Annotated in this window: 103 protein-coding genes, 1 tRNA gene and 1 rRNA gene; 59 read left to right on the top strand and 46 right to left on the bottom strand. The window is 64.3% G+C overall.

The genetic code is table 11. From position 1 onward, the window contains the following. The 7 genes from tnpA to yacG form a co-directional block, all read left to right on the top strand. On the top strand, positions 1–377 hold a 377-nt coding region (gene tnpA / locus B9N72_RS14460), incomplete at its 5' end, for an IS200/IS605 family transposase (RefSeq protein WP_143477833.1). A gap of 257 nt (positions 378–634) precedes the next feature. Further along, complete coding sequence (gene pilB / locus B9N72_RS14455) at positions 635–2,344, top strand: type IV-A pilus assembly ATPase PilB (protein WP_085277008.1); 1,710 nt, start codon at positions 635–637, stop codon at positions 2,342–2,344. A 23-nt stretch (positions 2,345–2,367) separates the two neighbouring features. Further along, positions 2,368–3,594, top strand: a complete 1,227-nt coding sequence (locus B9N72_RS14450) for a type II secretion system F family protein (protein ID WP_085277007.1) — start codon at positions 2,368–2,370, stop codon at positions 3,592–3,594. A gap of 11 nt (positions 3,595–3,605) precedes the next feature. Beyond that, entirely contained in the window at positions 3,606–4,460 is an 855-nt protein-coding gene (locus B9N72_RS14445) for a prepilin peptidase (RefSeq protein ID WP_327078300.1), read from the top strand. Next, positions 4,450–5,067, top strand: coding sequence for a dephospho-CoA kinase (gene coaE, locus B9N72_RS14440; RefSeq protein WP_234985996.1), 618 nt, complete (start codon positions 4,450–4,452; stop codon positions 5,065–5,067). The genes B9N72_RS14445 and coaE overlap by 11 nt, the downstream gene beginning before the upstream one ends. A gap of 86 nt (positions 5,068–5,153) precedes the next feature. Continuing rightward, positions 5,154–5,912, top strand: a complete 759-nt coding sequence (zapD, locus tag B9N72_RS14435; protein WP_085277004.1) for a cell division protein ZapD — start codon at positions 5,154–5,156, stop codon at positions 5,910–5,912. Positions 5,913–6,065: 153 nt separating this feature from the next. Then, positions 6,066–6,260, top strand: coding sequence for a DNA gyrase inhibitor YacG (gene yacG, locus B9N72_RS14430; RefSeq protein ID WP_085277003.1), 195 nt, complete (start codon positions 6,066–6,068; stop codon positions 6,258–6,260). A 67-nt stretch (positions 6,261–6,327) separates the two neighbouring features. On the opposite strand, the gene B9N72_RS14425 is transcribed toward yacG, so the two are convergent. Both B9N72_RS14425 and tsaE read right to left on the bottom strand, forming a co-directional pair. Next, positions 6,328–7,560, bottom strand: coding sequence for an N-acetylmuramoyl-L-alanine amidase (locus B9N72_RS14425; protein ID WP_085277002.1), 1,233 nt, complete (start codon positions 7,558–7,560; stop codon positions 6,328–6,330). Continuing rightward, on the bottom strand, positions 7,521–8,012 hold the full coding sequence (tsaE, locus tag B9N72_RS14420) for a tRNA (adenosine(37)-N6)-threonylcarbamoyltransferase complex ATPase subunit type 1 TsaE (RefSeq protein WP_143477832.1): 492 nt from the start codon (positions 8,010–8,012) through the stop codon (positions 7,521–7,523). Before tsaE ends, B9N72_RS14425 begins: the two co-directional genes overlap by 40 nt. Between tsaE and queG the strand changes: the two genes are divergently transcribed. Both queG and murI read left to right on the top strand, forming a co-directional pair. Then, complete coding sequence (gene queG, locus B9N72_RS14415; protein WP_085277001.1) at positions 8,011–9,096, top strand: tRNA epoxyqueuosine(34) reductase QueG; 1,086 nt, start codon at positions 8,011–8,013, stop codon at positions 9,094–9,096. The genes tsaE and queG overlap by 2 nt on opposite strands. A gap of 231 nt (positions 9,097–9,327) precedes the next feature. Continuing rightward, positions 9,328–10,140: a glutamate racemase gene (murI, locus tag B9N72_RS14410; RefSeq protein ID WP_085277000.1), complete on the top strand. Its 813-nt coding sequence runs from the start codon at positions 9,328–9,330 to the stop codon at positions 10,138–10,140. A 79-nt stretch (positions 10,141–10,219) separates the two neighbouring features. Here murI and B9N72_RS14405 read toward each other — a convergent pair whose 3' ends face one another. Next, the gene (locus B9N72_RS14405; protein ID WP_085276999.1) at positions 10,220–10,645 is read right to left on the bottom strand and encodes a MaoC family dehydratase; all 426 of its coding nucleotides are present in this window, start codon (positions 10,643–10,645) and stop codon (positions 10,220–10,222) included. Positions 10,646–10,891: 246 nt separating this feature from the next. On the opposite strand from B9N72_RS14405, the gene B9N72_RS14400 reads away from it, so the two are divergent. From B9N72_RS14400 to B9N72_RS14365, 8 genes are all read left to right on the top strand, one after another. Beyond that, positions 10,892–11,641 carry an electron transfer flavoprotein subunit beta/FixA family protein gene (locus tag B9N72_RS14400; RefSeq protein ID WP_085276998.1) on the top strand — a complete coding sequence of 250 codons (750 nt, stop codon included), beginning with the start codon at positions 10,892–10,894 and terminating at the stop codon, positions 11,639–11,641. A 1-nt stretch (position 11,642) separates the two neighbouring features. Continuing rightward, positions 11,643–12,578: an electron transfer flavoprotein subunit alpha/FixB family protein gene (locus B9N72_RS14395; protein WP_085276997.1), complete on the top strand. Its 936-nt coding sequence runs from the start codon at positions 11,643–11,645 to the stop codon at positions 12,576–12,578. 298 nt (positions 12,579–12,876) lie between these two features. Then, positions 12,877–14,658 (top strand): acyl-CoA dehydrogenase, encoded by a 1,782-nt coding sequence (locus B9N72_RS14390; protein WP_085276996.1) that lies wholly within the window; start codon positions 12,877–12,879, stop codon positions 14,656–14,658. 202 nt (positions 14,659–14,860) lie between these two features. Beyond that, entirely contained in the window at positions 14,861–15,988 is a 1,128-nt protein-coding gene (carA, locus tag B9N72_RS14385) for a glutamine-hydrolyzing carbamoyl-phosphate synthase small subunit (RefSeq protein WP_085276995.1), read from the top strand. A gap of 57 nt (positions 15,989–16,045) precedes the next feature. Beyond that, complete coding sequence (leuE, locus tag B9N72_RS14380) at positions 16,046–16,693, top strand: leucine efflux protein LeuE (RefSeq protein WP_085276994.1); 648 nt, start codon at positions 16,046–16,048, stop codon at positions 16,691–16,693. 27 nt (positions 16,694–16,720) lie between these two features. After that, positions 16,721–19,933: a carbamoyl-phosphate synthase large subunit gene (carB, locus tag B9N72_RS14375; RefSeq protein ID WP_085276993.1), complete on the top strand. Its 3,213-nt coding sequence runs from the start codon at positions 16,721–16,723 to the stop codon at positions 19,931–19,933. A 155-nt stretch (positions 19,934–20,088) separates the two neighbouring features. Continuing rightward, a complete protein-coding gene (gene greA, locus B9N72_RS14370; protein WP_085276992.1) occupies positions 20,089–20,565 on the top strand; it encodes a transcription elongation factor GreA in 477 nt (158 codons plus the stop codon). A 56-nt stretch (positions 20,566–20,621) separates the two neighbouring features. Beyond that, complete coding sequence (locus tag B9N72_RS14365; RefSeq protein ID WP_085276991.1) at positions 20,622–21,053, top strand: DUF4149 domain-containing protein; 432 nt, start codon at positions 20,622–20,624, stop codon at positions 21,051–21,053. Positions 21,054–21,160: 107 nt separating this feature from the next. Here the strand turns inward: B9N72_RS14365 and yhbY are convergent, their stop codons facing one another. Then, positions 21,161–21,487, bottom strand: a complete 327-nt coding sequence (yhbY, locus tag B9N72_RS14360; RefSeq protein ID WP_085276990.1) for a ribosome assembly RNA-binding protein YhbY — start codon at positions 21,485–21,487, stop codon at positions 21,161–21,163. A 319-nt stretch (positions 21,488–21,806) separates the two neighbouring features. Here yhbY and rlmE point away from each other — a divergent pair, with 319 nt between their 5' ends. From rlmE to B9N72_RS14330, 5 genes are all read left to right on the top strand, one after another. Beyond that, positions 21,807–22,424, top strand: a complete 618-nt coding sequence (gene rlmE / locus B9N72_RS14350) for a 23S rRNA (uridine(2552)-2'-O)-methyltransferase RlmE (protein ID WP_008952495.1) — start codon at positions 21,807–21,809, stop codon at positions 22,422–22,424. 77 nt (positions 22,425–22,501) lie between these two features. Next, on the top strand, positions 22,502–24,412 hold the full coding sequence (ftsH, locus tag B9N72_RS14345; RefSeq protein ID WP_085276988.1) for an ATP-dependent zinc metalloprotease FtsH: 1,911 nt from the start codon (positions 22,502–22,504) through the stop codon (positions 24,410–24,412). A gap of 72 nt (positions 24,413–24,484) precedes the next feature. After that, entirely contained in the window at positions 24,485–25,327 is an 843-nt protein-coding gene (gene folP, locus B9N72_RS14340) for a dihydropteroate synthase (RefSeq protein WP_085276987.1), read from the top strand. Between the two features lie 57 nt (positions 25,328–25,384). Next, on the top strand, positions 25,385–26,722 hold the full coding sequence (glmM, locus tag B9N72_RS14335) for a phosphoglucosamine mutase (protein ID WP_085276986.1): 1,338 nt from the start codon (positions 25,385–25,387) through the stop codon (positions 26,720–26,722). Positions 26,723–26,942: 220 nt separating this feature from the next. After that, positions 26,943–27,575, top strand: coding sequence for a DedA family protein (locus B9N72_RS14330; RefSeq protein ID WP_234985994.1), 633 nt, complete (start codon positions 26,943–26,945; stop codon positions 27,573–27,575). A gap of 66 nt (positions 27,576–27,641) precedes the next feature. Here B9N72_RS14330 and B9N72_RS14325 read toward each other — a convergent pair whose 3' ends face one another. Continuing rightward, complete coding sequence (locus B9N72_RS14325; protein WP_008952500.1) at positions 27,642–27,971, bottom strand: FKBP-type peptidyl-prolyl cis-trans isomerase; 330 nt, start codon at positions 27,969–27,971, stop codon at positions 27,642–27,644. 170 nt (positions 27,972–28,141) lie between these two features. Here B9N72_RS14325 and B9N72_RS14320 point away from each other — a divergent pair, with 170 nt between their 5' ends. Together B9N72_RS14320 and B9N72_RS14315 are read left to right on the top strand one after the other, a co-directional pair. Next, positions 28,142–28,924, top strand: a complete 783-nt coding sequence (locus B9N72_RS14320) for a DUF2189 domain-containing protein (RefSeq protein WP_085276985.1) — start codon at positions 28,142–28,144, stop codon at positions 28,922–28,924. 10 nt (positions 28,925–28,934) lie between these two features. After that, complete coding sequence (locus B9N72_RS14315) at positions 28,935–29,885, top strand: D-2-hydroxyacid dehydrogenase (protein ID WP_085276984.1); 951 nt, start codon at positions 28,935–28,937, stop codon at positions 29,883–29,885. Positions 29,886–30,058: 173 nt separating this feature from the next. Here B9N72_RS14315 and B9N72_RS14310 read toward each other — a convergent pair whose 3' ends face one another. Next, on the bottom strand, positions 30,059–30,535 hold the full coding sequence (locus tag B9N72_RS14310) for a DUF1841 family protein (protein ID WP_008952503.1): 477 nt from the start codon (positions 30,533–30,535) through the stop codon (positions 30,059–30,061). A gap of 90 nt (positions 30,536–30,625) precedes the next feature. Here B9N72_RS14310 and B9N72_RS14305 point away from each other — a divergent pair, with 90 nt between their 5' ends. Further along, positions 30,626–31,105 (top strand): glutathione peroxidase, encoded by a 480-nt coding sequence (locus B9N72_RS14305; protein ID WP_085276983.1) that lies wholly within the window; start codon positions 30,626–30,628, stop codon positions 31,103–31,105. 52 nt (positions 31,106–31,157) lie between these two features. On the opposite strand, the gene trmB is transcribed toward B9N72_RS14305, so the two are convergent. After that, positions 31,158–31,838, bottom strand: a complete 681-nt coding sequence (gene trmB, locus B9N72_RS14300) for a tRNA (guanosine(46)-N7)-methyltransferase TrmB (RefSeq protein ID WP_085276982.1) — start codon at positions 31,836–31,838, stop codon at positions 31,158–31,160. Positions 31,839–31,964: 126 nt separating this feature from the next. Further along, positions 31,965–32,843 (bottom strand): SDR family oxidoreductase, encoded by an 879-nt coding sequence (locus B9N72_RS14295; RefSeq protein WP_085276981.1) that lies wholly within the window; start codon positions 32,841–32,843, stop codon positions 31,965–31,967. Positions 32,844–32,880: 37 nt separating this feature from the next. On the opposite strand from B9N72_RS14295, the gene B9N72_RS14290 reads away from it, so the two are divergent. Beyond that, positions 32,881–33,909, top strand: a complete 1,029-nt coding sequence (locus tag B9N72_RS14290; protein WP_085276980.1) for a CDP-6-deoxy-delta-3,4-glucoseen reductase — start codon at positions 32,881–32,883, stop codon at positions 33,907–33,909. Between the two features lie 189 nt (positions 33,910–34,098). Next, on the top strand, positions 34,099–34,236 hold the full coding sequence (locus B9N72_RS14285) for a DUF3149 domain-containing protein (protein ID WP_085276979.1): 138 nt from the start codon (positions 34,099–34,101) through the stop codon (positions 34,234–34,236). Between the two features lie 157 nt (positions 34,237–34,393). Here the strand turns inward: B9N72_RS14285 and B9N72_RS14280 are convergent, their stop codons facing one another. Both B9N72_RS14280 and B9N72_RS14275 read right to left on the bottom strand, forming a co-directional pair. Then, positions 34,394–34,951, bottom strand: coding sequence for an adenine phosphoribosyltransferase (locus B9N72_RS14280; protein WP_085276978.1), 558 nt, complete (start codon positions 34,949–34,951; stop codon positions 34,394–34,396). 14 nt (positions 34,952–34,965) lie between these two features. Continuing rightward, positions 34,966–36,264 (bottom strand): NCS2 family permease, encoded by a 1,299-nt coding sequence (locus tag B9N72_RS14275; RefSeq protein WP_085276977.1) that lies wholly within the window; start codon positions 36,262–36,264, stop codon positions 34,966–34,968. Positions 36,265–36,436: 172 nt separating this feature from the next. Between B9N72_RS14275 and gmk the strand changes: the two genes are divergently transcribed. The 10 genes from gmk to B9N72_RS14225 all read left to right on the top strand — a co-directional run bounded on the left by gmk (position 36,437) and on the right by B9N72_RS14225 (position 45,375). Next, complete coding sequence (gene gmk / locus B9N72_RS14270) at positions 36,437–37,063, top strand: guanylate kinase (protein ID WP_085277011.1); 627 nt, start codon at positions 36,437–36,439, stop codon at positions 37,061–37,063. Positions 37,064–37,128: 65 nt separating this feature from the next. Continuing rightward, positions 37,129–37,335, top strand: coding sequence for a DNA-directed RNA polymerase subunit omega (rpoZ, locus tag B9N72_RS14265; RefSeq protein WP_008952512.1), 207 nt, complete (start codon positions 37,129–37,131; stop codon positions 37,333–37,335). A 23-nt stretch (positions 37,336–37,358) separates the two neighbouring features. Beyond that, positions 37,359–39,515, top strand: coding sequence for a RelA/SpoT family protein (locus B9N72_RS14260; RefSeq protein WP_085276976.1), 2,157 nt, complete (start codon positions 37,359–37,361; stop codon positions 39,513–39,515). Between the two features lie 6 nt (positions 39,516–39,521). Then, positions 39,522–39,722, top strand: a complete 201-nt coding sequence (thiS, locus tag B9N72_RS14255) for a sulfur carrier protein ThiS (protein ID WP_085276975.1) — start codon at positions 39,522–39,524, stop codon at positions 39,720–39,722. A 15-nt stretch (positions 39,723–39,737) separates the two neighbouring features. Continuing rightward, on the top strand, positions 39,738–40,535 hold the full coding sequence (locus B9N72_RS14250) for a thiazole synthase (RefSeq protein ID WP_327078299.1): 798 nt from the start codon (positions 39,738–39,740) through the stop codon (positions 40,533–40,535). Positions 40,536–40,658: 123 nt separating this feature from the next. Then, entirely contained in the window at positions 40,659–40,871 is a 213-nt protein-coding gene (gene rpsU / locus B9N72_RS14245) for a 30S ribosomal protein S21 (protein ID WP_008952516.1), read from the top strand. Between the two features lie 121 nt (positions 40,872–40,992). Further along, entirely contained in the window at positions 40,993–41,439 is a 447-nt protein-coding gene (locus B9N72_RS14240; RefSeq protein WP_085276973.1) for a GatB/YqeY domain-containing protein, read from the top strand. Positions 41,440–41,508: 69 nt separating this feature from the next. Continuing rightward, positions 41,509–43,272 (top strand): DNA primase, encoded by a 1,764-nt coding sequence (dnaG, locus tag B9N72_RS14235; protein ID WP_085276972.1) that lies wholly within the window; start codon positions 41,509–41,511, stop codon positions 43,270–43,272. Positions 43,273–43,346: 74 nt separating this feature from the next. Further along, positions 43,347–45,269: an RNA polymerase sigma factor RpoD gene (rpoD, locus tag B9N72_RS14230; RefSeq protein WP_085276971.1), complete on the top strand. Its 1,923-nt coding sequence runs from the start codon at positions 43,347–43,349 to the stop codon at positions 45,267–45,269. Positions 45,270–45,298: 29 nt separating this feature from the next. Then, a tRNA-Ile gene (locus tag B9N72_RS14225) sits at positions 45,299–45,375 on the top strand. 161 nt (positions 45,376–45,536) lie between these two features. Here the strand turns inward: B9N72_RS14225 and B9N72_RS14220 are convergent. Then, a complete protein-coding gene (locus tag B9N72_RS14220) occupies positions 45,537–46,196 on the bottom strand; it encodes a DUF1345 domain-containing protein (RefSeq protein ID WP_234985993.1) in 660 nt (219 codons plus the stop codon). 442 nt (positions 46,197–46,638) lie between these two features. On the opposite strand from B9N72_RS14220, the gene rsxC reads away from it, so the two are divergent. The 3 genes from rsxC (at position 46,639) to B9N72_RS21635 (ending at position 49,794) form a co-directional block, all read left to right on the top strand. After that, on the top strand, positions 46,639–48,024 hold the full coding sequence (rsxC, locus tag B9N72_RS14215) for an electron transport complex subunit RsxC (protein ID WP_200810994.1): 1,386 nt from the start codon (positions 46,639–46,641) through the stop codon (positions 48,022–48,024). Further along, complete coding sequence (locus tag B9N72_RS14210; RefSeq protein WP_085276969.1) at positions 48,021–48,956, top strand: RnfABCDGE type electron transport complex subunit D; 936 nt, start codon at positions 48,021–48,023, stop codon at positions 48,954–48,956. Before rsxC ends, B9N72_RS14210 begins: the two co-directional genes overlap by 4 nt. A gap of 172 nt (positions 48,957–49,128) precedes the next feature. Beyond that, on the top strand, positions 49,129–49,794 hold the full coding sequence (locus tag B9N72_RS21635) for a YiaD family glycine zipper/OmpA-like lipoprotein (protein WP_085276968.1): 666 nt from the start codon (positions 49,129–49,131) through the stop codon (positions 49,792–49,794). 89 nt (positions 49,795–49,883) lie between these two features. Here the strand turns inward: B9N72_RS21635 and B9N72_RS14200 are convergent, their stop codons facing one another. From B9N72_RS14200 to nosP, 16 genes are all read right to left on the bottom strand, one after another. Further along, the gene (locus tag B9N72_RS14200; RefSeq protein ID WP_085276967.1) at positions 49,884–50,240 is read right to left on the bottom strand and encodes a diacylglycerol kinase; all 357 of its coding nucleotides are present in this window, start codon (positions 50,238–50,240) and stop codon (positions 49,884–49,886) included. Positions 50,241–50,282: 42 nt separating this feature from the next. Next, the gene (locus B9N72_RS14195) at positions 50,283–50,885 is read right to left on the bottom strand and encodes a phosphatase PAP2 family protein (RefSeq protein WP_085276966.1); all 603 of its coding nucleotides are present in this window, start codon (positions 50,883–50,885) and stop codon (positions 50,283–50,285) included. Between the two features lie 240 nt (positions 50,886–51,125). Further along, the gene (locus tag B9N72_RS14190) at positions 51,126–51,830 is read right to left on the bottom strand and encodes a DNA-binding protein (protein ID WP_085276965.1); all 705 of its coding nucleotides are present in this window, start codon (positions 51,828–51,830) and stop codon (positions 51,126–51,128) included. A gap of 177 nt (positions 51,831–52,007) precedes the next feature. Then, positions 52,008–53,117 carry a pyrroloquinoline quinone biosynthesis protein PqqE gene (gene pqqE, locus B9N72_RS14185; RefSeq protein WP_085276964.1) on the bottom strand — a complete coding sequence of 370 codons (1,110 nt, stop codon included), beginning with the start codon at positions 53,115–53,117 and terminating at the stop codon, positions 52,008–52,010. Continuing rightward, positions 53,110–53,382, bottom strand: coding sequence for a pyrroloquinoline quinone biosynthesis peptide chaperone PqqD (gene pqqD, locus B9N72_RS14180; protein WP_085276963.1), 273 nt, complete (start codon positions 53,380–53,382; stop codon positions 53,110–53,112). The genes pqqE and pqqD overlap by 8 nt, the downstream gene beginning before the upstream one ends. Beyond that, positions 53,376–54,128: a pyrroloquinoline-quinone synthase PqqC gene (pqqC, locus tag B9N72_RS14175; RefSeq protein WP_085276962.1), complete on the bottom strand. Its 753-nt coding sequence runs from the start codon at positions 54,126–54,128 to the stop codon at positions 53,376–53,378. Before pqqC ends, pqqD begins: the two co-directional genes overlap by 7 nt. Further along, a complete protein-coding gene (gene pqqB, locus B9N72_RS14170) occupies positions 54,121–55,050 on the bottom strand; it encodes a pyrroloquinoline quinone biosynthesis protein PqqB (protein ID WP_085276961.1) in 930 nt (309 codons plus the stop codon). The genes pqqC and pqqB overlap by 8 nt, the downstream gene beginning before the upstream one ends. 17 nt (positions 55,051–55,067) lie before the next feature. Then, positions 55,068–55,148, bottom strand: a complete 81-nt coding sequence (gene pqqA, locus B9N72_RS21775; protein WP_036986317.1) for a pyrroloquinoline quinone precursor peptide PqqA — start codon at positions 55,146–55,148, stop codon at positions 55,068–55,070. Positions 55,149–55,627: 479 nt separating this feature from the next. Continuing rightward, complete coding sequence (locus tag B9N72_RS14160) at positions 55,628–56,587, bottom strand: quinoprotein relay system zinc metallohydrolase 1 (RefSeq protein WP_085276959.1); 960 nt, start codon at positions 56,585–56,587, stop codon at positions 55,628–55,630. Beyond that, positions 56,584–57,357, bottom strand: coding sequence for a quinoprotein dehydrogenase-associated SoxYZ-like carrier (locus tag B9N72_RS14155; RefSeq protein ID WP_085276958.1), 774 nt, complete (start codon positions 57,355–57,357; stop codon positions 56,584–56,586). The genes B9N72_RS14160 and B9N72_RS14155 overlap by 4 nt, the downstream gene beginning before the upstream one ends. A 17-nt stretch (positions 57,358–57,374) precedes the next feature. Continuing rightward, complete coding sequence (locus B9N72_RS14150; RefSeq protein ID WP_085276957.1) at positions 57,375–58,202, bottom strand: substrate-binding periplasmic protein; 828 nt, start codon at positions 58,200–58,202, stop codon at positions 57,375–57,377. Positions 58,203–58,206: 4 nt separating this feature from the next. Continuing rightward, positions 58,207–58,632 carry a cytochrome c-550 PedF gene (gene pedF, locus B9N72_RS14145; RefSeq protein ID WP_085276956.1) on the bottom strand — a complete coding sequence of 142 codons (426 nt, stop codon included), beginning with the start codon at positions 58,630–58,632 and terminating at the stop codon, positions 58,207–58,209. Beyond that, on the bottom strand, positions 58,629–59,018 hold the full coding sequence (locus tag B9N72_RS14140) for a DUF779 domain-containing protein (RefSeq protein WP_085276955.1): 390 nt from the start codon (positions 59,016–59,018) through the stop codon (positions 58,629–58,631). The genes pedF and B9N72_RS14140 overlap by 4 nt, the downstream gene beginning before the upstream one ends. A gap of 168 nt (positions 59,019–59,186) precedes the next feature. Beyond that, entirely contained in the window at positions 59,187–60,707 is a 1,521-nt protein-coding gene (gene adh / locus B9N72_RS14135; protein ID WP_008952538.1) for an aldehyde dehydrogenase, read from the bottom strand. A gap of 1,450 nt (positions 60,708–62,157) precedes the next feature. Beyond that, positions 62,158–64,728, bottom strand: a complete 2,571-nt coding sequence (locus tag B9N72_RS14130; RefSeq protein WP_085276954.1) for a hybrid sensor histidine kinase/response regulator — start codon at positions 64,726–64,728, stop codon at positions 62,158–62,160. Then, positions 64,721–65,878: a nitric oxide-sensing protein NosP gene (nosP, locus tag B9N72_RS14125; RefSeq protein ID WP_085276953.1), complete on the bottom strand. Its 1,158-nt coding sequence runs from the start codon at positions 65,876–65,878 to the stop codon at positions 64,721–64,723. The genes B9N72_RS14130 and nosP overlap by 8 nt, the downstream gene beginning before the upstream one ends. A gap of 147 nt (positions 65,879–66,025) precedes the next feature. Here nosP and B9N72_RS14120 point away from each other — a divergent pair, with 147 nt between their 5' ends. After that, complete coding sequence (locus tag B9N72_RS14120; protein ID WP_085276952.1) at positions 66,026–66,574, top strand: PQQ-dependent catabolism-associated CXXCW motif protein; 549 nt, start codon at positions 66,026–66,028, stop codon at positions 66,572–66,574. Between the two features lie 123 nt (positions 66,575–66,697). Here B9N72_RS14120 and B9N72_RS14115 read toward each other — a convergent pair whose 3' ends face one another. The 4 genes from B9N72_RS14115 to B9N72_RS14100 are packed head-to-tail and all read right to left on the bottom strand — an operon-like array spanning position 66,698 to position 70,363. Then, positions 66,698–67,474: an ABC transporter permease gene (locus tag B9N72_RS14115; RefSeq protein ID WP_085276951.1), complete on the bottom strand. Its 777-nt coding sequence runs from the start codon at positions 67,472–67,474 to the stop codon at positions 66,698–66,700. Then, entirely contained in the window at positions 67,471–68,196 is a 726-nt protein-coding gene (locus B9N72_RS14110) for an ATP-binding cassette domain-containing protein (protein ID WP_085276950.1), read from the bottom strand. The genes B9N72_RS14115 and B9N72_RS14110 overlap by 4 nt, the downstream gene beginning before the upstream one ends. Continuing rightward, on the bottom strand, positions 68,193–69,167 hold the full coding sequence (locus B9N72_RS14105; protein WP_085276949.1) for a YVTN family beta-propeller repeat protein: 975 nt from the start codon (positions 69,165–69,167) through the stop codon (positions 68,193–68,195). The genes B9N72_RS14110 and B9N72_RS14105 overlap by 4 nt, the downstream gene beginning before the upstream one ends. Positions 69,168–69,193: 26 nt before the next feature. Further along, complete coding sequence (locus B9N72_RS14100) at positions 69,194–70,363, bottom strand: ABC transporter substrate-binding protein (RefSeq protein WP_085276948.1); 1,170 nt, start codon at positions 70,361–70,363, stop codon at positions 69,194–69,196. Positions 70,364–70,640: 277 nt separating this feature from the next. On the opposite strand from B9N72_RS14100, the gene B9N72_RS14095 reads away from it, so the two are divergent. From B9N72_RS14095 to B9N72_RS14085, 3 genes are all read left to right on the top strand, one after another. Continuing rightward, positions 70,641–72,413 (top strand): PQQ-dependent methanol/ethanol family dehydrogenase, encoded by a 1,773-nt coding sequence (locus B9N72_RS14095; RefSeq protein ID WP_085276947.1) that lies wholly within the window; start codon positions 70,641–70,643, stop codon positions 72,411–72,413. Between the two features lie 51 nt (positions 72,414–72,464). After that, on the top strand, positions 72,465–72,785 hold the full coding sequence (locus B9N72_RS14090) for a c-type cytochrome (protein ID WP_085276946.1): 321 nt from the start codon (positions 72,465–72,467) through the stop codon (positions 72,783–72,785). Between the two features lie 106 nt (positions 72,786–72,891). Continuing rightward, the gene (locus B9N72_RS14085) at positions 72,892–73,545 is read left to right on the top strand and encodes a response regulator transcription factor (RefSeq protein ID WP_085276945.1); all 654 of its coding nucleotides are present in this window, start codon (positions 72,892–72,894) and stop codon (positions 73,543–73,545) included. Positions 73,546–73,788: 243 nt separating this feature from the next. Here the strand turns inward: B9N72_RS14085 and B9N72_RS14080 are convergent, their stop codons facing one another. Further along, positions 73,789–75,378: a methyl-accepting chemotaxis protein gene (locus tag B9N72_RS14080; protein ID WP_085276944.1), complete on the bottom strand. Its 1,590-nt coding sequence runs from the start codon at positions 75,376–75,378 to the stop codon at positions 73,789–73,791. A 312-nt stretch (positions 75,379–75,690) separates the two neighbouring features. On the opposite strand from B9N72_RS14080, the gene mltA reads away from it, so the two are divergent. From mltA to B9N72_RS14055, 5 genes are all read left to right on the top strand, one after another. Continuing rightward, positions 75,691–76,938 carry a murein transglycosylase A gene (gene mltA / locus B9N72_RS14075; RefSeq protein WP_085276943.1) on the top strand — a complete coding sequence of 416 codons (1,248 nt, stop codon included), beginning with the start codon at positions 75,691–75,693 and terminating at the stop codon, positions 76,936–76,938. A gap of 13 nt (positions 76,939–76,951) precedes the next feature. After that, entirely contained in the window at positions 76,952–78,049 is a 1,098-nt protein-coding gene (locus B9N72_RS14070; RefSeq protein WP_085276942.1) for an efflux RND transporter periplasmic adaptor subunit, read from the top strand. 10 nt (positions 78,050–78,059) lie between these two features. Continuing rightward, entirely contained in the window at positions 78,060–81,182 is a 3,123-nt protein-coding gene (locus B9N72_RS14065) for an efflux RND transporter permease subunit (RefSeq protein ID WP_085276941.1), read from the top strand. A gap of 1,062 nt (positions 81,183–82,244) precedes the next feature. Continuing rightward, the gene (locus B9N72_RS14060) at positions 82,245–82,652 is read left to right on the top strand and encodes a VOC family protein (RefSeq protein WP_085276940.1); all 408 of its coding nucleotides are present in this window, start codon (positions 82,245–82,247) and stop codon (positions 82,650–82,652) included. A 209-nt stretch (positions 82,653–82,861) separates the two neighbouring features. Further along, positions 82,862–83,443, top strand: coding sequence for an RBBP9/YdeN family alpha/beta hydrolase (locus B9N72_RS14055; protein WP_085276939.1), 582 nt, complete (start codon positions 82,862–82,864; stop codon positions 83,441–83,443). Positions 83,444–83,513: 70 nt separating this feature from the next. Here the strand turns inward: B9N72_RS14055 and B9N72_RS14050 are convergent, their stop codons facing one another. Beyond that, positions 83,514–84,224, bottom strand: a complete 711-nt coding sequence (locus tag B9N72_RS14050; protein ID WP_085276938.1) for an alanyl-tRNA editing protein — start codon at positions 84,222–84,224, stop codon at positions 83,514–83,516. 296 nt (positions 84,225–84,520) lie between these two features. After that, positions 84,521–85,156, bottom strand: coding sequence for a LysE family translocator (locus B9N72_RS14045; RefSeq protein ID WP_085276937.1), 636 nt, complete (start codon positions 85,154–85,156; stop codon positions 84,521–84,523). A gap of 134 nt (positions 85,157–85,290) precedes the next feature. Between B9N72_RS14045 and B9N72_RS14040 the strand changes: the two genes are divergently transcribed. Then, positions 85,291–85,746, top strand: a complete 456-nt coding sequence (locus tag B9N72_RS14040) for an Lrp/AsnC family transcriptional regulator (protein ID WP_085276936.1) — start codon at positions 85,291–85,293, stop codon at positions 85,744–85,746. Positions 85,747–85,806: 60 nt separating this feature from the next. On the opposite strand, the gene B9N72_RS14035 is transcribed toward B9N72_RS14040, so the two are convergent. From B9N72_RS14035 to iscR, 11 genes are all read right to left on the bottom strand, one after another. Further along, positions 85,807–86,214, bottom strand: coding sequence for a DUF2799 domain-containing protein (locus tag B9N72_RS14035; protein ID WP_085276935.1), 408 nt, complete (start codon positions 86,212–86,214; stop codon positions 85,807–85,809). A gap of 32 nt (positions 86,215–86,246) precedes the next feature. Then, on the bottom strand, positions 86,247–86,876 hold the full coding sequence (udk, locus tag B9N72_RS14030) for a uridine kinase (RefSeq protein ID WP_085276934.1): 630 nt from the start codon (positions 86,874–86,876) through the stop codon (positions 86,247–86,249). A gap of 107 nt (positions 86,877–86,983) precedes the next feature. Further along, positions 86,984–87,637: a glutathione S-transferase family protein gene (locus B9N72_RS14025; protein ID WP_085276933.1), complete on the bottom strand. Its 654-nt coding sequence runs from the start codon at positions 87,635–87,637 to the stop codon at positions 86,984–86,986. A gap of 189 nt (positions 87,638–87,826) precedes the next feature. Then, positions 87,827–88,021: a Fe-S cluster assembly protein IscX gene (gene iscX, locus B9N72_RS14020; protein ID WP_085276932.1), complete on the bottom strand. Its 195-nt coding sequence runs from the start codon at positions 88,019–88,021 to the stop codon at positions 87,827–87,829. A gap of 159 nt (positions 88,022–88,180) precedes the next feature. Continuing rightward, complete coding sequence (gene fdx / locus B9N72_RS14015; protein ID WP_085276931.1) at positions 88,181–88,522, bottom strand: ISC system 2Fe-2S type ferredoxin; 342 nt, start codon at positions 88,520–88,522, stop codon at positions 88,181–88,183. 9 nt (positions 88,523–88,531) lie between these two features. Beyond that, positions 88,532–90,391: a Fe-S protein assembly chaperone HscA gene (gene hscA, locus B9N72_RS14010; RefSeq protein WP_085276930.1), complete on the bottom strand. Its 1,860-nt coding sequence runs from the start codon at positions 90,389–90,391 to the stop codon at positions 88,532–88,534. A gap of 45 nt (positions 90,392–90,436) precedes the next feature. Beyond that, on the bottom strand, positions 90,437–90,970 hold the full coding sequence (hscB, locus tag B9N72_RS14005; protein WP_085276929.1) for a Fe-S protein assembly co-chaperone HscB: 534 nt from the start codon (positions 90,968–90,970) through the stop codon (positions 90,437–90,439). Between the two features lie 81 nt (positions 90,971–91,051). Beyond that, positions 91,052–91,375, bottom strand: a complete 324-nt coding sequence (gene iscA / locus B9N72_RS14000) for an iron-sulfur cluster assembly protein IscA (RefSeq protein ID WP_085276928.1) — start codon at positions 91,373–91,375, stop codon at positions 91,052–91,054. A 48-nt stretch (positions 91,376–91,423) separates the two neighbouring features. Beyond that, the gene (iscU, locus tag B9N72_RS13995; RefSeq protein WP_008952566.1) at positions 91,424–91,807 is read right to left on the bottom strand and encodes a Fe-S cluster assembly scaffold IscU; all 384 of its coding nucleotides are present in this window, start codon (positions 91,805–91,807) and stop codon (positions 91,424–91,426) included. A 226-nt stretch (positions 91,808–92,033) separates the two neighbouring features. Continuing rightward, complete coding sequence (locus B9N72_RS13990) at positions 92,034–93,251, bottom strand: IscS subfamily cysteine desulfurase (protein ID WP_085276927.1); 1,218 nt, start codon at positions 93,249–93,251, stop codon at positions 92,034–92,036. A gap of 29 nt (positions 93,252–93,280) precedes the next feature. Next, positions 93,281–93,763, bottom strand: a complete 483-nt coding sequence (iscR, locus tag B9N72_RS13985) for a Fe-S cluster assembly transcriptional regulator IscR (protein ID WP_085276926.1) — start codon at positions 93,761–93,763, stop codon at positions 93,281–93,283. A 266-nt stretch (positions 93,764–94,029) separates the two neighbouring features. Here iscR and B9N72_RS13980 point away from each other — a divergent pair, with 266 nt between their 5' ends. Next, positions 94,030–95,151 (top strand): beta-ketoacyl-ACP synthase III, encoded by a 1,122-nt coding sequence (locus B9N72_RS13980; protein ID WP_085276925.1) that lies wholly within the window; start codon positions 94,030–94,032, stop codon positions 95,149–95,151. 46 nt (positions 95,152–95,197) lie between these two features. Here the strand turns inward: B9N72_RS13980 and B9N72_RS13975 are convergent, their stop codons facing one another. Next, the gene (locus B9N72_RS13975; protein ID WP_085276924.1) at positions 95,198–96,139 is read right to left on the bottom strand and encodes a LysR substrate-binding domain-containing protein; all 942 of its coding nucleotides are present in this window, start codon (positions 96,137–96,139) and stop codon (positions 95,198–95,200) included. A 305-nt stretch (positions 96,140–96,444) separates the two neighbouring features. Here B9N72_RS13975 and B9N72_RS13970 point away from each other — a divergent pair, with 305 nt between their 5' ends. The 8 genes from B9N72_RS13970 to B9N72_RS13935 form a co-directional block, all read left to right on the top strand. After that, on the top strand, positions 96,445–98,037 hold the full coding sequence (locus B9N72_RS13970; RefSeq protein WP_085276923.1) for an ABC transporter substrate-binding protein: 1,593 nt from the start codon (positions 96,445–96,447) through the stop codon (positions 98,035–98,037). 408 nt (positions 98,038–98,445) lie between these two features. Next, entirely contained in the window at positions 98,446–99,474 is a 1,029-nt protein-coding gene (locus B9N72_RS13965; RefSeq protein ID WP_008952572.1) for an ABC transporter permease subunit, read from the top strand. Positions 99,475–99,490: 16 nt separating this feature from the next. Further along, positions 99,491–100,414 (top strand): ABC transporter permease subunit, encoded by a 924-nt coding sequence (locus tag B9N72_RS13960; protein ID WP_085276922.1) that lies wholly within the window; start codon positions 99,491–99,493, stop codon positions 100,412–100,414. 10 nt (positions 100,415–100,424) lie between these two features. Then, on the top strand, positions 100,425–101,399 hold the full coding sequence (locus B9N72_RS13955; RefSeq protein WP_085276921.1) for an ABC transporter ATP-binding protein: 975 nt from the start codon (positions 100,425–100,427) through the stop codon (positions 101,397–101,399). Continuing rightward, positions 101,396–102,367, top strand: coding sequence for a peptide ABC transporter ATP-binding protein (locus tag B9N72_RS13950; RefSeq protein ID WP_085276920.1), 972 nt, complete (start codon positions 101,396–101,398; stop codon positions 102,365–102,367). Before B9N72_RS13955 ends, B9N72_RS13950 begins: the two co-directional genes overlap by 4 nt. 104 nt (positions 102,368–102,471) lie before the next feature. Beyond that, on the top strand, positions 102,472–102,999 hold the full coding sequence (coaD, locus tag B9N72_RS13945) for a pantetheine-phosphate adenylyltransferase (RefSeq protein WP_085276919.1): 528 nt from the start codon (positions 102,472–102,474) through the stop codon (positions 102,997–102,999). A gap of 126 nt (positions 103,000–103,125) precedes the next feature. Next, entirely contained in the window at positions 103,126–104,073 is a 948-nt protein-coding gene (locus B9N72_RS13940) for a class I SAM-dependent methyltransferase (protein ID WP_085276918.1), read from the top strand. Positions 104,074–104,519: 446 nt separating this feature from the next. Further along, positions 104,520–104,609 (top strand): 16S ribosomal RNA (locus B9N72_RS13935); the annotation flags it as partial.

The following is a 104,609-nucleotide window of genomic DNA, read 5'->3' as shown; positions in this document are numbered from 1 at the left end:
TGAAAGGGGCGGTGGGAAAGGAGGTCTACAAGTGCGTGATGGTGTTTTGCCAGCAGTTGGGATGCGAGGTAGTGGAACTCAACGTGCAGGTAGATCATGTACACCTGTTGGTGAAGGTACCGCCGAAGCTAGCGATCTCCGAGTTGATGGGCGTCCTGAAAGGACGTACTGCCATCAGGCTCTTCAATGTTTTTCCATACATGAGAAAGAAGCCATTTTGGGGTAACCATTTCTGGGCCAAAGGATACTGCGTAGACACGGTGGGTCTGAACAGCGAGATGATTCAGAAGTACGTGAAATTCCAGGAAAAGGAAGAGCTGCACCAGCAACAGTTGCAGTTTGAGCAGGCGGGCGGGCCTTCTTTGAAGGGCCGCTAGGTGTGCCCCCCTTTGGGGGGCATAAGGCAAAACCACGTTCTACGAACGTGGTTTTTTACTTCAGTGCAGTGCGCAGGGGAGCGGGTGCTGCTTGCCGGTCTTGGCCAGGTACTTGCAGCATAGCCATCCTTGTGCGGTAGAGTGCATGCGGACAACGAAGATTTACGCTACAGTCCGGTGTGTGCCGCTGTCATGGCCTGCCGCTCTCCGGCTTGGCCGGATGGCGGGATGATCGCTCCGTTCTAACGAGGGACGTTATGGAAGTTTCTGCCGGCGTTTCCGGCCTCGGCCGCGCCTTGGTGCAACATAACAGCCTGCTGTTGCAGGATGCCGAGGCTATTCAGCGCCAGGCGCAGAGCTCGTCGATCAGCTTCGTCGAGCAGCTTATTCTCAGCAAGAAAATGAGCTCGCTGGAGGTGGCGACGTTTGCTTCGCAGGTGTTCGGCTTTCCTTTGCTGGACCTTGCCGCCATTGAGCCGGAGCAACTGCCGCAGGGGCTGGTGGACGAGGATCTGATCAGCTCGCGCCGCCTGTTGCCCTTGTACAAGCGGGGTGGCCGGCTCTTCATCGGCACTTCCGACCCCACTCAGACCTCGGCCTTCCACGCCATTACCTTCAAGACCAGCCTGTCGGTCGAAGTTGTCGTGGTGGAAGACGACAAGCTCGGCAAGCTGATCGGCAGCTACCAGGCGGGTGGGGCCGAAGCGATCAAGGCCCTGGTGGACGAGGACTTCGGTGATCTCGAGTTTGCCGACCCGGAAGCAGAACCGGAAAAAACCGTCGCCCAGACCGAAGTGGATGATGCCCCTGTGGTCAAATTCATCCACAAGGTGTTGCTGGATGCGATCAACGGCGGAGCATCGGACGTCCATTTCGAGCCTTATGAAAAGTATTACCGCATCCGCTACCGGGTGGATGGTGTGCTCAAGGAAGTCGCCCAGCCCCCCCTCTTGCTGAAGGAGAAGATCGCCTCGCGCATCAAGGTGATCTCGCGGCTGGATATTTCCGAGAAGCGGGTGCCGCAGGATGGCCGCTTGAAGCTGGTGTTGTCCAAGACGCGCGCCATCGATTTCCGGGTCAGCACCCTGCCGACGCTGTTTGGCGAGAAGATCGTGATGCGTATTCTCGACCAATCCGCGGCCACGTTGAATATCGAGCAGTTGGGCTTTGAGCCGGAGCAGAAGGCGATGCTGCTCGAAGCCATCAGCCGTCCCTACGGCATGGTGCTGGTGACCGGCCCGACCGGCAGCGGGAAGACGGTGTCGCTCTATACCTGTCTGAACATCCTCAACAAGCCCGACACCAATATTTCCACGGCAGAAGACCCGGTCGAAATCAACCTGCCCGGGATCAACCAGGTGAACGTCAACGAGCGCGCCGGGCTGACTTTTTCGTCGGCGCTGAAGGCCTTTTTGCGCCAGGATCCGGATGTGATCATGGTGGGTGAAATCCGCGACTTCGAGACCGCCGACATCGCCATCAAGGCGGCGCAGACCGGGCACATGGTCTTTTCCACGCTGCATACCAATAATGCTCCCGCTACGCTGACGCGCTTGCTGAACATGGGCGTGGCGCCGTTCAACGTCGCCAGTTCCGTGCTGCTGATCATGGCCCAGCGCCTGGCCAGACGCTTGTGCAACAATTGCAAGAAGCCGATGGATATTCCGAAAGAGGCGCTGCTGCGGGCGGGCTACCGTGAGACGGAGCTGGATGGCAGCTGGCAGCCTTACGGACCTGTCGGGTGTCGCGAGTGCCGCGATTCGGGCTATCGGGGACGGGTGGGGATTTATGAGGTTATGCCCATCACCGATGCCATGACTCGCCTTATCATGAAAAACGGTACGGCGGTGGACATCGCGGATCTGGCCCGGCAGGAGGGGATGGTCGATCTGCGTCGTGCCGGCTTGCTCAAGGTGAAGCAGGGCATCACCTCGCTGGCGGAAATCGAAGCCGCCACCAACGAATAACCAGTGCAGGGAAACAAGACGCCATGGCTACTCTGGCAAAGAAACTGCCGACGACGGCAGCCCACATCTGGGAGTGGGAAGGGAAGGACCGTACCGGCAAGGTGGTGCGGGGCGAGATGCGTGCGGAGTCCGAAACCGTCGCCAAGACCCAACTGCGGCGTCAGGGCATCACGGTCCAGAAACTGAAGAAGCGCAAGGCTGGTTTTGGCCGGAGTATCAGCGAACGCGACATTACCCTGTTTACCCGGCAGCTGGCCACCATGATGAAGGCCGGTGTTCCTCTGCTGCAGTCCTTCGATATTTCGGCCAAAGGGCATAGCAATCCTGCCGTGACCAAGATGCTGCTGGAAGTCCGGGCCGACGTGGAGACTGGTATGTCGCTGGCCGAGGCCTTCCGCAAGCGTCCGCTGTACTTTGACAAGCTGTTCTGCAACCTGATCGCTGCCGGCGAAACTGGTGGCGTGCTGGATTCGCTGCTGGACAAGCTGGCGACCTACCGCGAAAAAATCATGGCGATCAAGGGCAAGATCAAATCGGCGATGATCTATCCTTCCGCCATTATCGCGACCGCTTTCATCATCACCACCATCATCATGTTGTACGTGATTCCGGCGTTCAAGGATCTGTTTTCCAGTTTTGGCGCCGATTTGCCGGCTCCTACGCTCTTTGTCATCTGGCTGTCAGATGGCTTTGTAAGCTACTGGTGGCTGTTTTTCGGAGTCATTTTCGGCGCCATTTTTGGCACCATATTCTTTTTCAAACGTTCGCCCAAGTTCCAGGAACAGGTCGACCGCTTGCTGCTCAAGCTGCCGGTGCTGGGCGAGGTGGTGCAGAAGGCTACGATTGCACGCTGGTCGCGTACCTTGGCTACCATGTTTACCGCTGGAGTGCCGCTGGTGGAGGCCCTGGATTCGGTAGGTGGGGCTTCCGGCAACCAGGTCTATGCCGAGGCCACCAAGCGCATCCAGGCTGAGGTCAGCACTGGCTCCAGCCTGAGCTTTGCCATGCAGCGCACCAATCTGTTTCCCAATATGGTGATGCAGATGACGGCGATCGGCGAGGAGTCGGGCTCGCTCGACCACATGCTCGACAAGGTGGCGGACTTCTACGAGGAAGAGGTCGATAACGCGGTGGCGGCGATGTCCAGCTTGATGGAACCGGTCATCATGATCGTCCTCGGGGTGCTGATCGGCGGCCTGGTGGTCGCCATGTACATGCCGATCTTCAAGATGGGGCAGGTGGTCGGCTGATGATGACGGAGATGGATGCAGTTCTTTCGGCCAACCTTCCGCTGTTGGTCGGGGTGGTGGCGCTGCTGGGCTTGTTGGTGGGGAGTTTCCTGAACGTGGTGATTCATCGCCTGCCCAAGATGCTGGAGCAGGAGTGGCAGCTGGAGTGCGCGCTGTTGAGCGGGCAGCCTGCGAAGGAGATGCCGCGTTTCAACCTGCTGACGCCCGCATCGCATTGCCCTTCCTGCCAGGCGCCGGTGCGGGCCTGGCACAACATTCCGGTACTGAGTTTCCTGCTGCTGCGCGGCCGTTGCCACAGTTGCAAGGCCACGATCGCGCCGCGTTACCCGCTGGTCGAGCTGATGTGTGGCGCGATGTTCGCGGCATTGGCCTATCGCTTCGGCTGGACGCTCGACTTGCTGGGATACGCCGCCTTGACGGCGACGCTCATCGCATTGGCCTTCATCGATGCTGACACCCAGCTATTACCCGATTCGTTGACCTTGCCCTTGCTGTGGGGAGGGCTGCTGTTCAGCCTGCTGGGCGGGCGCGTGCCGCTGGAGGAGGCGGTGATCGGTGCCATGGTCGGTTACGTCTCGCTGTGGGTGATTTTCTGGCTGTTCAAGCTGGCGACGGGCAAGGAAGGCATGGGGTACGGCGACTTCAAGCTGCTGGCGGCACTGGGTGCCTGGCTGGGCTGGAAGATGCTGCCTTTGGTGATCCTGCTGTCGTCGCTGGTCGGGGCTGTGTTCGGTATCGCCATGATTCTGATGGCGCGACTGGGGCGGGGCCAGCATCTGCCGTTCGGCCCCTATCTGGCGTTGGCCGGCTGGATTGCCCTGCTCTGGGGCGAGCAGATCGTCGGGTGGTATCTTGGTGGGCGTTAAGGTCGTTGGACTCACCGGTGGCATCGGCTCGGGAAAGACGGCCGCGGCCCGTTATTTTGCCGCGCAGGGGGTGGTGGTGGTCGATACCGACGAGCTGTCACACGCGCTCACGGCCCCGGGAGGGCGGGCGATGCCGATGCTCGTGGCGCGTTTCGGCCCCGACTTTCAGCGGGCAGACGGGGCGCTCGATCGCCTGCGCATGCGTGAGCTGGTGTTCCGGCAACCGTCGGCGCGCCGCGAACTGGAAGCCATCCTGCACCCGATGATTCTGGAAGACAGTCTGGCGGCGCTGGCGAAGGCACGAGGAGCGTACGCGGTGCTGGTGGTGCCCTTGCTGTTCGAGAGCCAGGCCTATCGGGATGTGGTCGACCGTACCCTGCTGATCGATTGCGACAAAGAAGTGCAGGTGGCGCGGGTGATGCAGCGTAGTGGTTTGAGCGAGTCGCAGGTGCGTGCCATCATGGCGACGCAGATGCCGCGCGAGGACAAGCGCAGGCTCGCGGACGATATTATTGACAATAGCGGCTCGCTGAGTGAACTTGCGCTTCAAGTCGAAGCCAAACATCGTTATTATCTGTCGAGCCTCGCCAGGGCTCGGAGCCAGTGATGAAGCCGCGTTCCTCTTCCGCGGTGCCCCATGACCGGCGCGATACAACTACTCCAATAAAAGCCATCTAGAAGGGCCGTGGTGCCGTGATCAGTTTTGAATTCCCCGTTACCGAGAAAACTCGGATGCTGCTGCGTTTGGAGCAGTTGTACACACGCCTGGCCTTCTTCATTTCCCAAGATCATCCGTTCGAACATCATTCCGCCATCCTGACGCTGTTCGAACTGATGGAAACGGCCTCCCGAGCCGACCTCAAGGCCGAACTGCTGCAAGAACTGGAGCGGCAGAAGCAGATTCTCGAGGCCCTGCGCGACAACCCCAACGTCTCGGAAGACATGCTGGAAGGCGTCATCGAGGAAATCGAGGGCACGGCGGCGGATCTGCTGGACCTGACCGGCAAGTTCGGCCAGCATCTGCGCGAGAACGAGTGGCTGATGGCGATCAAGCAGCGTGCCGGTATCCCGGGGGGGACCTGCCAGTTCGACCTGCCGTCGTACTACCTGTGGCAGCTCAAGCCTCCGGAGGAGCGCCGCCTCGATCTGCAGCGCTGGGCGGGGCCCCTGATGCCGACCGCCGAAGCCTCGCGCATTCTGCTCAAGCTGCTGCGCAATAGCGGCAAGTCGCACCAGTATGTGGCGCGACGCGGCGTGTTCCAGCAGATGTCCGGCGGCAAGGTGGTGCAACTGATCCGTATCGGCTTCGACGAGTCACTCGGCGCCCTGCCGGAGCTGTCGGCCAACAAGTACGCCCTGAATATCCGCTTCATCAATGCGGCTACCGGCGAGAGCCGGCCCAAGCCGACCGAGGCCGATGTCGAATTCACCCTGACCCATTGCAAGTTCTGAGAACCTGCCCATGATCTTGCTGCGCATCCCTGATCGGGGCTCATGTGCTGCTCGAAATCCTCATGTACGGTGTGTACATTCCGGTTTCTGTGCTGCTCTTCACCCCGCTGAGGGACGCTCGCGTCAGATCATGAACAGGTTTGGAGTAGTGTCATGACCGAGAAGGTACGAATCGTCGCCTGTCCAACCTGTGGTGCCGCCGTGCGCTGGGAGCCGCAGAGCCGTTATCGGCCCTTTTGCAGCGAGCGCTGCAAGTTGATCGACCTGGGGCAGTGGGCGGACGAGAGCTATCGTGTGCCGGCCGAAGAGGAGCATCCGGATAGCGAGGCGCCCGGGGAGTCACGCTGAATTCCGATGGCAACGAAAATGGCCCGCCAAATGCGGGCCATTTTTTTTGTTGCCGGCCTGGGTGGCTTCAGGTCCTGGCCAGTGCGGCCCCCTGGGCGAAGTAGCCGCGTACCCCACCGAAGATGCTTTCCGCCACTTTCTGCTGGAAGGAGGCATCCATCAGCCGGCGCTCTTCTTCCGGATTGCTGATGAAAGCGGTTTCGACCAGGATGGACGGGATGTCCGGCGCCTTCAGCACGGCAAAGCCGGCCTGCTCCACCTCGTCCTTGTGTAGTCGGTTGAGTTCGCCCATCTTGCCCAGCACGCTCTTGCCGAGCTTGAGGCTGTCGTTGATGGTGGCGGTCTGGGTGAGGTCGAACAGAGTATGCGCCAAGTAGCGGTCCTTGCTGGTGATCTTCACCCCGCCGATCAGGTCGGCATCGTTCTGGGTCTTGGCCAGGTAACGAGCGGCGGTACTGGTGGCGCCTTGTTCCGAGAGCGCGAACACCGACGAGCCGCGCGCGCTCGGATTGAGGAAGGCATCGGCGTGGATCGAGATGAACAGGTCGGCATTCAGCTTGCGCGCCTTGGCCACGCGCACGCCAAGCGGAATGAACACGTCCTCGTCACGCGTCATGTAGGCTTTCATGTTGCGCTCGGCGTCGATCATGCGCTTGAGCTGCTTGGCGATCTTCAGCACCACGTCCTTTTCCCGCGTACCGGAAGGGCCGACCGCGCCGGGGTCTTCGCCGCCGTGTCCCGGGTCTAGCATGATCAGGATCGGGCGGCTCTTGTCGGATTTGTTCTTGGACTTCAGTGGCGGCTGCTCCAACTTGCCCTTGTTGTAGTCTTCGAGCAGAGCCAGCAGCGGGTCGTCCTGTTGTGCCGTAGGGTAGAGGTCGATCACCAGCCGGTGCTGGTATTCCGCGACGGGTGCCAGCGTAAACACTTGCGGTTTGATGTCGGACTTCAGGTCCAGCACGATACGTACCGTATCCGGGCTGAACTGGCCGGCGCGCGCGGTCTGGATGAAGGGGTCAGCGGCGCTGATCTGGTTGCCGATGTCCTTGAGCACGGCATTGAGCTGCACACCTTCGATGTCGATCACCAGCCGATCAGGATTCGGGATGGTGAAGTATTTGTACTTGAGCGCCTCGCTGGCTTCCAGCGTGATGCGGGTGTAGGTGGACGACGGCCAGACGCGCAGGGCGACGAGTTGGCTGGGGGCGGCCAGGCCGACGCGGCTTAGTGTCAGCAGGAAGGTCGCGGCGGCGGCGCCGATCAGGCGACGTCGGGTGGGATCGAAAGGCGGGTGAGGCATGACTGTCCAATGTCCGTTTGGGCGGTGATTTTATAATTCCGACCGCTGCCGGCGACGGCCAGTTCCACGATCAGGTCGGCACGTGGCAGCAGGCCCTCGGCCTTGTCAGGCCACTCTACCAAGCATAGCGTGCCAGGGCCGAAATAGTCGCGAAAGCCGGCGTCTTCCCATTCCTCGGGGTCAGCGAAGCGGTATAGGTCGAAATGGTGTACCGTGAGAGGGGCGAGCGGATAGCTTTCCACCAGCGTGTAGGTGGGGCTCTTGACCCGGCCATGGTGGCCGAGCGCTGTCAGCAGGCCTCGGCTCAGGGTGGTCTTGCCCGCCCCCAGGTCGCCCCACAGGTAGATGACGGTGCCCGGAGCGATGGCGTGTGCCAAGGCCCCGCCTAGCGCCAGCGTGGCGTCTTCATCCGGCAGGCTGCCCTGGCGAACACTGGTATCATCCATCTCCATGACCGAGAAGTCCTTACAAAACCCGAATTATCCCGAATTGGCGCGCCAAATCAAAGCATGGGCGTGTGAATTGGGCTTTGCCGACGCGCGTATTACCCGGCCACAGTTGCCGCCCGAGGCCGAGCACACGCTGCTGGCGTGGCTGGCGGAGGGGTGTCACGGCGAGATGGAGTACATGGCGCGCCATGGCGTGTTGCGGCTGCGACCTGCCGAACTGGTGCCCGGCACCTTGTCGGTGGTGTCGCTGCGCATGCACTACTGGCCGGGTGCCTCACGTGGGGCCGACGAGGTGCTGGCCGATGGCGAGCGCGCCTACCTGTCGCGTTACGCGCTGGGGCGGGATTATCACAAGGTGCTGCGCAATCGCTTGCAAAGGTTGGCCGAAAGAGTTCAGGCCGAGGTGGGCGAATTTGGCCACCGCGTGTTCACCGACAGTGCGCCGGTGGCGGAGGTGGCGCTGGCGTCGCAGGCAGGACTCGGCTGGCGCGGCAAGCATACGCTGCTGCTCAACCGCCGGCACGGTTCGCTCTTCTTTCTCGGCGAGCTGTTCACCGATCTGCCTCTGCCGGCCGATGCCGCGGAAGAAGGGCATTGTGGCCGCTGCACGCGCTGCCTCGAGGTGTGTCCGACCGGGGCCATCGTCGAGCCGTACAAGGTCGATGCGCGCCGTTGCATTTCCTATCTCACCATCGAATTGGCCGGGGCGATTCCGCCTGCGTTGCGGCCGCTGATCGGCAACCGCGTGTACGGTTGCGACGATTGCCAGTTGGCGTGTCCGTGGAATCGTTTCGCCGTGCCGACCGAGGAGGCCGATTTCAATGTGCGGCACGGCCTCGATGACGTCTCGCTGGCCGAGCTGTTCGGCTGGAGCGCGGCGGATTTCGCCTCGCGCATGGCGGGCAGCCCGATCTACCGCATCGGCTACGAGCGCTGGTCGCGCAACCTGGCGGTCGGGCTTGGCAACGCCCCGAGTTCTCCGGCCGTGTTGGCGGCGCTCACCGCGCGCGCCAACGATCCGTCCGAGCTGGTGCGCGAGCATGTGCAATGGGCACTGGCGCAGCATGCGTCTCGGGCCGCTCAGTAAGCGGCTGTGCCTTCGCATCTTGAGGGTGGGCAGTGCTCTGAGCGTGCGATCTATCGCTGAGCAAATCGAAGATCGGCACGCCGGGATTCGCTCAGCGATCAGGAGTCCTCATGGACTAGGTGCCCATTCCGGTTCCGGTGCGCTTTGGCTCGCTCGCTTACTGGAATCGCCTAACAGGCCGTGCCGCTGCGGCATGCTAAGATGCGCGCCTTCTCTGCTTGAGGAAACGTCATGACAGCCAAAGCTCGCCGTCCCATTGGGGTATTCGATTCCGGTGTGGGGGGGCTGACCGTGGTGCGGGCGCTGATGGACCGCCTGCCGTTCGAGGACATCATCTATTTCGGCGACACCGCACGGGTGCCCTACGGTGTGAAGTCGGTGGCGACCATTCGTGCTTTTTCCCGGCAGATCGTCGAGTTCCTGCTGCAGCACGAGGTCAAGGCTCTGGTGGTGGCATGCAACACCATTTCGGCGGTGGCGCTGGAGCAGGTGCGGGAACTGGCGGGCGACATTCCGGTGATCGGCGTGATCGAGGCCGGTGCCCAGGCGGCGGTCAAGGTCAGCAAAAACCACGAGATCGGCGTGATTGCCACCTCGACCACCATCAACAGCAACGCCTATGCCCGTGAGATCCATCGCCTGATGGCGGATGCCCGGGTCTATTCGCAAGCCTGCCCGCTGTTCGTCCCGCTGGTCGAAGAGGGCTGGGTTGACCACCCTGTGACCCGCCTCACCGCCGAGGAGTACCTGAAGACGGTGCGGGAGGAGCATGTCGATACACTGGTGCTGGGCTGCACCCATTACCCGTTGATCAAGCCGCTACTGACCGAGGTGACGGGCGGCCGCGTCGAACTGGTCGATTCGGCGCTGACCACGGCGGAGGCCACGGCCGAGGTACTGGCGGGGCTCAACCTGCTCAACCCCCAGCGGGGTGCCCCCGAGTACCGCTATTACGTCACCGACATCCCGCTCAAGTTCCAGACCATCGGCGAGCGCTTTCTAGGACGCAGTATCCGCGACCTGGAGATGGTGAAGCTGGGCTGAGCCGCGAGGGTTGGCCGAAGCCAGACAAAAGGGCCCACGAGAGGGGCCCTTTTGCTTTGGATCGTGACGGCACCGCCGTTTACAACGCCGGTCGCGATGGTGCGATCACCAGCGACTCGCCTTCCAGCACCACCTTGCCGCCGACCAGGCACTGGGTGGCGAACTTGACGCGTTTCTTGGCCGGGTCCAGTTCGGTGGCGGTGGCGCGGGCGGTGACGGTGTCGCCGATCTTCACCGGAGCCTTGAAGCGGGTGGATTGCGACAGGTAGATGGTGCCTTCGCCCGGCAGCCGGGTGCCGACCACGGTGGAAATCAGCCCGGCGGTGAGCATGCCGTGGGCGATCCGCGTGCCGAACGGGGTCTGTTCGGCGTATTCCTGGTTCAGGTGCACCGGATTGTTGTCGCCCGACACGGCGGCGAACATCAGGATGTCCGCTTCGGTGATGGTCTTGGCGTATTCGGCGCTCTGTCCGATCTCGATATCCTCGAAATAGATCGTGCTCATGCGGTTGCCCCTGCATTTGTCATGGAGATGTTGCAGTGCATCTTGTCATATTTTCCACGGCATGCAAATCGAGCGGAAACGCGGTAGTATCTGGAGTCCAGTTGCGTTTTCGAGACGGTCCACCCATCTTTTACTGACCAAACGCTCGTTTTATTTCGACGGACGTGCATAATCAACGCAACTGCATGTCTCGCATGCTTGGGCATGCCGACCAATACCAGAACAGACGACACTTGCTGGAGGAATATGAAAGTTCTAGTCGCTGTGAAACGCGTTGTCGATTACAACGTGAAAGTCCGGGTCAAGGCTGATGGCTCCGGTGTGGACATCGCCAACGTCAAGATGTCGATGAACCCGTTCGACGAAATCGCCGTGGAAGAGGCGGTGCGCCTCAAGGAAGCCGGCAAGGTCAGCGAGGTGGTGGCGGTATCGCTGGGTGTGAAGCAGTGCGAAGAGACCCTGCGCACCGCGCTGGCGATGGGCGCCGACCGTGCCGTGCACGTCGAGACCGATGCCGAGCTGCAGCCCTTGGCTGTAGCCAAGCTGCTCAAGGCCGTGGCCGAGAAGGAACAGCCGCAGCTGATGATCCTCGGCAAGCAGGCGATCGACGATGACGCCAACCAGACCGGCCAGATGGTCGCCGCGCTGCTGGGCTGGGGCCAAGGCACCTTCGCCTCCAAGGTAGACCTCGCGGCTGAAACCGCCGATGTCACCCGCGAGGTGGACGGCGGTCTGGAAACCGTCAAGCTGCGCCTGCCGGCGGTGGTGACCACCGACCTGCGCCTGAACGAGCCGCGCTACGTCAAGCTGCCGAACATCATGGCCGCCAAGAAGAAGCCGCTCGACAAGCTGACGGTGGAAGAACTGGGCGTCGACGTGACGCCGCGCCTGAAGACCCTCAAGGTGGCCGAGCCGGCCAAGCGCTCAGCCGGCATCAAGGTGGCTAACGCCGCCGAACTGGTCGCCAAACTCAAGAATGAAGCAAAGGTGCTGTGATATGGCCATTCTCGTTATCGCTGAACACGACAACCAGAGCCTGAAGGCAGGCACCCTCAACACCGTTACCGCCGCCGCCAAGATCGGTGGCGAGGTGCACCTGCTGGTCGCCGGCCATAACTGCGGCACCGTGGTTGACGCGGCCAAGGCCGTGACCGGTGTTGCCAAGGTGCTGGTGGCCGACGCCGCCCAATACGCCCACGGCCTGGCGGAAAACCTCGCCGCGCTGGTGGTCGATCTGGCCAAGGGCTACAGCCACGTGTTGTCCCCGGCCGGCACCTCGGGCAAGAACTTCCTGCCGCGCGTCGCCGCGCTGCTCGACGTGGCGCAGATCTCCGACATCGTCGCCGTCGAATCGGCCGACACCTTCGTGCGTCCGGTCTATGCCGGCAACGTGCTGGCCACGGTGCAGTCCGTCGATCCCATCAAGGTCATCACCGTGCGCACCACCGCCTTCGAAGCGGCGGCGCTGGGCGGTTCGGCCAACGTGGAAAGCGTGTCGGCCGGCGCGGAAGCGCAACTGTCGAGCTTCATCAGCCAGGAGCTGACCAAGTCCGACCGTCCGGAGCTGGGCGCCGCCAAGGTGATCGTCTCCGGCGGCCGTGCGCTGGGTTCGGAAGAGCAGTTCAAGGCCATCATCGAGCCGCTGGCCGACAAGCTGGGTGCCGCCGTCGGCGCCTCGCGCGCTGCCGTGGACGCCGGCTACGCGCCGAACGACTACCAGGTCGGCCAGACCGGCAAGGTGGTGGCGCCGCAGCTGTACGTCGCCGTGGGCATTTCCGGTGCGATTCAGCACCTGGCCGGCATGAAGGACTCCAAGGTGATCGTGGCGATCAACAAGGACGAAGAAGCGCCGATCTTCCAGGTAGCGGACTACGGCATCGTCGGTGACCTGTTCACCGTGGTGCCCGAGCTGATCGCCGAACTGTCCAAGTAAGACCCCATTTCATTAGGCGGCTACGCCTTTGCATCTTAAGCGTCGGCGGACTGCGTGCAAATCCATCGCTGAGCCAATCGAAGATTAGCACGCAGAGATTTGCTCAGCGATTCGGAATCCTCATGGACTACGTGTCCATTCCGGTTCCTGCGCTCTGCCGACGCGTAACCTGCTTTGGCTCGCTCGCCTACTGAAACAGGCTCTCTGGGCTGCAACGATTTAGCAAGTATCCATCAAGGCCGGCGTCAGACCGGCCTTTTTTTACATCACGAGAAAACACGAGAACCGAGGTGCTGACATGACTTACCAAGCTCCCCTGAAAGATATCCGTTTCGCCCTCAACGAGCTGGCGGAACTGCCTGCAGTATGCTCCCTGCCGGGTTATGAAGACGCCAGCGTGGAACTGGTCGACGCCATCCTGGACGAAGGAGCCCGCTTCGCCGAAGAAGTGTTAGCGCCGATCAACAAGCAGGGGGACCAGGGGGCGCGGCTGGATGGCGGCGCCGTCACCGCCGCGCCGGGCTTCAAGAATGCCTGGCAGCAATACGTCGACGCTGGCTGGGTGGGCCTGCGCGCGCCCTACGAATTCGGCGGGCAGGGTCTGCCGGCACTGGTGGCGATCGCTGCCGAGGAAATGTGGTGTTCGGCCAACCTGGCTTTCTCGCTGGCACCGCTGTTGACGCTGGGCGCGATCGAGGCGCTCAACCATCACGCTTCGGACGCGCTCAAGGCGCTCTACCTGCCGAAGATGGCGAGCGGCGAGTGGACCGGCACCATGAACCTGACCGAGCCGCAGGCCGGCTCCGACCTGGCGCAGGTGCGTACCCGCGCCGTACCGCAAGACGACGGCAGCTACCGCATCAGCGGCCAGAAGATTTTCATCACCTGGGGTGAGCACGATCTGGCTGAAAACATCGTGCATCTGGTCTTGGCGCGGCTGCCCGATGCCCCCGCGGGGGTGAAGGGGATCTCGCTGTTCGTCGTGCCCAAGTTCCTGCCGGGCGACGACGGCGTACTCGGCGCACGCAACGACCTGCGCTGCGTGTCGCTGGAACACAAGCTGGGCATCCATGGCTCTCCCACCTGCGTGATGAGTTTCGGCGATCAGGGCGGTGCTGTCGGCTACCTGGTGGGCGAGGCTAACAAGGGGCTGGGCTACATGTTTACCATGATGAACCACGCCCGCCTCGGCGTCGGTGTCGAGGGCATGGCGGTGTCCGAGCGCGCTTACCAGCAGGCCGTGGCCTACGCCCGCGAGCGCGTGCAGAGCCGGGCCGTCGGTTCTCCCGACGCGGCCGGGGTGGCAATCATCAAGCATCCGGACGTGCGTCGCATGCTGATGACGATGAAGGCGCAGATCGAGGCGCAGCGTGCCTTGGCTTTCGTCTCCGCCGCCGCGCTGGACCGCGCGGCGCGTCATCCCCATCCGCAGGAAAAAGCGCGCAACCAGGCGCTGGTCAACTTCCTGATCCCCATCGTCAAGGGCTGGAACACCGAGCAGGCCAACGAGATCACCTCGCTGGCGCTGCAGGTGCACGGCGGCATGGGCTATATCGAGGAAACCGGCGTGGCGCAGTACTATCGCGACGCCCGCATCACCGCCATCTACGAGGGAACGACCGGCATCCAGGCGCTCGACCTGATCGGCCGCAAGACCGCAGCGGAAGAGGGGGCCACCGCACGTGCGCTGCTGGCCGAGGTGCAGGTCACGGCAGACAAGCTGGCGACAGCCGGCTTTGCCAGTCTTTCGGCCAACCTGAAGAGTGCGGCGGCCGACGCCGAGCGCTGCGTGGCGTTCATCCTGGCGTCGTTTGCTGCCGCACCGCAGCGTGCTGCAGTCGGTTCGGTGCCTTTCCTCAAGCTGATGGGCATCCTGCTGGGTGGCTGGCAGCTCGGGCGTGCCGCCTTGATCGCCCGCGAGCGCATGGGCGAGGAGGAGGCTGATGTCGATTTCCTGCGTGCCAAGCAGGTGACCGCACGCTTTTTCGGCGAGCACCTGCTGCCCCAGGTGAGCGGCCTGGCGGCGGCGATCCTGCACGGGGCCGACAGCGTGCTGGAACTCGACGACGGCCAGTTCTGAGCCCTGTCGACAGCCCCGGCTCTGATAGGAAGACAAGCGCTTGCTTGGTGCTGCGTAGAGGAGGGGCGATGTCGCCTTGCCAGAAATAGCTAAAAAAATTATACTGTTAAGGTTTAACAAAACGGGACAAGCGTTACGACGCGGTGTCCCGTTCTTCACATAAAAGCTTCGAAAACAGAGCAAACGGAACAGGAGCCAGTCAGTGTCATCCGTACCCGCGATTCTTGTCTTGGCTGACGGAACCCTCTTCAAGGGCAGTGCCATCGGTGCCGCCGGCCATACGGTCGGCGAAGTGGTATTCAATACCGCCATCACCGGCTACCAGGAAATCTTGACGGACCCTTCTTACACCAAGCAGATTGTCACCCTGACCTATCCGCATATCGGCAACGTCGGTGCCAACGCGGAAGACACCGAGTCGCGCTCCGTGTACGCGGCCGGCCTGATCGTGCGCGATCTGCCCCTGCTGCACAGCAACTTCCGCGCAGAGGCGTCGCTGTCGGACTATCTCAAGGCCAACAACGTGGTGGCGATCGCCGACATCGACACCCGCAAGCTGACCCGCATCCTGCGCGAAAAAGGCGCCCAGCCCGGTTGCATCATGGCGGGCGAGATCGACGAAGCGCGCGCACTGGAGCTGGCGCGCGGCTTCGGCACCATGGCCGGGCAGGATCTGGCCAAGGTGGTTAGCTGCGATTCGATCTACCAGTGGGATACTCGCGAGTGGCGCCTGGGCGAAGGCTATGGCGCGCAGGCCGAACCGAAATACCACGTGGTGGCGTACGACTTCGGCGTCAAGCACAACATCCTGCGCATGCTGGCCGAGCGCGGCTGCAAGCTGACCGTGGTGCCGGCGCAGACCCCGGCCAAGGACGTGCTGGCGCTCAAGCCGGACGGCGTGTTCCTGTCCAACGGCCCGGGGGATCCGGAACCGTGCGACTACGCCATCGACGCGATCAAGGACATCCTCGACACCAAGCTGCCCGTGTTCGGCATCTGTCTGGGGCACCAACTGCTCGGCCTGGCGGTCGGCGGCAAGACGTCCAAGATGAAGTTCGGCCATCACGGCGCCAACCATCCGGTGCAGGATCTGGATACCGGCCGCGTCATGATCACCAGCCAGAACCACGGCTTCCAGGTCGACGAGAACAGCCTGCCCGCCAACGTGCGCGTCACCCATCGCTCGCTGTTCGACGGCACGGTGCAGGGCATCGCGCTGACCGACCGCCCGGTCTTCAGCTTCCAGGGCCACCCGGAAGCGAGCCCCGGTCCTAACGACGTGGCGTACCTGTTCGACAAGTTCATCAAGGCGATGGACGAACGCGGCTGAGAGGCCGCTTGATGGCCGGTGCGGCGTCGTCGCGCCGGCCTAGACGGGAGTCAGAGCATGCTGGGAATTACCGATCCGTTGACCTACCTGATAGGCACCATCTTCATCATCCTGCTGCCGGGGCCGAACTCGCTCTACGTGCTGTCGGTCGGGGCGCAACGTGGGGTGCGTCCGGGCTTCAAGGCAGCCGGCGGGGTGCTGCTGGGGGATACGCTGCTGATGGTGGCCACCGCCGCCGGCGCTGCGTCGCTGCTGAAGAGCTATCCGGCGTTGTTCTGGGTGGTCAAGTACATTGGTGCGGCCTACCTGGCGTGGATGGGTATCAACATGCTGCGCGCGGCGCTGCGACGCTGGTCCGCTCCGGCGCCGGCAGCAATGAGCGCGCCGATGACCTTGGGCCATCGCGACCCGTTCCGGCGGGCGCTGACCCTGAGCCTGATGAACCCCAAGGCCATCCTGTTCTTCCTCTCGTTCTTCGTGCAATTCGTCGACCCGGCCTACCCTTACCCGGCGCTGACCTTCGTCGCCCTGGGGGGCATGCTGCAGGTGTGCAGCATCAGCTACCTGACGGCGCTGATCCTGGCCGGCAGCCGCCTGGCCGAAGCCTTCCGCGCACGGCGCCGGCTGGCGAGCGCCGCCACCGGCGGTACCGGTGCGCTGTTCCTGGGCTTCGGCGCCAAGCTGGCCGCGGCGAGTCTGAACTGAATAAATGATCCAAATTGAGCCATAACGATGCCAAAACGTACTGACTTAAAGAGCATTCTCATCATCGGCGCCGGTCCCATCGTGATCGGCCAGGCCTGCGAATTCGACTACTCCGGCGCCCAGGCCTGCAAGGCGCTGCGTGAAGAGGGTTACAAGGTCATCCTGGTCAACTCCAACCCGGCGACCATCATGACCGACCCGGACATGGCCGACGTCACCTATATCGAGCCGATCAACTGGCAGGTGGTGGAAAAAATCATCGCCAAGGAGCGCCCGGACGCGATCCTGCCGACCATGGGCGGCCAGACCGCGCTGAACTGCGCGCTCGACCTCGCGCGCAACGGTGTGCTGGAGAAGTACAAGGTCGAACTGATCGGTGCCACCGAAGACGCCATCGACAAGGCGGAAGACCGCGGCCGCTTTAAGGAAGCCATGGCCAAGATCGGCCTGTCCTGCCCGCTGTCCTTCGTCTGCCACACCATGGAAGAGTCGCTGGCGGCCCAGGCCAAGGTCGGTTTCCCGACGCTGATCCGCCCGTCGTTCACCATGGGCGGCTCGGGCGGCGGCATCGCCTACAACAAGGAAGAGTTCCTGGCGATCTGCGAACGCGGCTTCGAAGCCTCGCCGACCCACGAACTCTTGATCGAGCAATCGGTACTCGGCTGGAAAGAGTACGAGATGGAAGTCGTGCGTGACCGCAACGACAACTGCATCATCATCTGCTCGATCGAGAACTTCGACCCGATGGGCGTGCACACCGGCGACTCGATCACCGTCGCACCGGCGCAGACGCTGACCGACAAGGAATACCAGATCATGCGCAACGCCTCGCTGGCGGTACTGCGCGAGATCGGTGTCGATACCGGCGGCTCCAACGTGCAGTTCGCCACCAATCCGGACACCGGCGAGATGATCGTCATCGAGATGAACCCGCGCGTATCGCGTTCGTCCGCGCTGGCGTCTAAGGCCACCGGCTTCCCGATCGCCAAGATCGCCGCCAAGCTGGCGGTCGGTTTCACCCTCGACGAACTGAAGAACGATATCACCGGTGGCGCCACCCCGGCCTCGTTCGAGCCGTCGATCGACTATGTCGTCACCAAGATCCCGCGCTTCGCCTTCGAGAAGTTCCCGCAGGCCGACGACCGCCTGACCACCCAGATGAAGTCGGTGGGCGAAGTGATGGCGATGGGCCGCACCCTGCAGGAATCGATGCAGAAGGCGCTGCGCGGGCTGGAAACCGGCCTCGCCGGCTTCGACCCGGTGACCTCCGACCTGGAGCAGATCCGCCACGAGATCGGCACGCCGGGCCCGGAACGCATCCTCTACGTCGCCGACGCGTTCCGCGCCGGCCTGACCCGTGACGACATCTTCGCCATCAGCAAGATCGATCCGTGGTTCCTGGCCCAGATCGAGGACATCGTCGGTGAGGAAAAGGCGCTGGCCGGCCGCAAGCTCGACGAGCTCGACTACGCTGAACTGCGTCGCCTGAAGCGCAAGGGCTTCTCCGACCGTCGTCTGGGCGCGCTGCTCGGCGTCGACCAGGGTGCGGTGCGTGCGCGCCGCTGGGCGCTCAACCTGCGCCCGGTGTACAAGCGCGTCGACACCTGCGCCGCCGAGTTCGCCACCAACACCGCCTACATGTACTCGAGCTACGAGGAAGAGTGCGAATCGCGGCCGACCGACCGCAAGAAGATCATGGTGTTGGGCGGTGGTCCGAACCGCATCGGCCAGGGTATCGAGTTCGACTACTGCTGCGTGCATGCGGCGCTGGCGCTGCGCGAGTCCGGTTTCGAGACCATCATGGTCAACTGCAACCCGGAAACCGTCTCGACCGACTACGACACCTCCGACCGCCTGTACTTCGAGCCGCTGACACTGGAAGACGTGCTGGAGATCTGCCACGTCGAGAAACCGTTCGGCGTCATCGTGCAGTATGGCGGCCAGACTCCGCTGAAGCTGGCGCGTGCGCTCGAGGCCAACGGCGTGCCCATCATCGGCACCACGCCGGACATGATCGACTGCGCCGAAGACCGCGAGCGCTTCCAGAAGATGCTGCAGGAGCTCGGCCTGAAGCAGCCGCCGAACCGTACCGCGCGTACCCCGGCCGACGCCATGCGGTTGGCCGAAGAGATCGGCTACCCGCTGGTGGTGCGCCCATCCTACGTGCTGGGCGGCCGTGCCATGGAGATCGTGCACGAGCCGGCCGACCTCGAGCGCTACATGCGCGAGGCGGTGAAGGTGTCGAACGACAGCCCGGTGCTGCTCGATCGCTTCCTTAACGATGCCATCGAAGTCGACGTCGACGCGGTATCCGACGGTGAGCTGGTAGTGATCGGCGGCATCATGCAGCACGTTGAACAAGCCGGCGTGCACTCCGGCGACTCGGCCTGCTCGCTGCCGCCGTACAGCCTGTTCCCCGCGGTGCAGGACGAAATCCGCCGCCAGACCGTGGCCATGGCCAAGGCGCTGAACGTGGTCGGCCTGATGAACGTGCAGTTTGCCATCCAGGGCGACACCATCTACGTGCTGGAAGTGAACCCGCGTGCTTCGCGTACCGTGCCGTTCGTCTCCAAGGTCACCGGCGCACCGCTGGCCAAAATCGCCGCGCGTTGCATGGCGGGCATCAGCCTGGCCGAACAGGGCTTCACCAAGGAAGTGGTGCCGCCGTACTACGCGGTCAAGGAAGCGGTGTTCCCGTTCATCAAATTCCCTGGCGTGGATACCATCCTCGGTCCGGAAATGAAGTCCACCGGCGAGGTCATGGGCGTCGGCCGCAGCTTCGCCGAAGCCTTCATCAAGGCGGAACTCGGTGCTGGCGACCGCCTGCCGAAGTCGGGCAAGGTGTTCCTGTCTGTGCGCAACAGCGACAAGGCCGGCTCCGTCGAAGTAGCCCGTGAGATGGTGCGCCTGGGCTTCGAGGTGGTGGCCACCCGTGGCACGGCGCGCGGCATCCAGGAAGCCGGCATCCCGGTGCAGCTGATCAACAAGGTCAACGAAGGCCGCCCGCACATCGTCGACATGATCAAGAACGGCGAAATCAGCCTGGTGTTCAACACCGTCGATGAAAAGCGTCAGGCCATCCAGGATAGTCACTCGATTCGCCGCTCGGCGCTGCAGATGCGCGTGCCGCAGTACACCACCCTGGCCGGTGCCAAGGCCGTGTGTGTCGGCATGGCGCATGCCGAGGAGTTCGACGTGTACAGCGTGCAGGACCTGCACGCCATGGTCCGAAACGGCTGACGACACGAACGGTGCGGGTTTCGGCCAACCTTTGAACCCCGCGCCGTTTGCCGTTACAATTCAGCCAGCAAGCTACTAGCAGCCAAGCCGCCGTCCCGTACGGCGGCTTGTGCTTTTTCATGATGGCGGGTATCCCGCCTGCGGAGAGAAGTCGAATGAACAAAGTCCCGTTGACCCTGCGTGGCGCAGAACTGCTGAAAGAAGAACTGCAGCGGCTCAAGAGCGTGGAACGTCCGGCGGTGATCGAGGCCATTGCCGAAGCCCGCTCCCATGGCGATCTGTCGGAGAACGCCGAATACGACGCGGCCAAGGAGCGCCAGGCTTTCGTCGAAGGCCGCATCGCGGAACTGGAGGGCAAGCTCTCCAACGCCCAGATCATCAACCCGACCGAGCTGGACGCCGAAGGCCGCATCGTGTTCGGCACCACGGTCGAACTGATGGATCTGGAGAGCGAGGAAGAGGTCACTTACCAGATCGTCGGCGACGACGAAGCGGACATCAAGTTCGCCAAGGTGTCGGTGAACTCGCCGATCGCCCGCGCCTTGATCGGCAAGGAAGCCGGCGATGTGGCTGAAGTGATGGCCCCGGGCGGCATCCGCGAGTACGAAATCCTGGACGTCAAATACATCTGAGCGGTTTGCGGCACGGCGGGGCCGTGCCTGGCAGGTTTGGATAAAGGGGACTGCGCATGGATGGGTTGAGGGCGATTACCCGCACCTTCTGGATCGGTGGCATGTGGATCATCGGCATCATCGTCACCCCGGTATTGTTCTCGGTGCTCGACCGTGGCACCGCCGGCATGGTCGCCGGCAAGCTGTTTTCCGCCATCGCCTGGGTCGGGCTGGTGTGCGGGGTGTTCCTGCTGGTGGATTTCATCTGGCGGGATGGCCTGCGTGGCGTTAAGTCCGCCACGTTCTGGCTGATCATCGGCATGCTGTTATGCACCCTGATCAACCATTTTGCCGTGTCGCCGATCATCGCCAATCTCAAGCTGCAGATGAACCAGGCGGCCGAAGGTTTGTTCGGCGGGGGCTTTGCCACCTGGCACGCGATCTCGAGCCTGATCTATCTGCTGCAGAGCCTGATGGCGCTGGCTTATATCCTGCGCCGGGACAGCTGACGCCGCCGAGTGGCATGCTCATTTCCGGGTCGCTGCCGGCAGTCGGAGGCGGGGTGAAAAAAAGCGGTGGTCAGACCACCGCTTTTTTTCGTGTTCCAGCAATCACATCAGGGCTGTGCTTTGAGCGCCTTCTTGCTCTTCGGCAGCACCACGCGCTGCTTGTCGGACGGACGCCACAGCACCAGGAGCTTGCCGATGTGCTGGACCTGGGCTGCGCCCAGTTCGTCGCAGATCTTGTCGAACAGCGCCACACGGGCATCGCGGTCGTCGCCCTGCACCCGGATCTTGATCAGTTCGTGCGCATCGAGGTTGATGGCGATTTCCCGAACGACTGCCTCGCTCAGGCCATGGTTGCCGATCATCACTACCGGCTTGAGATCGTGGGCGAGTCCTTTCAGGTATTGGCGCTCAAAGGGAGCAAGTTCGATTTTCATGGGCGTGAGCTTCCTGAATAAAACGAGATTCTACTAAACTTTCGGCCTTTACCCCAAGTTCCGCCCCCGCCGCTGGTGGAAATAGCCGCTGAAAACAGATACATGCGACATCCCGTCGTGGCTGCCATGCTTATGGCGTTATCTCGGTGGCTCGTCCGCATTCGGCGGAGGCCGTTCTTCAGCCGGCCAGCCGGGGCCGGCACGGACTTTGCGAGTGGCTCCGCCTGGAGTACTTTTAAAAAATGGCAGCCTGGCTGCATGGCCTCCCGCCAACACGAGCGGGGTGGGGCTGTTTTCAAGACGACTGAGCAGGACATCAATGGCTAGAAGTAAATCCAGCAACGACTGGCTGCGCGAGCATGTGCACGACCACTACGTGCACATGGCGCAAAAGGACGGCTACCGTGCCCGTGCCGCGTACAAGCTCCTGGAAATCAACGACAAGGACAAGCTGATCCGCCCCGGCACGGTGCTCGCCGACTTGGGCTCGGCACCGGGCAGCTGGTCGCAAGTGGCGGCGCGGCTGGTCGGCGACAAGGGCAAGGTGTACGCGCTCGACATCCTGCCAATGAACCCGATTGCCGACGTCGAGTTCATTCAGGGCGACTTCCGCGAGCAGGAAGTCCTCGATCAGTTCGTGGCGCTGCTCGGTGGGCGCGAACTTGATCTTGTAATATCCGACATGGCCCCCAATATCTCAGGTATGAGCGCCATTGATCAGGCGCGCAGTTTTCACTTGTGCGAGCTGGCGCTGGAGTTTGTCCGCGACCATCTGAAACCGGGCGGGAGTTTTCTCGTCAAAGTTTTTCAGGGTAGCGATTTCCAGCCCTACCTCAAGTCCATGCGGGAACTGTTCGACGAGGTGGTCAGCCGCAAGCCCAAGGCCTCGCGTGACCGCTCCACGGAAATTTACCTGTTGGGCAAAGGTCGTCGCTGACATCCACCCCTACGGGGGTTACAATCCGTATCAATACGGGCAACCAGCTAAGTCAGGGCACAGAGGAGTCCGCTCTAGTGAACAATATCGGCAAAAACATCGCCATTTGGGTGATCATCGGTCTGGTACTGATGACGGTGTTCAATCAGTTCAACAAGCGTCAGGATACCCAGAACCAGATCGAGTATTCGCAGTTCATCAGCGATGTCGAGTCGGGTAAGGTGCAGTCGTTGAGCATCGAGGGGCATCCGTTACGCGGGCAGTGGCTGAAAGGCAAGCGAGCCGACGGCTCTTCCTTCATGACCTATGCCCCTTACGACCCGCAGCTGGTCGATGACCTGATCAAGAACAACGTGCGCTTCTCGGCCAAGCCGGAAGAGGAGCCCAGCATGCTGATGAGTCTGTTCATCAGCTGGTTCCCGATGCTGCTGCTGATCGGTGTGTGGATTTTCTTCATGCGCCAAATGCAGGGCGGCGGCAAGGGCGGGGCGTTCTCGTTCGGCAAGAGCAAGGCGCGCATGCTCGACCAGGACACCAACACCGTGACCTTCCAGGACGTCGCCGGCTGCGATGAAGCCAAGGAAGAGGTCAAGGAGATCGTCGACTACCTGCGCGATCCCTCGCGCTACCAGAGCCTGGGTGGCCGTATTCCGCGCGGCATCCTGCTGTGCGGCAGCCCCGGTACCGGTAAGACCCTGCTGGCCAAGGCCATCGCCGGTGAGGCCAAGGTGCCGTTCTTCAGCATCTCCGGCTCCGACTTCGTCGAAATGTTCGTTGGTGTCGGCGCCGCTCGCGTGCGCGACATGTTCGAGCAGGCCAAGAAAAATTCCCCGTGCATCATCTTCATCGATGAAATCGACGCGGTCGGTCGCCAGCGCGGTGCCGGTCTCGGCGGTGGCAACGACGAGCGCGAGCAAACCCTCAACCAGCTTCTGGTCGAGATGGATGGCTTCGAAACCAATACCACGGTGATCGTGATCGCCGCCACCAACCGCCCAGACGTGCTGGACCCGGCGCTTCAGCGCCCCGGCCGTTTCGACCGCCAGGTGGTAGTGCCGCTGCCGGATATCCGTGGCCGCGAACAGATTCTCTCGGTGCACATGCGCAAGGTGCCGATTGCCGCGGATGTCGAGGCATCGGTCATCGCGCGCGGCACGCCGGGTTTCTCCGGCGCGGATCTCGCCAACCTGGTGAACGAGGCGGCGCTGTTTGCTGCGCGCCGCAACAAGCGCCTGGTCGACATGGACGACTTCGAGGCCGCCAAGGACAAAATCATGATGGGCGCCGAGCGCAAGTCCATGGTGATGTCGGAAGAAGAGAAGCGTAATACTGCCTATCACGAATCCGGCCACGCCGTGGTCGCCAAGCTGCTGCCCAAGTCCGACCCCGTGCATAAGGTCACCATCATTCCGCGCGGCCGCGCGCTGGGCTTGACCATGCAGCTGCCGGAAGAAGACCGCTACGCCTACGACCGCGGCTACCTGATGGACCGGATCGCCATCCTGTTCGGCGGCCGTATCGCCGAAGAGCTGTTCATGAACCAGATGACCACCGGTGCGTCGAACGACTTCGAACGTGCCACCCAGATGGCGCGCGACATGGTGACCCGCTACGGCATGTCCGACAAGCTGGGGCCGATGGTGTACGGCGAGAACGAGGGTGAAGTGTTCCTCGGCCGCTCGGTCACGACCCACAAGAATATGTCGGAAGCGACCATGCAGCAGGTGGATACGGAAATCCGCCGCATCATCGACGAACAGTACGGGCTGGCGCGCCACCTGCTTGAAGAGCACCGCGACAAAGTCGAAGCGATGACTGCGGCGCTGCTCGAGTGGGAGACCATCGACGCCGAGCAGATCGACGACATCATGGCCGGCCGTCCGCCGCGTCCGCCGCGTCCCGACCGCAGCACGGCAGGTAGCGGTGGCGGTGACAAGCCGACCGGTACGGCGCCGGAACCGAGTGCGACCCCGGCGCAGGAACACTGAACCATTCCATCCTTACCCAAGGCGGCAGCATCGTGCTGCCGCCTTTTTTGCGATCTCCCTACAGGCAATACCATGACCGGCTTCGTGTGCGGACGCTTTACGCTCGCGTTGGATCGCCCGCTGTTGATGGGCATTCTCAACGTTACCCCCGATTCCTTTTCAGACGGCGGCCGCTTCAACCGGCTCGATACTGCCCTGGCTCATGCTGAGAGGCTTCTGGAAGAGGGGGCGGACATCCTCGACATCGGCGGTGAATCGACCCGGCCCGGCGCGCCCTACGTCAGCCCGGAAGAAGAGGAGACGCGCGTGTTGCCGGTGCTCGAACGTTTGGCTTCATTGAATGTACCGCTGTCGCTCGATACTCGCCGCGCCTCGGTGATGCGCGCCGCGCTGGAGGCCGGCGTGGTCGATCTGATCAACGACGTCTCAGCCCTGGAGGATGATGGTGCGCTGGCCGCTGTGGCGGGGAGCCGGGCGGGCATCTGCCTGATGCACAAGCAAGGCAATCCGGACTCCATGCAGCATAACCCGCACTATCGCGATGTGGTTGATGAAGTCGGGTCCTATCTCGGGCGGCGCGTGGCCTTGTGCCTGGAGCATGGCATCGAACTCGCGCGGCTGCTGGGCGACCCGGGATTTGGGTTTGGCAAGACGCTGGAGCATAACCTGCAGCTGTTGCAACGCCTGTCCGAAGTCGAACAACTGGCCGGCGTCCCGCTCCTGGTCGGCATGTCGCGCAAGTCGATGCTCGGCGCGGTTACCGGTGAAGAGGTGCCGGCCGAGCGACTGGGGGCCAGTGTGGCGGCAGCGTTGGAGGCGGCGCGGCGTGGCGCCAAAGTGGTCCGGGTGCACGACGTCAAGGCCACCCGTCAGGCGCTGCAGTTGCTGGCCGCACTGGAACAGACCCATCACTGACACCTCATGTCGGCTGGCAGTACAATGTCGTGCCGTTTTTCAGGGATACAACATAATATGGCTCGCAAATACTTTGGTACCGATGGCGTCCGCGGCGAAGTCGGCCAATTTCCAATCACCCCCGAATTCGTGCTCAAGCTCGGTTACGCCGCAGGGCGGGTGTTGGTCAACCACGAGAACGACTCGCATCCAACCGTGCTGATCGGCAAGGACACGCGGATTTCCGGCTATATGCTGGAGGCTGCCTTGCAGGCGGGTTTGACCGCCGCCGGCGTCAACGTACTGCTCACCGGGCCGCTGCCGACCCCGGGTATCGCCTATCTGACGCGTGCTTTGCGCCTCTCGGCAGGGGTCATGATCTCGGCCTCGCACAATCCCTATCACGATAACGGCATCAAGTTCTTCGCCGAAGGCGGCAAGAAGTTGGACGATGCCATCGAGCTGGAAATCGAGGCGATGCTCGAGCAGCCGATGGAGACCCGGCCTTCGCGAGAACTGGGGCGGGCGCGTCGTATCGATGGCGCGGCCGAGCGCTACATCGAGTTCTGCAAGAGCACCTTCCCCAACGACCGCGATCTCAAGGGCTTGAAGCTGGTGGTCGATTGCGCCCACGGTGCCACCTATCATATCGCTCCCAAGGTGTTCCACGAACTGGGTGCCGAGGTGGTGACGATTGGCGGTGAGCCGACCGGCTACAACATCAATGACAAGGTCGGGGCGACCTACACCAAGACCCTGCAGGCGGCAGTGCTGCAGCACGAGGCCGATTACGGCGTGGCGCTCGACGGCGACGGCGACCGACTGATGATGGTGGACCGCAAGGGCCAGGTCTACGACGGCGACCAGCTGATCTACGTCATCGCCAAGGCGCGAGCCGCCAAGGGTGAGCTGAAGGGCGGCGTGGTCGGAACCGTGATGACGAATATGGGGATGGAGCTGGCCTTGCAGAAGATGGCCGTGCCGTTCGGTCGGGCCAAGGTGGGTGACCGCTACGTCCTCGAGATGCTGCACAGCAATGGCTGGCAGGTGGGCGGAGAGGCTTCCGGCCATGTGCTGTGCCTCGATAAGCATAATACCGGGGACGGCATCATTTCCTGTCTTCAGGTGCTGACGTCCCTGGCCGAGCTGGGGCAGGATCTGGCCAGTGTCTGCCGTGATTGGCAGCCGTTTCCGCAGACGCTGATCAATGTGCGACTCAAGGGGCAGGACTGGAAAGCCGCATCCACAGATGTCTTGAAATCGGCTGAGACTGCCTTGCAAGGGCGCGGCCGGGTTGTCCTGCGTCCCAGTGGCACCGAGCCGGTGGTGCGCGTGATGGTGGAAGCGGACGATCATGCCTTGTCGGAGAAGTGGGCGCGGGAAATCGCGGCCGTGATCGAAAGCTCCGCTGGCTGAGCGCGTTAGGTCTGCCTTCCTGCAAAAACCCACAGCTATCCGGTTGTGGGTTTTTGTCATTCGGGCGCTGGGGGCGATTCCGTGATGCGATGGGGAAGGCTGTTCGGTATCAAGAAATTGCCACGATGGGCTGTGTTATCATGATGCTCCACGATACGTCCCCGCTCTGAAAACGGGGCACTAACCCTGCCTGAGCAGGGGGATGGACAGACGGGCCTACATGGATATTCTGCAGATTCTTCTCGATTTCTTTACCGGGTACGGCTATCTCGCCGTCTTCCTGGTGTTGTTGGCCTGTGGTTGTGGCGTGCCCATCCCGGAAGACATCACGCTGGTGGCGGGCGGCATCATCTCTGGTTTGGGGTTTGCCAATGTCGACTGGATGGTGGCCGTGGGCATGGCCGGTGTGCTGTTCGGTGATGGCCTGATGTTTGCGCTTGGCCATCACTACGGCCATCGCGTGCTGCGCTTCAAGCCGATTGCCCGCATCCTCACCCAGGAACGCTTTGCCGCAGTGCAGGAAAAATTCGACAAGTATGGCAACTGGGTGCTGTTCGTGGCGCGCTTCCTACCTGGTTTGCGTTCGCCGATCTTTATCACCGCCGGGATGACCCGGCGCGTGCCGTACTGGCGTTTTTTGCTGATGGATGGTTTTGCCGCGCTCATTTCCGTGCCGGTGTGGGTGTATCTGGGCTATCTTGGTGCGGCCAACCGCGACTGGCTGATGACCTGGGTGCACCGTGGCCAGGCCGGGATTTTGATCGTGGTGGCGCTGTTGCTGGCGGGCGTGGCGATGGCGTGTTACCGCAAGAAAAAGAACGGCCATCCTGCGCCATTGACTCCCAAGAAATGAATCGGTTCGTTGCAACAAAAAAGCCATCGCATGCGATGGCTTTTTTGTTGCAACAGTGGTTGATATTCAGCCCACCTGCAGCAGTTCCACTTCGAAGATCAACGTGGCGTTGGGCGGGATGACCCCGCCGGCGCCGCGTGCGCCGTAGCCCAGTTCGGCCGGGATGGTCAGTTTGCGCTTGCCGCCGACTTTCATGCCGGCTACGCCCTGATCCCAGCCCTTGATTACGTAACCTGCGCCTAGCGGGAAGGAAAACGGCTGGAAGCGGTCCTTGCTCGAGTCGAACTTGGTGCCGTCGGTGAGCCAGCCGGTGTAGTGCACGGTGACTTCCTGGCCAACGGTGGCTTCGGCCCCGTCGCCCAGTTGCAGTTCTTCAATGATCAGTTCGGACGCCATCAGCTCTGTCCTTTCATTAGAGTCATCCAAGCTATTTATTGTAGCAGCGCCGTCCGGCGGCGTCGTCCCGTTGGGGGCTCCTCCCGGGTTGTGTTTCCGCGGTTATGGCTTATAAAAAAACTAATGCCGGGTTTGTCCGCCACACACTCTTGCAGCAAAGGGGATACATCATGGATATCGCACACCATCCGTCAAACGAGCACCCGGTCGTCAAGCATGTCAACGTGTCGTACCCAGCCAAATGGTTGCGTCAGGGGTTCAAGGATTTGCAGCGTGCTCCGGCCGACTCGCTGTTCTACGGCGCCGTCTTCGTGCTGATGGGCTACCTGCTGACGACCTATTTCGAACAGGCGCCAGAGATCGTCATCACCTTGTCCACCATCTTCCTGCTGGCCGGACCGTTCCTTGCGATTGGCCTCTACGACATCGCCAAGCAGATGGAGGCATTCGATGGTCGTGGTCGCGTCACGCTGGTCCACAGCATGACGGCCTGGCGGGTCAACATGCACAGCTTTGCACTGTACGCTGTGTTGCTGGCCGTGCTGGTGTTCGGCTGGTTCCGCATGTCGCTGTTGATGTTTGCGCTGTTCTACGACACGGCGACCTTGCCGACGTTGAACATGGTAGTCAGTAACGCCTTCAAGCCCGAGAACGTGGGCTTCCTGGTTGCTTATTTCGGTATCGGTTTCTTCTTTGCGGCGCTGGTGTTTGCGGTCAGCGCGGTATCATTGCCGATGCTGCTCGACAAGGAAGTGGATACCGTCACGGCCATGGTTGCCAGCCTGCAGGCGGTGTACAAGAACCTGCTGACGATGCTGGTGTGGGCGGCTATGATTGTTGCCCTCACCGTGGTGGGCTTTGCCACCTATTTCGTCGGCCTGATCGTGATCATGCCGGTGATCGGCCTGGCCACCTGGCATGCCTACCGCGATTTGATCACCTTCGAGCGCTGACGACGACTACATGACCCATTCCATCGTATTTCTGGACCGGGACAGCCTGCCTGTCCCGGTTCCTGTTTTTGCCTTCCCCCATCGTTATCATGAATTCCCGGCCACCACTCCAGGGCAGATCGTCAGCCATGCCGAGGGGGCCGAGATCGTCATCACCAACAAGGTGCCGTTCAACCGTGCCACGCTTGAGGCTCTGCCCGCGCTGAAACTGCTGGCTGTGGCGGCGACCGGGGTGAACCATATCGACCTCGAGGCTTGCCGCGAACGCGGCGTGGCCGTGGCGAACATCCAGCATTACGGCGACGATACAGTGGCCGAGCACGCTTTCATGATGATGCTGGCGCTGTTCCGCAACCTGCCGGCCTACCAGCGCGACGTGGCGGCTGGGGTGTGGCAGAACGCGCCGCAGTTCTGCCATTTCGGCGCGCCGATTCGCGACCTGCAGGGCGCCACGCTGGGGATCATTGGTTCTGGCGGCATTGGTCAGGCGCTGGCGTCGCGTGCGCGCGCCTTCGGTATGACCGTGCTGTTCGGAGAGCGCAAGGGGGCGGCCAGCGTGCGCGAGGGCTACGTCGATTTCGACACCCTGCTGACTAGCTCGGACGTGCTGTCGCTGCATTGTCTGTTGACCGAGCAAACCCGCAATATGATCGGCGTTGAGGAACTGCAGCGTATGAAACCGGGGGCCGTGCTGATCAATACCGCACGTGGCGGGCTGGTCGACGAGGAGGCACTGGTGGCGGCACTCAAGTATGGTCAACTGGGTGGGGCAGGGTTCGATGTGTTGACGGTCGAGCCACCGAGCGAGGGAAATCCGCTGCTCAAGGCGCGGCTGCCGCATCTGATCGTCACCCCGCACGTTGGCTGGGCCAGCCACGAGGCGATGAGCCGGCTGGCGGGGCAACTGGTCGAGAATATCGAAGCCTTCATCGAGGGGCGCAGGCTGCGACGCATCGTCTAAAGCTTATGCCGCGATGGAAAGGCACCCGCCACTAGGCTCGGGTGCCTTTTTCGTTCTGGGGCGTGGTCAGGGGCGCGTTGGACAGGCTTGGCATCGATTTGCATCGCTTGCCATTTCAGGGTTTGTGGCAGCCGCCAACTTGGGCTATCACCTAAAGAACCGGAAGCGCCTTGTCAGTCGCCGACATCATTGGGGTTGATGCGTGGAGTTTCTTCTTCGCCCATGCCCAGCCGGCCGCGCACGCAGGAAATGTAGCGATTAACGTCCGGGCCCCCGCCATAGCGTTGGGCGTGCCAGATCATTTCGCCAAGGCATTCCATCATCTGGTGCTGGGCGGCATGTTCGTCGCCCAGACGCAGGGCGAGCTGGGCGTAGAGCGAGCGGATGCCGAAGGGTTGGTCGATGGAACGTTGCTCCTCGATCGCCATGTGCAGGCTCAGGTGCAGGAAAGGGTTGGATTCTCCCATGTCCGGTGTCCATTCCTGTTCCAGGTAGCGCTCGGGTTGGCCGACGATGGCATGGTATTCCGGATGCTCCAGCAGGATGGTCAGCGTGATTTTTTCCAGATCGGTCAGCGGCTCGTTGCGCTGGTGTTTGGCCCAGGTGTCGAAAAAGAAACGGCGTGCGTCCTGGCGGCTGGGATTGAACATGGCGATCTACCTGAGGAGAAAAACGGAGGATGCCGCGCGCGGCGGCTCCTGTGCTGTAGCAGTGCCGATTATACGAGACGGAGACCCACCATGACCACGCTCCATGACTTTTCCGCCTGCCGTATCGACGGCAGTCCCGAATCCCTGTCGCGCTACGCCGGCATGGTGGTACTGGTGGTCAATACCGCCAGCGAATGCGGCTTCACCCCGCAATACACCGGCTTGCAGGAACTGGCGGTGTACTTCGCCGGCGAGGAGTTCGCCTTGCTCGGCTTTCCCTGCAACCAGTTCGGCGGACAGGAGCCGGGAGCAGAGGACAGCATCGCCGTGTTCTGCCAGAGCCGTTTCGGGGTGACGTTCCCGCTTTACGCCAAGGTCGCTGTCAACGGCGACGAGGCACATCCCTTGTGGCGCTGGCTGACTCGCGCCGATACCGATCATCCCCAGCCGGTGAAATGGAACTTCACCAAGTTCCTGATCGACGGCAGGGGACGGCTGGTCAAGCGTTATGAGCCGGCGGTGCAGCCGCATGAGCTGCTCGACGATATCGATCGTTTGTTGGGGGGATGAGGCACGCGCCTAGGCCTGCCGTCGAGGGAGCCCAAGCCTCGGAATCTCCGGCTCAGTTACGCCGGAAGATGATGTCCCATACCCCGTGGCCGAGGCGGATGCCGCGCTGCTCGAACTTGGTGAGCGGACGGTAGTCCGGGCGCGGGGCGTAGCCGTCGGCGCTGTTGGCGAGCTCGGGGGTGGCCGAAAACACCTCCAGGATCTGGACCGCATAATCTTCCCAGTCGGTGGCGGCGTGCAGGTAGCCGCCCGGCTTCAGCTTCTTCACCAGCTTCGCCACCAGGGGGCCCTGGATCAGCCGGCGCTTGTTGTGGCGTTTTTTGTGCCATGGGTCCGGGAAGAAAATATGAATGCCGTCGAGCGAGGCGTCGGCCAGCATGTGGTCGATGACCTCGACGGCGTCATGGCGGATCAGGCGCAGGTTGGAAATGTCTTGCTCGGAAATCAGCTTGAGCAGGTTGCCCACGCCTGGCGAATGCACTTCGGCCCCCAGGTAGTCCTGTTGCGGATTGTTGGCGGCGATTTCCGCCGTGGCGGTACCCATGCCGAAGCCGATTTCCAGGATTTTCGGTGCCTGGCGGCCGAATGCCTGTTCGAGGTCGAGGGTCTCGGGGCGGTACTCGATACCCCAGCGCGGCATGCCTTCGTCCATGGCGCGCTTCTGGGACGGCGTCAGGTGGCCCTGACGTAGCACGAAGCTCTTGATGTGTCGCTGAAAAGCCGGGTTTTCCATGGCGGTCTTCGTTGGAAAAGTCAAAAAAAGCGCGATGTTACCGAATCTGGCGCGAGGTGGCGAGACATTCCCTCCCCGGCTTGAGTGATGCCGGTCACCGTGATCCTGGCGCTACGCCAACTGACATCATGTTGTCGGGCCAGGCAGGGTGGCGAGAAAGCTCGCCACGGTCGGGTAGCGCAGCCGGACCTTCAATTCCCGTTTAAGTCGGTGGTTGTCGAGTCGCCGCGACTCGGCCAGGAACGACCACAGGGCAGGGGAGACCGCCGCCTGCACTTCGATCCGTGGCAGGCGTGGCGCGCGCGGCATGCCCAGCGCGTCCGCCAGGCGGTCGTACCATTCGCCCACCGTCAACGGTTCGTCGTCGCAGGCGTTGTAAATGCGGATGCCGCCGGTGCGCCGCAACGCTGCCGCGCACAGCCGTGCCAGATCGTCGGCGTGGATGTGGTTGCCGTAGCTGTCTTCGTCTGCCGCGATCAGGGGTGTGCCGTTGATCAGCCGTGTCGTCGGCAAGCGCTCGGCGGCGTAGATGCCCGGAGCACGCAGGATGGTGATGCTGGCGCCGCTGCTTCTGGCAAAGGCACGTAGTCGGCGCTCGGCGTCGACGCGTCGTTTGGCGCGTGCGCTTTGCGGGCGCAGCGGCGCGGTTTCGTCCAGCCATGCGCCTCCGGCATCGCCGTAGACCCCGCTGGTGCTGATATAGACTACCCGCTGTGGTAGACTTTTCCCCTTTGCCAGCGTGCATAACAACTTGCCAAGGCGCGGGTCGTGCTCCCCGCGCTCCGGCGGCGGGGCGGTATAGAGCAGGGCATCGGCCAGCCCGGCTAGACGTGCCAGGCTACGCTTGTCATCGAGATCGGCCAGTACCGGCTGGATGCCCAGCCGCCGCGCTTCGTCTGCTTGTTCCGGCCGGCGCACCAGCGCCAGCAGCCGCCAGTGCGGCGCCAAGAGGGGGACGGCCCTGCGTGCCACGTCGCCGAAGCCTGCAATCAATAGAGTACGCATACACCGCATTTTAGCGAGCTTAAGGTAGAGTAACGAGATGACTGCTCAAGTCAAAGTGCTCCCGAGTGGACACACCTTCCAGGTCGACGACCACGAAACCATTCTCGAGGCGGCCCTGCGCCATGGTATCGGCCTGCCGTACGGCTGTCGTGATGGTGCCTGCGGTGCCTGTAAGGGCAAGGTGCTGGAAGGCGAAGTTTGCCAGGATGGTTATCAGGAGAAGGCCCTGCCGGAGCAGGAGCGGGTGCAGGGCTATGCGCTGTTCTGCTGCGCCAAGCCGCAAGGCGACCTGACCATCGAGGTGCGTGAAGTCACCGGCCTCGGCGACATCCCGGTCAAGACCCTGCCGTGCCGCGTCGAGAAAATCGAGAAACTGCACGACGTGGCGGTGCTGAAGCTCAAGCTGCCGGTGTCCGAACGCCTGCAGTTCCATGCCGGCCAGTACATCGACATCCTGATGAAGGACGGTAAGAAGCGTAGCTTCTCGATCGCCAACGCGCCGCACGACGATGCTTTCCTCGAACTGCACATCCGCCACCAGCCCGGCGGCTCGTTCTCCGAATACGTGTTCACTCAGATGAAGGAGCGCGAGATCATGCGCTTCAAGGGGCCGTTGGGCACCTTCTTCCTGCGTGAGGATTCGGACAAGCCCATCGTGTTCGTGGCCAGCGGTACCGGTTTTGCCCCGATCAAGGGCATCGTCGAGCATGCTCTGCACAGCGGCATTACCCGTCCCATGGTGTTCTACTGGGGCGCGCGCACCAAGGCCGACCTGTACATGGCCGACTTGGCCGAACAGTGGCAGGCGTCCAACGCCAACTTCACCTACATCCCGGTGCTGTCCGAGGCGCTGCCCGAGGATAATTGGACCGGTCGTACCGGCTTCGTGCACAAGGCGGTGCTCGACGACTTCGATGACCTGTCGGGCTACCAAGTGTACGCCTGCGGCGCGCCGGTGATGGTCGAGGCGGCACACCGCAGCTTCACCCGCGAACGCGGTCTGTCCGAGGACGAGTTCTTCTCGGACGCCTTCTTCCTCTCCAAGGACACGAGCACCAGCAAGTAAGACGCCGCCGACAAGCGCGACCAAAGACATGGCCCCGGATCGATTCGTGGCCATTTTTTTCGCCCTCTGTGCCCGCCCGGTACAGAAAAACATGCCTTTGACCTACGTCAATTCCCGACATTCTGTCATGGGTATGATGGTTGGCAGTCAAAGTCATCAAGGCGAGCTCAGCCGCCACAGGAGGGCAAAATGGAACTCTGGAAACAACTGTTATCCGACGACGTCGGGCTCTTGAGCCTGATCACCATCGTGGTCGCCAGCCTCGTCGTGGGCGTTTGCGTGACGCTGTTCATCCGCAATATGAAGAACGAGTCGCGCAAGCACTGAGCGGGCGAGCGCTTTCTCCGTTACTTCCTTGGGTTTATGTGTGTGTGTGCTTGGACGGATACGGTGACCGCCGTATCCTCTTTTTTTGTGAGCTAGCTGAACCAATAAAAACGGGCCGTGAGGCCCGTTTGCGTTTCCAGTCGTGTGTGTTCCGTGCTCAGTGACCGTCGTAGGAGCACACGGTAAACAGTTCCAGCCCGCTGTCTCGAACCAGTTGGCTGCCGCCCAGTTCCGGCAGGTCGATGATGGCCGCCGCCTCCAGTACGTCGGCTCCGAGTTTCTTCAGCAGCTTGGCTCCGGCCAGCATGGTGCCGCCGGTGGCGACCAGGTCGTCGATCAGCACCACCCGATCTCCCGGTTTGCAGGCGTCGGTGTGCATTTCCACCGTGGCATTGCCGTATTCCAGCTCGTACTCCTCCGACACGGTCTTGAACGGCAGCTTGCCCTTCTTGCGGATCGGGACGAAGCCGACGTTGAGCTCGTAGGCCAGCACCGAGCCGATGATGAAGCCACGTGCGTCGAGACCGGCGATCAGGTCGACCTTCTCCTCCATGTAGCGATAGACGAAGATGTCGATCAGCATGCGGAAGGTCTTGGGGTTCTGCAGCAGCGGCGTAATGTCGCGAAACATGACGCCCTGCTGTGGCCAGTCCGGTACGGTGCGGATCCGGTTTTTCAAGTAGCCGGAGAAATCGAGACTGCTCAGATTTTCCATACGCCCATTGCTCCTCAGGCGAAGAAGGCCAGTTTGAAGACCCACAGTGCCGCGATCACCAGCACCGCTGGCTTGAGCTCGGCAATGCGACCGCTCAAGAGCTTGAGGGCGGCGTAGCTGATGAAGCCGAAGGCGATGCCGTCAGCGATGGAGAAGGTGAACGGCATCGCCAGCGCGGTCATGACGGCCGGAGCCGACTCGGTGAGGTCGTCCCACTCGATTTCGGCCAGGCCACGGCACATCAGCACGGCAACGTAGCACAGTGCCGGCGCGGTGGCGTAGGCCGGCACGGTCTTGGCGAGCGGCGACAGCCACAGACACGCCAGGAACAGGATGGCGACCACCAGCGAGGTCAGCCCGGTACGGCCGCCGACGGCGGTGCCCGCCGCACTTTCGATATAGGCCGTGGTGGACGAGGTGCCCATCACCGCCCCTGCGGTGATGGCGATCGAGTCGGCCAGCAGGGCGCGCTTCAGGCGCGGCAGCTTGCCGTCCTGATCCAGGAGGCCGGCGCGGTGCGACACCCCGATCAGCGTGCCGGTGGTATCGAACAGGTCGACGAAGAAGAAGACGAAGATCACCCCGAGCAGACCGGCGTTGAGTGCGCCGTGCAGGTCCATCTGCATAAAGGTCGGCGCCATGCTGGGCACGGCGGCGGCGACGCCGTTGAATTTGGACAGGCCAAACGTGATCGACAGCGCGGTCACCGCCAGGATGCCCAGGATGATCGAGCCCGGCACCTTGCGGTACTCCAGGGCCACGATGACGAAGAAGCCCAGGATGGCGAGCAGGGTGGTGGGACTATGGATGTCGCCCAGGGTCAGGTAGGTGGCCGGATGGGCCTTGATGACGCCGGCGTTCTTCAGCGCGATGATCGCGAGGAACATGCCGACGCCGGCGGAAATGGCGAATTTCAGCGAGCGGGGGATGGCGTTGACGATGGCTTCGCGCACCTTGAACAGGCTCACCGCCAGGAACACCACGCCGGAGATGAAGACCGCACCCAGTGCGGCCTGCCACGGCACGCCCATGCCGCCCACCACGGTGAAGGTGAAGTAGGCGTTGAGTCCCATGCCCGGCGCCAGTGCGATCGGGTAGTTGGCGACCAGCGCCATGATGCCGGTGCCCAACGCGGCGGCGAGGCAGGTGGCAACGAACACGGCGTCCAGGTTCATGCCGGTGCCCGACAGGATCAGCGGATTGACCAGGATGATGTAGGCCATGGTCAGGAAGGTGGTGACGCCGGCGATGACCTCGGTCCGGACCGAGGTGCCGTGTTCCTTGAGTTTGAAAAAGCTATCCAGCAGCGACATGGAAAACCCCTCGAAAATGGCATATTGGTTTGATTAAGCTGCGCATTTTGCAGTAGTGGCAGGGGACTGGCTAGTCCTTCGCCAGTACTAGGCCGCTTGGTGAACGTCTTAACCGCTTGAAGTGCTTGTGGTATCCTGAAAAATTATCTTTTGGCGCAGGATGTACGCTTACATGGTTCAGCCCAGCGGTAACATTTACATCGTTATTGCCCCTTCGGGCGCCGGCAAGACCACGCTGGTGTCGGCCTTGCTGGCGGTCGACCCGGCGGTGCAGCTGTCCGTTTCCTACACCACGCGCGCGCCGCGCGAAGGCGAGGTGGAAGGGACGCATTACCATTTCGTTGGCAAGGAGCAGTTTCTTGCCATGATCGAGGCCGGTGATTTCCTCGAGCATGCCGAGGTGTACGGCAACTACTACGGCACCAGCTCCGCCTGGCTGCGCGAGAAGTTGGCCGAAGGCCGCGACATCCTGCTCGAGATCGACTGGCAGGGTGCCGAGCAGGTGCGCCGTCTGTTCGACGGGGTGATCACCATTTTCATCGCACCGCCCTCGATTAACGAACTGGAACGCCGCCTGCGCGGCCGTGCCACTGACAGCGAGGAGGTCATCCAGCGACGTCTGGCCGAGGCACGTTCCGAGGTGGACCGCGCGGCGCTGTACGACTACATCGTCGTCAACGACGATATCGAACGTGCCAAGCAGGATTTGATAAGCATCATCCGTGCCGAGCGGCTGCACGCCACCAAGCAGATGCTGCGCTACCGCGACGCGCTGAGCCGCATGGGCAGCCAGGGCTGACCCCGTTGGTCCCGTGCCCGAAACACTATATAGTCTTGAAAAACGATTGATTAGCCGAGGACATTATGGCCCGCATTACCGTTGATGATTGCCTGGATCGTATCCAGAACCGTTTCGACCTGACCCTGGCTGCAGCCTACCGCGCCCGTCAGGTGGCATCGGGTTCCGCCCCCTTCGTCGAGGCCGGCCGCGACAAGCCGACCGTGGTGGCGCTGCGTGAAATTTCCGCCGGCCACGTCGGCACCGAAATCCTGCATCGCAACAAGGGCTGAGCCAGCGTCCGATGGAAGGCTCCATGAGCGCAGACCTCTCCACGGTCGTCGACTATGAGGCGATGATCGACGCCGACGCGGCAGCCTTTCTCGAGGCCGCCGCCCGTTATCTGAGACCGGAGGACGTGCAACTGCTGCGGCAGGCCTTCGAGCTCAGCCGCGCGGCGCACGAGGGTCAGACGCGCAAGAGCGGCGAGCCCTACATCACCCACCCGCTTGCGGTCGCTACCATGCTGACCGAGTGGCGGCTGGACGTGCAGGGCCTGGCGGCGGCGCTGCTGCACGACGTGCTGGAAGACACCGGCGTCACCAAGCCGACGCTGGTGGAGAAGTTCGGCCGCACCATCGCCGACCTGGTCGACGGCCTGTCCAAGCTGGAGCGGCTGGAGTACCAGACCAAGGAAACGGCGCAGGCCGAGAACTTCCGCAAGATGGTGCTGGCGATGGCGCGCGACATTCGCGTCATCATCGTCAAGCTGGCCGACCGGCTGCACAATATGCGCACGCTGGACGCGATGCGCGAGGACAAGCGCCAGCGCATCGCGCTGGAAACGCTGGAAATCTACGCGCCGATCGCCAACCGCATCGGTCTCAACAAGGTCTACCGCGAGCTGCAGGACCTGGCATTCAAGCACCTGCATCCGCACCGTTACCACGTGTTGTCCAAGGCAGTGCGTGCCGCGCGTGGCAACCGGCGCGAGGTGGTCAGCAAGATTCTGCACTCGGTGAGCCAGAAGCTGGTCGAGTGTAATATCGAGGCGACGATCAAGGGCCGCGAGAAGAACCTGTTCAGCATCTACAAGAAGATGCAGGAAAAGCACCTGTCGTTTTCGGAGGTGCTGGATATCTATGGCTTCCGCGTGATCGTCAACGACGTGCCCAGCTGCTACCTGGCATTGGGCGCGCTGCACAGCCTCTACAAGCCCATTCCAGGCAAGTTCAAGGACTATATCGCTATCCCCAAGGGGAACGGCTACCAGAGTCTGCACACCACATTGTTCGGGCCGTACGGTACGCCGGTGGAAATGCAGATCCGCACCCGCGAGATGAACAGCGTGGCCGAGGCCGGCGTGGCCTCGCACTGGATGTACAAGAGCGGTGACGCTTCGCTCGACGCCGCGCACCAGCGCACGCACCAGTGGCTGCAGAGCATTCTCGACATCCAGGCCGAGAGCGACGACGCCGTCGAGTTCTTCGAACACATCAAGATCGATCTCTTTCCGGACGAGGTCTACGTCTTCACGCCCAAAGGCAAGATCATCGTGCTGCCGCAGGGCTCGACGCCGGTGGACTTCGCCTACGCCGTGCACACCGATATCGGTCATCGCTGCATCGCGGCGCGCGTCAATCATTCGCTGATGCCGCTGCGCACCGTGCTGCGCAACGGCGATACGGTGGAGGTCATCACCTCCACCCAGTCGAAGCCCAATCCTTCGTGGCTGAGCTTCGTGCAGAGCGGCCGTGCCCGTTCCTGCATCCGCAATTACCTGAAGAGCCTGCAGCACGAAGAGGCCGCGCAGCTGGGCGAGCGCCTGCTCAAGCAGGCTGTCAGCGCGCTGGCCTCCGCGCCGCTGACGCTGGACGACGCGCTGCACGCCGCCTACTTGGCACAGTACGGCGAGAAGGACCAGCCGTTCGACGATGTGCTGGCCGACATTGGCGTCGGCAAGCTGCTGCCGATCGTGGTGGCGCGCCGCCTGGCTGAGCTGGCCGGTGAGCGCACCGGCGAGAATGTGCATATCGGGCCGGTCACCATCCGCGGCAACGAGGGTGGTGCGGTACAGCTGGCTACCTGCTGCCATCCGATTCCGGGTGATGACATCCTGGGGGTGATCACCAAGGGGCAGGGGCTGCTGGTGCACCGCGTGGTGTGCCCCAACACCAAGCGGGTTGACCACGACAAGCTGCTCGACGTGACCTGGGACAGCCCCAAGGAGCGCATGTTCGGCGTCAATATCAGCATCCTGGCGCGCAACGAGCGCGGGGCGCTGGCGGAGATCGCCACCGCCATTTCGCAGGCGTCGGCCAATATCGAGAGCGTCGACACTCAGGATACCCATGTCGGCGACGGTTTCATCCACATTCATTTCCGCCTGCAGGTCGAGAGCCTGGCCCACCTTGGCAAGGTGCTGAACGAGGTGCAGCAGATCGACGTGGTGCAGCAGGCGGAACGGAGATAATCCCGCATGAAGATTCGTGTCAACGGCGAGGAGCGGGCGCTGGACGGTGTTGCCACGCTGGCCGATCTGATCGCCGTACTGGAACTGGCCGGCAAGCGCGTCGCCATCGAGAAGAACGGCGAGATCGTACCGCGCAGCCGCCATGGTGAAGAATGTTTGTCCGATGGGGACGAACTGGAAATTGTCGTCGCCGTTGGCGGCGGTTGAACAAGGTACGAGGGAATGATGTCGCAGGATCAGCTTGTCATCGCCGGTAAGGCCTATGCGTCGCGCCTGTTGGTGGGCACCGGCAAATACCGTGATTTTGCCCAGACTGCCGAGGCGCTGGACGCCTCTGGCACCGAAATCGTCACCGTGGCGATTCGCCGCGTCAACCTCGGCCAGAATGCCGATGAGCCGAATTTGCTCGACTTTCTGCCGAAAAACCGGTATACACTGCTGCCCAATACGGCGGGTTGCTATTCCGCCGACGACGCCGTGCGCACCTTGCGCCTGGCGCGTGAACTGCTGGACGACCATCGACTGGTGAAGCTCGAGGTGCTGGGTGACCCGCACACGCTGTTTCCCAACGTACGCGAAACGCTCAAGGCCGCCGAGGTGCTGGTCAAGGAAGGTTTCGACGTGATGGTCTACACTTCGGATGATCCCATCGTGGCGCGCGAACTGGCCGACATCGGCTGCTGCGCCATCATGCCGCTGGCGAGCCTGATCGGTTCCGGCATGGGTATCCTGAATCCGTGGAACCTGAAACTGATTATTGAAGAGGCCAAGGTGCCGGTGCTGGTCGATGCCGGTGTCGGAACGGCCTCGGATGCCGCCATCGCCATGGAACTGGGGTGCGATGGCATCCTGATGAATACCGCCATTGCCGCGGCGGATGACCCGGTGCTGATGGCCCGGGCCATGAAGCTGGCCGTGGAAGCGGGGCGTGCCGCGTATCGCGCGGGTCGCATGCCCAAGCGTTTTTATAGTGCAACACCAAGTTCTCCGAGTGAGGGGGTGATTTCCGCTCGCAAGTAGTGATGCGTAAAGCGCACAAAACACTTGCTTGAGTCGCGTCAGGCTTTTACAAAGCCCTGAACATTGTTAAAATATTTGTTTTCTTCAAGCATTTAGCTTCCAGAATTTAAGGACACTAAGGTAATGCCGAATATCCGCGTCAAAGAGAACGAGCCGTTCGAAGTCGCCATGCGCCGCTTCAAGCGCGCTGTGGAAAAAACCGGTCTGCTGACCGAACTGCGCGCCCGCGAGTTCTACGAGAAGCCGACTGCCGAGCGCAAGCGCAAGCAAGCCGCTGCCGTGAAGCGTCACTACAAGCGTCTGCGCAGCCAGATGCTGCCGCCGAAGCTGTACTAATCGCTTCGTAGCACGGCAAGAATGCAGGACCGCAGGCAACGCCTGCGGTTTTGCCATTTGTACTTCACGAATTCCCGCCATCTGCCATGCCGATGGTTTCGCCTTTTTCCGCGAGCAAGACATGAGCCTCAAACTGCGCATCAGTGACGACATGAAAACGGCCATGAAGGCCAAGGACGCCGAGCGTCTCGGCACCATCCGCCTGTTGATGGCAGCGATCAAGCAGAAGGAAGTGGACGAGCGTGTCGAACTCGACGACGCCGGCATCATCGCTGTGGTCGACAAGATGCTGAAGCAGCGCCGCGATTCGGTCACCCAGTACGAGGCTGCTGCCCGCCAAGACCTGGCGGACAAGGAAAAGGCGGAAATGGACGTGCTGACCGGCTACCTGCCGCAGCCGCTCACCCAAGCCGAAATCGACGCGCTGATCGACGCTGCCGTGGCACAAAGTGGTGCCGCCTCGATGCAGGACATGGGCAAGGTCATGGGGCTGTTGCGTCCGCAAATGGCCGGCCGTGCCGACATGGCCGTGGTCTCCGCCCGCATCAAAGCCAAGCTGGCCGGCTGAGGTGCCCGCACGCGTGTTGCGTTCACAAGCTGTTCGGTGGTGCCACCTGACTGACGCGGGAATCTGACGTTGATTCCGCAGGATTTCATCGATCAGCTGCTGTCCCGCGTCGATATCGTCGACGTGGTGGATCGCTACGTCCCGCTCAAAAAGGCCGGCCAGAATTATCTCGCCTGCTGCCCCTTCCACAAGGAAAAAAGCCCTTCGTTCACCGTCAGTCCGAGCAAGCAGTTCTATCACTGCTTCGGGTGCGGCGCCCACGGTTCGGCCATCGGCTTTGTCATGGAGTACCAGGGGCTGAGCTTCGTCGATGCCATCCGGCTGTTGGCCGAAGGACTTGGCATGCCGGTGCCGGAAGAGCGTTCGGCCAACCCGCAGGCCAGCCGCGAGGCGCGCGAACGCAAGCTGACGCTGGAAGAATTGCTGCAGCGTGCGGCGGCGTACTACAAGCAGCAGCTCAAGTCGTCGCCCGCCGCCATTGGCTACTTCAAAGGCCGTGGCCTGACCGGCGAAATTGCCGCCCGCTTCGGTCTGGGCTACGCGCCGGGTGAGTGGCAGAACCTGCAGGCGATCTTCGCGAACTACCAGGACGAGAGTCTGGTGGAGAGCGGGCTGGTGATCGCGGGCGACGAGGGCAAGCGCTACGACCGCTTCCGCGACCGCGTAATGTTCCCGATCCGCAACCAGCGTGGCGGCATCATCGGTTTCGGCGGCCGGGTGCTGGGCAAGGGTGAGCCGAAGTACCTCAACTCGCCGGAGACGCCGCTGTTCGAGAAGGGGCGCGAGCTGTACGGCCTGTACGAGGCGCGCCAGGCGATCCGGGAGAAAAACCGCGTTCTGGTGGTCGAAGGCTATATGGATGTGGTGGCGCTGGCGCAGTACGGCGTCGAATACGCGGTGGCCACGCTCGGCACCGCCACCACCGGCGAGCACGTGCGGAAACTGCTGCGCCATGCCGATCAGGTGTATTTCTGCTTCGACGGCGACAAGGCAGGGCAGAAGGCCGCGTGGCGTGCGCTGGAAAACAGCCTGCCGCAGCTGGTCGACGGCAAGGCGCTGAATTTTCTGTTTCTGCCGCAGGAGCACGATCCGGACAGCTATATCCGCGAGTTTGGGCGCGAGGCGTTCGAAGCGTGCCTGGAACAGCAAAGTCTGCCGCTATCGGTCTATCTCACGCGCGAGCTGACCGGGCGCGCCGACATGAATACCCCGGAGGGCAAGGCCGACCTGATCCGTCAGGCCATGCCGCTCCTGAACCAGATTGCCGCACCGGCGCTGGCTCTCATCATCAAGAAAAGGCTGGCCGAACTGGCTGGCGTGGACGTCGACGAATTCGACATGCTGATGGGGCTGAAAAAGCCGGAGCGCAAGGGCAGACGCGAATACCGTCTGCCGGACGAGTCGAACCGCTACATCAACACGCCGATCGTGCGCAAGCAGATCAAGTGGCTGCTGATGAACCCGCGCTGGGCGGAGGATGTGACGCTCTCCGACAGCGTGGCGCTGTCCGACGAATTGGCCTGTTTTGCCATGTTGGCCGAACGAGTGCACGAGATGCCGCAGGAGCCCAACACGGCCCGGCTGGTGGAAAGCATTCGCGGCACCCCTTTCGAAGGGCTGGTGGACAGCGTATTGCAGCAGGCCATGCAAGACCCCGACGAGTTTGCTGACACCGGCGAGGAAGCACGCCAGCAGTTTCAGGACGGCAACGTCAAACTGCTTAAATTGTTGCGTGAAGCCGAACTGGAAAGGCTAAAACAAAAGTCAAGGAATGAAGGTCTAACACCTGAAGAAACCCAGCTGCTGCGCGCCTTGCTGACTCGGCAAGGCTAGAGGTGCTGGGGCTCGTCATGGGGTTATGGTAAACTTAACTGTTTTTTTTCGGCTTTTTTCAAGCAGGAAGCGAAATGGCGGCCTCTCCCGAAAATCAGAAAGATATGCAAGACAACGAGCAGGAATCGATGAGTCTTGAGGATCAGCGCAAACGCCTGCGTTTGCTGATCGCGCTGGGCAAGGAGCGTGGCTACCTTACCTACGCCGAGATCAACGACCATCTTCCGGAAGACGTGTCCGATACCGAACAGATCGAGAACATCGTCACGATGATCACCGGTCTGGGCATCCAGGTCTACGACGAGGCGCCGGACGCCGATACGCTGCTGATGTCCGACGCCACGCCGGCGGTTGCCGACGAGGACGCGGTGGAAGAAGCGGAGGCGGCGCTGTCCTCGGTCGATTCCGAGTTTGGCCGCACCACCGACCCGGTGCGCATGTATATGCGTGAAATGGGTTCGGTCGAGCTCCTGACCCGCGAAGGCGAGATCGAAATCGCCAAGCGCATCGAAGACGGCCTCAAGCACATGATCGAGGCGATCTCGGCCTGCCCGGGCACCATCTCCGAAGTGCTGACCCTGCTCGAGCGTGTCGAAGCCGGCGACATCCGTGTCGACGAAGTGGTGGACGGCTTCATCGATCCGAACGCCGAGGTCGAGGAAGAAGTGCCGTTCGCCGAGCCGGTCGAGACCGACGAGGAGCTGGACGAGGAGGAGGAAGAGGAGGAAGCCGAGGAAGAAGACGCCGAAGCCATCTCCAACGCCAACCTGGAAGAGCTCAAGCTGCAGTCGCTGGAGCACTTCGCGCTGGTGCGCGCCTTGTTCGACGAACTGGTGGTGGTGCTGCGCAAACAAGGCAACCAGAACGAAGAGTATCGTCAGCTGCAAGGCGCGATTACCGAATCGTTCATGAAGGTCCGCTTTGCCACGCGCCAGATCGAGAGCCTGTGCGAATCGCTGCGCAGCCGTGTCAATGAGATCCGCTCCTACGAGCGCGATATCCAGGACATCTGCGTGACCCGCGTGCGCATGGACCGCGCTCACTTCATCAAGTACTTCCCCGGCAACGAGATCAACACCGACTGGGTGGAAGACGAGATCAGCTCGGGCAAGCCGTGGTCCGAGGCGCTGACCCGCTTCAAGTACGCCATCATCGAGAAGCAGACCAAGCTGGCCGAGCTGCAAGACCGCGCCATGCTGTCGATCAAGGACCTGAAGGAAATCAACCGCCAGATGTCGGCGGGTGAATCCAAGGCGCGTCGCGCCAAGAAGGAAATGATCGAGGCCAACCTGCGTCTGGTGATCTCGATCGCCAAGAAGTACACCAACCGCGGTCTGCAGTTCCTCGATCTGATCCAGGAAGGCAACATCGGTCTGATGAAGGCGGTGGACAAGTTCGAATACCGCCGCGGCTACAAGTTCTCGACCTACGCCACCTGGTGGATTCGTCAGGCGATTACCCGCTCCATCGCGGACCAGGCGCGCACCATCCGTATTCCGGTGCACATGATCGAGACCATCAACAAGATGAATCGCATCAGCCGTCAGATCCTGCAGGAAACCGGCCATGAGCCGGATCCGGCGGAACTGGCCGAGCGCATGGAAATGCCGGAAGACAAGATCCGCAAGATCATGAAGATTTCCAAGGAGCCGATCTCCATGGAAACGCCGATCGGCGACGACGACGACTCCCACCTGGGTGACTTCATCGAGGATCAGAACAACCTGGCTCCGTCCGACGCGGCGATGTATTCCAGCCTCAAGGACGCCACCAAGGAGGTTCTGGAAACGCTGACCCCGCGCGAGGCCAAGGTGCTGCGCATGCGCTTCGGCATCGACATGAACACCGACCACACGCTGGAAGAGGTGGGCAAGCAGTTCGACGTCACGCGCGAACGTATCCGTCAGATCGAAGCCAAGGCGCTGCGCAAGCTGCGCCATCCGACCCGCTCGGAGCGCCTGCGCAGTTTCCTCGACAACGAGCCGGGCAACCAGTAACCGATATTCTGCTATAATTCGCCCCCACAGGGCCTTTAGCTCAGTCGGTTAGAGCAGAGGACTCATAATCCTTTGGTCGCGGGTTCGAGCCCCGCAGGGCCCACCAAGGCATATCGGAAAGGACCTATCGCGAAAGCGATAGGTCCTTTTTCATTCCCGTTCTGGCGTGGTGTGGTGGGGCCGGAACGTGACTTGCGATGCTGCTGCGGCCTCCAGGACACGTCCAGGGGTGAGGAGCACCGGGTCATGGCGCGACGGGCGGCGAGCTCAGAACAAGCCTGCGGCCAGGTTGATGGTCAGGGCCAGCAGGGTGGTGTTGAAGGCAAAGCTGAGGCAGGCGTGAATGATGACGCTCTTGCGCACGCGCGATGCGGTAATGGCGACGTCGGAGGTCTGCGAGGTGGCGCCGATGGTGAATGAGAAATAGAAGAAATCGCCGAAGGTGGGCTGCCGTGTGCCGGGGAAGTCGATACCGCTGCCGGCTGTGCGGTCGCCGCTGTGGGCGTAGTAGAGATGGGCGTAATGCAGCGCGTAGAGCGTATGCAGGCTGACCCAGGCGGTGGCGATGGTGATCATGGCCGCCAGGGCATGTGGCAGGCGCCCGCCCCCGGGCAGCCCCTTTACGCCGGCGAGCAGGAAGAAGATCGCCCCGACACTGGCGGTGAGGGCGGCGATGGCCATCCCCAGCGAGATCATCCAGCTGGGGTCGAGCTCGGCCGCGTGGTGGCGTACGTCCTGCGGCCCGGCGTGCCCGATCAGCCAGCCCACGGCGAGCAGCCAGATCAGCGAGGCGGCATTCCAGCCGACCAGCACCTGAGCCACCGGGTTGCCCCAAAACGGGTTGGCCAGCGCCGCCAGCACGCCGCCAGCCGCCGCAACCAACAGGCTGCGTCGCGCGAACAGCGGCCAGTGCCGCCGATGTTCCATTCTTGCATTCATCGCGCTTTGTTCATCTCCTGAGGTATCACGACCTCGCCCCCCGTCCGATCCGTCTTGGGCCTGTTGAGAGCGGCCGCATAAGCAAGCGTGGGCGAGGGAGGGAGCCTATTTTTGTCTCTGGTCCAGTTGGACCAGGGGCCGTATCTTGACGTTAGTCTACTCGGGTCAGTGCCCGGAGTGGGATGAGCTGCTCCGTGATATGTGGCGTCGCTCGCCACTCAGCCATTCTGGCAGGGCGCCTTGGTGCCGGGTCCGCACCCGGCGGGGAGGGTGATTCATCGTGCTCTGTTGCACTCGTCGCGAGTGTAAAAAATATGAATAAGAATTACTAGCATCATTATTTGAGAATGGGTATTATTTGTGTTTTGTCAAGCAGGCGCGGCTGGACCGCGCCTGGCTGGACCAACCCTTTCTCTGCCGGAGCCATACCGTGCTGTCACTTGCCGTCGCCCCTCGTCAGGAACGTCCAAAAACTGCCTGGTTACAGCGTCTGCTGAAAGGAACAGGGTGGGGGCGGCAGGATTGGCAGGGTGGCATCCGCCTGCCCGGCCACAAGGATCTTTCCAACAAGACCCCGATCCAGAGCCTGAGCCTAGCCGGTGTGCGCCTGGACATTCCTCTCGTCAACGGGCGCAGTCGGGCCGAGGCCTGCGTGACCGTGGGGCAGGCGGTAAAGAAGGGTGAAGTGATCTGGCGTGGCCCGGCCGGCACGGTGTGGGTGCATGCTTCCACTTCCGGTGTGGTGTGCGGGTTGGGCGAGGTGAGGCTGGCCGAGTCCGACGAGCCGGTGGCCTGCGTCAGCATCGAGGCGGATGGGCTGGATCAATGGCTGGCCGCGCGTGCGCCGGCGCCGTCGTTCGATCCGGCGCAGCTGGCTGACTTCGCCCTGCAGATGGGGCTGGTGGGGCTGGGTGGGGCGGGTTTTCCGACCGGTCTCAAACTGGCGCCGCGCGATGCCGAGCTGGATACCCTGCTGATCAACGGCGCCGAGTGCGAACCCTTCATCACCTGTGACGACCGTCTGATGCGCGAACGCGCAGCCGACATCATCGCCACCGCCGATTACTTGGGACGCGTCTACTCTCTGAAGCGGGTGGCGATCGGCGTGGAGCCGAACAAGCCGGAAGCGCTGGCTAGCCTGCGCGCGGTGGCGCGGGCGGCGGGCAGTGCAGTCGAAGTGGTGGCGCTGCCTTGCCGTTATCCTGCCGGCGGCCAGCCGCTGCTGGTCAAGAGCCTGAGCGGGCGCGTGCTCGGGCCGGGCATGTTACCGGCCGAGCTGGGCCTGCTGGTGATGAACGTGGCGACCGTGTATGCGCTGGGGCGCGCGGTGTTTCATGGCGAGCCGCTGGTGTCGCGCGTGGTGACGCTGACCGGCCACGTGGAGCAGGCCGGCAACGTCGAGGCCCCGGTCGGGCTGGCGGTGTCCCACCTGCTCGAACGGGCACGGCCGCGTGCCGGGGAGCGCGGGGTTCAGGTCGGCGGGCCGATGATGGGCCGCCTGCTGTCGCATCCGGAGGCGGTGATCGGTAAGACCAGTTCCTGCCTCATTGTCCGTTCCGATGAATTGTTCCCGCCGCGGGCCCAGTCGGGTGACTGCATTCGCTGCAACCGTTGCGTCGATGTGTGCCCGATGGCCTTGCAGCCGCTCAAACTGTACGAGGCGACCAATAGGGCCGATCGCCAGACGCTGCAGCAGGAACAGCTGGGCGCTTGCATCGAGTGCGGTACCTGCAGCCAGGTCTGCCCGAGCAATCTGCCACTGCGCGACAGCTTCCGCCACGCCAAGCGCACCATCTGGCTGGGAGCGGTGCAATGACGCCTCGTCTGGCGTCGGTACGCGGCATCATGCTGGCGGTGGTGGTGGCGCTGTTGCCGGGCTTGCTGCTGCATGCCTGGCATCTGGGTGTGGTGGTGCTGTTGCAGACGGGCTGGTGCGTGCTGTTCGCCCTGCTGGTGGAGGCGCTGTGCCTGCGGGGGCGCGGCCAGTCGGTGCGCGCCGGGCTGGGCGACATGAGCTGGCTGGTCAGCGGTGTGCTGATGGGGCGCTCGCTGCCGCTGCTGGTGCCGCTGTGGATGATGCTGCTGGCCACGTTGGTGGCGCTGGGCCTGGTCAAGCAGGCCAGCGGCGGTTTGGGGCGCAATCGGCTAAATCCGGTGATGGCCGGCCTGGGCGTCATCGCGGTGTGCTTCTATCAGTTGCTCTATCCCGCCCCTGTCTTGTCTGTGCCGTGGACGCGCTCGCTCGACATTGCCCAGGTGCTGAGCCAGCAGTTTCAGCTGTCGCCGCGTCTGTTGCTGGATGGCTTGAGCGGGGCCACGCCGCTGGCCCGCGGGGAGATGACGGCAGCGCCTTATCTGTCGTGGATTGGCTATCTGGCCGGCGGGGTGGGGCTGGCAATGCTGCGCGTCATCCGGCTGGAGATTCCGCTGGCGATGATGGTGAGTTCGGTGGTGTTGTGCATGCTGTCGGGACACACCCTGCCCGAGAGTCTGCATAGCCTGACCCTGGGCGGCTACCTGTTCGCCGCCTTTTTCATCGCCACCGACCCGGTGACCAGCCCCGACACCCGCTGCGGGCGGGTGCTGTTCGGGCTGGCCATCGGCCTGGTGACCGAGCTGGTGCGTGAGTACGGCCTGTACGCCGACGGTATTTGCTTTGCCGTGCTAACCGGCAACCTGCTGGTGCCGCAACTGGACGCGTTCTCGCGCCGCCTGTTCCGGCCCTGGCATGCGTGGCAGAAGACTTGAGCGAGGCGCAGTCTGTCGCTTCTGCGGCTCATGACAGAGCAATGTCCTGCAGCCGTACTATCATTACAGACACAGGCGGGCGAACCACTCGCCCTGCAGCGCATCAAACTGCTGTCACGCGGCGGTACTTTACTCTACTGAACATTCTGCAAGACTCGATGGAGGGCCTCACATGAAGAAGATCATCGTTACCCTTACGGCTGTCGCATTCGGTGTCAGCGCTCTTTCCGGCTGCGCCAACATGAACGAAACCCAACGTGATACCGGCACTGGTGCCGCCATCGGCGCGGCCGCCGGGGCGGTGATTGGCGGTTTGACGGCGGGGGGACATACCGGCCGCAGCGCGGCGACCGGGGCCGCCGTCGGCGCGGCGCTGGGGGCGGGCGGGGGCTATCTGTGGTCGAAGCACATGCAGGAGCAGAAGGCGGCAATGGAGCAGGCGACCAAGGGGACGGGCGTGAGCGTGAGCCAGACCGCCGACAACCAGCTCAAGCTCGACATCCCGAGCGACGTGTCGTTTGATTCCGGCCGTTACGACATCAAATCCAATATGCGCCCGATCCTGGACCGCTTCGCCACTACCTTGAATCAGAACCCGGTGACCACGGTGAAGATCATCGGCCACACCGACAATACCGGTTCGGATGCCATCAATGGTCCGCTGTCGGTGAACCGCGCCGGCGCGACGCGGAGCTACCTGGCGGCACGCGGCGTGGCGGTGAACCGCATCAGCATCGATGGCCGCGGCTCGAGCGAGCCGATCGCGAGCAACAGCACCGCGACTGGCCGCGCCAAGAACCGCCGCGTCGAAATCTTCGTTGGCGAGGCTGCCCGCTAAGCGAGGCCTGCCCGACCCAGCCGACGGGCATCGTTGTTGGCTGGGCCGGGGCGTGATCTGTTCGTTGCGGGAAAGGCGGGGGGGCACCATCAGGCGCCCAGGCAGCTCAGCAGGAAGGCGATCCCGACCAGCAGCGCCATGAAGCTGGCCAGCAGCACGGCGCCGGCGGCGATATCTTTGGCCACACCGATTTCTGGGTGCCGCTCGGGGTGCAGGTGGTCGATCAACGTTTCCAGCGCGGTATTGGCCAGCTCGGCCACCAGTACCAAGCCTACCGCCAAGGCCAGGATGGCCCACCACAGCGCGGCCGGACGCACCAGCAGCAGCACGATCAGGATGACGACGGCAGCCAGCAGCTGGGTGCGCAGGCTTTTTTCCCGTCCGATGGCCAGTACCAGCCCGCGCAGCGCGTAACCCAGCCGCTTATCGAATGACTGTCCTTTCACTCCCTCTCCTTGTGCGTTCTGTCTGATGCTCTGCCGCCGGTGTCAGCGCCGAATCCAGCCCGTGGCAATGGGCCAGGCGAAGAGCTTGCGGTAGAGCCGCAGGGCGAGTCGGGTGGTCTGATCGCCGGCCCGGGTCCAGAGCGGTGTCACCACGGCTTGGCTGATGCCGCTCACCGCGACGGCGCCGACCATGTCGAGTGGAAAGTGCACGCCAAGGTAAATGCGTGCCCAGGCCACGGTCAGGCTGGCCAGCAGTACCAGCCCACCCAGCGGTTTTTCCCGCCCCAGAACCAAGGCGATGCCGATGCTGGCGAATACGGTCATGTGATCGCTGGGAAACGACGAATCGGCGGCGTGCGGGATGAAAGTGTGCCCCAGCCCCATGGCGAATGGACGTGGATGCGGCCAGATCAGCCCGATCAACTGGTTGAGGCCGAGGGCCAGCAAGGCGACCAGGCAGGCTTTGAGGGCGACGTTGCGGCGCGCATCGTTGCCCCAGAACCACAGGCCCAGCAGGAGCAGCGGGATCAGCAGGATCAGGTCGTCGGCGAGGACGGTGGCGGCGGCGATACGCCACCACGGGCTATCGGGAGCCCCATTGAGGGCGAGGAACAGGGCCTGGTTCAGTGCTTCGAGCTGGGTCATGCAAGAATTTCCCGGGAAACAATGCTGGTGGGGGGCTGCGATTTTAACCCACACGACTCCAGTGGACAGGGTGCAGCCGATACTGGCAGCCACCTTAGACCTTTCCGGTGGTTTGTCGGGCCCCTCTCTACCTCGCCATGATATATCCACTCGCCGTTCTATCGATCGTTTCTGGATAATGTCGTTGCCGCTCAAGCGGCTCTGATATGCCGAGCCGTGACAACAGGCCTGGGCCTTGTTTCACAAGGCGCGGCGCCCCGCACGGCAGCCATCAAGCTGGGTGCGCAGTTCCTTTACCTCGGCAGCCAAATTGTCGCGAGCAGTGACAGCACCAACCAATTCCATCTCCGCGGTAAGGCGTGCGTCGGATTCGGCCGATGACGCCGCCACATTGCGTTCGAGCTGCAGGCGCAATTCAGCGAGCTGGGCGTCTTTGCCTTCGATGGCCAATTGATCCTTGGCTTTACCGACCAAGGCGTTGGAAGCGGTATCACGAGCATGTTGCAGTTCGATTGTCAGACGCTCGATATGGGCATCGCACTCCGCCAACGTTGCCAGGGCCTGATCACGGTCCTCTGCGACCTTGGCCAACTGCGCGCGCAACTCATCATGATCGGCTTCGAGTTGTTCATTCAAATGGAGCAGCGATGTCAGGTCGCCATCGGCCTGTGCAAGGCCATCGCGAAGACCGGTGCGTGCTTCTTCCGCGAGTTGCTGTGCCCAGCTGACCAAGGCGGCCGTGATGGACTCGGGGATATCCACCTTTATCGCTTCCGCGGGTTTTGTCTGGCTGGCTCGCCATGCCGCCAGATGCGTGTGGACAGAGGAAAGGGAGGCCATGCCAAAAGCGTCGCGCAAAGCGCCGACGGTCACAGGCAAGCCATTATTTACCAAGCGGTTGGCCGTGGCTGCCACTTCGTCGAACGTGATTTCTTGACCTGACATGTCTATTTCCAAAGGCGAGGGAGCCGATGAGTGTATCACCGGCGGTACTTTGGATATCTTCGACTCCTTGGCGTAAATATTGACATCCGCCTTGCACTGTCAAATCAAACAGCCCCGTTTCGTTGAGAAACGGGGCTGTCGGTTTTTATTGTCTGGTGAGTAGCTGGTTGTGTCCGCTTACTCCTCGGTTACCGCGTACGAGAAGCGCCGCAGTTGCAGCGGCACGTCGCCCAACTGGGCTTCGCGGCGGGCCAGCGTGACCACGTGCTCGTGTTTGGGCGAGTGCTCGCACACCGGGTCGAGGGTGTTGGCGTCGCCGGCCAGCGCCAGCGCCTGGCAGCGGCAGCCGCCCCAGTCCTTTTCCTTGTTGTCGCAGCCGCTGCAGGGTTCGGGCATCCAGGCGGTGCCGCGGTAGGCGGCGAAGGCGGGCGAGTCGAACCAGGCGGCATTCAGCGTGCTGGCGGGGAAGCGCGGGAAGTCGAGGTGGGTGAGGGTTTGCGCGGCGTGGCAGGGCAGCAGGGTGCCGTCCGGCATGACGTTGAGGAAGCGTTGTGCCCAGCCGCCCATACAGGCTTTGGGACGGCGCGCGTAGTAGTCGGGGATGACGTAGTCGATGACCATGCGGCCCTTGACGCGTTCGCGCCAGTCGGTCACCAGCGCCGTCATGGCGTCGAGCTGGGCTTCGCTCGGGATCAGCGCGGCGCGGTTTTGCAGCCCCCAGCCGTAGTACTGGGTGTTGGCGACTTCGACGCGGGCGATGCCGTGCTCTTCGGCGTAGCTGAGCATGGCGTCGAGTTCGTGGGCGTTCTGCCGGGTGATGACGAAGTTGAGCGTGAGTGCGAGGCCGGCGGCCTGTACCAGGTCCAGCGCGGCTTGCTTCTTGGCGACGCCGCCCTTGAAGCCGGAGAGGGGCTCGGCCACGGCTTCGTCCAGCCCCTGGAAGCTGAGTTGCACGTGGTTGAGCCCGGCCTCGGCCAGCACCGCGAGTTTGGCTTCGTTCAGCAGTACGCCGGAGGTGATCAGGTTGCTGTAGAGGCCGACGCGGCTGGCGTGCGCGACGAGTTCGGGCAGGTCGGCGCGGGCCATCGGCTCGCCGCCGGAGAAGTGGACCTGCAGCATGCCCATCTCGGCGGCTTCGTCGAGGATGGCGCACCACTCGGCGGTGGAGAGCTCCGCCGAGGCCGGGGTCAGCGCCAGCGGGTTGGAGCAGTAGGCGCAGCGCAACGGGCAGCGGTGAGTGAGTTCCAGCAGGACGGCCAGCGGCGGGGTCAGGGCGGTATCAGTCATGGCGCAGGAACCCTTTCTCACTCATGGTGGTGAACAGCGCCAGCACGTCGCTCTCGACGGTGGCGAGCGGGGCGTCGAATTCGGCGGCCAGCGCCTGGCACAGCGCGCCGATGCTCTGGCCGCGGCTGCGTTCCAGGATCAGCCGCGCCATGTCGTCGACGATCAGCATGCGTTCCGGCCCCAGCAGCACCCAGCGCTCGCGCACTTTGTCATGCTGCAGCCGGGTGCCGGGGGCGAGCTGCACGGTGCTGTCCAAGGTCAGCATGGCGGCTGGCTCGGGTCGAAGGCGCCCGGCGGGATCATGCCCGGCGCGACGTAGGCGGCGTAGAGCGCGTCAAGCTGCGCCCACAGCACGTTGCACTTGAAGGTCAGCGCGTCGAGCACGCCTTGTTGTTCGGCCAACGTGGTGGCGTGGCGCTTGACGTAGTCGAGCGCGAAGTCGGCATCGCGTGGCGCCTGGGAGAGGCGGCGGCGGAAGTAGGCCAGCACCTTGTCGTCGATGAAATCGTAGTTTTCCAGCAGGCCGACGATGCGTTCCTTGTGGATGGCCGGGGCGAACAGCTCGGTCAGGCAGGAGGCGACGGCGACCACCGGCGGGTGGCGCGCGACGAAGTCGACGTAGGCTTCCACCGCGAACACCGTGGCGGGCAGCGCGCCCTGGCGCGAGATGACGTAGTCGCGCGACAGGCCCAGGCCGTCGGTGAGCACCAGCCAGCGTTCGATGCCGCCTTCCTCGTCGCCGTAGCCGTCGTGGTCGAGGATGCGCTGCACCCATTCGCGGCGCAGTTCGCGGTCGTGGATGCGGCTGATCAGCGCGGCGTCCTTGCGCGGAATCGCCGCCTGGTAGCAGTAGCGATTGAGCGCCCAGGCCTGCACCTGGCCGAAGTTGAGCTTGCCGCCGTGCAGCAGGTGGTGGAAGGGGTGGCGGTTGTGATAGCGCTCGTGACCGATGGTGCGCAGCGCATCTTCCAGTTCGGCCGGCGACAGCACGGCAGTAAGGGGCTTATTCAACGCAGAACTCCATGCCGTCACGGGCCAGTTGCCAGCCGGCGGCGGCGATGGCGGCGCGCTCCGGGCTGTCGGCAAGCAGGACGGGGTTGGTGTTGTTGATGTGGATGAACAGCTTGCGGGCCAGCGGCACGTCCTGCCACAGCGCGATCGCGCCGCCCTCGCCGCTCATCGGCAGGTGGCCCATGCGCGAGGCGGTCTTGTGGCCGACACCGCAGGTGATCATCTCGTCCTCGGTGTAGGTGGTGCCGTCGAACAACAGGCTGTCCTCGGGGCGCAGGCGCGCCTTGATGTCATCGGGCAGCGCGGCGCAGCCGGGCAGGTAGAACAGCCGGCTGTGCGAGCCCACCGCGCTCAGGGCGAGGCCGATGGTGTCTTCCGGCACGCTGCCGAAGTTGGCGGCATTAGGGTCTTCCAGCCACAGTGCGACCTTGCCGGGGATGGTGAAGGGCTCGACGCGCACGCCGGTGTCGGCGCCGTTGGCGTCGAGCACCGGCTGAGGCTGATCGAGCGTCAGGGTCCGGCGTGCCACCTGCTGGCGGTCGAGCACGTTGAACACGGCGTTGGCTTCCAGCACGCGCTGCACGCGGCCGCTGGCGTACACCGGGAAGGCCTGGCTCTCGCGCAGCGACAGCAGGCCGGCAATGTGGTCGACGTCGGCGTTGGTGAGCAGCGCCGCGCTCAAGGGGCTCGAGCGCGGGAAGCTCTGGGGCTGCAGCGCCGGGGTCGCGGCGAACTGCTGGCGGATGTCGGGCGAGGCGTTGATCAGGACCCAGTGCGCGCCATCCGCGGATACCGCGATCGATGATTGCGTCTGCGGCGTGGCGCGGTGGCCGAGGCGGGCCGCCTGGCACACGTCGCAGGCGCAGTTCCATTGCGGCAGGCCACCGCCGGCCGCGGCACCGAGAATGATGACGCGCAACATGGGGTCGGGTCCTTGTCTCAGCGCTCGGCGCACATGTAGCAGTTGATCTCGCAGCCGAGGGAGACTTCGATCACTTTCGGGGTGGTCCAGGTACGCATGGTGAATCCTCCAAATTGAGAACTGAATTGCCGGATGGCCACTTCACTATAAGGATGGCAGGCGCCGCGTGAGAATGCGACTTTAGTCGGACGGGGGAACGTGTTTTTTCTTGCCGCATCGCATCGCATCGCACGGCGTGGCGTGATGGGGGGCGTGAACGCCTGCATCCATTCTACGGATCGGCATGCATCCAGCAGATCGGCGCGGGCGGTGCGTCGTGGGCCATCGTGCGGGGAGCGAAGTGCACTCGACGGCACATCGGATGGTGTTGCTTGCTGGGTTTCGGCGTGAACGCCTTCACCCATCCTTCGGCCAACGTTTGGGGGCATGAGGGATTGCGACTCTGCTGCCTTCGCGACATTTCGCGGGCCTCGCTCCGTCGGCGTCGGTACTTATCTTGCGGATCGGGCCGGCAAAAAAAGGACCCGCCGAGAGGCGGGCCAAAAGCCCTGTAATGACAATGCACGGGCAGGAGGAGTCAATCGGTAGGCTGGTCGGGGGCGGCCAGCGCGGGGAGTTCGGCCAGTTCGTAACGGGCGTAGAGGAAGCCGACGCTGCGGCGCCATTCGGCGCGCGCCTCGGCCCAGCCGGCGAAGTCGGCCGGGATCGGCAGCGCCATCACCTCGGTCGGCGTCAGGCCGCGCCGCGCGGCCTCCTTGAGCGTGGCGTCGAGCCACTGCAGGTAGCGGCGCGTGGCGCGGATCGGCGCGGCGTCGTGGGTCACGGCGCCGTGGCCGGGCACCAGCGTCTTGAACGGCAGCGCTTCGAGGCGGTCGAGCGCGGCGAACCACTCGGGCAGGCTGGCGTTGGGCAGGGTCGGGGTGCGGCCGTTGAACACCTGGTCGATGGCGTACAGCACGCCGCTGGTGTGGTCGAACACCGCGATGTCGGACTGGGTGTGGCCCGGCACCGCGATGAATTCGAGCTGGTGCCCGCCGATCTCGCGCACGCCGGGCGTGAGCGGGGCGTTGGGCAGCAGCGGCTCGGTGCCCTGCATGCGGTCGCCGACCAGGCGGTAGAGGTTTTCGGCCAACCCTTCGGCTTCGTTCCGGAGCATGGCGGTGGTTTTTTCCTCGGCGCGGATCGGCACGTCGCGAAACGCCTGGTTGCCGAGGAAGTGGTCGGGGTGCTTGTGGGTGATGACGAGTTCGCGCACCGGCTTGCCGGCGGTGCGCTCGATGACGCGGCGGTACTGCTCGCCAAAGGCGCGCGACGGCCCGCTGCCGATCACCACGACGCCCTCGGTGGTGGCGATGAAGGCGGTATTGACCAGGAAGCCGCCGTTCTGCGGCGTGAAGTAGCCGGTGTCGGCGATCACCGCCCAGCTGTCCGGGGCGACCGCCTGCGGCGTGATCGGATAATCGGCGGCGCGGGCGTCGGTCATGGCACCGAGTCCGGCCAGCAGCGCGGCGATCAGGCGCAGGCGGCGCGTCATCATGGCAGCACCGGCAGGCGGCCGCCGAAGGCGTTGCCGTCGCTGTCCTGGGCGTCGATCCGCAGATTGTCGCCGTCGAGCCTGGCCAGCTGGAAGGTGAACAGCGGGTTCTCGGCGAGCGGCGCGTCGAGGCTGAGGCGCGCCAGCGGCTGGCCCGCACTGTCGCTGAGCCGCAGCTGCGTCAGGTGGAACGTCGGCGTATTGCCGACCAGTCCGGTGTCCATCGGGTGCATGACGCGCAGGCGGATGCGGTGGGTGGCGCCCTCGCGCCAGACCCGGCCGTACATCTTGCCCAGCAGGTTGGCCCAGTCGGTGCTGGCGCGGGTCGGGGTGGGCAGGGCGCAGCCGCCGCCCGGGGCGTCGACCAGTTGTCCGCCGACGTGCCAGACCCCCTGGGCGTCACGCGCCGCGGCGCGGATCGGCGTGGCCTGGTTGACGCGCATGGCGACGGCGAAGACCGGTTGCAGCCGCAGCGGCTGGAAGCGCAGCGCCAGCGGCAAGGGGTTGTAGTCGGCGAACAGCACGATCTCCTCGACCTGGCCGAGCGCACTGGCGTCGACGCTGACCGGCACGCGCTGGCCGTCTTCGACCTGCTGCGGCAGCGTCACCTTGACGCGCTCGTCGAACACCGCCGGCTGGTCGCCCAGCACGGTCTTGTGCATGACGTCCCACATTACCGAATGCAGCGGGTCGGCTTGCGGTGCGGCGTACAGCGGCAGGTTCGTGCCCAGCAGGACGAGCAGGGCGGGGAGGTGGCGGGCGAGGGGCGGCATGGCGGGGTCCCGGGGGCTCAGTGCTCGTCAGGCGCGCGGTAGCTGACCTGGTAGCGGGCGAACAGCCGGGCCAGCTTGCCCGACTGGCGCAGCTCGGTCACGGCGTCGCTCACCGCCCAGGCGAGATCGCGCAGGCTTTCCTTGGTGGCCATGCCGACCTCCCAGCGCGCCTTGATGAGGCCGGGCGCCTGCGGCTGGCCGAGGCGCCATTCGCCGCGCGGCAGGCCCCATTCCAGTTCGCTCTGGGTGCCGTACACCGCGCTGGCCTTGTCCTCGCGCAGCGCGGCCACCGCGCCCTGGGCGCTGGGATAGTGCTGTAGCTGGCTGCGCAGCCGGCCTCCCTGCAATGACGACAGGTAGAGGTCGGCCAGGCTGTCGTTTTCCACCGCGATGCTGTCCTGGCCGATCTGCAAGGTGGAGCCGGGGACGTTGCCGCCGGCCCAGGCGAAGTTCTCGCTGTAGTAGGGGCTGAACAGGTAGGCGTTGTCGTTGCGGCGCGCCAGTTCGCGGTCGAACGGCACGTGCAGCATCAGGTCGGCGGTGCCGCCGCCGAGGTAGTGGCCCTTCCAGACGGCGTTGCGCAGGTCGCCGTCGACGTCGTCGGCCGGGGTGATCGGCATGAAGTTGATCGCCAGGCCGAGTTTCTTGCCGATGGCGCGCGCCAAGTCGACGTCGATGCCGGTGAGTTCGCCGTCCTTGACGAAGGAGAACGGCGGGAAGTCGCGGTACACCGCCACCCTGAGCACTCCGCCCGCGCGGATATCGTCCAGATTGGCGGCGCGGGCCTGCTGCACCAGCAGCAGCGGGGCCACGAGCAGAGCGGTCAGAACATGGCGGCGGTTCATGATGTCATTCCTGATGCACGGTATCGAGCCAGGAGCGGATGGCCCAGGCGGCTTCCTGCGACAGGATGCCCTCGAACGGCGGCATGTAGGTCACGCCGTTGCGAATCGAGCCGTGGCGGATGCGGCCCTGGAACACGGCATCGCCGTCTTCGCCCGTGGGCAGCTGGCGCAGGTCCGGGGCGATGCCGCCGGAGACGGCGTCGATGCCGTGGCAGCGCGCGCAGTTCTGGGCGAAGGCGGAATGGCCGATGCGGATGGCTTCGGCATCGCCGCGGTAGGGGTTGCTGTCCAGCCACTCGCTGCCGAGCTTCTTCAGATTGCCGGTGTCCACCGGTTGCGGGGTGACGTTGCCGTGACCGTAAGCGGTGCCGAGGAGGGTGAGACTGCCGGCGAGGGCCAGCGTCAGCATGCGGAGGGTGGCGGGTTTCATGTCGTGCTTCCTTGCTCAGGGGGTGAAGAACTGTTTGCCAGCTCGGCCAATTCGGCCTCGCTGAACAGGCGCGAGCGGGTGATGAAACGTACCCCTTCGGGTGCCTCCACCGAAAAACTCGAGCCGCGACCGGGAACCAGGTCGATGGTCAGGTGAGTGTGCTGCCAGTATTCGTACTGAAAAGCGCTCATGTAGAACGGCGCGCTGGCGATCTCGCCGAGGTAGACGTCCTGGGCGCCGAGGTGAAAATCGCCCTGCGGGTAGCACATCGGGGCGCTGCCGTCGCAGCAGCCACCGGACTGGTGGAACAGCAGGGGGCCGTGCCGCTCGGTCAGTTTGCTGACCATGGCGGCCGCGGCAGGGGTGATGTCAACGCGATTGACCATGGTGTTCCTCGCACTGGGCGGCATGGCTGCCGCCCCGCAGGTTTGATGCCCGAGAAGAGGGATTTCCGTCATGGGCAGGCCGAGGTCGAAGCGGGAAGCTCCGCGGAGAGGGGGCCGCGAGCACCGCCACGTCGAGATCGGCCTGCACAGCAGGAACGTTCCCTATTCTCAGAAGAAGCCCAGTGCGTTCGGGCTGTAGCTCACCAACAGGTTCTTGGTTTGCTGGTAGTGGTCGAGCATCATCTTGTGGGTTTCACGACCGATGCCGGACTTCTTGTAGCCACCGAACGCGGCGTGTGCCGGGTACAGGTGGTAGCAGTTGGTCCAGACACGACCGGCCTTGATCTCGCGACCCATGCGGTAGGCCAGCGAGCCGTCGCGCGTCCACACCCCGGCGCCCAGGCCGAAGGAGGTGTCGTTGGCGATCTGCAGCGCTTCTTCCTTGTTCTTGAAGGTGGTGACCGCGACCACCGGGCCGAAGATTTCTTCCTGGAACACGCGCATCTTGTTGTGGCCGGCAAGGATGGTCGGCTCGACGTAGTAGCCGCCGGCCAGATCGCCGCCCAGCTGGGCACGCTGGCCACCGGCCAGCACCTGGGCGCCTTCCTGGCGGCCAATGTCGATGTAGGACAGGATCTTGTCGAGCTGCTCGGACGAAGCCTGGGCGCCGATCATGGTGCTCATGTCGTACGGGTTGCCCTGCTTGATGGCCTTGACGCGGGCCACGGCACGCTCGATGAAGGCGTCGTAGATCGATTCCTGGATCAGGGCGCGGCTCGGGCAGGTGCACACTTCACCCTGGTTCAGGGCAAACATGGCGAAGCCTTCCAGGGCCTTGTCGAAGAAGGCGTCGTCGGCGCTCATCACGTCTTCGAAGAAGATGTTGGGGGACTTGCCGCCCAGTTCCAGCGTCACCGGAATGATGTTCTCGGAGGCGTACTGCATGATCAGGCGGCCGGTGCTGGTTTCACCGGTGAAGGCCACCTTGTTGATGCGGGTGTTGGTGGCGAGCGGCTTGCCGGCTTCCAGACCGAAGCCGTTGACGACGTTGAGCACGCCCGGCGGCAGGAGGTCGCCGATCAGGTCCATCAGCACCATGATCGCCATCGGGGTCTGCTCGGCCGGCTTCAGCACTACGCAGTTGCCGGCGGCCAGCGCCGGGGCGAGTTTCCAGGCGGCCATCAGGAGCGGGAAGTTCCACGGGATGATCTGGCCCACGACGCCCAGCGGCTCGTGGAAGTGGTAGGCGACGGTGTTGTCGTCGATCTCGCCGATCGAGCCTTCCTGGGCACGGACGCAGCCGGCGAAGTAGCGGAAGTGGTCGACGGCGAGCGGGATGTCGGCGGCGTTGGTTTCACGCAGCGGCTTGCCGTTGTCGGCGGTTTCCACGGCGGCGATGAAGGACTGGTACTGCTCCATGCGGTCGGCGATGCGCAGCAGGGTGTTGGAGCGTTCGGTCGGGGAGGTGCGAGCCCAGCGGTCGAAGGCGGCATGGGCGGCGTCAAGTGCGAGTTCGACGTCTTCGGCGGTGGAGCGGGCAACTTCGCACAGCGGCTGGCCGGTGATCGGGCTCAGGTTGGTGAAGTACTGGCCACGCACCGGGGCGACCCACTTGCCGTTGATGAAGTTATCGTATTGGCTGCGCAGCGGGATGGTGTTCTGGATCGAGTTCAGGGTCTGTTGCAACATGACGTTCCTCCGGTTTGGTGAGACGCTGGTCTGTTGGGTGTACAGCCTAGCAGTGGTTTCATTGTGCGAATCGGAGGGGCGTTCAGCCATTCGACTTTGGTCGGAGAGGGGGGAGGGCGCTTGCTTGTCGGTGTTGGTGGAGGAGTGGGCTTTGCCGGTTCCGCCCGGCAGGCGGGTCGAGGGGCTTGCGTCGCCAAGCCCCTCGACGCTCCCAAGGCGAGCCCACCGCCGCTTGTCTCCGTCTGGCTGGAGGATGGCGAGGCGCGGCGGAAACTAGCCGGGCGCTAACGTCGCCCGGCGTCGGACAGCCCGCCGCTTAAAACCTCGCCATCCCCCATCCAGGCGGCGCGGCAGAAGGGCGGATGGGGCACGTCGGTCATGTTTTGGTTCTGGGAGAAACTGGCGGTGGCGGGGGGGGCGTTTCCGCCCGGTCTCCTTGCCTGGGTTGTGGCTTGCCCGTCAGGGTTGGTGGAGGAGTAGGGTTTGCCGGTCCCGCCCGGCAGGCGGGTCGAGGGGCTTGCGTCGCCAAGCCCCTCGACGCTCCCAAGGCGAGCGGATGGCGCGCGTCGGCTAGGTTTTGGCACGGAAGGACGCCCGAGAGTGTGGGGGTGCCGGTTCCGCCCGGCGGACGGGAAGGGGGAGTTTGCGTCGCCAAACTCCCCCTTCACCCCCAAAGGCGACCCCCGCCTGCCGTGTGTTCCCGCCGGGGCCCGGTCATGGCAAGGCGCGGCTGGAACTAGCCGGGCGCTAACGTCACCCGGCGTCGGACAGCCAGCCGTTTAAGACCTTGCCATGCCCACCCGTCGGCACGGCAAGAAGGGGGACCCACTACTGGCGCACTAGGCTTGTTGATTTGGATTGGGGAAAAGGCAAAGTCCAGTGAAGAACCCGACGAGGGTGGCTGAGCAGTTGTGGATAATTGCCTTCAGTCATCACGGCATCAGATATCCCCGTCTCCGCCTTCGCCTGCATTCCCCCGTGCTAAAACATCGCCGATGCGCCCCATCGGCCCTTCTGCCGCGCCGGTTGGATGGAGGATGGCGAGGTTTTAAGCGGCGGGTTGTTCGACGCCGGGCGACGTTAGCGCCCGGCTAGTTTCCGCCGCGCCTCGCCAGCCTCTAGCCAGGCGGAAGCAAGCGGCGGTGGGCTCGCCTTGGGAGCGTTGAGGGGCTTGGCGACGCAAGCCCCTCGACCCGCCTGCCGGGCGGGACCGGCAAAGCCCACTCCTTCACCACCCTGACTGGCAAGTAACCACCCAAGCGAGGAGGCCGGGCGGAACCGGCCCCCTCTATGCGGCCGGCTTCCCCAGAGCCAAAACATGAGCGTCGCGTCCCATCCGCTCGCCTCGACCCGCCTGCCGGGTGGGACCGGCAAACCCTACACCTCCACCAACCCGGACAGGCAAGCCACGACCCAGGCGAGGAGGGCGGCCGAACGGGCAACCTACCGCTTACTCCCCCACCGGCTGCGTCAGATGCGCCAGCAGCGTCCTCAAGCGCGCCGGCCGCACCGGCTTGCCCAGCCAGGCCCAGCCACCGGCTTCCGCCTCCTGCCGCACCTCGTCGCTGCGGTCGGCCGTGATCAGCGCCGCCGGCACCGCGCGACCCAGATGATGGCACACGGTGCGGATCGCCTCGATGCCGGTGGCGCCGTGGTCGAGATGGTAGTCGGCGAGGATGGCGTCCGGTTGCACCGCCTCGCGTTTGAGCAACTCGATCGCCTCGCTCGCCGAGGCTGCCGCCAGCGGACGGTAGTGCCAGTTGGTCAGCAGCGTGCTCATGCCCTCGAGGATGCTGGTTTCGTTGTCGATCAGCAGGATGGTGGCGCCCTGGCGCTGCGCCGGGGCCGCCAGGGCCGGCGGCGGGTCCGGTTGCGGTGCGGGGCTGACCGCGTCGGCCTCGCCGTAGGGCACTACCACGCCGAACAACGAACCGCGTCCGAAGCGCGAGCGCACCACCAGGCGGTGGTCGAGACGGCGCGCCAGGCGGCTGACGATGGCGAGCCCGAGTCCCATGCCTTTCGGACACAGGCTGTGGTGTTCGGGCAGGCGCTGGAATTCGTGGAACACCAGGGCGAGCTTGTCGGACGGGATGCCGAGCCCCTGGTCCCACACCCCGATCAGGAGGCCGTCCGGCTGGCGCCGGCAGCCCAGCAGGATGCCGCCTTCGCGGGTGTAGCGGATGGCGTTGGAGAGGAAGTTGCGGAGCACCCGTCCCAGCAGCACCCAGTCGCTATGGATGATGGCCGGGCTGGAGTGCAGCTGCAGGCGCAGCGACTTGGCCTCGGCCAGCGGTGCGAACTCCTCGGCCACCTGTTCCAGCAGCTGCGCCACCGGGAAGTGGCGCGGTTCGGCCTCGACCGCGCCGGCGTCCAGCCGCGAGATTTCCAGCAGGGTGTTGATCAGGTCGTCCACCGATTCCAGCGCGGTGCCGGTCTTGTCCACCAGCGGTCGCACCGACGGCGCCAGCTCCTGCCCGGCCAGCGCGGCGAGGAACAGCCGCGCCGCGTTCAGGGGCTGCAGCAGGTCGTGACTGGCGGCGGCGAAGAAGCGCGTCTTGCTCTGCTGCGCATCCTCGATGGCGCGGATCGCCTCGCGCAGCCGGCCGTTGGCCACGGAGAGTTCCTCGGTGCGCTCCGCCACGCGTACTTCCAGCTGTTCCTTGGCCTGCTGCAGCGCCTCGGCGGCGCGCCGGCTCTCGGTGATGTCCTGGATCAGCGCGAAGAACCCCAGCACGCTGCCGTCGGCGGCGAAGTGCGGGATGAAGGTGGCGCGGGCGAACTCGATGTGCTGGCGCGGTGCCGGCAGTTCCAGTTCGAACACCGAGGCCTGGCCCGACAGCGCCAGCTCAACGAAATGCTTGCGGTCGTCGAACAGCTGGGCGCCCAGCACTTCGCGCATCGAGCGGCCGTTGATCTCGGATTGCGGCACGCCGAACCAGCTCTCGTAGCCCTTGTTGGTGAAGCGGTAGATCTGCTGGTTGTCGACGTAGGCGATCAGCGCCGGCATGGCGTCGGTGATCAGGCGCATCTTGGCTTCGCTGTCGCGCAGCGCCTGCTCGGCTGCCTTGCGCTCGCTGATGTCGGTGTAGCTCATCACGAAGCCGCCGCCCTGCATCGGGTTGTACTGCACCTCCAGCGTCAGGCCCTGCGGCGTGCGGTATTCCAGGGTACCGCCCAGCGGGCAGCAGCGCGACCATTCCGCCAGGTGCACGCCGCTGTCCTCGTCGAGCTGCGCCAGCGCCGGCTGGGTCAGCTCGACGAAGCGCGGGTTCCACTCCATCAGGCGGCCGTCGCGATCGAACACCGCCAGGCCCTGGCGGATGCTGTTCATGGTGGCGTGCAACAGCTGCGAATGCGCCGCGAGGTCGCGCTCGCGCAGCAGCATTTCCTGGCGCTTGATCTCGGTGATGTCGGTGTAGATCGCCACGCGGCCGCCGCCGGCGATGGCGCGCTCGCTGACGCGCTGCCAGCTGCCGTCGCTCATCGCCAGGATCAGGCTGTCCTGCGGCGCCTGCTGCACCGCCAGGCGCTGGGCGATCCAGCCCTCCGGGTCGGCCTCGGCGTCGCGGATCAGGTGCGCCGCCACCGCGGCGCGGATCAGGGTCTCGAACGGCAGGCCGGGGGCGATGATCGGGCGCAGCGCCGGGAACATCTCGCCGAACTTGCGGTTGCAGTGGATCAGCCGGTTGTCGCTGTCCCACAGCGCGAAGCCGTCGGCGATGGTCTCCACCGCCACGTTGAGCTGGTTCTTGGCCAGTTCGGCGGCGAGTTTGGCCTCCTGCAGCGCGAAGTTGGACGCCTCGAGGTCGGCCATGGCCTTCTCCAGGGCGCGGGTGCGCTCCTGGATGCGGGTCTCCAGCTCGGCGGCGACCTGGAAGAAGGTGAACGAGTTGCCGTTGTCGGCCAGTCCCTGCTCGACGCGGCGCATCAGCGCCTCGTTGATCTTGCGCAGCTTGGCGTTTTCCAGTTCCAGCGCGCTGAGCCGCTCGGCGCCGTTGGGCCGCGGTGCCATCTCACTCATGTTGCGTGCCATAGCCGATGGCGATGCCGGTGAAGGTCTGGTTCACGTGCATCGCCTGGTACTGCTCGCCATAGGTGGAAAAGCCCACCACCGAGTTCGCCGCGAGCAGGCTGGAGAGCCGGGCGATGGCGTCGGAGTGCAACAGCGGCAGGGTGCGCAGGATGCAGTCGAAGCCCAGCACGATCTGGAACTCGCCGAGCCGGCCGCGCAGGTCGCGGAAGGTGCGCGCCAGGTTGTCGACGATGTCGGTGGCGCGCGTGCCGGACAGCACGATGCCCTCGTCGATGGCGCAGAAGAAGCTCAGGCTCAGATCGGGGTTGATGCGCTGGATCGAGCGCACGTAGGGCACGCCGCCGACGTTGAGTACCAGGGGGTGCGCGGCGAACGACAGCGGGGTGAGGCGCTCGGGCGACACGCCCAGCAGCCGCGCGTATTCGGCGGCGGCCGGTTCGGCGTTGATCTCGGTCACCAGACGCGCTTCGGCATCGGCCTCGGTCACCACCACGCGCTCGCCGCTGCGGATGGCGTGCTCGGACTTGAATACCTCGAACGGGTGTGGCGTGGCGATCAGCACCAGCGCCGCGCTGTCGCTGACGAACTGGCCGTCCACCAGGATGTGGGTGCGCTCGAAGCGCATGTTGTCGCCGGCCGAGCCGCCGCAGATCGGAATGTCGCCCAGCGCGCGCGCCAGCCGGCCGGCGAGCTGTTCCTCGCGCGCCGACAGGCCGTCCACCAGCAGCAGGGCGAAGGCATGGCGCTCCAGCGGAAAGCCGGCTTTCTGGCCGAGCGAGTAGCGTGCGCTCATCACCGTGCCCAGCGCGTCGGACAGGTCGAAGTGGGGCAGGTCGCCGATGTGCTGCACCTCGACGAAGAAATCCGGCTCGGCGAAGCTCACGCCGACGATGGAGTGGCAGCGATAGCCGTCCGGGCTGATCTCGCCGGCGGTGGTACAGCCCACCACCGGGATGTCGCCGAAGCGGCGTGTCAGCGCGGCGGCCAGTTTGTCGAGCTGGTAATCGGGGGCGACGAACAGCAGCACTAGCGAGCAGTCGGGCTGCCACAGCTGCTGGTAGAGTTCGTCGGCGACCTGGTCGGGGTCGGCGCTGTAACCATGACCGCGTCGCACCCGGGAAGGCGGATTGAAACCCATTTGTCTCCACTCTGCTTTGTAGTCGTGATGACGTCTCTGCGGACGCTCGCACCTCATCTTGAACCTTCGCTGCGTAAAACGAAAGTCGAATAGCGCGCGCGCGCGCGCCGCGCCATGCTGCAGTGTACCGTCTGCCGGAGTACTGCCATGAGCCTGTCCCGTCTCAGCGTTGCCCTGCTGTTGTCGCTGGGCTCCACCATCGCCGTCGCCGCCGAACCGGTGCCGCTGCCGGACGGCTACCGCCTGCAGCATTACCGCGCCCCGACCCCGGCCAAGCTGCCCGGCGCCACGGTGCTCGACAGCCAGGCCCTGCAGGCGCTGATCGCGATACACCACCCGCTGCTGCTCGACGTCATGGCCGCCAACCGGGTGCCGGACGCCGCAGGCGGCTGCCGCTGGGTGCCGGCCGCGCCGCGCCGCCACCTGCCCGGTAGCGTGTGGCTGCCCAACGTCGGCTACGGCGAGCTCGAACCCGCCATCGAGCAGTATTTCCGCCGCCAGCTGGAGCGGCTGTCCGGCGGCGACCTCGGCCGGCCGCTGGTGTTCTACTGCTTGCGCGACTGCTGGATGTCGTGGAACGCGGCGCGTCGGGCGTTGAGCTACGGCTACCAGGCGGTGTACTGGTATCCGGACGGCAGCGATGGCTGGCAGGAAGCCGGGCTGCCGCTGATCGACGCCGTGCCCGAGCCGCAGTGAAGGTGTTGCCGCGCTTGTCGTCCTGTCCGCGCGGCTGACGCAAGCTCCTTGCGTGCGGGACGACGTCACGGCGAGCATCGCCGCCCCGAGATCGTCACGCGCCGTCGACATGTTGATCTGCTCTCAAGCGCGCTGGCGCGGGCGGTAACCGAGCAGCGCCAGGGTCAGACACACTGCCGTGGCGATTACGGTATGGCTGGCCGCCGCGCTGTCCCACTGGCCGTACAGCGCGAAGCGGATCATCTCCACCGCGTCGGTGAACGGGTTGAAGCGGCACAGCTGGTAGACCCATTCGCTCCCCTCCTGCATCTTCCACAGCGGATACAGCGCCGAGGACAGGAAGAACACCGGAAACACCACGAAATTCATCACCCCGGCAAAGTTCTCGATCTGGCGCACCTGCGACGACACCACCATGCCGGCGGCGCCCAGCATCAGCCCGGTCAGCACCAGCGCCGGCAGCACGCTGAGAAAGCCATTCCATGGCAGGTCCACCCCGGACAACCGCGCGATCAGCAGGAAGGCGTACACCTGCAGCAGCGACACGCACATGCCGGCGAACAGCCTGGCGAACAGCAGGAAGGGTAGCGGCTGCGGGCTGGTCAACAACACGCGCATGCTGCCCATCTCGCGGTCGTACACCATCGACAGCGAGTTCTGCATGCCGTTGAACAGCTGCACCATGCCCACCAGCCCCGGCACGATGTAGACGTCGTAGGTGATGTAGGTCTCGTAGGGCGGGGTGATGGCGATGCCGAGCGCGGCCCTGAAGCCGGCGGCGAACACCATCAGCCAGATCAGTGGGCGCACCAGCGCGCCGAAGAAGCGCGAGCGCTGCTGCAGGAAGCGGCGCAGCTCGCGCACGATGATGGCCCACAGCACGATCCACTTGGTTTTCATGACACCGCTCCGGTACGTAGGTCGAACCAGCCCGCCAGGTCGGCGCAGCCGGCCTCTGCGAGCAGCGGGGCCACCGCGCCGCTGGCGAGCAGGCGGCCGCGGTGCAGTAGCGCGACGTGGTCGTGCTGCGCATCGATTTCGTCGATCAGGTGGGTGGCCCACAACAGCGCCAGCCCCTCGTTGCGCACCAGCCGGTGCAGGTGGCCGATCAGGAACTGGCGCGAGGGCAGGTCGAGACCGACGGTGGGCTCGTCGAGCAGCAGCAGCGCCGGGCGATGCAGCAGGGCGCGCGCGATTTCCACGCGGCGGCGATGGCCGCCGTTGAGGTCGCGTACGCGGTCGCGCCGGCGCGCGGCTAGGTCGAGCCGTTCCAGTTCCTCGCCGATGCGCTGGGCCAGCGCCTTGCCGTGCATGCCGTGCAGCGCGCCGAAGTAGCTCAGGTTCTGTTCGACGGTCAGGTCGAGGTCCAGCGTCGACTGCTGGAACACCACGCCGACGCGCGACAGCGCCGCGGCCTGCAAAGGTTGGCCGAACACCGTGATGCGGCCCGATTTCACCGCCAGCAACCGGGAGAGCAGGCCGAACAGTGTGCTCTTGCCGGCGCCGTTGGGGCCCAGCAGGATGCAGCACTGGCCGGCCTCCACCGTCAGGCTGACCTGGTCGAGCGCCAGCCGCTCGCCGTAGCGGTGGCTCAGCGCCTCGATCGCCAGCGCGGCGCTCATGATCCGCTCACCGCCACCCCCCAGGGGTAGCGTCCCACCGGGATCGACTTGATCACCTTGAGCGCGGCGGTGTCGATCACCGAGACGTCGTTGCTGATGCCGTTGGTGACCCACAGCTGCTTCTCGTCGGCCGACAGTTCGGCATGCCACACGCGCCGTCCCACCAGCAGGTACTTCACCGGCTGGAAGGTCTTGGCGTCGATCACCGCCACGTGGTTGGCCGGCCCCAGCGGCACGAAGGCGTAACGGCCGTCGCGGGTGAGGCGGATGCCGACCGGCTGGATGCGGTCCTTGGGAATGCCGGTGATGGCGAAGGAAATGGTCTTGATGCGCTTGCGGCTGGCGACGTCGATCACCGACACCGTGCCGCCCACCTCGGCGCTCACCCACAACAGCTTGCCGTCGGCGGAGAAGCGCGCGTAGCGCGGACGCTGGTCGACCAGCGTGCTGTCCACCAGCTGGCGCGTGCGGGTGTCGATCCAGTGCACCATGTTGGTGGTTTCCGAGGTGTTCACCGCCCAGCGTCCGTCCGGACTCACCGCCATGCCTTCCGGCTCCACCCCGACGTCCACCTGGCCGGTGACGCGGCGGCTCGCCACGTCGATGATGGTCACCACGTTGCTGTTCTCGTTGGCGATGTACAGCGACTTGCCGTCCGGCGCCAGCGCGAACTGCTCCGGGTCCTCGCCCGAGGGCAGGTTGTGGGTGATCTTGCCGCTCGCCAGGTCCATCACCTGCACCGTGTTGTCGTCGCTGGCGCAGATGAACAGCGACTTGCCGTCCTTCGACAAGGTGATGCCGCGCGGGCGCTTGCCCACCGGGATGGTCTTGACCACCGCCAGCGTAGTGCTGTCGATCACCGTTAGCGTGTGGTCCTTCTCGTTGGAGACGTAGACGTTGGCGGCCATGGCCTGCGACGCGGTGAACGAGGCCAGCAGCAGGGCGGCGAGACGGCAAAGAGGGTGTGGCATGGCGGTTCCTTGGGGTGCGGGGCGGCTCAATGGGCCGGGCATTTCACTTCCGGAGCGTCGAAGCCCAGGGTGTCGAGGTCGGTGCGCGGGTGCAGGAAGCCGTCCTGCGGCGACAGGCTCACCAGCGAACGCGGCTGTGCCACCATCATAGGCTGGCGCAGCTCGCCGTTCCACGGCCGGTACGACAGGGTGCGGCCCTTGAAGCCGGCGAGCTGGAAGGCCGGGCCGCGGATGTAGGCGGTGAGTTTGGCGGTCTCGCCGCTGGCGGTGCGGCTGGCCGCCTCGCCGACGCTGCGCACCGCCGCCCAGGCGGCGTAATCGACCGGCTGCATCGGGCGGTGGCTCTGCTGGCGGAAGCGGTTCTGCAGCTGCACCGCGCCCCACTGCTCGGCGGCGGCATGCCAGCCCTCGGCCGTCAGGCCCTGGGTGCCGGCCACCGGGCGCGGCAGCCAGGTGCGGTAAGACAGGTAGTCGCCGAAGTCGCCGCTCTCGTCGGCCACGATCAGCACATCGTAGTCCCCCACCTGGGTGAACACCGGTACCTCGCCCTGCGCGGTGCGGCGCGCGTCGTGGCCGTAGTTCCACGTCTTCTCCGCAACGATGCGTCCGCCGAAGCGCTTGGCGGCGCGCCGCAGCGCGGCGGCGTAGAGCTTGTCCTCCGGGCGCGGCCCGGTCACCAGGAACCACTTGCTCCAGCGCCGCGTGGCCAGGTACTGCGCCAGGGCGTCGGCCTGCATCGCACGGCCGGGCAGGGTGTGCAGCAGGTTGGCGCGGCACTGGCTCTGGCGCAGACGGTCGTCCGGCGCGCCGGCGTTGAACCACAGGTAGCGCGCTGCGGCGGGCTGCGCCATCAGGCGGTCGATGGCGCCGGCGCTGACATTCAGCACCACGAAGCCGGCGCCGCTCTTTTGCACCTTGGCCAGCATGTCGGCGCCGCTGGCGCCGGTCGGCACCGCGATGCGCGAGAGCTCGAAGCGCTGCTGCAGGAATTTGCCGGTGGTGTTGTTGTCGCTGATCGCCAGCTCGGCGCCGGCGCGCCCCAGGTCGTCGGGCACCGGTTCGATGTTGGCCAGCGGATTGGTCGCAACGCGGGCCTCTTCCAGGTAGATGAGGCGGATCGTGGTCTGGGCCGCCGCCGGCAGGGCCAGCAGGCCGGCGGCAAGACAGAACGCAAGGCGGACGGATAGCGCGGGCATGGCGGTTTCTTTTAATGGGTGGGAGGGTTGCTTGCAGATTGGCTTGGCCGTTGCCGGGCGTCCATTCGACTTAAGTCGCATGCCCTGGGGGCGTTTCTGCGACTTAAGTCGAATTGGCTCTCTGCACATGGCTGCCGAGAATTCAGTACGTGCTCACCTTCATTTTGTCGATGCGCTGTCCAAGCCCTCCGCGACCGCCACCGCACGATGCCAGGTGAACGCCCACACTGACCGGAGCCGTATCGATCCGGCACCCACTACAAAATCGGAGAGCCAGATGAGAAACACCAAGCCGACGCGCTCGTGGCGTCTGACCACACTGTCCACCTTGCTGGCTACGGCCGTGCTGGCGCCGCTCGCCACGGCCGCGGTCAGCGACAAGGACATCATCAACAGCAGTAAGGACACCCATAATGTGGTGACTTACGGCATGGGTCCGCAGGCACAGCGCTTCAGCCCGCTCACCCAGATCAACGCCAAGACCGTCAAGAAGCTGGTGCCGGCCTGGAGCTTCTCCTTCGGCGGCGAAAAGCAGCGCGGCCAGGAAGCCCAGCCACTGGTGTATGACGGCGTGATCTACACCACCGCCTCGTATTCCCGCGCCTACGCCGTCGATGCCCGCACCGGCAAGAAACTGTGGGAATACAACGCCCGTCTGCCGGACGGCATCATGCCCTGCTGTGACGTCATCAACCGCGGCATGGCCATCTACGGCGACCTGGTGTACTTCGGCACGCTCGATGCCCGTCTGATCGCGCTCGATCGCCATACCGGCAAAGTAGTATGGACCAAGAAAGTCGGGGAATACAAAGAAGGCTACTCCTACACCGCCGCTCCGATGGTCGTGAAGGGCAAACTGATCACCGGCGTGTCCGGCGGTGAATTCGGTATTGTCGGCAAGGTCGAGGCGCGCGATGCGCTGACTGGCGAGCTGGTGTGGTCGCGTCCGGTGATCGAAGGTCACATGGGCACGCTCAACGGCAAGGAAAGCACCATGACCGGCAAGCTCAATGCGACCTGGGAAGGTGACCAGTGGAAGCAGGGCGGCGGCGCCACCTGGCTGGGCGGTACCTACGATCCGGAAACCGACACCATCTTCATGGGCACCGGCAACCCGGCGCCGTGGAACTCGTGGACACGCAAGGGCGACAACCTCTACACCGCCTCCACCCTGGCGCTCAACCCGGATACCGGCGAGATCAAGTGGCACCTGCAGACCACTCCGCACGACGGCTGGGACTTCGACGGCGTGAACGAATTCATCCCGTTCGACCTGAAGAAGGACGGCAAGGTGATCAAGGCCGGCGCCAAGGCTGACCGCAACGGCTTCTTCTTCGTGGCCGACCGCACCAACGGCGATCTGCTCGGGGCTTATCCGTTCGTGTCCAAGATCACCTGGGCCAAGGGCTTCGACCTGAAGACCAAGCGCCCGATCTACAACGACGAAGGCCGTCCGGCCAATCCGTTCGACCCGGCCACCCAGGGTGCCGACGGCAAGGGCAAGCCGGTGTTCGCCGCGCCGTCCTTCCTCGGCGGCAAGAACTGGATGCCGATGGCCTACAGCCCGAAGACCGAGATGTTCTACGTGCCCAGCAACGAGTGGGGCATGGACATCTGGAACGAGCCCATCACCTACAAGAAGGGCGCGGCCTACCTCGGCGCCGGCTTCACCATCAAGCCGCTCTATGAAGACCACATCGGCGTGCTGCGCGCCATGGACCCCAAGACCGGCAAGATCAAGTGGGAATACAAGAACCCGGCTCCGCTGTGGGGTGGTGTGATGACCACTGCCGGCAACCTGGTGTTCACCGGTACGCCGGAAGGCTTCCTTAAGGCCTTTGACGCGCAAAGCGGCAAGGAACTGTGGAAGTTCCAGACCGGCTCCGGCATCGTCGGCAGCCCGGTGACCTGGGAAATGGACGGCCAGCAGTACGTCGCCGTCGTCTCCGGCTGGGGGGGCGCGGTACCGCTGTGGGGTGGCGAAGTAGCCAAGAAGATCAACACCATCACCCAGGGCGGCAGCCTGTGGGTATTCAAGCTGAGCCAGTAATCGAGTAGTCGCCGGCGGCACGCCCTGGCATGCCGCCGGCAGGAGAGAATCATGTTGAAAGCATTGCATATCGTCGTGGCGGGCCTGGTCCTGTTGCCCGCTCTGGCTTCGGCCGAGCCCTCCGCTGGGGAATCGCTGGCCAAGAAGAGTGGCTGCTTCGCCTGTCACAGCGTCCAGCGAAAAGTGATCGGTCCTGCTTACAAGGACGTGGCCGAGCGTTATGATGGGGAGAAGGGCGCAGTCGACAAGCTGGTCCTCAAGGTCAAGGAAGGGGGCAGCGGTGTCTGGGGCAGTGCCGGCATGCCGCCGCAAGCCCAAGTCAAAGACGAGGATATCCATCGCATCGTCGAATGGGTCCTGAGTCTGAAATGATTCCGAGCCGGCTGGGCATCACGCCCCGCCGGTTTGTTTTCGAGCCCGTCGTCACGCCGCGCGCTGCCCCCGCGCGGTAGGCCGAGGGCTCCGGGAGCCGTTCAAGATGGAAGCCACGGTGTTGATTGCGGACGACCATCCGCTGTTTCGCGAGGCCATGCGACTGGTGGTGTCTTCCGCGTTGGGCGAGGGCAGCGAGATCGTCGAGTGCGAGTCGCTGGACGCAGCACTCGACGCGGTGCGCCGCAACCCCAACATCGAGCTGGCGATGATCGACATCAACATGCCGGGTATGGACGGTCTGGCCGGGCTCGCCCGGCTGCGCCAGCAGGCGCCGACGCTGCCGGTGATCGTGGTCTCGGCCGACGAGCGCCACAGCACCGTGGAGGCGGCGATGTCGGTGGGCGCCTCCGGCTTCATCCCCAAGTCCTTCTCGCGCGACAGCATGACCGAGGCGGTGAACGCGGTGTTGGGCGGCGACATCTACCTGCCGCCGTCGCTGGCCGACCGCGACACCGGGGTGCCTGGCAGCAGTCCCGAACAGCTGCAGGACCTGGCCAGCCGTCTCGCCCTGCTCACCAAGCAGGAGCGCTGCGTGCTCGACTACATCGTCGGCGGCAAGTCGAACAAGGTGGTGGCGATCGAACTCAACATCGCCGAGAGCACCGTCAAGGCCCACGTCTCGGCCATCCTGCGCAAGCTCAAGGTCTCCAGCCGCACCCAGGCGGTGATCAAGGTCGGCGCCTTGCTGCGCATGTGATGCGGCGCGCCGGCACCGTTCTGGCTGGCGTCATTCCCTTGAAACCCGTTCCCGATCTCGCTGCGCATCCTTGATCGGGGCTCATGTGCCCTGTGTGGGAATCTTTCGCTGGGCACATCAACGATGTGCATGCAGAGATTCGCTCCGCGAGCGGGACCCCTCATGTACTCTCCAGTTCATGAGGGTTCCTGCGTTGCTCTTCACCCCGCTGAGGGCTGTTCGAGACAGATCGTGAACAGGCTCTTAGAGCGACTTTTCGAAATGCGCCACCAGGCTCTTCAGTGCCTTGGTGGTGTCAAACAGCTTGCCCACCGCGTCCGCCGCCTGTTCCACGCTGTGCGCGTTGCTTTCGGTGATGGCGCTGACTTTCTCCATGTTGTGCGCCACCTCGTTGGAAGCCTGCGACTGCTGGTTCAGCATCGCCGCGATGTCGCGGGCGCTGTCGGCGACCCCGAGGCTGGCCTGCTCGATCTGGCCCAGGCTGGCCGAGGTCTCGCCGATCAGTGCGCTGGCCTGGCCGGTGACCTGGCTGGCGCTATCGATCGAGGACAGCGCACCGTGGGCGTGCAGTTGCACCTGACTGATCGAGGCGCTGATCTCGGCGGTGCTGTTGCTGGTGCGTTCGGCCAACTTTCTGACTTCGTCCGCCACCACGGCGAAGCCGCGTCCCTGCTCGCCGGCGCGTGCCGCCTCGATCGCCGCGTTGAGCGCCAGCATGTTGGTCTGGTCGGCGACGTCCCGGATCAGCTCGGTGACCGAGCCGATGCGCGCCACGGCCGTGTGCAGGGTGGCGATGGTGTCGCGTGCCTGGGCGATGACGCCGCGCAGGTCGTCGGTGCGTTGCAGCGAGTGCTGCATGCGCTGGTTGCCCGCCTGGACCAACTGGCGCGCGGTGGCGGCGTGTTCGGAGCCGAGGCGGGTGGAATCGGCGATCTCGTTGACCGAGACAGTGAGCTGCTCTAGCGCGGCGGCCACCTGGGCGATGTCGTTGCTCTCGTCCTTGGCGCGCGCGCGTAGCGTCTCGGCCTGCTCGCCGATGCGCTGGGCGTCCTGGCCGATGCGCTCGGTGGCCGACACCACGTCGGCGAGGATGGCGCGCAGGTTGATGCGGGTGGTCTCCAGGCGCTGCAGCAGCATGGCGCACTCGCGCGGCCCCTGCTCGGCGATCGGGGTCTTGAAGTTGCCTTCACCGAAATCGGTCAGTGCCGCGTCGGCGCGCCGCAGCGTGGCGCGCACCCGTTGCTGCAGCAGCAGCGTTGCCGTGCCGCTGGCCAACAGCACCAGCAACAGCCCTCCCTCGCGCAGCAGGGGCGAGGCAGGCCAAGCGCTGGCCGCTCCCAGCAGCAGCGTCGTGGCGAGGATCGCTAACTGCCATGTCAGCCAGGAGGTGTGGTGCTGGCGCCGGGTGGCCGGAAAGGTGGCGTGGCCGGCGTTGATCTCGCGGTACAGCCGCTCGGCTTCGCTCACCTTGTCGCGCGCCGGGGCCGCGCGCACCGACATGTAGCCGACGTGCCGGCCGTGCTCGGTGAGCGGCGTGACGTAGGCGTCGACCCAGTAGAAGCCGCCGCCCTTGGCGCGGTTCTTCACCAGGCCCTGCCAGGGATGGCCGTCCTTGATGGTGTCCCACAGGTCCTGGAACGCCGCCGGCGGCATGTCGGGGTGGCGCACCACGTTGTGCGGCTGGCCGATCAGTTCCGCCTCGGCAAAACCGCTGATCTCGACGAAGGCGGGATTGGCGTAGGTGATGCGGCCCTTGAGATCGGTCTTGGTGACGATCGGCCGGCGCGGGTCGAGAAACAACTCCTGCTCGGTGACGGGAAGGTTCTGGCGCATGCTGCCCCCTTGGATGGAAGGAATGGCTGCCGGAGGCCCGGCACCATGGCAAATGAGTTATTCTTATGGCATTGCATGGGTGCTTCTAACATCTGTTCTAGCTGAAGTTATCCATACTGCAAGCAGTGTTTTGGCGCGCCGGACGACGCTCGGCCAGGCGGCATGAACTCGCCGCCCCCGCCGCGGGTCTACCCTCCCTCCTGCTCATGGCGCCTCGGGACGGTTACAATCGGGGGCGACGTGTTCCCTTTATTACGAGCCGCCCGCGCCGATTGCGGTGGCGGGTGGCCGGCATTCAATCGAGTCGCAAGCGTGATTTCCAGAAAACTCAGTCTGTTGTTGCCGGTACTGCTGCTGGCGGCGTGCGCCGTGGCGCCGCGCCCGGCGGATACCTCGGTTCGTTTCGAAACCGCCAGCGTGGCCGAACTGCCGCAGTGGCAGCAGCAAGCCGCGGGCGAGTCGCTGACGGCGCTGCAGCAAAGCTGCAAAGCGGTGGCGAAAAAGCCGGAATGGAGCGGCGTGTGCCGCACCGCCGCCGCCGTCCCGGCCAACGACGCCGCCGCGGTACGCCGTTTCTTCGAGACCCAATTCCAGGCCTGGAAGCTGCGCGACGGCGAGCGCGACAGCGGGCTCATCACCGGCTACTACGAGCCGTTGCTCAACGGCAGCCGCGTCAAGACGGCGCGCACCCCGTATCCGCTGTACGGCGTGCCGGCCGATCTCTTGACGCTGGACGTGCCGCCCGCCGAGCGCGCCAAGAGCGTGCTGGTGGCGCGGCGCGGGTCGGGCAACAAGCTGACGCTGCGTGCCGGCGCGACCGTGGCCGGTCCTGGCGAGGTGGAAGTGCGGCCGGCCGACTTCCCCAGCGACGGCCGTACCAACAAGCTGCGCGGCCGGCTCGTGGGCCAGCGCCTGCGGCCCTACTACACCCGCGCCGAGATCGAGCAGGGCCAGGGCGTCGGCAGCGCGCCGGTGCTGGCCTGGGTGGAAAACCCGGTCGAGCTGTTCTTCCTGCAGGTCCAGGGTTCGGGCCGCATCCAGCTCGAGGACGGCAGCTTCCTGCGCGTCGGCTACGCCGAGCAGAACGGCTACGCCTACCAGTCGATCGGCCGCTGGCTGGTGGATCGCGGCGAGCTGACCCTGGCCGACGCCTCGATGCAGGGCATCCAGGACTGGATCAAGGCGCATCCGGGGCGCCAGCAGGAGCTGTTCAACGTCAACCCGAGCTACGTGTTCTTCAAGCCGCTGGCGCACGCCGAGGGCGGGCCGCTCGGCACACTGGGCGTGCCGCTCACCGACGGCTACAGCATCGCCGTCGACCCGCGCTACATCCCGCTCGGCGCCCCGGTCTACCTGTCCACCACCTGGCCGCTGTCGAACCAGCCGCTGGTGCGGCTGGTGCACGCGCAGGACACCGGCGGGGCGATCCGCGGGCCGATTCGCGCCGACTTCTTCTGGGGCTTCGGCACCGAGGCCGGCATGTACGCCGGGCGCATGAAACAGCCGGGCAGCCTGTGGATCCTGCTGCCCAAGGGCATGAAGCCGAGCCAGGCCATTTGATCCGGACCCGACCATGAAACCAACCCCGTTCCTCCTCATCCTGTCGTTGCTGGTGCTGACCGCCTGCAACGAGTCCTCGTCATCCGCCGCCAAGGAGGAGGGGACCAAGGCGCCGCCGGCACGCGAGCTGGCCGCAGGGGACGTGCTGGTCGCCAAGGTGGCACCGCTGGCCGACACCCTGGCCTTTACCGGTACCCTCAACGCGCTCGACAGCAGCACCGTCGCCGCCGAGGTCGAGGCGGTGGTACGCGAGGTGGCGGTGCGCGAGGGCGAACGGGTGCGGCGCGGCCAGTTGCTGGCGCGGCTCGACAACGAGACCCTGGCGCAGAGCGTGGCCGAGCAGGAGGCGCAGCTTGCCAACAGCCGGGCACGGCTGGGCTTGGCGCGCGTCAAGCGCGACAAGCAGCGCGAGCTGTACGACCGGGGCTTCATCTCGCGCCTGGCGTTCGAGGAAGTGGAGAGCGATTTCCAGGTGCGGGTCGGCGAGCTGAAAGCCCAGGAAGCGCAGCTGGCGCGCGCGCGCAAATCGCTGGGCGATACCCGCCTCAGCGCGCCGATCGACGGCGTGGTGTACCAGCGCGCCATCAACCCGGGCGAGCTGGCGCAGCGCAATACGCCGCTGTTCCGCATTGCCGACCTGTCGGTGCTGGAACTGGCGGCCAGCGTGCCGGCGCGGCTGGTCGGCAAGCTGCACGTCGGCCAGCATGCCCGTTTCAGCGTCGAAGGGTTGGCCGAAGAATTCGATGCCGAGCTGGTGCGGCTCAACCCGGTCGCGGCGGGCGGCACGCGCAGCTTCACCGTCTACCTGCGTGTGGCCAACCGCGACGGCCGGCTCAGCGCCGGCCAGTTCGCCAAGGGCGGCATCGTGCTCAACGAGGTCGCCGATGCGGTCAGCCTGCCGCTCGCGGCGCTGCACGACCCGGGCAGCAAACCGTGGGTGTTGCTGGTGGAGCACGGCCGGATCGTCAAGCGTCCGGTCAGTGTGCGCTTGCTGGCCGAGGGCGCCGGGCGCGCCGCCGTCGGCGGCGTCAAGCCGGGCGAGACGCTGTTGGCCGCCAACCTGCTGGGCGTCAACCCGGGCGATGCGGTGACGCTCGCCGGCGCACGTTGAGGACGCCGCCATGTGGTTGACCCGCGTCAGTATCCGCAACCCCTACTTTGCCACGGTGCTGATGCTGGCACTGTTGGTCTTGGGTCTGTTCGCCGCCTGGCGTCTGCCGGTGGAGGAGTTTCCCGACATCCGCTTCCCGGTGGCGGTGGTCAGCACGACCTACAGCGGCGCCTCCCCCGAAGTGGTGGAGAGCGAGGTGAGCCGGCCGCTGGAAGAGGCGATCAACACCATCAGCGGCATCAAGCACATCCGTTCCTATTCCTTCGAGGGCAGCTCCACCATCGTGGTCGAGTTCGAGCTCTCCACCGATCCCAATGTCGCGGTGCAGGACGTGCGCGACCGCGTCGGCTCGGTGCAGGGGCGCTTCCGGCGCGAAATCTCCACCCCCACGGTGTCGCAGTTCAACCCCAATGACCAGCCCTTGCTGTCGATTACGCTGAGTTCGCCCGAGGTCAGCCCGCGCACCCTGACCACCTGGGTCGACAACGTGCTGAAGAAGCGGCTGCAGACCGTGTCCGGTGTTGGCGAGGCCAAGCTGGTCGGCGGGGCCAAGCGCGAACTGCGCATCGACCTTGACCCCTACCGGCTCGAGGCGGCCGGGCTGTCGCTGCCCGACGTGGCGGCGGTGTTGCGCCAGGCCAACCAGGACTACCCGGCCGGCGACGTCGGCACCAGCAGCCGCGAGCTGTCGGTGCGCGTGGCCGGCAAGCTCAAGTCGCCGGCCGACTTCGCCGCGCTGCCGCTGGCCTGGCAGAACGGCAACCCGGTGCGGCTCGCCGACGTGGCCGAGGTCAGCGATGCCGAGGCCGAACCCTCCAGCGTGTCGCTGATCGATGGCAAGCCCGCGGTCGGGCTGGAGATCCGCGCTGCGCGCGGCGCCAACGTGGTCGAGGTGGCAGACGGCGTGAAGCGGGTCATCGCCGCCGAGCGCGGCCAGATGCCGCCGGGCACGGTGGTCACCTACACCTACGACAAGTCGCAGGACGTCAAGAACTCGCTGGCCGACGTGCGCGCCACGCTGATCGAGGGCGCGGTGCTGACGGTGCTGATCGTGTTCTTGTTCCTCGGCAGCTGGCGCAGCACGGTGATCACCGGGCTGACCCTGCCGGTGTCGCTGATCGGCACGCTGTTTGCGGTGCAGGCGCTGGGCTTCACCCTCAACCTGATGACGCTGATGGCGCTGTCGCTGTCGATCGGGCTGTTGATCGACGACGCCATCGTGGTGCGCGAGAACATCGTGCGCCACGCCAACATGGGCAAGGGCCATTTCCAGGCGGCCTTGCAGGGCACCGAGGAGATCGGCCTGGCGGTGTTCGCCACCACGCTGACGGTGGTGGCGGTGTTCCTGCCGGTCGGCTTCATGGGCGGCATCATCGGCAAGTTCTTCCACGAATTCGGCCTCACCGTGACCGTGGCGGTGCTGATCTCGATGCTGGTCAGTTTCACCCTCGACCCGATGCTGTCCTCGATCTGGCATGACCCGCACCACCACGGCGACCGCCACAAGGGCCCGCTCGGGCGCCTGCTCGACGGATTCGAAAACTCGCTCGACAGGTTGGCCGAAGGCTACGTCGGGGTGATCCGCTGGGCGCTGGGCCACCGCAAGACGGTGCTGGCGGCGGCGCTGGCGCTGACCGCCGGCAGCTTCGCGCTGGTGCCGGTGATCGGCGGCGAATTCCTGCCGCGCGAGGACAAGGGCGAGTTTGCGCTGAGCTTCAAGACCGCCCCCGGCTCCTCGCTGGCCTACACCGAAGGCAAGGCGCGCGAGCTGGAGCGTGCGCTGCGCCGCCTGCCCGAGGTGAGGTCGGTCAACATCATCGTCGGCGGCGGCCGCTTCGGTGCCAGCAAGAACGAGGGGCGCCTCATCGTCAACGTCGGCAACAAGAAGCAGCGGCAGCGCGGCCTGTTCGCGCTGATGGACGCGGCGCGGCGCGAGAGCGGCCGGCTGGCCGGTGTGCAGATCCTGTCGATCGAAGAGCTGGGCAAGAAGGGCGGTGGCGGCAAGCCGGTCAACATCGGCCTCCGGGGCAGCGACCTTGCCCAGCTCGAACAGGCCGCGGCCGATCTGCAACGCCGGCTCGTCGCCATTCCCGGCGTCAGCGACATCGAGTCCAGCCTGAGCGAGGCCGACCCGGCGCTCAACGTCGAAGTGCGGCGCGACGCCGCCGCCAGCCTCGGCATCGATCTCGCCGCGGTGGGCGAGAGCCTGTCCACGCTGCTGGCCGGCAATGTCGTCACCACCTGGGAGGCGCCGGACGGCGAGAATTACGACGTGCGCCTGCAGGTGCCCAAGGAGCAGCGCCGCGAGGGCCTGCTCGACGTGCTGACCGTGGCCGGCCCCAGCGATGCCCAGGGCCACAAGCCGATGGTGCCGCTCTCCACCGTCTCCGCCACCCGGAACGCCGAGAGCCCGCGCCAGATCGACCGCGTCGACCTGCTGCGCGAGGTGACGCTGACCGCCAACGTGTCCGGCCGCGATACCGGCTCGGTATTCGCCGACATCGGCAAGCTCACGGCGTCGCTCACGCTGCCGCCGGGGGTGACGCTGGCGCAACAGGGCGAGCGCCAGGACATGCAGGAGTCGCTGAGCTTCGCCGTGCAGGCGCTGGCGATGGGGGTGATCTTCATCTACATGATCCTGGTGGCGCAGTTCCGCAGCTTCACCCTGCCGCTGTCGATCATGGTGGCGCTGCCGCTGGCTTTCGTCGGCGTGTTCCTGGGCCTGCTCGCATTCGGCTCCACGCTCAACATGTTCTCGGTGATCGGCATCGTCATGCTGATGGGGCTCGCCGCCAAGAACGGCATCCTGCTGGTCGACTTCATCAACCAGTCGCGCCGCGAGGGCATGACACGCGAGGACGCCATCGTCGAGGCCGGACGGGTACGACTGCGGCCGATCATGATGACCAGCCTGGCGATGATCTGCGGCATGCTGCCCCTGGCGCTGGGGGCGGGCGAAGGCTCCGAATCGCGCGCGCCGATGGCGCACGCCATCATCGGCGGCATGGTGACCTCGACGCTGCTGACGCTGCTGGTGCTGCCGGTGGTGTACACCTACCTCGACGGCCTGCGCGAGCGGGTGCGGCGGATGTGGGGTGGCAAGCGTGGCGGAGAGGTGGGGCGGGTGTCGTAGTGGCATCGGCAGTCCGCCGCCGAGCGGTCTGAATGAAAACAGCGCCACGGTTTTGCCGTGGCGCTGTCGTTTTCTGTGGCCTCAATCAATGTTGCTGGCGAGTGTGTGGGGGGCGGTATCACTTGGCCTCCTCGCCTGGGTTGTTGCTTGCCTGGGGTGGCAGAGGTGTGGGGCTTGCCGGTCCCGCCCGGCAGGCGGGTCGAGGGGCTTGTCTCGCCAAGCCCCTCGACGCTCCCAAGGCGAGCCCACCGCCGCTTGTCTCCGTCTGGCTGGAGGATGGCGAGGTGCGGCGGAAACTAGCCGGTCGCTAACGTCGCCCGGCGTCGAACAGCCCGCCGCTTAAGACCTCGCCATCCCCCATCCAGTCGGCGCGGCAGAAGGGCGGGTGGGGCGCGTCGGTCATGTCTTAGTTTTGGGGATAACAGGCAAAGGAGGAAACGTGGGTGCTCTCGGCTGTGTGGGCCGAAGGCAGTTATCCACAACTGCTTAGCCTGCCTCGTCGGCTTTTGCTTTGGGTTTGCCTTTTCACCAATCCAAATCAACCCAGTTAATTCGTCAGTAGCGGGCCCCCCTTTTGTCGTGCCGCTGGGTGGGCATGGCAAGGTTTTAAGCGGCTGGCTGTTCGACGCCGGGCGACGTTAGCGCCCGGCTAGTTCCAGCCGCGCCTTGCCATGGCCGGGCCCCGGCGGGAAGCCGAAGGCCTGACTGAGCGAGGCAAGCGAAGCGTCGCGAAGGAATAGCGGTGGGGGTCGCCTTTGGGGGTGAAGGGGGAGTTTGGCGACGCAAACTCCCCCTTCCCGTCCGCCGGGCGGAACCGGCCCCCGCACACTCGCCAGCTTCTCCCGGAGTCAAAACATGACCGATGCGACCAATCCGCCCGTCCGCCGGGCGGAACCGGCACCCTGCACACTCGCCAGCAGTATCGGAAGAAACAACCGGATCATTGCAGGCTCTGCCTCCCAGCCTGGCAGAACCAGCCCCACCCATTATGGCAACAACTGGGTCACCTCCGTGATTCGGAGGCTATACCTAGACATACCCCCATCCCACAGGACGACCCCCATGCGCCCCCAGATTTTCGTCAACCTGCCGGTGAGCGACCTCACCAACTCCATCGCCTTTTTCACCAACCTCGGCTTCAGTTTCAATCCCCAATTCACCGACGAGACCGCCACCTGCATGATCGTCTCCGACGACATCTTCGTCATGCTGCTGACCGAAGCCAAATTCAAAACCTTCACGCCCAATGAAATCTGCAACGCCAAAAAGTACACCGAAGTGCTGGTGTGCCTGTCGGTCGAAAGTCGCGAGCGGGTCGACGAACTGGTGCGCAAGGCCGTCGACGCCGGCGGCTCGACGTACAGCGAACCACAGGACTACGGCTTCATGTACGGCCACGGCTTCCAGGACCTCGACGGTCACATCTGGGAACTGGTCCACATGGTGCCGGGGGCCGAAAACGAAGGCTGATCGAGCCAAGTGAGGAGGCCAGGCAATTCGTGAGCGAAGCCTGGCCGATGGCAGGGAGAGGGCAGAGGACGGGAGGATTGAACCATCCGTCTGAGCCAGGGACGTGTATGTAAATACGTTTGGTTATTAAAAAACAAATTTTTATTATTTTTAGTGCTATTGATGGCTGTTGTATAGTCGGCCCATACCATTCATCCAGGGCCTGCACCATGCGCGCCGACTACGCCGATTTCGACTTCATTATCCAGCCCGGCTGGAACAACTCCGCCCCCGAGCACTGGCAGAGCCACTGGCAGCAATTGCTCGGCGCACGCCGCGTCGACAATCACGAGTGGAACACGCCCCGGCTCGAAGATTGGCTCGATGGGCTCGACCGTGCCGTCGAGGCGAGCCGCCGCCCGGTGGTGGTGGTCGCGCACAGTCTCGGCTGCGTCACCGTCGCCCACTACGCCCGGCGCCATCCGCACAAGCTGGCCGGCGCACTGCTGGTGGCGCCGGCGGACGTCGAGCGCGCCAGCGCCCCGGCTGCGCTGCAGCCCTTTGCCCCGCTGCCGGCGGAGGCTTTGCCGTTCCCCGCGCGCATCGTCGCCAGCGATACCGATCCGTTCTGCCGGCCGCTACGCTCGGCCCGCATCGCCAGCCTGTGGCAGGCGCCGCTGACGTGGCTGGTCGATGGTGGTCATATCAACGTGGCGTCCGGCCACCACCAGTGGGAAGAAGGGCTGGCCCAGCTCGACGCCTTGCTGGACGCCGTGAGTGCCGGGCGGGACGGGGCTCGGCGGCAGGCCTGAGCCTGGAGGGCTGCCAATAACGGCACGGACGGTGCCGTCTGGCCGCCGCCCTCGTGGCGGGCAGGCCGCTTCACTCCGCCAGCGCCACCACCACGCGCTTGTTGCGCGCGCCCTTGCTCTCGATCTTCTTGATCACGACCGGGCCGATCTCGCCGGTACGCGCCACGTGAGTGCCGCCGCAGGGCTGCAGGTCGACGCCGTCGACCTCGATCAGGCGGATTTCCGGCAGCTCCAAGGGCGGCGTGACCGACATGGTCTTGATCAGCTCCGGCTGCGCCTTGAGCGCCTCGCCCGAGGTCATCATCACCTTCACCGCGCGGTCCTCGGCGATCAATCGGTTCAGTTCGCGCTCGATCTCGTCACGATCCAGCACCATGCCTTCCGGCAGGTCGAAGTCGAGCCGGCCCGATTCGGTGGTCAGGTTGCCGCCGGTGACGCCGGCCTTGATCACCACCGACAGCAGGTGCAGGCAGGTGTGCACGCGCATGTGGCGGTGGCGCCGTGCCCAGTCCAGCTCCAGCGTCACCGGGGTGCCTCCGGCCAACCTTGGGGCATCGGCCGCCACCAGGTGCACGATGTCGCGCGTAGCCTTGTCGCGGCGGGTATCCAGCACCGCCAGTGCCACGCCGTCGGCGCTGCGCAGGGTGGCGCAGTCACCCGGCTGGCCGCCGCCGAGCGGGTAGCACAGCGTCTCTTCCAGCACCACGCCCTGTTCGTCGTGGCGGCGTACCCGGGTCTCCAGCCGGGTCTGGTAAGGGTCGCGGTAGAAGGCTTCCTGCATGATCTCTCCTGTGTGTCCTGTCGGGATGTTGCCACTCGCCAAAGCGTGAGGAACGCGTTTTCAAGAAGAGTGGGGACGGTGTCGTCGCTTGGCAAGGCACAATCGCCGCCGTTTCCCGCCATACAGTTCAGAACCCGTTCACGATCGTGCTGCGCCTCCCTGATCGGGGCTCCTGTGCTCAGCGTGCGAATCCATCGCCCAGCGATAGGAAATCCCCATGTATTCCAATCCATTCCGCTTCCTGCGCTGCTCTTCATCTCGCGGAGGGTTGCTCGCGACAAATCGTGAAGAGGCTCTCAGATCAGCCCGTCCAGCCAGCGCAGCAGCTGCCACGCCGCCATGCCAAGCAGCAATACCCCGGCCAGCAGGCTGATCAACCGCCGCTGCGGTGTGCCGAGCCGCTGCCCGAGCCGCCCCGTGACCAGCGCCAGCAGCCCCCACCACAGTGCCGATCCGGTAAAGACCCCGGCGATCATGCTCCAGGCGTCCGCTGCCGACAGCGCGCTGCGGCTTGCCGCCAGCGCCGCGAACACCCCGCTGAAGGCGACGATGGTCATCGGGTTGGCGAGCGTCAGCGCGAAGGTGGAGAGAAACAGCCGCGGCAGCCGCCCTCCCGGCAGCGCGGCGGCGCTGGTGGCGGCCGCTCCGCTTTGCAAGGTGCGCCAGCCGAGCCAGCCCAGAAACACCGCGCCGGGCAGGCTCAGCCACTGCTGCAGACCGTCCAGATAAGCCGACAGCACGGCGAGGCCGAAGGCGCCCAGCGCGCCATATAGCCCGTCGGCGCAGGCCGCGCCCAGCCCGCTGACGAAGCCCGCCAGCCGGCCGTGCTGCAAGGTGCGCTGGATGCACAGCAGGCCGATCGGCCCCACCGGGGCGGCAATCGCCAGCCCCATCAGCACCGCCTTGGCACCCAAGCCCCAACTGCTCTCCATGCCTGTCTCCTCCCGGGTTTCCGATACGCCTCAGTGTGCCCGCGGCAGCGCCGCGCTAACATGGCGAAACACAGGAAGTTAGCAATGGCCGCCTGAAAATATAAGGCTAAAATGAAAAGGGGGAGAAAATCGTCATGGAACTGGACCGGAAAAACTGGGCCATTCTCGAGGCCCTGCAGCAGGATGCCCGACTCACCCTGACCGAGCTGGCGCGCCGCGTGGCGCTGTCGGTGCCGGCGGTCACCGAACGCGTCAAGCGCCTGGAAGAAGCCGGCGTGATCACCGGCTACCACGCCGACGTGGCGCCGCAGCAGGTTGGTTACGGCCTCTCCGCGCTGATCGGCATCAACTGCGCCCAACCCTACAAGAACCGCCTGCTCGACACGCTGCGCGCCGCGCCGGAGGTGCTGGAATGCTGCCACGTCACCGGCAGCGACTCCTACATCATCAAGGTCGTAACGCGCGACACCCGCCACCTCGAGGCCTTCATCGGCCGTATCAACCACTTCGGCGAGACGCGCACCTCGATCGTGCTGTCGGTGCCGATCCCGCCGCGCGCGATCCAGCCCTGCGTACCGGATGGAACGTGAGCCAGGCGGCGGCGCGTCACGGGCATGGCGCCAACACGATGATGGCCAGGCCGGCGGGTCTCACCAGCGCGGATGGCGGTGCCAGGGGAAGCCCGGCCAGAAATCGTCGCGGTAATCCAGCCGGTACTCCAGGTAGGCCGGGTAGTAGCGCTTGAGGAAGGGGGCTTCCAAGTCCGCCGGGCAGACGTTCTCGTAGCGCTCGCCGCGGCGGCCGACGCGCTCGCCATTGTCCGGCGTGCAGTACTCGCGCAAGCCTTGCTCGCGTGCCGCCAGATAGGCCTGGCGGTCGATGCCGAGGCCGAAGCGGGCGCAGGCCTCGACGTGCTTGTCCAGCCGCCACAGCCCGTAGCCCTGGCGGCCGTCTTCCAGACCGAGCCGGGCGGCGGGCTTGCTGCGGCACTCCTGCTCGTTGAGCGTGGCGCAACCGGCGAGCAGGACCGTCAGCGCAAGCAACAGGAAACGGGGCATCGCTTTCTCCAGAATCCGGAAGCCGTGGAGGCTCAGCGTCGCGCGGCGGCGACCCGCGCGGCGACCAGCTCGAGCGCCGGGTCGTTGGCACCGTGCGGCAGGATCACGTCGGCAAAGCGCCGGGTGGGCTCGACGAACTGCTGGTGCATCGGCCGCACCGTGGCCAGGTACTGTGCGACGACTTGCTGCAGGGTTCGACCGCGCTCGGCGATGTCACGTTCCAGGCGGCGGATGAAACGGATGTCGCCGTCGGTATCGACGAATAGCTTGAGCGCCATGCGCTCGCGTAGTGCAGCATCGTGCAAGGCCAGGATGCCCTCCAGCACGATCACCGGCGCCGCGGCGACGGTCTGGCTGTGGTCGGCGCGGCGATGGGTGGCGAAATCGTAGTGCGGCATGGCGACCGGGCGGCCTTGGTCCAGCGCGGCGAGATGCTCGCGCAGCAGCGCCCAGTCGAACGCGTCAGGATGGTCGTAGTTAGTCTGGCTGCGCTGCGCTGCCGATAGCTGCGGCTGGTCGCGGTAGTAGTTGTCCTGCACCAGCAGCGCCACGTGCTCGGGACCGATGGCCTCGACCAGGCGGCGCGTCACGGTGCTCTTGCCGCTGCCGCTGCCGCCGGCAATGCCGATGATGAAAGGGGGGGGAGGTAGGGCTGGGCTCATGGCGCGCGTTCCGTCAGGCAAACACGCGCCATTCTAGAGCCTGCGAGGCGTCCGGTCACGGCCGGGTACCGCTGGCGTCGAGGTCCCGGGGACGGCGCATGGGCGGGTCAGACGAGCGGTGTTCCCACTTCCGCTTCGGCGTCGTCGTACCATTGCTGCATCGCCGGCAGCTCCAGGATATGGTCGGCGTAGGCTTGGGAGCGCGGCGGCAGCTCCACGTCGTAGCTGACGAAGCGCGCCACCACCGGCGCGTACATGGCGTCGGCAATAGTGAAATGGCCGAACAGGAACGGCCCGTTGTCCTGGTGATGGTGCAGCAGCTCCTCCCACATTTCGACGATACGGCGGATGTCGGCCGCCGCCGCCTCGGGCACGGCGAAACCGCTGTGGCGCGAGACGATATCCATCGGCAGGTGCTGGCGCAGCGCGGCGAAGCCGGAGTGCATCTCGGCGGCGACCGAGCGGGCCAGCGCGCGTTCGGCCATGTCCTCCGGCCACAGACGAGCTGCCGGAAAGCATTCGGCCAGGTATTCGCAGATCGCCAGCGAATCCCACACCCTGATCTTGCTGTCCAGCAGCACCGGTACCTTGCCGGCCGGGTTGGCGGCCAGGATGCGGCTCTGGGTATCGGGCTGAAACAAGGGAATCAGCTGTTCGTTGAACGGCTCGTCCAGCATCTTCAGCACCAGCCAGGGGCGCAGCGACCAGGACGAGGAATTCTTGTTGCCGATGACCAGGGTGAACATGGGGTTCTCTTTCATGACGGGAGCACTCCTCATTGTGGAAACAAAAACGCCCAGCGGCAAGGCAGGGCGTTCCGGGAGTTAAAGCTTGTGCAAGAAATCGTCGTGAGCGCCCCCAGGCCGGTTCGAGAAGCACAGCCGTACAAATGGTACGGCGAGCATCGCAGGAACGGGATCGGGGCGCGCAGCAGATTTATTCACAAGCTCTCAGGCCACTTCGTCGATCCAGGCTTGCTGGATCGCTTCCAGCACCTTCTCGCCGCCGCGTTGGTGGTCGTCGTCGAATTCAGGCAGCTCCACCACCCAGTTGTGCAGGTCGGTGAAGCGGATCGCGGTCGGGTCGACTTCCGGGTGGGTGTCGGCCAGTTCGATGGCGATGTCGTGGATGTCGGTCCATTTCATGGTTCGGCTCTCCTCAGAGCTTGTAAAAGAAATCGTAGCGAGCGCCCCTCAGCGGGGTGAAGAGCAGCACAGAAACCGGAATGTACAAGTAGTACATGAGGATTTCGCGCAGCGCATGAGCCCCGATCAGGGACGCGCAGCAGATTTATTCACAAGCTCTCAGTGGTTCTCGCGGGCGAGGTTGATGGTATAGCGCGGAATCTCCACCACCAGGTCCTCGTCGCTGACGATGGCCTGGCACGACAGGCGCGAGTTGGCTTCCAGCCCCCACGCCTTGTCCAGCATGTCTTCTTCCAGCTCGTCGGCCTCGTTCAGCGACCCCATGCCCTCGCGCACCACCACGTGGCAGGTGGTGCAGGCACAGGACATTTCGCAGGCGTGCTCGATTTCGATGTGGTTTTCGAGCAGCACGTCGCAGATGCTCTTGCCGCTCTCGGCATCCTCGATCACGGCGCCTTCCGGGCACAGTTCGACGTGGGGCAGCACGATGATTCTTGGCATGGGTGATCCTTACAATTCGGCGATGTTGTGACCCTTGAGCGCGCGCTGCACGTTGCGGTCCATGCGGCGGGCGGCAAAGGTTTCGGTGAGACGGTTGAGCTGGTGGGCGGCTTCGTTGATCGCCACGGTGCGGTTGCCGGCGATGGCGTCGGCCACCGCGCCGAGGCCGGCCTCGATGGCGGCCAGCTCGTCGGCGCTGAGCAGGTCGCCGTCGGCGGCGATGGCGGCGCGGGTGGCGTCGGCCAGGCTTTCGGCGTCGACGATGGCCTCACGCAGCTTGCGCGCCTCGATGTCGTCCTGCACGTGCGCCAGTGAGTCGGTCAGCATGCGCGTGATCTCCTCGTCGGACAGGCCGTAGGACGGCTTGACCTCGATATGGGCTTCCACGCCCGAGGTCAGCTCGCGCGCCGACACCGCCAACAGACCGTCGGCGTCCACCTGGAAGGTGATGCGGATGCGCGCCGCCCCCGCCACCATCGGCGGAATGCCGCGCAGCACGAACTGCGCCAGCGAGCGGCAGTCGCTCACCAGTTCGCGCTCGCCCTGCAGCACGTGGATCGACATCGCGGTCTGGCCGTCCTTGAAGGTGGTGAACTCCTGGGCACGGGCGATCGGCAGCGTGCTGTTGCGCGGGATGATCTTTTCGGTGAGCCCGCCCATGGTCTCTAGCCCTAGCGACAGCGGGATCACGTCGAGCAGCAGCCAGTCGTCGTCCTGCTTGTTGCCGGCCAGCACGTTGGCCTGCATCGCGGCGCCCAGCGCCACCACCTTGTCTGGGTCGAGGTTGGTGAGCGGGGTCTGGCCGAACAGGTCGCCCACCGCCTTCTGGATGTGCGGCATGCGCGTGGCGCCGCCCACCATCACCACGCCCTTGACGTCGTCGACGCCGATGCGGGCGTCGCGCAGCGCCTTGCGTACCGGCAGCAGGGTCTTGTCGACCAGGGTCTTGGTGATGTCGCGGAAGGTGTCCTGGTCGAGCGTCAGGTCGATGGCCTGGCCGTCGGACAACAGCGCGGTGAGATGGGTGCTGGCGTGCTCGGTGAGCGCCTCCTTGGCTTCGCGCGCGCAGGTCAGCAACAGGCGCGAGTCGTGCGCGTTGAGGCCGGACAGGCCGGCCTGCGCCAGCGCCCAGCAGTACACGCGATGGTCGAAGTCGTCGCCGCCGAGTGCCGAGTCGCCGCTGGTGGAGAGCACCTCGAACACGCCCTGGGTCAGCTTGAGGATGGAGACGTCGAAGGTGCCGCCGCCGAGGTCGTACACCACGTAGACGCCCTCGGAGCTGTTGTCGAGACCGTAGGCGATGGCGGCGGCGGTCGGTTCGTTCAGCAGGCGCAGCACGTTGAGCCCGGCCAGGCGGGCGGCGTCCTTGGTGGCCTGGCGCTGGGCGTCGTCGAAGTAGGCCGGCACGGTGATCACCGCGCCCACCAGCTCGCCGCCGAGGGACGCTTCGGCGCGTTGCTTGAGCGCGCGCAGGATGTCGGCGGAAATCTCCACCGGGCTCTTCGGGCCGGCGCGGGTGATCAGCTGCACCATGCCGGGCGCGTCGACGAAGCGGTAGGGCTGGGCGGCGGCCTCGCTGATGTCGGCCAGGCCGCGTCCCATGAAGCGTTTCACCGACACGATGGTGTTGTGCGGGTCGCGGCTCTGCTCGGCCTGCGCGGCGAAGCCCACCGCCACGTCACCGTCGTCGAGATAGCGCACCACCGAGGGCAGCAGGCTGCGGCCGCACTCGTCCGGCAGCACGCCGGCCGCGCCGCTGCGCACGGTGGCCACCAGCGAGTTGGTGGTGCCGAGGTCGATGCCGACGGCGAGGCGGTGTTGATGGGGTGCGGCGGAGAGGCCGGGTTCGGCAATTTGCAAGAGGGCCATGGTGGTCAATCGTGTTGTAGAGGCGGCTTCGGCCAACCTGTGGGGTCAGAACAGCAGGCTTTCGATGGCGTCGCCGATTTCCTGTTCGAGTTTTTCCAGAAAGCGCAATTTTCTAACCAGGACGGCGGCGCCGTCCAGATCGCCGGCGTCGTCCAGCGCCACGCCGAGGTGCTGCTGCAGGGCTGCAGCGTCGCGTTGCAGGTCCCGCGCCAGCTTCTCCAGTGCGGCCACGTCGTGCTCGTCCTTGGCCTCGCCGATCGCTTCGCGCCATTCCATCTGCGCCATCAGGAAATCGGCCGGCATGCTGGTATTGGTGTCTTCCTGGGTGTCGACGCCGGCCAGCTGCAGCAGATAGCGCGCGCGCGCCAGCGGCGATTTCAGGGTGCGGTAGGCTTCATTGGCGTGGGTCGCCATCATCAGGGCGGCGCGCTTCTCGGCGTCCCCTGCGCTGGCGTAACGGTCGGGATGGACCTGCGCTGCCACGGTGCGCCAGGCGCTATCCAGCTGGCCCGCGTCCAGCGCGAAGCGGCGCGGCAGCCCGAACAGGCTGAAATGGTCCTGCTTGAAGTCGAAGTTCATGGCATCTCGCAAACAGCGCCCTGCTTTTCAGACAAAACCGACCACGAAGGTCGGTTCCGGCAGCATGGCTCTCAAGGTGACTCAGACGTTGAAGCTCTCGCCGCAACCGCACTCGTTCTTGACGTTCGGGTTGTTGAACTTGAAGCCTTCGTTGAGGCCTTCCTTGGTGTAGTCGAGCTCGGTGCCGTCGAGGTAGGCCAGGCTCTTGGCGTCGGTGAACACCGTCACGCCGTGGCTCTCGAAGGTCATGTCCTCGTCGCTGGCGACGTCGACGAATTCCAGCTTGTAGGCCATGCCCGAGCAGCCCGAGGTTTTCACGCCGAGGCGGATGCCCAGGCCCTTGCCGCGCTTGGCGATGAAGTTGCGGACGTGGTCGGCCGCGCTTTCGGAAAGAGTGATTGCCATAGTCGTTCCTGCCGATGGGGCAGAGGGCAGGCGGCGCCTGCCATCCGCTTACTTGCCGTGTTTCTGTTTGTAGTCGCTCACTGCTGCCTTGATGGCGTCTTCGGCCAGGATGGAGCAGTGGATCTTCACCGGGGGCAGCGCCAGCTCTTCGGCGATCTCGGTGTTCTTGATCGACATGGCTTCGTCCAGCGTCTTGCCCTTGACCCACTCGGTCACCAGCGAGGACGAGGCGATGGCCGAGCCGCAGCCGTAGGTCTTGAACTTGGCGTCTTCGATCACGCCGTTCTCGTTGACCTTGATCTGCAGCTTCATCACGTCGCCACAGGCCGGGGCGCCGACCATGCCGGTGCCGACGCTGTCGTCGCCCTTGTCGAAGGAGCCGACGTTGCGCGGGTTCTCGTAATGGTCCAGGACCTGTTCACTGTATGCCATGGTGTAGTTCTCCTTGCGTGCGGGAGGGGCTGCCTCCCGCCGGTAATCTGGTTTAGAACCCGTTCCCGATCTTGCTGCGCATCCCTGATCGGGGCTCATGTGCTCTGCGTGCCAATCTTCAGATTGGTTCAGCGATCAGGAATCCTCATGTACTCCAGTACATTCCGGTTCCTGCGCTGCTCTTCACCCCGCTGAGGGCTGCTCGCGACTGATCGTGAACAGGTTCTTAGTGGGCGGCCCACTCGATGCTGTTGAGGTCGACGCCGTCCTTGAACATTTCCCACAGCGGGGACAGTTCGCGCAGCTTGCCGATCTTCTCGCGCATCAGCTGGATGGTGTAGTCGATCTCTTCCTCGGTGGTGAAGCGGCCGATGGTGAAGCGGATCGAGCTGTGCGCCAGTTCGTCGTTGCGGCCCAGCGCGCGCAGCACGTAAGACGGCTCCAGGCTGGCCGAGGTGCAGGCCGAGCCGGACGATACCGCCAGGTCCTTCACCGCCATGATTAGCGACTCGCCTTCGACGAAGTTGAAGCTGACGTTGAGGTTGTGCGGCACGCGGGCGTCGATGTCGCCGTTGATGTACACCTCTTCCATGTCCTTGATGCCGTTCCACAGGCGGTCGCGCAGCATGCGGATGCGCTCGTTCTCGGTCGCCATCTCTTCACGGGCGATGCGGAACGCCTGGCCCATGCCGACGATCTGATGCGGCGCCAGCGTGCCGGAGCGGAAACCGCGCTCGTGGCCGCCGCCGTGCATCTGCGCTTCCAGGCGTACGCGCGGCTTGCGGCGCACGTACAGCGCGCCGATGCCTTTCGGGCCATAGGTCTTGTGAGCGGAGAAGCTCATCAGGTCGACCTTGAGCTTGTTCAGATCGATATCGACCTTGCCGGTGGCCTGGGCGGCGTCGACGTGGAACACGATGCCTTTCTCGCGGCAGATCTCGCCGATCTGTGGAATATCCTGGATTACGCCGATCTCGTTATTGACGTACATCACGGATACCAGAATGGTGTCCGGGCGCAGCGCCGCCTTGAAGTCGTCGAGGTCGATCAGGCCGTTGTCCTTGACGCCGAGGTAGGTCACCTCGAAGCCCTGGCGCTCCAGTTCGCGACAGGTGTCGAGCACGGCCTTGTGTTCGGTCTTGACGGTGATGATGTGCTTGCCCTTGCTCTTGTAGAACTGGGCGGCACCCTTGATCGCCAGGTTGTCGGACTCGGTGGCGCCGGAGGTCCAGATGATTTCCTTGGGGTCGCAGTTCACCAGCGCGGCCACGTCAGCACGGGCTTGTTCCACCGCGGCTTCCGCCTCCCAGCCGAAGCTGTGGCTGCGCGACGCCGGGTTGCCGAATTTCTCGGTCAGGTAGACCACCATCTGTTCCGCCACGCGCGGGTCGACCGGCGTGGTGGCGGAATAGTCGAGGTAGATCGGAAGCTTGAGCTGACTCATTCTTAATATCTCCACAAAAGGCGTCCGGTTCACATGGCGCCGGTCGGCGTGACGCGAGCCCGCTGTGGCGTGGCTTCGCGCTTGTCCTGCATGACGTTCGAATCCTTGGCGTGCTGCTCGGCCACCAGGCTGAACAGCGTCACCTTGGACAGGTAATCGAAAATGGTGGCGTTGAGGTTGGTCCACAAGTCGTGGGTCATGCAGCGGTGGTTGTCATGACAGTTCTCGCGGCCGCCGCACTGGGTGGCGTCCACCGGCTCGTCCACGGCGGTGATGATGTCCGCCACCGAAATCTGGTCGGCGCTCTTGGCCAGGGTGTAGCCACCGCCCGGACCGCGCACGCTTTCCACCAACTCGGCGCGGCGCAGCTTGCCGAACAGCTGTTCCAGGTAGGAAAGCGAGATGCTCTGCCGTTCGCTGATCCCCGCCAGCGTGACGGGGCCGTTGCCATGGCGCAAGGCCAGATCCAGCATGGCGGTGACGGCGAAGCGTCCCTTGGTGGTCAAACGCATGATCTCAGTTTCCGTTGGGGATGGTTATCCGGATTATACCTAATTTCCGAGTAATTCAGTCAACTACTGGTCGGCCAAGTTTGTTCATCTGCATTGAGGCACGGGCAGAAGCCGTTTCGTCGACACCGGCTATAACTTGACTATTTTACTTGGTTTTAGCGTGGCTGGCATGTGTTTCTTAATGTTCCGTGGCCGCTTGGTGTATCATCAGTCAAACATTTGTTTGATTTGATGTGCCGGCCACTGCCGCCGGCAGGGAGTGAGCAATGCATAAGGTGGTCATTAGCGGCACGGGCCTGTTTACCCCGCCCAATGCGGTCGGCAACGAACAGCTGGTCGCGGCCTTCAACCAGTACGCCGCCCATTTCAACGCCGAACAGGCCGGGGCCATTGCTGCCGGCGAGGTCGAGCCGCTGGCGGCGTCGAGCGCCGAGTTCATCGAGAAGGCCTCGGGCATCCGCCAGCGCTTCCTGATGGACGCGGCGGGCGTGCTCGACCCGGCGCGCATGGCGCCGTGCCTGCCCGAGCGGGACAACGAGGCCCTGTCGCTTCAGGCCGAGATGGCGCTCGCCGCCGCGCGCGAAGCGCTGGCCCAGGCGGGAAGGTTGGCCGAAGATGTGGACCTGGTGATCGCCGCCTGTTCCAACCTGCCGCGGCCCTACCCGGCATTGGCGATCGAGGTGCAGCAGGCGCTCGGCATCCAGGGCTACGCCTTCGACATGAACGTGGCCTGCTCCTCGGCGACGTTCGGCATCCACAGCGCGGTCAATGCCATCCAGTGCGGACAGGCGCGCGCGGTGCTGATGGTGAACCCGGAAATCTGCTCGGCCCACCTCAACTTCCGCGACCGCGACAGCCATTTCATCTTCGGCGATGCCTGCACCGCGGTGCTGCTGGAACGTGCCGACCTGGCGGCTTCGGCCAACGTCTACGAAGTGCTGGGGACGCGCTTGGCCACGACCTTCTCCAACAACATCCGCAACAACTTCGGTTTCCTCAACCGCTGCGACGAGAGCGGCATCGGCCAGCCGGATAAGCTGTTCATCCAGCAGGGGCGCAAGGTGTTCAAGGAAGTCTGCCCGATGGTCGGCGAGCATATCGTGGCCCATCTGGAACAACTGGCGATTCGCCCGGATGACGTGCGCAGTTTTTGGCTGCACCAAGCCAATCTGGCGATGAACCAACTGATCTCACGCCGCGTGCTGGGGCGAGAGGCCACGCTTGACGAGGCGCCAGTCATCCTCGACCGCTACGCCAATACCAGCTCTGCCGGCTCGATCATCGCTTTCCATTTACATAAAGATCGGCTAGGAACTAATGATATGGGGGTGATTTGCTCGTTTGGTGCCGGTTATTCGGTGGGCAGCGTGGTGCTGAGGAAGAACTGAGTGTTGGCCCCGACCCTCATTGGGGACGAGGCCAACGGGGTAGGGCTTAGGCCAGTACGGTCGAGCGTGCCAGATCCTGGCGGGTCGCGATGCCGAAATCGTGCTCGCGTGCCACCGCCAGCGCGGCTTCGCGGAACTCGTGGGCGATGTCGGAGCGGATGCCGGTGCTCGGGTAGGCCAGCACGTACTGAAAGCGGGCGTCGGTCTGGAACGGACGCACCACCACGCCGTGCGGCTCCCACATCGGGGCGGCGAAGGGCTCGACGATCGAGATGCCGAAGCCGTTGGCCACCATGGCGTAGCGGGTTTGCGAGGTATGGGTGCGGATGGTGTAACGCGGGCGGATGGCCGGATCGGGCAGGTAGACCTCCTCCATGCCGCGCGACAGCGGGCCTTCGGACAGCCAGCCGATGACTTCCTGCTCGTGCAGGTCCTCCGGCGTGATCAGCTCCTTCCTGGCCAGCGGGTGCGCGGCCGGCATGGCGCACAGCACATTGCCCTCCAGCAGCGGCTCCGTCTCGATGCCGGCAATGGGGGGAAAGGCCTGGCACACCGCGATGTCGACCTTGAGGTCCTGCAGCCGCACCAGAATCTCGGGGCTGTTGGCCGTGTCGACCTTGACCGGCATGCCCGGTTTTCTCTTGAAGAATTCGCGCAGTATCGGTGGTAGCAGTGCGGTGGACAGTATCGGCTGACAGGTCACGGTCAGCCCTTCGGAGGCCTCCTGGCGGATGGTCTCGGCGGCCTGCTTCAGCCGCTCCAGGCCGAGAAAGTTTTCTTCCACGGCACGGTAGAAGCGTACTGCCGCCATGGTCGGTTCGAGCCGCCCCTTGGTGCGGTTGAACAGGCGAAAGCCCAGGTCCGCCTCGAGATCGGCGATCAGCCGGCTGATCGCCGGCTGGGTGATGTGCATGCGACGCGCGGCACCGACACTGGTGCCCGTCGCCATCAGACAGCGGAAGGCCTCGACTTGGCGGAAACGGATCATGGAGAACGCTTTCTTGAATGGCTGGCACAGGCCATATTATAACAATATAGCATTGGCTATCATCGTTTGCGAATAGATGTGATAGTTGAAGTGTGGAATACTCGGCGCGCACCAGCAGAAGTCGTCTCGGCGCCTGATAACCGCCGAGCGTTGGCCGCACGATCTCCCTCCGGACCCGTTCCGGGCGACATCAGGGGGAGAAAGGGCAGGGCGTGATTGTCGTGATGTCACCGCCTGCACCCTACCCGGGCGCTGGCGGACTGTAAAAGCTGAAACTTCAAATACAAGCAGGGAATAGGGAAACTATGAAAATTGCCAAGCATTTGCTGCTTACCGCCGGCCTGGTTGCCGGCGCTTCCATGGCGCAGGCCGCCGGTACCTTGATCTACTGTTCCGAGGGGAGCCCGGCCGGCTTCGATCCGGGCCAGTACACCACCGGCACCGATTTCGACGCCTCGGCCGAAACCGTGTTCAACCGCCTGGTGCAATTCGAGCGCGGCGGCACCAAGGTGATCCCGGGCTTGGCCGAAAAGTGGGAAGTCTCGCCGGATGGCCTGAACTACACCTTCCATCTGCGCAAGGGCGTCAAGTTCCACACCACCGACTATTTCAAGCCGAGCCGCGAATTCAACGCCGACGACGTGCTGTTCACCTTCCAGCGCATGCTCGACAAGAACCACCCGTTCCGTAAGGCCTACCCGACCGAATTCCCGTACTTCACCGACATGGGCATGGACGCGAACATCGCCCAGGTTGAGAAGATCGACCCGTATACCGTCAAGTTCACCCTCAAGAAGATCGACGCCGCCTTCGTGCAGGATCTGGCGATGAGCTTCGCCTCGATCCAGTCGGCCGAATACGCCGACAAGCTGTTGAAGGAAGGCAAGCCGCAGCTGATCAACCAACAGCCGGTCGGTACCGGTCCGTTCATCTTCAAGCGCTACCAGAAAGACGCCCAGATCCGCTTTGCCGGCAACAAGGAATACTGGAACAAGGGTGAGGTGAAGGTCGATAACCTGGTGTTCGCCATCACCACCGACCCGTCGGTACGCTTCCAGAAACTGAAAGCCGGTGAGTGCCAGGTCACCACCTTCCCGCGCCCGGCCGATGTGCCGGCGATGAAGGCCGACCCGAAGCTCAAGGTGATGTCGCAATCCGGCTTCAACCTCGGCTACGTCGCCTACAACGTCAAGCACAAGCCGCTGGAGAAGCTCGAAGTGCGCCAGGCACTCGACATGGCGATCAACAAGAAAGCCATCATCGACGCCGTGTACCAGGGCGCCGGTCAACCGGCCACCAACCCGATGCCGCCGACCCAGTGGTCGTACAACAAGTCGCTGAAGGACGCCCCGTACAACCCGGAAAAGGCCAAGGAGCTGCTGAAGAAGGCCGGCTTCCCGAGCGGCTTCGAACTCAGCCTGTGGGCCATGCCGGTGCAGCGCCCGTATAACCCGAACGCCAAGGTGATGGCCGAAATGATCCAGTCCGACTGGGCCAAGATCGGCGTCAAGGCCAAGATCCAGTCCTACGAGTGGGGCGAGTACCTCAAGCGCGCCAAGGCCGGCGAACACGACTCCATGCTGATCGGCTGGACCGGCGACAACGGCGATCCGGACAACTGGCTGGGCGTGCTGTTCGGCTGTGACGCGATGAACGGCAACAACTTCTCCAAGTGGTGCTACAAGCCGTTCGAAGACCTGATCCAGAAGGGCAAGGCCACCGCCAACGTCGGCGAGCGCACCAAGCTCTACATGAAGGCGCAGGAAATCGTGAAGCAGCAAGTGCCGCTGACCACCATTGCGCACTCCACGGTGAATCAGCCGATGCGCAAGGAAGTGGAAGGCTTCAAGGTCAGCCCGTTCGGCCTGAATTCCTTCTACGGTGTCAGCGTCAAATAAGGACGGCACTGCGCCTGTCTGATGGCTGATTTTCGGGGGCTGCGGCCCCCGATCCATTACAACGGTTCCGACCATGCAAAGGGCATGACCCGCAGCAGCTCGGGGCCGTTGAGCGGATGGTGGAAAGGCCGACTGGGGCCGGGAAAATGACCGCGGCCGGATGCATCTTCGTCGCTTCTTGACCTATATCAATACCCCCGCGCCAGCGCGATGTTATCGTTCTCTTGCCGTGACGGTAACGAGTAGCTGATGTGGGTGGGTGGTTCAGTTGCAACGTTATCGTCCGGCGCCTCCTTCTCTCTTCTCCCGCAGTTCTTCCTCCATCTTTCGCTTGGCATGATCCCTTACCCGGGGTCGACCAACAGTGCGCCTTATCGCTGCGTGCACTGAGCGTGGGAGATGTTTCATATGTTTTCATTCATTCTGAGGCGCTTGGGTCTGCTGCTGCCGACGTTCTTCGGCATCACGCTGATCACCTTCGGTCTGATCCGCCTGATCCCCGGCGATCCGGTGGAAGTCATGGTGGGCGAGCGCACGCTCGACCCGCAGATGCACGCCGACGCCATGCATCGCCTGGGCCTCGACAAGCCGATCTATCTGCAATACGTCGATTACCTGCATAACCTGGCGACCGGCCATCTGGGCGAGTCGCTGGTGACCAAGGACAGCGTGTGGAAAGAGTTCACCACGCTGTTCCCGGCCACGCTGGAACTGGCCGTGATGGCGATGCTGTTCGCCGCCGTGTTCGGTCTGCTGGCCGGCGTGATCGCCGCCATCAAGCGCGGTTCGATCTTCGATCACGGCGTCATGGGGCTCGCCCTGACCGGCTTCTCGATGCCGATCTTCTGGTGGGGCCTGATCCTCATCATGTTCTTCTCGGTCAAGCTCGGCTGGACTCCGGTCTCTGGCCGGCTCGACCTGGCCTTCGACATCGCGCCGCGCACCGGCTTCATGTTGATCGACGCCTGGTTGGCCGAAGCCGCCGACCCTTCACTCAACGCCGGTGCCTTCAAGGACGCCCTGAAGCATCTGATCCTGCCCGCCATCGTGCTGGGCACCATTCCGCTCGCGGTGATCGCGCGCATGACCCGCTCCTCGATGCTGGAAGTGCTGCGCGAGGATTACGTCCGCACCGCGCGCGCCAAGGGGCTGTCGCCGGCGCGGGTGATCTTCATCCATACCCTGCGTAACGCCATGATCCCGGTGCTTACGGTGATGGGGCTGCAGGTGGGCACGCTGATGGGCGGCGCGGTCCTGACCGAAACCATCTTCTCCTGGCCCGGCATCGGCAAGTGGTTGATCGACGCCATCAGCCGGCGCGACTACCCGGTGGTGCAAAACGGCATCCTCATGGTCGCCACGCTGGTGATCCTGGTGAACTTCATCGTGGATATCCTCTACGGCATCGCCAACCCGCGCATCCGTCATGCCAAGTAATCGCTCAGGAGCCGTCATGGCCAACGTACAAGCTTCTCCCGTTGCGACCGCCGCCGACGAGGTCGCGCTGTCGTATCCGTCCCCGCTGAAAGAATTCTGGCAGGGCTTCTCCCATAACAAGGGTGCCGTGGCCGGATTGATCTTCATGATCGCGATCGCCGTCAGTGCACTCCTGGCCCCCTGGCTCGCGCCGTACAACCCGATCGAACAGTACCGCGACGCCATCCTCGCACCGCCGGCCTGGATGGATGGCGGCACCAGCCGCTTCCTGTTCGGCACCGACGAACTGGGGCGCGACCTGCTGTCGCGACTGATCCACGGCGCGCGCCTGTCGCTGCTGATCGGCCTGACCTCGGTGGTGATGGCGATGGTGCCCGGGGTGATCCTCGGCCTGATCGCCGCCTTCTTCCCCAAGGTGCTGGGCAGCCTGATCATGCGCCTGATGGACATCATGATGGCGCTGCCGGCCCTGCTGCTGGCGGTGGCCATCGTCGCCATCCTCGGCCCGGGCCTGATCAACACCATGATCGCCATCGCCATCGTGGCGCTGCCGGCCTATGTCCGCCTCACCCGCGCCTCGGCGATGACCGAACTCAACCGCGACTACGTCACCGCCTCGCGCGTGGCCGGTGCCGGCCTGCTGCGCCTGATGTTCGTCTGCGTGCTGCCCAACTGCATGGCGCCGCTGATTGTGCACGCCACCATGAGCTTCTCCTCGGCCATTCTCGAAGCCGCCGCGCTGGGCTTCCTCGGCCTCGGCGTGCAACCGCCGACCCCGGAATGGGGCACCATGCTGGCCTCGGCGCGCGACTACATCGAACGCGCCTGGTGGGTGGTGACCCTGCCGGGCGTGACCATCCTGCTGTCGGTGCTGGCCATCAACCTGATGGGCGACGGCCTGCGCGATGCGCTCGACCCGAAACTGAAGCGCGCCGCGTAAGGGGAAATACATGAGTCTGTTGCAAATCAAGAACCTCTCGGTCGAGTTCGGTTCGGACAAGAACCCCTTCCGCGCCGTGGAAGGGCTGGATCTCACCGTCGATCAGGGCGAGATCGTGGGCATCGTCGGCGAATCCGGTTCCGGCAAGTCGGTGACGATGATGGCGATGATGGGCCTCCTGGAAGGGCAGGGCCGTATCGTTGCCGACCAGCTGGAGTTCGATGGCAAGAACCTGCTTACCATCAGCGCGCGCGAGCGGCGCAAGATCGTCGGCAAGGACATCTCGATGATCTTCCAGGACCCGATGACGGCGCTCAACCCGAGCTTCACCGTCGGCTACCAGATCATGGAAGTGCTCAAGCTGCACCAGGGCCTGCGCGGCGCGGCGCTCAAGGCGCGCGCGCTGGAGCTGATGGAAATGGTGGAAATTCCGGCGGCGGCCAGCCGCCTCTCCGCCTATCCGCACCAGCTCTCCGGCGGCATGAGCCAGCGCGTGGCCATCGCCATGGCCATCGCCTGTAATCCGAAACTCTTGATCGCCGACGAGCCGACCACCGCGCTCGACGTCACCATCCAGGCCCAGATCATGGAACTGCTGGTGTCGCTGCAGCAAAGCCAGAACATGGCGCTGATCCTCATCACCCACGACCTGGCCGTCGTGGCCGAGGTGGCGCAGCGTCTAGCGGTGATGTACGCCGGCCAGGTGGCGGAAATGGGCAAGGTGCCGGACATCTTCCGCCACCCGACCCATCCTTATACCGAAGCGCTGCTGAAGTCGATCCCCGAGCACAGCAAGGGCGCACACCGCCTCTCCACGCTGCCGGGCATCGTGCCGGGGCAGTACGATCGGCCGTCGGGCTGTCTGCTGTCGCCGCGCTGCCCGTACGTGCAGGAGCGTTGCCGCGCCGAGCGGCCGGCGTTGACCCCTCTGCCTCAAGGCGCCGTGCGTTGCCATTTTCCGCTGTATGACAAGGAGTCCCGATGACTACCGTTCTTGAAGCGCGGGAACTGACCCGCTATTACGACGTGTCGCAGGGCTTCCTCAAACCCGCCGCCACCGTCAAGGCGCTCAACGGCGTCTCGTTCTCGCTCCAGGCCGGCAAGACGCTGGCGGTGGTGGGCGAGTCTGGCTGTGGCAAGTCCACGCTGGCGCGCCAGCTGACCCTGATCGAGCCGCCGACCTCCGGCTCGCTGCTGCTCGACGGGGTCGATGCAGCCAAGGCCGACCGTGCCACCCTGAAAACCATGCGCACCCGGGTGCAGATGGTGTTCCAGAACCCCTATGCCTCGCTCAACCCGCGCCAGAAGATCGGCGACCAGTTGGCCGAACCGCTGCTGATCAATACCTCGCTGTCGGCGGCCGAGCGCCAGGCCAAGGTGCGCGCGATGATGGCCAAGGTTGGCCTGCGCCCGGAGCACTATTACCGCTACCCACACATGTTCTCCGGTGGCCAGCGCCAGCGTATTGCCATCGCCCGCGCGATGATGCTCAACCCCAGAATCGTCATCGCCGACGAGCCGACCTCGGCGCTTGACGTCTCGATCCAGGCGCAGGTGCTCAACCTGTTCATGGATTTGCAGGACGAGTTCAAGACCGCCTACGTGTTTGTCTCGCACAACCTCGCCGTGGTCGAGCACGTCGCCGACGACGTGATGGTGATGTACCTCGGACGCGCGGTGGAAAGCGGCAGCAAAGAGCAGATCTACTCGCGGCCGCTGCACCCGTACACCCAGGCGCTGTTGTCGGCCACGCCGTCGATCCGCCCGGAAGATCGTCACGCCAAGATCAAGATCGTCGGCGAACTGCCGAGTCCGCTCAACCCGCCAACCGGCTGCGCCTTCCACAAGCGCTGTCCGCACGCCGTAGAACGTTGCCGCAGCGAGGTGCCGTCATTGCGCCCGGTGGAAGGTCACCTGGTGGCGTGTCATCGCGCGGAGGAAATCAACGTTTGATAGACTGAAAGCAGCGCCCGGCCTAAAACCCCGCTCCAGGCGGGGTTTTTTGCTATGCAGCAAAAATAACTTTACCTTGCCCGTTTTGCAGGATAGATTCGACCATGGTGCAGATGAATAAAACAGGAAAACGCAAATTGAAGCGAGCCGTGTACGCCGGGAGTTTCGATCCGGTCACCAATGGACATCTGTGGATCATTCGCAAGGCCGTCGAGCTATTTGACGAAGTGATCGTCGCCATTGGCGTCAATCCGGACAAGCACTGCAGCTTCAGCGTCGAAGAGCGTCTTGAGATGCTGCTCGCCGTCACGCAGGAATTTCCCAATCTGCGCGTCGAAGTCTTCGAGAACCAGTTTCTGGTCAATTACGCCCAGTCCGTCGGTGCCAACTACATCATCCGCGGCATCCGTACCGCCAGCGATTACGAATACGAGCGCACCATGCGCTACATCAATACCGACCTGCACCCGGATATCACCACCATCTTCCTGCTGCCGCCGCGCGAATACGCCGAAGTCTCCTCCACAATGGTCAAGGGGCTGGTCGGACCGCAAGGCTGGGAACAGGTGATCCGCCAATACCTGCCGGAACCGGTCTGTCTCAAGCTGGTGGAAATGCACCACAAGCCATAACGAGTCATAATATCTCCCGCTCGGCCGCCCGCTGGCCGAAACACCCCGCGCGTCAGATTCCGAAACTGGCGCGTTTTGCTTTTTGATGGACGCCGGCTCCAAACCGGTCAGAAGAAGGATAGCGCCATGGTGGATGTGACACCGTTCGCCAATCGACTCGGCAAGAATTTCAAGCATTACGCCAAGTGGGCCCGCCGCCAGGGCATCGAGGCATGGCGCGCCTACGACCGCGACGTGCCGCAGTTCCCGCTGGCGGTGGACATCTACGGCCAACGCGCCCACGTGCAGGAATACGATACCGGCTGGGAAATGGACGACAGCGAGCGCGAAGCCTGGCTCGACGCCTGCCTGGACACCATTCAGCAAGTCACCGGTGTGGCACGTAAGCACATTGCGCTCAAGACCCGCCGTCGCCAGAAGGGCGAGAATCAATATGAGAAGCTCGGTGAGCTGGGCGACGACTTCATCGTCGAAGAGTTCGGCCAGCGCTTCATCGTCAACCTCGAAGCCTACCTCGACACCGGTTTGTTCATCGACCACCGCAACACCCGCAAGCGCGTGCGCGAAGAAGCTGCCGGCAAGCGCTTCCTCAACCTGTTTGCCTACACCGGCAGCTTCACCGTCTACGCCGGCGCCGGCGGGGCGGTCAGCTCGGAAACGGTCGATCTCTCCAACACCTATCAGGACTGGTCGCGCCGTAACTTCGAGCTGAACGGCTTGGACCTGAGCCGCCACCAGCTGGTGCGTGCCGACGTGTTCCAGTACCTCGACGACGCCATCTACCAGCGCAAAGAGTTCGACCTCATCGTCATGGACCCGCCGACCTTCTCCAACTCCAAGAAGATGCTCGACATCCTCGATGTTCAGCGCGACCACGTGCGTCTGATCGACGACGCCATGGCGCTCTTGGCGCCGGGCGGCACGCTGTACTTCTCCAACAACCTGCGCTCGTTCACCCTCGACTCGGGGCTGTCGGAGCGTTACGAGGTGCGCGACATCAGTACCCAGTCAGTGCCGGAAGATTTCCGCAACAAGAAGATCCACGTCTGCTATCGGCTGCAGCATCGCCCCTGAGGCTGGGGTACCGCTCCATGTGGCGGGGGCGTCGAGCAAAAAAGGAAGGCATGCCTTCCTTTCTTGCTGCCTGTTAAGGGGCGGGAAGCAGGAAATAGGGGAGCGGAAGCCTGGGTTGTCACTGTGTCTACCGATGATCCTCCCTCTCTTAAATGGCCTGCCCATTATTCGTTCGAATCTACTTTTCTTTAATTATCAATTGTTTGTCGATTTTTCGAGAAATTTCTGTCATTTTTCTGCAAAGAAGCGTTGACGGGGGTTGGGTCGGGGCGTATAGTTCGCCTCCTCAGCTGACGCCGCGACGGAAACGAGGCGGTCAGCACCGCTCTTTAACAGACAGAATAACCGATAGGTGTGAGTGCTCGGCAAAGCCGACACTTGCACTGCAAGACAGGAAGTATCTCGATATTTCTTTGATCTTGCGTGCCAAAAATTGCTATGAGATTGAACTGAAGAGTTTGATCCTGGCTCAGATTGAACGCTGGCGGCATGCTTTACACATGCAAGTCGAACGGTAACAGGGGCTTCGGCCCGCT

It is taken from the genome of Pseudogulbenkiania subflava DSM 22618 (assembly GCF_900177275.1).
In the GTDB taxonomy this organism is placed as follows: Bacteria; Pseudomonadota; Gammaproteobacteria; order Burkholderiales; family Chromobacteriaceae; genus Pseudogulbenkiania; species Pseudogulbenkiania subflava.
The sequence above is the reverse complement of the archived record's forward strand: the minus strand, read 5'-3'. Positions and strand labels throughout refer to the sequence as shown.

Bases quoted from the DNA above. Each gene is read 5' to 3' on its own strand.
- pilB (WP_085277008.1), top strand. From the start codon at position 635: ATGGAAGTTTCTGCCGGCGTTTCCGGCCTCGGCCGCGCCTTGGTGCAA.
- B9N72_RS14450 (WP_085277007.1), top strand. From the start codon at position 2,368: ATGGCTACTCTGGCAAAGAAACTGCCGACGACGGCAGCCCACATCTGG.
- B9N72_RS14445 (WP_327078300.1), top strand. From the start codon at position 3,606: ATGGATGCAGTTCTTTCGGCCAACCTTCCGCTGTTGGTCGGGGTGGTG.
- yacG (WP_085277003.1), top strand. From the start codon at position 6,066: ATGACCGAGAAGGTACGAATCGTCGCCTGTCCAACCTGTGGTGCCGCC.
- B9N72_RS14425 (WP_085277002.1), bottom strand. From the start codon at position 7,560: ATGCCTCACCCGCCTTTCGATCCCACCCGACGTCGCCTGATCGGCGCC.
- queG (WP_085277001.1), top strand. From the start codon at position 8,011: ATGACCGAGAAGTCCTTACAAAACCCGAATTATCCCGAATTGGCGCGC.
- tsaE (WP_143477832.1), bottom strand. From the start codon at position 8,012: ATGGAGATGGATGATACCAGTGTTCGCCAGGGCAGCCTGCCGGATGAA.
- murI (WP_085277000.1), top strand. From the start codon at position 9,328: ATGACAGCCAAAGCTCGCCGTCCCATTGGGGTATTCGATTCCGGTGTG.
- B9N72_RS14405 (WP_085276999.1), bottom strand. From the start codon at position 10,645: ATGAGCACGATCTATTTCGAGGATATCGAGATCGGACAGAGCGCCGAA.
- B9N72_RS14400 (WP_085276998.1), top strand. From the start codon at position 10,892: ATGAAAGTTCTAGTCGCTGTGAAACGCGTTGTCGATTACAACGTGAAA.
- B9N72_RS14395 (WP_085276997.1), top strand. From the start codon at position 11,643: ATGGCCATTCTCGTTATCGCTGAACACGACAACCAGAGCCTGAAGGCA.
- B9N72_RS14390 (WP_085276996.1), top strand. From the start codon at position 12,877: ATGACTTACCAAGCTCCCCTGAAAGATATCCGTTTCGCCCTCAACGAG.
- leuE (WP_085276994.1), top strand. From the start codon at position 16,046: ATGCTGGGAATTACCGATCCGTTGACCTACCTGATAGGCACCATCTTC.
- carB (WP_085276993.1), top strand. From the start codon at position 16,721: ATGCCAAAACGTACTGACTTAAAGAGCATTCTCATCATCGGCGCCGGT.
- greA (WP_085276992.1), top strand. From the start codon at position 20,089: ATGAACAAAGTCCCGTTGACCCTGCGTGGCGCAGAACTGCTGAAAGAA.
- B9N72_RS14365 (WP_085276991.1), top strand. From the start codon at position 20,622: ATGGATGGGTTGAGGGCGATTACCCGCACCTTCTGGATCGGTGGCATG.
- yhbY (WP_085276990.1), bottom strand. From the start codon at position 21,487: ATGAAAATCGAACTTGCTCCCTTTGAGCGCCAATACCTGAAAGGACTC.
- rlmE (WP_008952495.1), top strand. From the start codon at position 21,807: ATGGCTAGAAGTAAATCCAGCAACGACTGGCTGCGCGAGCATGTGCAC.
- folP (WP_085276987.1), top strand. From the start codon at position 24,485: ATGACCGGCTTCGTGTGCGGACGCTTTACGCTCGCGTTGGATCGCCCG.
- glmM (WP_085276986.1), top strand. From the start codon at position 25,385: ATGGCTCGCAAATACTTTGGTACCGATGGCGTCCGCGGCGAAGTCGGC.
- B9N72_RS14330 (WP_234985994.1), top strand. From the start codon at position 26,943: ATGGATATTCTGCAGATTCTTCTCGATTTCTTTACCGGGTACGGCTAT.
- B9N72_RS14325 (WP_008952500.1), bottom strand. From the start codon at position 27,971: ATGGCGTCCGAACTGATCATTGAAGAACTGCAACTGGGCGACGGGGCC.
- B9N72_RS14320 (WP_085276985.1), top strand. From the start codon at position 28,142: ATGGATATCGCACACCATCCGTCAAACGAGCACCCGGTCGTCAAGCAT.
- B9N72_RS14315 (WP_085276984.1), top strand. From the start codon at position 28,935: ATGACCCATTCCATCGTATTTCTGGACCGGGACAGCCTGCCTGTCCCG.
- B9N72_RS14310 (WP_008952503.1), bottom strand. From the start codon at position 30,535: ATGTTCAATCCCAGCCGCCAGGACGCACGCCGTTTCTTTTTCGACACC.
- B9N72_RS14305 (WP_085276983.1), top strand. From the start codon at position 30,626: ATGACCACGCTCCATGACTTTTCCGCCTGCCGTATCGACGGCAGTCCC.
- trmB (WP_085276982.1), bottom strand. From the start codon at position 31,838: ATGGAAAACCCGGCTTTTCAGCGACACATCAAGAGCTTCGTGCTACGT.
- B9N72_RS14295 (WP_085276981.1), bottom strand. From the start codon at position 32,843: ATGCGTACTCTATTGATTGCAGGCTTCGGCGACGTGGCACGCAGGGCC.
- B9N72_RS14290 (WP_085276980.1), top strand. From the start codon at position 32,881: ATGACTGCTCAAGTCAAAGTGCTCCCGAGTGGACACACCTTCCAGGTC.
- B9N72_RS14285 (WP_085276979.1), top strand. From the start codon at position 34,099: ATGGAACTCTGGAAACAACTGTTATCCGACGACGTCGGGCTCTTGAGC.
- B9N72_RS14280 (WP_085276978.1), bottom strand. From the start codon at position 34,951: ATGGAAAATCTGAGCAGTCTCGATTTCTCCGGCTACTTGAAAAACCGG.
- B9N72_RS14275 (WP_085276977.1), bottom strand. From the start codon at position 36,264: ATGTCGCTGCTGGATAGCTTTTTCAAACTCAAGGAACACGGCACCTCG.
- gmk (WP_085277011.1), top strand. From the start codon at position 36,437: ATGGTTCAGCCCAGCGGTAACATTTACATCGTTATTGCCCCTTCGGGC.
- rpoZ (WP_008952512.1), top strand. From the start codon at position 37,129: ATGGCCCGCATTACCGTTGATGATTGCCTGGATCGTATCCAGAACCGT.
- B9N72_RS14260 (WP_085276976.1), top strand. From the start codon at position 37,359: ATGAGCGCAGACCTCTCCACGGTCGTCGACTATGAGGCGATGATCGAC.
- thiS (WP_085276975.1), top strand. From the start codon at position 39,522: ATGAAGATTCGTGTCAACGGCGAGGAGCGGGCGCTGGACGGTGTTGCC.
- B9N72_RS14250 (WP_327078299.1), top strand. From the start codon at position 39,738: ATGATGTCGCAGGATCAGCTTGTCATCGCCGGTAAGGCCTATGCGTCG.
- rpsU (WP_008952516.1), top strand. From the start codon at position 40,659: ATGCCGAATATCCGCGTCAAAGAGAACGAGCCGTTCGAAGTCGCCATG.
- B9N72_RS14240 (WP_085276973.1), top strand. From the start codon at position 40,993: ATGAGCCTCAAACTGCGCATCAGTGACGACATGAAAACGGCCATGAAG.
- rpoD (WP_085276971.1), top strand. From the start codon at position 43,347: ATGGCGGCCTCTCCCGAAAATCAGAAAGATATGCAAGACAACGAGCAG.
- B9N72_RS14220 (WP_234985993.1), bottom strand. From the start codon at position 46,196: ATGGAACATCGGCGGCACTGGCCGCTGTTCGCGCGACGCAGCCTGTTG.
- B9N72_RS14210 (WP_085276969.1), top strand. From the start codon at position 48,021: ATGACGCCTCGTCTGGCGTCGGTACGCGGCATCATGCTGGCGGTGGTG.
- B9N72_RS21635 (WP_085276968.1), top strand. From the start codon at position 49,129: ATGAAGAAGATCATCGTTACCCTTACGGCTGTCGCATTCGGTGTCAGC.
- B9N72_RS14195 (WP_085276966.1), bottom strand. From the start codon at position 50,885: ATGACCCAGCTCGAAGCACTGAACCAGGCCCTGTTCCTCGCCCTCAAT.
- B9N72_RS14190 (WP_085276965.1), bottom strand. From the start codon at position 51,830: ATGTCAGGTCAAGAAATCACGTTCGACGAAGTGGCAGCCACGGCCAAC.
- pqqE (WP_085276964.1), bottom strand. From the start codon at position 53,117: ATGACTGATACCGCCCTGACCCCGCCGCTGGCCGTCCTGCTGGAACTC.
- pqqD (WP_085276963.1), bottom strand. From the start codon at position 53,382: ATGCTGACCTTGGACAGCACCGTGCAGCTCGCCCCCGGCACCCGGCTG.
- pqqB (WP_085276961.1), bottom strand. From the start codon at position 55,050: ATGTTGCGCGTCATCATTCTCGGTGCCGCGGCCGGCGGTGGCCTGCCG.
- pqqA (WP_036986317.1), bottom strand. From the start codon at position 55,148: ATGCGTACCTGGACCACCCCGAAAGTGATCGAAGTCTCCCTCGGCTGC.
- B9N72_RS14160 (WP_085276959.1), bottom strand. From the start codon at position 56,587: ATGATGACGCGCCGCCTGCGCCTGATCGCCGCGCTGCTGGCCGGACTC.
- B9N72_RS14155 (WP_085276958.1), bottom strand. From the start codon at position 57,357: ATGCCGCCCCTCGCCCGCCACCTCCCCGCCCTGCTCGTCCTGCTGGGC.
- B9N72_RS14150 (WP_085276957.1), bottom strand. From the start codon at position 58,202: ATGAACCGCCGCCATGTTCTGACCGCTCTGCTCGTGGCCCCGCTGCTG.
- pedF (WP_085276956.1), bottom strand. From the start codon at position 58,632: ATGAAACCCGCCACCCTCCGCATGCTGACGCTGGCCCTCGCCGGCAGT.
- B9N72_RS14140 (WP_085276955.1), bottom strand. From the start codon at position 59,018: ATGGTCAATCGCGTTGACATCACCCCTGCCGCGGCCGCCATGGTCAGC.
- adh (WP_008952538.1), bottom strand. From the start codon at position 60,707: ATGTTGCAACAGACCCTGAACTCGATCCAGAACACCATCCCGCTGCGC.
- B9N72_RS14130 (WP_085276954.1), bottom strand. From the start codon at position 64,728: ATGAGTGAGATGGCACCGCGGCCCAACGGCGCCGAGCGGCTCAGCGCG.
- nosP (WP_085276953.1), bottom strand. From the start codon at position 65,878: ATGGGTTTCAATCCGCCTTCCCGGGTGCGACGCGGTCATGGTTACAGC.
- B9N72_RS14120 (WP_085276952.1), top strand. From the start codon at position 66,026: ATGAGCCTGTCCCGTCTCAGCGTTGCCCTGCTGTTGTCGCTGGGCTCC.
- B9N72_RS14115 (WP_085276951.1), bottom strand. From the start codon at position 67,474: ATGAAAACCAAGTGGATCGTGCTGTGGGCCATCATCGTGCGCGAGCTG.
- B9N72_RS14110 (WP_085276950.1), bottom strand. From the start codon at position 68,196: ATGAGCGCCGCGCTGGCGATCGAGGCGCTGAGCCACCGCTACGGCGAG.
- B9N72_RS14105 (WP_085276949.1), bottom strand. From the start codon at position 69,167: ATGCCACACCCTCTTTGCCGTCTCGCCGCCCTGCTGCTGGCCTCGTTC.
- B9N72_RS14100 (WP_085276948.1), bottom strand. From the start codon at position 70,363: ATGCCCGCGCTATCCGTCCGCCTTGCGTTCTGTCTTGCCGCCGGCCTG.
- B9N72_RS14095 (WP_085276947.1), top strand. From the start codon at position 70,641: ATGAGAAACACCAAGCCGACGCGCTCGTGGCGTCTGACCACACTGTCC.
- B9N72_RS14090 (WP_085276946.1), top strand. From the start codon at position 72,465: ATGTTGAAAGCATTGCATATCGTCGTGGCGGGCCTGGTCCTGTTGCCC.
- B9N72_RS14085 (WP_085276945.1), top strand. From the start codon at position 72,892: ATGGAAGCCACGGTGTTGATTGCGGACGACCATCCGCTGTTTCGCGAG.
- B9N72_RS14080 (WP_085276944.1), bottom strand. From the start codon at position 75,378: ATGCGCCAGAACCTTCCCGTCACCGAGCAGGAGTTGTTTCTCGACCCG.
- B9N72_RS14070 (WP_085276942.1), top strand. From the start codon at position 76,952: ATGAAACCAACCCCGTTCCTCCTCATCCTGTCGTTGCTGGTGCTGACC.
- B9N72_RS14065 (WP_085276941.1), top strand. From the start codon at position 78,060: ATGTGGTTGACCCGCGTCAGTATCCGCAACCCCTACTTTGCCACGGTG.
- B9N72_RS14060 (WP_085276940.1), top strand. From the start codon at position 82,245: ATGCGCCCCCAGATTTTCGTCAACCTGCCGGTGAGCGACCTCACCAAC.
- B9N72_RS14055 (WP_085276939.1), top strand. From the start codon at position 82,862: ATGCGCGCCGACTACGCCGATTTCGACTTCATTATCCAGCCCGGCTGG.
- B9N72_RS14050 (WP_085276938.1), bottom strand. From the start codon at position 84,224: ATGCAGGAAGCCTTCTACCGCGACCCTTACCAGACCCGGCTGGAGACC.
- B9N72_RS14045 (WP_085276937.1), bottom strand. From the start codon at position 85,156: ATGGAGAGCAGTTGGGGCTTGGGTGCCAAGGCGGTGCTGATGGGGCTG.
- B9N72_RS14040 (WP_085276936.1), top strand. From the start codon at position 85,291: ATGGAACTGGACCGGAAAAACTGGGCCATTCTCGAGGCCCTGCAGCAG.
- B9N72_RS14035 (WP_085276935.1), bottom strand. From the start codon at position 86,214: ATGCCCCGTTTCCTGTTGCTTGCGCTGACGGTCCTGCTCGCCGGTTGC.
- udk (WP_085276934.1), bottom strand. From the start codon at position 86,876: ATGAGCCCAGCCCTACCTCCCCCCCCTTTCATCATCGGCATTGCCGGC.
- B9N72_RS14025 (WP_085276933.1), bottom strand. From the start codon at position 87,637: ATGAAAGAGAACCCCATGTTCACCCTGGTCATCGGCAACAAGAATTCC.
- iscX (WP_085276932.1), bottom strand. From the start codon at position 88,021: ATGAAATGGACCGACATCCACGACATCGCCATCGAACTGGCCGACACC.
- fdx (WP_085276931.1), bottom strand. From the start codon at position 88,522: ATGCCAAGAATCATCGTGCTGCCCCACGTCGAACTGTGCCCGGAAGGC.
- hscA (WP_085276930.1), bottom strand. From the start codon at position 90,391: ATGGCCCTCTTGCAAATTGCCGAACCCGGCCTCTCCGCCGCACCCCAT.
- hscB (WP_085276929.1), bottom strand. From the start codon at position 90,970: ATGAACTTCGACTTCAAGCAGGACCATTTCAGCCTGTTCGGGCTGCCG.
- iscA (WP_085276928.1), bottom strand. From the start codon at position 91,375: ATGGCAATCACTCTTTCCGAAAGCGCGGCCGACCACGTCCGCAACTTC.
- iscU (WP_008952566.1), bottom strand. From the start codon at position 91,807: ATGGCATACAGTGAACAGGTCCTGGACCATTACGAGAACCCGCGCAAC.
- B9N72_RS13990 (WP_085276927.1), bottom strand. From the start codon at position 93,251: ATGAGTCAGCTCAAGCTTCCGATCTACCTCGACTATTCCGCCACCACG.
- iscR (WP_085276926.1), bottom strand. From the start codon at position 93,763: ATGCGTTTGACCACCAAGGGACGCTTCGCCGTCACCGCCATGCTGGAT.
- B9N72_RS13980 (WP_085276925.1), top strand. From the start codon at position 94,030: ATGCATAAGGTGGTCATTAGCGGCACGGGCCTGTTTACCCCGCCCAAT.
- B9N72_RS13975 (WP_085276924.1), bottom strand. From the start codon at position 96,139: ATGATCCGTTTCCGCCAAGTCGAGGCCTTCCGCTGTCTGATGGCGACG.
- B9N72_RS13970 (WP_085276923.1), top strand. From the start codon at position 96,445: ATGAAAATTGCCAAGCATTTGCTGCTTACCGCCGGCCTGGTTGCCGGC.
- B9N72_RS13965 (WP_008952572.1), top strand. From the start codon at position 98,446: ATGTTTTCATTCATTCTGAGGCGCTTGGGTCTGCTGCTGCCGACGTTC.
- B9N72_RS13960 (WP_085276922.1), top strand. From the start codon at position 99,491: ATGGCCAACGTACAAGCTTCTCCCGTTGCGACCGCCGCCGACGAGGTC.
- B9N72_RS13955 (WP_085276921.1), top strand. From the start codon at position 100,425: ATGAGTCTGTTGCAAATCAAGAACCTCTCGGTCGAGTTCGGTTCGGAC.
- B9N72_RS13950 (WP_085276920.1), top strand. From the start codon at position 101,396: ATGACTACCGTTCTTGAAGCGCGGGAACTGACCCGCTATTACGACGTG.
- coaD (WP_085276919.1), top strand. From the start codon at position 102,472: ATGGTGCAGATGAATAAAACAGGAAAACGCAAATTGAAGCGAGCCGTG.
- B9N72_RS13940 (WP_085276918.1), top strand. From the start codon at position 103,126: ATGGTGGATGTGACACCGTTCGCCAATCGACTCGGCAAGAATTTCAAG.